This window comes from Nonomuraea roseola, from assembly GCF_039535395.1.
GTDB classification, from domain to species: Bacteria; Actinomycetota; Actinomycetes; order Streptosporangiales; family Streptosporangiaceae; genus Nonomuraea; species Nonomuraea roseola.
The window spans coordinates 3909968-4024741 of sequence record NZ_BAAAXC010000015.1 but is presented as its reverse complement, the minus strand read 5'-3'; the positions used below and the strand labels follow the sequence as shown (position 1 = coordinate 4024741).

The 114774-nt window shown below is 70.4% G+C and carries 102 protein-coding genes (2 of these 102 only partly in view); 46 read left to right on the top strand and 56 right to left on the bottom strand.

What is annotated here, in order from left to right; genetic code table 11:
- Together ABFX55_RS42535 and ABFX55_RS42530 are read right to left on the bottom strand one after the other, a co-directional pair.
- A protein-coding gene (locus ABFX55_RS42535) for a beta propeller repeat protein (protein WP_346129201.1) crosses the window boundary here: on the bottom strand, positions 1–756 show its 5' portion. 2643 nt of this gene lie to the left of the window's left edge; only the first 756 of its 3399 coding nucleotides appear in the window; it begins with the start codon at positions 754–756; its stop codon lies beyond the left edge, outside the window.
- 193 nt (positions 757–949) lie between these two features.
- Positions 950–2032, bottom strand: a complete 1083-nt coding sequence (locus tag ABFX55_RS42530) for a CPBP family intramembrane glutamic endopeptidase (protein WP_346129200.1) — start codon at positions 2030–2032, stop codon at positions 950–952.
- A gap of 98 nt (positions 2033–2130) precedes the next feature.
- On the opposite strand from ABFX55_RS42530, the gene ABFX55_RS42525 reads away from it, so the two are divergent.
- Together ABFX55_RS42525 and ABFX55_RS42520 are read left to right on the top strand one after the other, a co-directional pair.
- A complete protein-coding gene (locus tag ABFX55_RS42525) occupies positions 2131–2826 on the top strand; it encodes a hypothetical protein (protein ID WP_346129199.1) in 696 nt (231 codons plus the stop codon).
- The gene (locus ABFX55_RS42520) at positions 2823–3362 is read left to right on the top strand and encodes a DUF6529 family protein (RefSeq protein ID WP_346129197.1); all 540 of its coding nucleotides are present in this window, start codon (positions 2823–2825) and stop codon (positions 3360–3362) included. The genes ABFX55_RS42525 and ABFX55_RS42520 overlap by 4 nt, the downstream gene beginning before the upstream one ends.
- Before the next feature lie 30 nt (positions 3363–3392).
- Here ABFX55_RS42520 and ABFX55_RS42515 read toward each other — a convergent pair whose 3' ends face one another.
- Positions 3393–4331, bottom strand: a complete 939-nt coding sequence (locus tag ABFX55_RS42515; RefSeq protein ID WP_346129195.1) for an HpcH/HpaI aldolase/citrate lyase family protein — start codon at positions 4329–4331, stop codon at positions 3393–3395.
- A gap of 72 nt (positions 4332–4403) precedes the next feature.
- Positions 4404–5162, bottom strand: coding sequence for a polyprenyl diphosphate synthase (uppS, locus tag ABFX55_RS42510; RefSeq protein WP_346129194.1), 759 nt, complete (start codon positions 5160–5162; stop codon positions 4404–4406).
- A gap of 78 nt (positions 5163–5240) precedes the next feature.
- On the opposite strand from uppS, the gene ABFX55_RS42505 reads away from it, so the two are divergent.
- Both ABFX55_RS42505 and ABFX55_RS42500 read left to right on the top strand, forming a co-directional pair.
- Positions 5241–5591 carry a hypothetical protein gene (locus ABFX55_RS42505; RefSeq protein WP_346129192.1) on the top strand — a complete coding sequence of 117 codons (351 nt, stop codon included), beginning with the start codon at positions 5241–5243 and terminating at the stop codon, positions 5589–5591.
- Between the two features lie 10 nt (positions 5592–5601).
- Entirely contained in the window at positions 5602–7278 is a 1677-nt protein-coding gene (locus ABFX55_RS42500; RefSeq protein WP_346129190.1) for a protein kinase domain-containing protein, read from the top strand.
- Between the two features lie 5 nt (positions 7279–7283).
- Here the strand turns inward: ABFX55_RS42500 and ABFX55_RS42495 are convergent, their stop codons facing one another.
- The gene (locus tag ABFX55_RS42495) at positions 7284–8216 is read right to left on the bottom strand and encodes an EamA family transporter (protein WP_346129188.1); all 933 of its coding nucleotides are present in this window, start codon (positions 8214–8216) and stop codon (positions 7284–7286) included.
- Between the two features lie 82 nt (positions 8217–8298).
- Here ABFX55_RS42495 and ABFX55_RS42490 point away from each other — a divergent pair, with 82 nt between their 5' ends.
- Positions 8299–9495, top strand: coding sequence for a magnesium transporter MgtE N-terminal domain-containing protein (locus ABFX55_RS42490; RefSeq protein WP_346129186.1), 1197 nt, complete (start codon positions 8299–8301; stop codon positions 9493–9495).
- Positions 9485–9952 (top strand): DUF1003 domain-containing protein, encoded by a 468-nt coding sequence (locus tag ABFX55_RS42485; protein ID WP_346129185.1) that lies wholly within the window; start codon positions 9485–9487, stop codon positions 9950–9952. The genes ABFX55_RS42490 and ABFX55_RS42485 overlap by 11 nt, the downstream gene beginning before the upstream one ends.
- Here ABFX55_RS42485 and ABFX55_RS42480 read toward each other — a convergent pair.
- Positions 9924–10364, bottom strand: a complete 441-nt coding sequence (locus tag ABFX55_RS42480) for a MarR family winged helix-turn-helix transcriptional regulator (protein ID WP_346129183.1) — start codon at positions 10362–10364, stop codon at positions 9924–9926. The two genes, ABFX55_RS42485 and ABFX55_RS42480, sit on opposite strands and share 29 nt — an antisense overlap.
- Before the next feature lie 61 nt (positions 10365–10425).
- On the opposite strand from ABFX55_RS42480, the gene ABFX55_RS42475 reads away from it, so the two are divergent.
- On the top strand, positions 10426–11565 hold the full coding sequence (locus ABFX55_RS42475) for an Mrp/NBP35 family ATP-binding protein (RefSeq protein ID WP_346129181.1): 1140 nt from the start codon (positions 10426–10428) through the stop codon (positions 11563–11565).
- Between the two features lie 65 nt (positions 11566–11630).
- Here ABFX55_RS42475 and ABFX55_RS42470 read toward each other — a convergent pair whose 3' ends face one another.
- The 5 genes from ABFX55_RS42470 to sigE all read right to left on the bottom strand — a co-directional run bounded on the left by ABFX55_RS42470 (position 11631) and on the right by sigE (position 15748).
- Complete coding sequence (locus ABFX55_RS42470) at positions 11631–11990, bottom strand: sec-independent translocase (RefSeq protein ID WP_346129180.1); 360 nt, start codon at positions 11988–11990, stop codon at positions 11631–11633.
- A 107-nt stretch (positions 11991–12097) separates the two neighbouring features.
- Positions 12098–13555 carry a S1C family serine protease gene (locus ABFX55_RS42465; protein WP_346129178.1) on the bottom strand — a complete coding sequence of 486 codons (1458 nt, stop codon included), beginning with the start codon at positions 13553–13555 and terminating at the stop codon, positions 12098–12100.
- 72 nt (positions 13556–13627) lie between these two features.
- Complete coding sequence (locus ABFX55_RS42460; RefSeq protein WP_346129177.1) at positions 13628–14587, bottom strand: sigma-E factor regulatory protein RseB domain-containing protein; 960 nt, start codon at positions 14585–14587, stop codon at positions 13628–13630.
- The gene (locus ABFX55_RS42455; RefSeq protein WP_183655599.1) at positions 14584–15105 is read right to left on the bottom strand and encodes an anti-sigma factor family protein; all 522 of its coding nucleotides are present in this window, start codon (positions 15103–15105) and stop codon (positions 14584–14586) included. Before ABFX55_RS42455 ends, ABFX55_RS42460 begins: the two co-directional genes overlap by 4 nt.
- A 1-nt stretch (position 15106) precedes the next feature.
- Positions 15107–15748 (bottom strand): RNA polymerase sigma factor SigE, encoded by a 642-nt coding sequence (gene sigE, locus ABFX55_RS42450; RefSeq protein ID WP_183655597.1) that lies wholly within the window; start codon positions 15746–15748, stop codon positions 15107–15109.
- Between the two features lie 161 nt (positions 15749–15909).
- On the opposite strand from sigE, the gene ABFX55_RS42445 reads away from it, so the two are divergent.
- Complete coding sequence (locus ABFX55_RS42445; protein ID WP_183655595.1) at positions 15910–16548, top strand: O-methyltransferase; 639 nt, start codon at positions 15910–15912, stop codon at positions 16546–16548.
- Positions 16549–16575: 27 nt separating this feature from the next.
- Here the strand turns inward: ABFX55_RS42445 and ABFX55_RS42440 are convergent, their stop codons facing one another.
- Positions 16576–17955, bottom strand: a complete 1380-nt coding sequence (locus tag ABFX55_RS42440; protein WP_346129176.1) for a leucyl aminopeptidase family protein — start codon at positions 17953–17955, stop codon at positions 16576–16578.
- Positions 17956–18053: 98 nt separating this feature from the next.
- Positions 18054–18221 carry a DUF3117 domain-containing protein gene (locus ABFX55_RS42435; RefSeq protein WP_020545024.1) on the bottom strand — a complete coding sequence of 56 codons (168 nt, stop codon included), beginning with the start codon at positions 18219–18221 and terminating at the stop codon, positions 18054–18056.
- Between the two features lie 178 nt (positions 18222–18399).
- On the opposite strand from ABFX55_RS42435, the gene ABFX55_RS42430 reads away from it, so the two are divergent.
- Positions 18400–19176, top strand: a complete 777-nt coding sequence (locus tag ABFX55_RS42430; RefSeq protein ID WP_346129175.1) for a PaaX family transcriptional regulator — start codon at positions 18400–18402, stop codon at positions 19174–19176.
- Positions 19173–19949 (top strand): enoyl-CoA hydratase-related protein, encoded by a 777-nt coding sequence (locus ABFX55_RS42425; RefSeq protein WP_346129174.1) that lies wholly within the window; start codon positions 19173–19175, stop codon positions 19947–19949. Before ABFX55_RS42430 ends, ABFX55_RS42425 begins: the two co-directional genes overlap by 4 nt.
- Here the strand turns inward: ABFX55_RS42425 and ABFX55_RS42420 are convergent.
- Genes ABFX55_RS42420 through ABFX55_RS42395 form a run of 6 tightly spaced genes read right to left on the bottom strand, consistent with a single transcriptional unit; the run spans position 19946 to position 28445 of the window.
- Complete coding sequence (locus ABFX55_RS42420) at positions 19946–21172, bottom strand: alpha-L-fucosidase (protein WP_346129172.1); 1227 nt, start codon at positions 21170–21172, stop codon at positions 19946–19948. The genes ABFX55_RS42425 and ABFX55_RS42420 overlap by 4 nt on opposite strands.
- A 55-nt stretch (positions 21173–21227) precedes the next feature.
- Positions 21228–23441: a right-handed parallel beta-helix repeat-containing protein gene (locus ABFX55_RS42415; RefSeq protein WP_346129170.1), complete on the bottom strand. Its 2214-nt coding sequence runs from the start codon at positions 23439–23441 to the stop codon at positions 21228–21230.
- Complete coding sequence (locus tag ABFX55_RS42410; protein ID WP_346129168.1) at positions 23438–24829, bottom strand: M1 family metallopeptidase; 1392 nt, start codon at positions 24827–24829, stop codon at positions 23438–23440. Before ABFX55_RS42410 ends, ABFX55_RS42415 begins: the two co-directional genes overlap by 4 nt.
- Positions 24830–24872: 43 nt before the next feature.
- Positions 24873–26540, bottom strand: a complete 1668-nt coding sequence (locus ABFX55_RS42405; RefSeq protein ID WP_346129166.1) for a type 2 periplasmic-binding domain-containing protein — start codon at positions 26538–26540, stop codon at positions 24873–24875.
- 38 nt (positions 26541–26578) lie between these two features.
- A complete protein-coding gene (locus tag ABFX55_RS42400; RefSeq protein WP_346129164.1) occupies positions 26579–27466 on the bottom strand; it encodes a carbohydrate ABC transporter permease in 888 nt (295 codons plus the stop codon).
- Complete coding sequence (locus ABFX55_RS42395; protein WP_346129163.1) at positions 27453–28445, bottom strand: ABC transporter permease; 993 nt, start codon at positions 28443–28445, stop codon at positions 27453–27455. The genes ABFX55_RS42400 and ABFX55_RS42395 overlap by 14 nt, the downstream gene beginning before the upstream one ends.
- A gap of 1227 nt (positions 28446–29672) precedes the next feature.
- Between ABFX55_RS42395 and ABFX55_RS42390 the strand changes: the two genes are divergently transcribed.
- The 6 genes from ABFX55_RS42390 to ABFX55_RS42365 all read left to right on the top strand — a co-directional run bounded on the left by ABFX55_RS42390 (position 29673) and on the right by ABFX55_RS42365 (position 37928).
- Positions 29673–30683, top strand: coding sequence for a hydroxyacid dehydrogenase (locus ABFX55_RS42390; protein ID WP_346131408.1), 1011 nt, complete (start codon positions 29673–29675; stop codon positions 30681–30683).
- A gap of 34 nt (positions 30684–30717) precedes the next feature.
- Entirely contained in the window at positions 30718–31764 is a 1047-nt protein-coding gene (locus ABFX55_RS42385) for a LacI family DNA-binding transcriptional regulator (protein ID WP_346131407.1), read from the top strand.
- A gap of 99 nt (positions 31765–31863) precedes the next feature.
- On the top strand, positions 31864–33174 hold the full coding sequence (locus ABFX55_RS42380; RefSeq protein ID WP_346129162.1) for a M60 family metallopeptidase: 1311 nt from the start codon (positions 31864–31866) through the stop codon (positions 33172–33174).
- Positions 33175–33452: 278 nt separating this feature from the next.
- Positions 33453–35729 (top strand): polysaccharide lyase 8 family protein, encoded by a 2277-nt coding sequence (locus ABFX55_RS42375; RefSeq protein WP_346129160.1) that lies wholly within the window; start codon positions 33453–33455, stop codon positions 35727–35729.
- Between the two features lie 2 nt (positions 35730–35731).
- Positions 35732–37438 carry a DUF2264 domain-containing protein gene (locus ABFX55_RS42370; protein ID WP_346129158.1) on the top strand — a complete coding sequence of 569 codons (1707 nt, stop codon included), beginning with the start codon at positions 35732–35734 and terminating at the stop codon, positions 37436–37438.
- Positions 37439–37568: 130 nt separating this feature from the next.
- Positions 37569–37928, top strand: a complete 360-nt coding sequence (locus ABFX55_RS42365) for a hypothetical protein (protein ID WP_346129156.1) — start codon at positions 37569–37571, stop codon at positions 37926–37928.
- A gap of 234 nt (positions 37929–38162) precedes the next feature.
- On the opposite strand, the gene ABFX55_RS42360 is transcribed toward ABFX55_RS42365, so the two are convergent.
- On the bottom strand, positions 38163–38723 hold the full coding sequence (locus tag ABFX55_RS42360; protein ID WP_346129155.1) for a DNA-3-methyladenine glycosylase I: 561 nt from the start codon (positions 38721–38723) through the stop codon (positions 38163–38165).
- A complete protein-coding gene (locus ABFX55_RS42355) occupies positions 38720–39850 on the bottom strand; it encodes a hypothetical protein (RefSeq protein WP_346129153.1) in 1131 nt (376 codons plus the stop codon). Before ABFX55_RS42355 ends, ABFX55_RS42360 begins: the two co-directional genes overlap by 4 nt.
- A 28-nt stretch (positions 39851–39878) precedes the next feature.
- On the opposite strand from ABFX55_RS42355, the gene ABFX55_RS42350 reads away from it, so the two are divergent.
- Positions 39879–40160, top strand: a complete 282-nt coding sequence (locus tag ABFX55_RS42350; protein ID WP_346129151.1) for a hypothetical protein — start codon at positions 39879–39881, stop codon at positions 40158–40160.
- Between the two features lie 485 nt (positions 40161–40645).
- Here ABFX55_RS42350 and ABFX55_RS42345 read toward each other — a convergent pair whose 3' ends face one another.
- From ABFX55_RS42345 to ABFX55_RS42325, 5 genes are all read right to left on the bottom strand, one after another.
- Positions 40646–41230 carry an LOG family protein gene (locus tag ABFX55_RS42345; protein ID WP_346129150.1) on the bottom strand — a complete coding sequence of 195 codons (585 nt, stop codon included), beginning with the start codon at positions 41228–41230 and terminating at the stop codon, positions 40646–40648.
- An 11-nt stretch (positions 41231–41241) separates the two neighbouring features.
- The gene (locus ABFX55_RS42340; RefSeq protein WP_346129148.1) at positions 41242–42036 is read right to left on the bottom strand and encodes an LOG family protein; all 795 of its coding nucleotides are present in this window, start codon (positions 42034–42036) and stop codon (positions 41242–41244) included.
- 429 nt (positions 42037–42465) lie between these two features.
- Positions 42466–42984: a GNAT family N-acetyltransferase gene (locus tag ABFX55_RS42335; protein WP_346129147.1), complete on the bottom strand. Its 519-nt coding sequence runs from the start codon at positions 42982–42984 to the stop codon at positions 42466–42468.
- 475 nt (positions 42985–43459) lie between these two features.
- A complete protein-coding gene (dapE, locus tag ABFX55_RS42330) occupies positions 43460–44524 on the bottom strand; it encodes a succinyl-diaminopimelate desuccinylase (RefSeq protein WP_346129145.1) in 1065 nt (354 codons plus the stop codon).
- 228 nt (positions 44525–44752) lie between these two features.
- Positions 44753–45586, bottom strand: a complete 834-nt coding sequence (locus tag ABFX55_RS42325) for a 2,3,4,5-tetrahydropyridine-2,6-dicarboxylate N-succinyltransferase (protein ID WP_346129143.1) — start codon at positions 45584–45586, stop codon at positions 44753–44755.
- Between the two features lie 37 nt (positions 45587–45623).
- Here ABFX55_RS42325 and ABFX55_RS42320 point away from each other — a divergent pair, with 37 nt between their 5' ends.
- A complete protein-coding gene (locus tag ABFX55_RS42320) occupies positions 45624–46421 on the top strand; it encodes a hypothetical protein (RefSeq protein ID WP_346129141.1) in 798 nt (265 codons plus the stop codon).
- A gap of 113 nt (positions 46422–46534) precedes the next feature.
- Here ABFX55_RS42320 and ABFX55_RS42315 read toward each other — a convergent pair whose 3' ends face one another.
- The 3 genes from ABFX55_RS42315 to fdxA are packed head-to-tail and all read right to left on the bottom strand — an operon-like array spanning position 46535 to position 48573.
- Entirely contained in the window at positions 46535–47161 is a 627-nt protein-coding gene (locus ABFX55_RS42315) for a DUF4178 domain-containing protein (protein WP_346129139.1), read from the bottom strand.
- Between the two features lie 11 nt (positions 47162–47172).
- Complete coding sequence (dapC, locus tag ABFX55_RS42310; protein WP_346129138.1) at positions 47173–48243, bottom strand: succinyldiaminopimelate transaminase; 1071 nt, start codon at positions 48241–48243, stop codon at positions 47173–47175.
- A gap of 3 nt (positions 48244–48246) precedes the next feature.
- On the bottom strand, positions 48247–48573 hold the full coding sequence (fdxA, locus tag ABFX55_RS42305) for a ferredoxin (RefSeq protein WP_068901325.1): 327 nt from the start codon (positions 48571–48573) through the stop codon (positions 48247–48249).
- Between the two features lie 57 nt (positions 48574–48630).
- On the opposite strand from fdxA, the gene ABFX55_RS50090 reads away from it, so the two are divergent.
- From ABFX55_RS50090 to ABFX55_RS42270, 8 genes are all read left to right on the top strand, one after another.
- Complete coding sequence (locus ABFX55_RS50090; RefSeq protein WP_428834784.1) at positions 48631–48879, top strand: putative acetyltransferase; 249 nt, start codon at positions 48631–48633, stop codon at positions 48877–48879.
- Positions 48880–48896: 17 nt separating this feature from the next.
- The gene (locus tag ABFX55_RS42300; RefSeq protein WP_346129136.1) at positions 48897–49943 is read left to right on the top strand and encodes an ABC transporter substrate-binding protein; all 1047 of its coding nucleotides are present in this window, start codon (positions 48897–48899) and stop codon (positions 49941–49943) included.
- 107 nt (positions 49944–50050) lie between these two features.
- Positions 50051–50806, top strand: a complete 756-nt coding sequence (locus tag ABFX55_RS42295) for a class I SAM-dependent methyltransferase (RefSeq protein ID WP_346129134.1) — start codon at positions 50051–50053, stop codon at positions 50804–50806.
- Positions 50807–50950: 144 nt separating this feature from the next.
- Complete coding sequence (locus ABFX55_RS42290) at positions 50951–53335, top strand: hypothetical protein (protein WP_346129133.1); 2385 nt, start codon at positions 50951–50953, stop codon at positions 53333–53335.
- Between the two features lie 4 nt (positions 53336–53339).
- Positions 53340–55145 carry a UvrD-helicase domain-containing protein gene (locus ABFX55_RS42285; RefSeq protein ID WP_346129131.1) on the top strand — a complete coding sequence of 602 codons (1806 nt, stop codon included), beginning with the start codon at positions 53340–53342 and terminating at the stop codon, positions 55143–55145.
- Positions 55146–55196: 51 nt separating this feature from the next.
- The gene (locus ABFX55_RS42280) at positions 55197–57011 is read left to right on the top strand and encodes a sigma factor-like helix-turn-helix DNA-binding protein (protein WP_346129130.1); all 1815 of its coding nucleotides are present in this window, start codon (positions 55197–55199) and stop codon (positions 57009–57011) included.
- 39 nt (positions 57012–57050) lie between these two features.
- Positions 57051–58418 (top strand): cysteine--tRNA ligase, encoded by a 1368-nt coding sequence (gene cysS / locus ABFX55_RS42275; protein WP_346129129.1) that lies wholly within the window; start codon positions 57051–57053, stop codon positions 58416–58418.
- Between the two features lie 119 nt (positions 58419–58537).
- Positions 58538–61054, top strand: coding sequence for a penicillin acylase family protein (locus ABFX55_RS42270; RefSeq protein ID WP_346129128.1), 2517 nt, complete (start codon positions 58538–58540; stop codon positions 61052–61054).
- Positions 61055–61057: 3 nt separating this feature from the next.
- On the opposite strand, the gene ABFX55_RS42265 is transcribed toward ABFX55_RS42270, so the two are convergent.
- A complete protein-coding gene (locus tag ABFX55_RS42265) occupies positions 61058–61993 on the bottom strand; it encodes an MBL fold metallo-hydrolase (RefSeq protein WP_346129127.1) in 936 nt (311 codons plus the stop codon).
- 24 nt (positions 61994–62017) lie between these two features.
- Positions 62018–62467, bottom strand: a complete 450-nt coding sequence (locus tag ABFX55_RS42260) for a hypothetical protein (protein WP_346129126.1) — start codon at positions 62465–62467, stop codon at positions 62018–62020.
- 75 nt (positions 62468–62542) lie between these two features.
- Between ABFX55_RS42260 and ABFX55_RS42255 the strand changes: the two genes are divergently transcribed.
- Positions 62543–63490 carry a hypothetical protein gene (locus ABFX55_RS42255; protein WP_346129125.1) on the top strand — a complete coding sequence of 316 codons (948 nt, stop codon included), beginning with the start codon at positions 62543–62545 and terminating at the stop codon, positions 63488–63490.
- A 68-nt stretch (positions 63491–63558) separates the two neighbouring features.
- Here ABFX55_RS42255 and ABFX55_RS42250 read toward each other — a convergent pair whose 3' ends face one another.
- Together ABFX55_RS42250 and mshB are read right to left on the bottom strand one after the other, a co-directional pair.
- Positions 63559–63987, bottom strand: coding sequence for a DUF6113 family protein (locus ABFX55_RS42250; protein WP_346129124.1), 429 nt, complete (start codon positions 63985–63987; stop codon positions 63559–63561).
- Between the two features lie 11 nt (positions 63988–63998).
- Entirely contained in the window at positions 63999–64904 is a 906-nt protein-coding gene (gene mshB, locus ABFX55_RS42245; protein WP_346129123.1) for an N-acetyl-1-D-myo-inositol-2-amino-2-deoxy-alpha-D-glucopyranoside deacetylase, read from the bottom strand.
- A 103-nt stretch (positions 64905–65007) separates the two neighbouring features.
- Here mshB and ABFX55_RS42240 point away from each other — a divergent pair, with 103 nt between their 5' ends.
- The 3 genes from ABFX55_RS42240 to ABFX55_RS42230 all read left to right on the top strand — a co-directional run bounded on the left by ABFX55_RS42240 (position 65008) and on the right by ABFX55_RS42230 (position 67947).
- A complete protein-coding gene (locus ABFX55_RS42240) occupies positions 65008–67074 on the top strand; it encodes a S9 family peptidase (protein ID WP_346129121.1) in 2067 nt (688 codons plus the stop codon).
- A gap of 308 nt (positions 67075–67382) precedes the next feature.
- Complete coding sequence (locus ABFX55_RS42235; RefSeq protein WP_183655509.1) at positions 67383–67613, top strand: ribbon-helix-helix protein, CopG family; 231 nt, start codon at positions 67383–67385, stop codon at positions 67611–67613.
- A complete protein-coding gene (locus tag ABFX55_RS42230) occupies positions 67600–67947 on the top strand; it encodes a type II toxin-antitoxin system PemK/MazF family toxin (protein WP_346129119.1) in 348 nt (115 codons plus the stop codon). Before ABFX55_RS42235 ends, ABFX55_RS42230 begins: the two co-directional genes overlap by 14 nt.
- A gap of 87 nt (positions 67948–68034) precedes the next feature.
- Here the strand turns inward: ABFX55_RS42230 and ABFX55_RS42225 are convergent, their stop codons facing one another.
- Together ABFX55_RS42225 and ABFX55_RS42220 are read right to left on the bottom strand one after the other, a co-directional pair.
- Positions 68035–68682, bottom strand: coding sequence for a response regulator (locus tag ABFX55_RS42225; RefSeq protein ID WP_346129118.1), 648 nt, complete (start codon positions 68680–68682; stop codon positions 68035–68037).
- Positions 68679–69782 (bottom strand): sensor histidine kinase, encoded by a 1104-nt coding sequence (locus ABFX55_RS42220; protein WP_346129116.1) that lies wholly within the window; start codon positions 69780–69782, stop codon positions 68679–68681. The genes ABFX55_RS42225 and ABFX55_RS42220 overlap by 4 nt, the downstream gene beginning before the upstream one ends.
- Positions 69783–69892: 110 nt before the next feature.
- Between ABFX55_RS42220 and ABFX55_RS42215 the strand changes: the two genes are divergently transcribed.
- Complete coding sequence (locus ABFX55_RS42215; RefSeq protein WP_346129114.1) at positions 69893–70954, top strand: alpha/beta hydrolase family protein; 1062 nt, start codon at positions 69893–69895, stop codon at positions 70952–70954.
- Here the strand turns inward: ABFX55_RS42215 and ABFX55_RS42210 are convergent, their stop codons facing one another.
- Positions 70955–72712 carry an ABC transporter ATP-binding protein gene (locus ABFX55_RS42210; RefSeq protein ID WP_346129112.1) on the bottom strand — a complete coding sequence of 586 codons (1758 nt, stop codon included), beginning with the start codon at positions 72710–72712 and terminating at the stop codon, positions 70955–70957.
- Between the two features lies 1 nt (position 72713).
- Positions 72714–74402, bottom strand: coding sequence for an ABC transporter ATP-binding protein (locus ABFX55_RS42205; RefSeq protein WP_346129111.1), 1689 nt, complete (start codon positions 74400–74402; stop codon positions 72714–72716).
- A 100-nt stretch (positions 74403–74502) separates the two neighbouring features.
- Here ABFX55_RS42205 and ABFX55_RS42200 point away from each other — a divergent pair, with 100 nt between their 5' ends.
- Positions 74503–74952, top strand: a complete 450-nt coding sequence (locus ABFX55_RS42200; protein ID WP_346129109.1) for a hypothetical protein — start codon at positions 74503–74505, stop codon at positions 74950–74952.
- A gap of 217 nt (positions 74953–75169) precedes the next feature.
- Here the strand turns inward: ABFX55_RS42200 and ABFX55_RS42195 are convergent, their stop codons facing one another.
- On the bottom strand, positions 75170–75778 hold the full coding sequence (locus tag ABFX55_RS42195; protein ID WP_346129107.1) for a TetR/AcrR family transcriptional regulator: 609 nt from the start codon (positions 75776–75778) through the stop codon (positions 75170–75172).
- A 70-nt stretch (positions 75779–75848) separates the two neighbouring features.
- On the opposite strand from ABFX55_RS42195, the gene ABFX55_RS42190 reads away from it, so the two are divergent.
- Positions 75849–77258: an MFS transporter gene (locus ABFX55_RS42190; protein WP_346129106.1), complete on the top strand. Its 1410-nt coding sequence runs from the start codon at positions 75849–75851 to the stop codon at positions 77256–77258.
- Between the two features lie 59 nt (positions 77259–77317).
- Here the strand turns inward: ABFX55_RS42190 and ABFX55_RS42185 are convergent, their stop codons facing one another.
- From ABFX55_RS42185 to ABFX55_RS42175, 3 genes are read right to left on the bottom strand one after another with little or no spacing between them, the layout of a single operon-like run.
- Positions 77318–78058 carry a succinate dehydrogenase/fumarate reductase iron-sulfur subunit gene (locus ABFX55_RS42185; RefSeq protein WP_346129105.1) on the bottom strand — a complete coding sequence of 247 codons (741 nt, stop codon included), beginning with the start codon at positions 78056–78058 and terminating at the stop codon, positions 77318–77320.
- The gene (locus tag ABFX55_RS42180; RefSeq protein ID WP_346129103.1) at positions 78055–79977 is read right to left on the bottom strand and encodes a fumarate reductase/succinate dehydrogenase flavoprotein subunit; all 1923 of its coding nucleotides are present in this window, start codon (positions 79975–79977) and stop codon (positions 78055–78057) included. The genes ABFX55_RS42185 and ABFX55_RS42180 overlap by 4 nt, the downstream gene beginning before the upstream one ends.
- The gene (locus ABFX55_RS42175; RefSeq protein ID WP_346129101.1) at positions 79974–80729 is read right to left on the bottom strand and encodes a succinate dehydrogenase cytochrome b subunit; all 756 of its coding nucleotides are present in this window, start codon (positions 80727–80729) and stop codon (positions 79974–79976) included. Before ABFX55_RS42175 ends, ABFX55_RS42180 begins: the two co-directional genes overlap by 4 nt.
- A gap of 142 nt (positions 80730–80871) precedes the next feature.
- Between ABFX55_RS42175 and ABFX55_RS42170 the strand changes: the two genes are divergently transcribed.
- The 7 genes from ABFX55_RS42170 (at position 80872) to ABFX55_RS42140 (ending at position 88501) form a co-directional block, all read left to right on the top strand.
- The gene (locus ABFX55_RS42170) at positions 80872–81855 is read left to right on the top strand and encodes a LysR substrate-binding domain-containing protein (protein WP_183655474.1); all 984 of its coding nucleotides are present in this window, start codon (positions 80872–80874) and stop codon (positions 81853–81855) included.
- The gene (locus ABFX55_RS42165; RefSeq protein ID WP_346129099.1) at positions 81803–82954 is read left to right on the top strand and encodes a SpoIIE family protein phosphatase; all 1152 of its coding nucleotides are present in this window, start codon (positions 81803–81805) and stop codon (positions 82952–82954) included. Before ABFX55_RS42170 ends, ABFX55_RS42165 begins: the two co-directional genes overlap by 53 nt.
- Before the next feature lie 3 nt (positions 82955–82957).
- The gene (locus ABFX55_RS42160; RefSeq protein WP_346129097.1) at positions 82958–84472 is read left to right on the top strand and encodes a sensor histidine kinase; all 1515 of its coding nucleotides are present in this window, start codon (positions 82958–82960) and stop codon (positions 84470–84472) included.
- Positions 84469–84918: a response regulator gene (locus ABFX55_RS42155; protein WP_346129095.1), complete on the top strand. Its 450-nt coding sequence runs from the start codon at positions 84469–84471 to the stop codon at positions 84916–84918. The genes ABFX55_RS42160 and ABFX55_RS42155 overlap by 4 nt, the downstream gene beginning before the upstream one ends.
- A gap of 161 nt (positions 84919–85079) precedes the next feature.
- Entirely contained in the window at positions 85080–85868 is a 789-nt protein-coding gene (locus tag ABFX55_RS42150) for a hypothetical protein (protein WP_183655466.1), read from the top strand.
- Positions 85869–85880: 12 nt separating this feature from the next.
- Positions 85881–87749 carry a fumarate reductase/succinate dehydrogenase flavoprotein subunit gene (locus ABFX55_RS42145; protein ID WP_346129093.1) on the top strand — a complete coding sequence of 623 codons (1869 nt, stop codon included), beginning with the start codon at positions 85881–85883 and terminating at the stop codon, positions 87747–87749.
- Positions 87746–88501, top strand: coding sequence for a succinate dehydrogenase/fumarate reductase iron-sulfur subunit (locus ABFX55_RS42140; RefSeq protein ID WP_183655462.1), 756 nt, complete (start codon positions 87746–87748; stop codon positions 88499–88501). Before ABFX55_RS42145 ends, ABFX55_RS42140 begins: the two co-directional genes overlap by 4 nt.
- 371 nt (positions 88502–88872) lie before the next feature.
- Here the strand turns inward: ABFX55_RS42140 and ABFX55_RS42135 are convergent, their stop codons facing one another.
- From ABFX55_RS42135 to ABFX55_RS42075, 13 genes are all read right to left on the bottom strand, one after another.
- Entirely contained in the window at positions 88873–90567 is a 1695-nt protein-coding gene (locus tag ABFX55_RS42135) for a hypothetical protein (RefSeq protein WP_346129092.1), read from the bottom strand.
- A 98-nt stretch (positions 90568–90665) separates the two neighbouring features.
- The gene (locus ABFX55_RS42130; RefSeq protein ID WP_346129091.1) at positions 90666–92978 is read right to left on the bottom strand and encodes a hypothetical protein; all 2313 of its coding nucleotides are present in this window, start codon (positions 92976–92978) and stop codon (positions 90666–90668) included.
- A gap of 290 nt (positions 92979–93268) precedes the next feature.
- A complete protein-coding gene (locus ABFX55_RS42125) occupies positions 93269–93658 on the bottom strand; it encodes a (deoxy)nucleoside triphosphate pyrophosphohydrolase (RefSeq protein ID WP_346129089.1) in 390 nt (129 codons plus the stop codon).
- A 30-nt stretch (positions 93659–93688) separates the two neighbouring features.
- Entirely contained in the window at positions 93689–94780 is a 1092-nt protein-coding gene (locus ABFX55_RS42120) for a C40 family peptidase (protein WP_346129088.1), read from the bottom strand.
- Positions 94777–95421 (bottom strand): hypothetical protein, encoded by a 645-nt coding sequence (locus tag ABFX55_RS42115; protein ID WP_346129087.1) that lies wholly within the window; start codon positions 95419–95421, stop codon positions 94777–94779. The genes ABFX55_RS42120 and ABFX55_RS42115 overlap by 4 nt, the downstream gene beginning before the upstream one ends.
- A gap of 2 nt (positions 95422–95423) precedes the next feature.
- Positions 95424–97703, bottom strand: a complete 2280-nt coding sequence (locus tag ABFX55_RS42110; RefSeq protein ID WP_346129085.1) for a type IV secretion system protein — start codon at positions 97701–97703, stop codon at positions 95424–95426.
- The gene (locus tag ABFX55_RS42105) at positions 97700–100174 is read right to left on the bottom strand and encodes an ATP-binding protein (RefSeq protein WP_183655446.1); all 2475 of its coding nucleotides are present in this window, start codon (positions 100172–100174) and stop codon (positions 97700–97702) included. The genes ABFX55_RS42110 and ABFX55_RS42105 overlap by 4 nt, the downstream gene beginning before the upstream one ends.
- A 132-nt stretch (positions 100175–100306) precedes the next feature.
- Positions 100307–103456 (bottom strand): TcpE family conjugal transfer membrane protein, encoded by a 3150-nt coding sequence (locus ABFX55_RS42100; protein WP_346129084.1) that lies wholly within the window; start codon positions 103454–103456, stop codon positions 100307–100309.
- Between the two features lie 101 nt (positions 103457–103557).
- The gene (locus ABFX55_RS42095; RefSeq protein WP_183655442.1) at positions 103558–103815 is read right to left on the bottom strand and encodes a hypothetical protein; all 258 of its coding nucleotides are present in this window, start codon (positions 103813–103815) and stop codon (positions 103558–103560) included.
- A gap of 65 nt (positions 103816–103880) precedes the next feature.
- Entirely contained in the window at positions 103881–104630 is a 750-nt protein-coding gene (locus ABFX55_RS42090; RefSeq protein ID WP_312895800.1) for a conjugal transfer protein, read from the bottom strand.
- Between the two features lie 588 nt (positions 104631–105218).
- Positions 105219–105521 (bottom strand): hypothetical protein, encoded by a 303-nt coding sequence (locus ABFX55_RS42085; protein ID WP_346129083.1) that lies wholly within the window; start codon positions 105519–105521, stop codon positions 105219–105221.
- Positions 105522–105674: 153 nt separating this feature from the next.
- Entirely contained in the window at positions 105675–106751 is a 1077-nt protein-coding gene (gene ychF, locus ABFX55_RS42080) for a redox-regulated ATPase YchF (RefSeq protein WP_346129081.1), read from the bottom strand.
- A gap of 11 nt (positions 106752–106762) precedes the next feature.
- Complete coding sequence (locus tag ABFX55_RS42075; protein WP_346129079.1) at positions 106763–107494, bottom strand: hypothetical protein; 732 nt, start codon at positions 107492–107494, stop codon at positions 106763–106765.
- 96 nt (positions 107495–107590) lie between these two features.
- On the opposite strand from ABFX55_RS42075, the gene ABFX55_RS42070 reads away from it, so the two are divergent.
- Together ABFX55_RS42070 and ABFX55_RS42065 are read left to right on the top strand one after the other, a co-directional pair.
- Entirely contained in the window at positions 107591–108847 is a 1257-nt protein-coding gene (locus ABFX55_RS42070; protein ID WP_346129077.1) for a DNA recombination protein RmuC, read from the top strand.
- A gap of 40 nt (positions 108848–108887) precedes the next feature.
- The gene (locus ABFX55_RS42065) at positions 108888–109412 is read left to right on the top strand and encodes a DUF6542 domain-containing protein (RefSeq protein WP_346129076.1); all 525 of its coding nucleotides are present in this window, start codon (positions 108888–108890) and stop codon (positions 109410–109412) included.
- A gap of 76 nt (positions 109413–109488) precedes the next feature.
- Here the strand turns inward: ABFX55_RS42065 and ABFX55_RS42060 are convergent, their stop codons facing one another.
- Positions 109489–110448 (bottom strand): 4-hydroxy-3-methylbut-2-enyl diphosphate reductase, encoded by a 960-nt coding sequence (locus ABFX55_RS42060; RefSeq protein ID WP_346129074.1) that lies wholly within the window; start codon positions 110446–110448, stop codon positions 109489–109491.
- Positions 110449–110549: 101 nt separating this feature from the next.
- On the opposite strand from ABFX55_RS42060, the gene ABFX55_RS42055 reads away from it, so the two are divergent.
- From ABFX55_RS42055 to ABFX55_RS42045, 3 genes are all read left to right on the top strand, one after another.
- Positions 110550–111830: a hypothetical protein gene (locus ABFX55_RS42055; protein WP_346129073.1), complete on the top strand. Its 1281-nt coding sequence runs from the start codon at positions 110550–110552 to the stop codon at positions 111828–111830.
- Positions 111831–111857: 27 nt separating this feature from the next.
- Positions 111858–113078: an exodeoxyribonuclease VII large subunit gene (gene xseA, locus ABFX55_RS42050; protein ID WP_346129072.1), complete on the top strand. Its 1221-nt coding sequence runs from the start codon at positions 111858–111860 to the stop codon at positions 113076–113078.
- A gap of 513 nt (positions 113079–113591) precedes the next feature.
- Positions 113592–113825, top strand: a complete 234-nt coding sequence (locus ABFX55_RS42045; RefSeq protein WP_183655422.1) for an exodeoxyribonuclease VII small subunit — start codon at positions 113592–113594, stop codon at positions 113823–113825.
- On the opposite strand, the gene ABFX55_RS42040 is transcribed toward ABFX55_RS42045, so the two are convergent.
- A complete protein-coding gene (locus ABFX55_RS42040; protein WP_346129070.1) occupies positions 113822–114232 on the bottom strand; it encodes a nitroreductase family deazaflavin-dependent oxidoreductase in 411 nt (136 codons plus the stop codon). The genes ABFX55_RS42045 and ABFX55_RS42040 overlap by 4 nt on opposite strands.
- Before the next feature lie 84 nt (positions 114233–114316).
- On the opposite strand from ABFX55_RS42040, the gene ABFX55_RS42035 reads away from it, so the two are divergent.
- Positions 114317–114774 carry the 5' portion of a TetR/AcrR family transcriptional regulator gene (locus tag ABFX55_RS42035; RefSeq protein WP_346129068.1) on the top strand. 130 nt of this gene lie beyond the right edge of the window, so only the first 458 of its 588 coding nucleotides appear in the window; the start codon lies at positions 114317–114319; the stop codon falls past the right edge of the window.

Here is a 114774-nt window from a genome sequence, read left to right as displayed (position 1 = left end):
CGGCGCGGTCGGTCTGTCCCGCTCGGCGACCGGCTCCTGCCCCTCGGCCACCGGCTCGCCGCTCCTGGGCGCGCCCTCGACGTCGGCGGCCCGCTCACCCACGGGTTCGATCCGAGCCGGCGGTAACCGGCTCCCCACGGGTTCGGCGCCAGGCGACGGTGACCGCTCTCCCACGGGTTCGACGCCAGGCGGGTGAGGCCGCTCTCCCACGGGTTCGACGCCAGGCGGGTGAGGCCCTTCTCCCACGGGTTCGACGCGAGGTGGCTGGGGTCGGTCGCCGGTGGGTTCGACGCGGGGCGGTTGGGGCCGGGGCGGCTGGGGGCGGGGCGGGCCGGTCGCGACCAGCTTGTCGGGCCTGTCGACGGTCCTGCGCGGCCGCCGACGCTGCTCGCGCTCCTGCCCCGCCTCCTGCGCCGTCTCAGGCGACGCGGTCGGCGAGCTGTACGGCCTGCGCCCCTTGGGCCAGGCCGCCGCGTCGCCCTCGCCCGGCTCGTCCTCCGGGGTGGGCGAGGCGAACGGCGGCATCCCCCACGGGGAGGCCACGGGCAGCCCGCGCGCGTGGTCGTCCCTCGGGCCAGGAGGGGCGTGCCTGATCCTGGGCTCCTCAGGCGTGCCCGATCCTCCGGAGGGCCGCGCCTCACCGGCGGAGTGTCCCTCCCGCCTGCCCGCCTCGTCGGGCGTGCCGGCATCGGGAGTGCGCGGATCGTCGTCCGGCGGTCGCCGTGGTGAGCGCGGTTCGCTGGGGCCCGAGGCCACGCGTCGCACCTCCTAGTCGGAAATGTCCGGACCGTTCCAGTTTTGTACGCCTATTTCAGGAAACGCACGCGGGTACTCCTACCCCGTCCCACTGAAATGATCACCTGCCCACACCTCCACAGAATCCAGCCCAGCACGCTCCAGCCGCGATGGCGAGACCTCTCTAGCGAGATTCGTGGAACCGCTGTGTGGTTTATCCGGAAACGGTGGCGATCGCCCGCTTTCTCGCCAGCCACAGCACTCCGAAGGCGAACACCGACAGCTGCACCACGGTCCCCGCCAGCGACTGCCACGGCACCGCGCCCTGCCGCAGCGCGTCGTCCAGGTCGCCCGCGGCCGCGCTGATGGTGAAGGCCAGCGTGTTGTTCACCACGTGCATGGCGATCGGCGCCTCCAGCCCGCCCGTGCGCACCGCCAGCCACCCCATCAGCACCCCGAAGCTGAAGACGTCGAGGATGCCCCAGTCGGTGTAGGCGTGCAGCGCGGCGAAGCCGGCCGAGCCCAGCACGATGCCCGGCCACGGCGAGCGGATGTAGGCGCCGAAGGCCTGAAGGAGCCAGCCGCGGAAGATGTACTCCTCGGCCGCCGCCTGGAAGGGCACCAGCAGCACGATCACCACCAGCGCGGGCAGGAAACCGCTCCACCCCTTCCAGCCGAGCAGTTCGGAGGTGTTCTCGCCGGTCGCGACGTAGGCCGCCCACAGCGCCGCCTGGCCGAGCACCAGCGCCACGACGCCGATGCCGGCGCACTCCATCAGCCACCGCCACCGCAGCCTGCCCATGACCGAGGAGAGCGTGCCAGGCCTCCTGCGCTGGATCACCGCGACCGTGCCGTAGACCAGCGGGAGAACGGCCGCGATCGACAGCAGCGTCACCGTCAGGTTGAACACCGGATCGCCGAACAGCTGCTCCTGCGTCATCGGCGCGGGAATGTCCGCGATCGCCGCGACGATCCAGCCCGCCACCACGACGAACACCGCCATGCCGAAGAAGGCCAGCGCCACGATGAGCGTGCCGACGACCTGCCGCCACCAGGCGTTGAGCGGGTTCCTCGCCAGGTGGTCGTAGCGGGTGCCCTGCGGCGCGCGCACGAACCACGAGGGAGGGGGAGCCGGCGCGCCGTAAGGGCCCTGCGTGTAGGGCCCCGGCTGGTACGGCGGCTGCTGACCCGGCGGCGGCGCGCCGTACGGCGGCCGGGCCTGAGGCGGCGCGCCGTACGCCGGTTGCCGGCCCAGGGGCGGCGGGCCGTTCGGGGTGGGCGGCTCGTTGTCTTGCATCCCCTTATTCTGTCCGCCCGGATGCGCATTAGTTCACAGACAGCCGCGCGGAAAGAGCGGATGCTCGGGCTGAGACCATCCGAACTCCGGGAGCAGTCATGTCAAGGCTCGGGCCGTTCTTCACCCTTGCGGCGGGCGCCGCGCTGGCCGCGGGACTGGGCGTGGCCAGCGTCACGTCGGCGCCCCAGACCGTCACCGCCACCTCCTCCGCCGACACGGCCACCGCGTCCGCGGAGGCCACCTCGCCGCCGGTCGCCGAGGCCACCACCTCCGTGACGCCCGCCCCCGCCAAGACCGCGAGAGCGGCCGCGAAGGCCGACTACGCAGGCAGGGTGCGCGGCAACGGCGGCCTCGTCGCCGTCTCCATCAGGGACGGCAAGGCCGTCGGGTACTTCTGCGACGGAAGGACCGAGGCCTGGTTCGCCGGCAAGGCGGGCGACGGCGAGGTGACGCTGAAGGGCTTCGGCGGCGCCACGCTCACGGCCTCCCTGGGCGGCGGCAAGGCCACAGGCGAGCTGGCGCTCGGCGGGAAGCGCTGGGACTTCACCGCGCCGACCGTCAAGAAGCCCTCAGGCCTCTACCGCGCCACCGCGCTCGTGCGCGGCGCCCGCTACCGGGCCGGCTGGATCGTCCTGCCCCGCCCGGACGGCAACGGCTTCGTCCAGGTCGGCGCCATGGTGAAGGACGGCGAGCCGGTGCCGGTTCCGACGATCACCCCTGGCTCGCCGGTCACCATCGACGGCGACACCGTCGCGCCCAAGGACGTCGACGCATTCATCGAGGAGATGTCATGACCATCGCCACCGACAGGCGCTCCGCCACCGGCCTGCTGACGCCGCTGCTGGCAGGCGCCCTCGTCATGGTCGCGCTCGGCGTGTACGGCAGGCTGCACACACCCACCGGGTTCGCGGTGGGCCCAGGAGGGTTCAGCGGGGCGCTGCCGATGAAGTCCTGGCTGACGACCGGCGCCTTCGTGCTGGCCTTCGTCCAGGTCGTCTCGGCGCTGTCGATGTGGGGCAAGATCGGCGTACGCATCCCCGCGTGGGTGCACAGGTGGTCGGGCAGGGTGGCGTTCGTGCTCACCATCCCGGTCGCCTTCCACTGCCTCTACGCGCTGGGACTGCAGTACGACGTGCCACGAGTGCTGGTGCACTCGCTGCTCGGCTGCTTCTTCTACGGTGTGTTCACGGCGAAGATGCTCGCGCTGCCCCGCAAGGGACTGCCGGGCTGGACGCTTCCCCTCCTGGGCGGCAGCCTCTTCGCCGCGCTGGTCGGGCTCTGGCTGACCTCGTCGCTGTGGTTCTTCACCACGATAGGCGTGCGGTTCTGAGCCGGCTCGGGACCGCTGTCCCCTGCGGGCTCAGGCGCCGGGGGTGAAGGTCGTGGTGCGCGTCATCCCGGCGGCGCGCCCCTTGGCCGACACCACCAGCGCCATCTTCCGCGACGCCTCGTCGATCATCTCGTCGCCCAGCATCACCGCGCCCCGCCGTTCGACGGTCGTGTAGTACTCGTACGCCTCGAGGATCAGCTCGGCGTGGTCGAAGTCCTCCTGGGACGGCGAGAACACCTCGTTGGCCGCCTCGACCTGGGAGGGATGCAGCACCCATTTCCCGTCGAAGCCCAGCGCCGCCGCCCTGCGGGCCACCCTCCTGTATCCCTCGACGTCCTTGATCTGCAGGTAGGGCCCGTCGATCACCTGGAGGTCGTGGGTGCGCGCCGCCATGAGCAGCCGCATGAGGATGTAGTGGTAGGCGTCGCCCTCGGTGTAGCCGGGGGGCTGCTCCCCCACCACGAGCGTGCGCATGTTGATCGAGGCCATGAAGTCGGCGGGGCCGAACACCAGCGTCTCTAGGCGCGGCGACGACCCCGCGATGGCGTCGGCGTTCACCAGCCCCCGCGCGTTCTCGATCTGCGCCTCGATGCCGATGCGCCCCGCCTCGAAGCCCATGGTCCGCTCGATCTGGGTGAGCAGCGTGTCGAGCCAGATCACCTGGGTGGGATCCTGCACCTTCGGCAGCATCACGCAGTCGAGGAACTCCCCCGCGCCCTCGACGACCTCGATCACGTCGCGGTAGGTCCACTGCGTGGTCAGGTCGTTGACCCTGACGACGCGCACCTTGCCGCTCCAGTCGCCCTCGCGCAGGGCGGAGACGATGTTCTTGCGCGCCTCCTCCTTGGCCAGCGGCGCGACGGAGTCCTCGAGGTCGAGGAAGACCTCGTCGGCGGGCAGGGTCTGGGCCTTCTCCAGGAAGCGCGGGTTGGATCCGGGGACCGCGAGGCACGAACGGCGTGAGCGCATGTCCAAAAGCTAGCGTGCGGGCCCCGCGCCGCGACAGCGCGCTCTCTTCTATCGCCGCCATGCCCTCGGCGGTCAGGGGTGCTGCCGCCGGCGCCGGACGGCGAAGGAGCGGAGGGCGCGCAGGAAGTCGACGTGCCTGAACCCCGGCCAGTACACCTCGCAGAAGTGGAACTCGGCGCTGGCGGCCTGCCAGATGAGGAACCCCGACAGCCGCTGCTCGCCGCTGGTGCGGATGATGAGGTCGGGGTCGGGCCTGCCTGCGGTGTAGAGGTGGGCGGCGATGTCGCCGGTGGTGATCGTGCGAGCCAGCTCCTCGATGGGGACGCCCGCGCGGGCGCGGTCGTCGAGGAGGGAGCGCAGGGCGTCGACGACCTCCTGCCTGCCGTCGTAGCCGATGGCGGCGGTCAGGTGGAAGTCCGGGCGGTCCCTGGTGCGGTCGACGGCGAGCTTGAGCGCGTGGGCGGTGGTGACGGGCAGTTCGTCCAGCCGTCCCGCGACGTGGAGCCGCCAGCGGGAGGCCGACTCCACCAGGCGCCCCGCGATGATCTCCTCCATGAGGCGCATGTACGAGGCGACCTGCTTCGACTCGCGCTTGCGGACGTTGTCGACGGAGGCGACGTAGATCGTGACGTGCCTGATGTCAAGGTCGGCGCACCAGCCGAGGACGGTCTCGATGTGCTCGACGCCGTGCCGGTGGCCCTCGCTCGGGTTCTCCAGCCCCATCTGCCTGGCCCAGCGCCTGTTGCCGTCCATCACCAGCGCGACGTGGCGAGGCAGCGGTCCCCTGCGTAGACGGGAGCGCAGATGCCTGGTGTACAGGGCGTAGAGCACACCCGCACGATAGTCGGGATCCGGCGGTGCGGTGCGGCATGCTGGAAGCCGGCGCGGGCGAGCAGGGAGGAGACGAGGGTGAGCGTGATCGAGGAGGGCGCGAAGAAGTCGGGCATCCTGTGGCTGCATCTGGACCGCCCCAGGCTCGCGTGGCACGTCTGGCACGAAGGGGCGATCTATCTCGTGACCGGCGGCGAGGAGCAGGACCTTCCTGGTCTGGTCGGGCGCGACAGCGTGCGGGTGACGTTGAGGAGCAAGGACAACGGGGCCGAGCTGGTGTCCTTCGACGCGCGGGTGGAGGTCGTCGACCAGTCCGCCGCCGCCGACGCGGTGGCCGCCCTGGCGAAGGAGCGGCTGAACGCCAGGGACGCCGCGCGTCTGACCGACCGTTGGTCCGATAAGTCCGCTGTGGTGCGCCTTACCCCGTAGGGTGCATCGGGTGCAGAATGTTCAGCCGCTCCTTGCTCACGAGGCCGCCCGTATGGGCGACTACGAGCTGCTCGGCCGCCTGGGAGAAGGCGGTCAAGGGGTCGTCTACCTCGGTAGGTCCGCCTCGGGCGAGCTCGTGGCGGTCAAGATGCTGCATGCCAGGTTCTCCGGCGACCCCGCCGCGCGTGACCGCTTCCTGAAGGAGGTGGCGGCGGCCAGGAGGGTGGCCGAGTTCTCGACCGCGCGCGTGCTGGACGCCTCTACCGACGGGGACAGGCCGTACATCGTCAGTGAGTACGTCGAGGGCGTCTCCCTCGACCAGCTCGTCAGGGAGAGCGGCCCGCGCCTCTCGGGAGCGCTGGAGCGGCTGGGGGTGGGCACCATGGCGGCGCTGGCCGCCATCCACCGCGCGGGGGTCGTGCACCGCGACTTCAAGCCGAGCAACGTGCTGCTGGGCCTCGACGGGGCGAGGGTCATCGACTTCGGCATCGCCAAGGCGCTCGACGCCACGACGGCCAGCGCGAGCGGGCTGATCGGCACGCCCGCCTACATGTCGCCCGAGCAGATCTCGGGCGAGACGGTGGGGCCGCCGTCCGACCTGTTCGCCTGGGCGGTGACCATGGTGTTCGCGGCGACGGGCCGTCCCGCGTTCGGCGGCGACAGCGTCCCCGCGATCTTCCACAGGATCCTGACCAAGGAGCCCGACCTGCCCGAGCTCAGCGAGCCGCTCGGCTCGCTGGTGGCGGCCTGCCTGGCCAAGGACCCCTCCGCGCGCCCGACCGCCGCCGAGGCCCTGCTGCGCCTGGTGGGGCACACCCCCGTGGCGCACGTGCCCGGAACACAGCCTGAGCCGCAGACCTTCCCCGCCGATCACATCGACGACCTCGAACGGCGTGACAGCGACACCGCCGAGCAGGACGTCGCCCCCACCGATCCGGCCATCCCGCCGGCGGCTCCCATGAGGCCCACCAGCATCCTGCCCATGGACCCGCTCCTGCCCGCGGACACGGATCTGCCCTCGGACACGGATCTGCCCTCGGACACGATCCTGCCCGACCAGCGGCCGGCCAAGCCGGCGAGGGGCGGGCGGTTGCGCCCCGCTCTGCCGGCCAAGCCGGCGAGGCGCGGACGGCTGCGCCCCGCGCTGCTGCTCGTGGCCGCGATGGCGCTCGCCGCCTCGGTGACGGCCGCCGTCATGCTCCCGCAGCTCGCAGGGGCCCCCTCCGACCAGGGGCAGAACGTCGGGAACATCCCCGCCTACGTGGGAGAGTCCGATCCGCCCGTCACCGGTGAGTCCGTCAGGGCCAGGCCGAAGACGGGCGTGAACCTGCCCGCGCTGGAGGGTCAGCACGTCGACGAGGCGATCGCCCAGCTGAAGAGAGTCGGGCTGCAGGCCAAGGTGAAGCGCCGCGCCGATGAGTCGTTCGAGGCCGACTACGTGATCGCCACCTCCCCAGGCCCGGGCAGGCTCGCCAAGGGAAGTGTGGTGACGCTCTACGTCTCCTCAGGCCCGCAGGAGGAGGAGCCCACCCCCACCCCCTCCGAAGAGCCCACCCCCGGCCCTGACGACCCGAGCGCCGAGCCCACCGAGGAGCCGATGCCCACGGCCACGCCGACGGACACGGCCACCGAGGACACCGCCTCGCCCGAGCCCGACCCCGAGCCGACGGAGCTCAAGGGCGGCTGAGCCGCTCAGATCCTGCTGAGCTCACGCGCGGGCTCGGCCACGGGTTTGGCGGTCGCGGTCTGCGCGAGCAGCGCCCCGCTGATCACGATCAGCCCGCCGATGATCTGGAAGAGGCCGAGCGCCTCACCGAGCAGGGCCCATGCCACCACGGCGCCGCCGATGACCTCCAGCGAGGCCACCGTGGCGCCCACCGCGGCCGACAGCCTGCGCACCGCGTTGACGCCCAGGATGTAGGCGATGACGGTCGCCACGACGACCATCCACAGGTACGCGCCGAGCACCGGCAGCGTGTGCCCGCCCAGCGTGGCCTCGGTCGTGAACGCCTCCCACGGGATGTCCCACGGCCGCGAGAACGGCAGCAGCACGACGGCCGCGCCGATCATGCCCCACGCGATCAGGCCGAGCGGGTCGACGTCGTCGCCGAAGCTGTCGCTCATCAGGAAGTATCCGGCGCAGCAGGCGCCCGCCGCCAGGCCGAGGAGCAGTCCGAGCAGGTCGATCCGCAGGCCCTGCCAGGCCTCCACGACGATGGCGAGCCCCGCGACGGCGACCACCGCCCCGACGAACGCGGCCCGCGGCAGCCGTACCTTGCGGACGAAACGGACCCACAGCACCACCATCACCGGCGCCATGAACTCGAGCAGCAGGGCGATGCCCACCGGCAACCTGGTGATGGCCACGAAGTAGAGCGCCTGCACGCCCGCCACCGCCATCACCGCGTAGGCCCCGAAGAACGGCAGACGTGAGCGCGGGATGCGCAACGCGCGCGGCTTCACCACCACCAGTACGGCCAGCAGCAGCAACCCCGCGCCCGCCATTCGGGCCCACACCGACTCCAGCGGGGCCAGTCCGGCCTCGCCGAGAAACTTCGCCATCGGCCCCGAGAACGCGAAACACCACGCTGAGACGAAGGCGATCGCCAATCCTGCGTACCTCATATGTCACCACCATTATAGGGGTTTGATACTTACATGCCAGTCGTAGCGGAGGCAACGCCCGGTGCCCGGTTACGCTGCCAATGTGAGGATCTTCGTTGCCCGTCTGGCGGGGACCGCGGTCTTCGATCCCGCGGGCGACCAGATCGGCCGCATCAGGGACATCGTGGCGGGGGTGCGTCCGGGCCATCCGCCGCGCGTCCACGGCATGGTCGTGGAGATCCAGCCCCGCCGCAGGGTCTTCCTGCCCATCACCCGGGTGCGGGGCATCGAGGCGGGCGCGGTCGTCTTCACCGGGCGGCTGAACATGCGCAGGTTCGAGCAGCGCGCCACGGAGACCCTCGTCCTCGGACAGATGCTCGACCTGACCGTCGAGGTCGGCGGCGAGCCCATGATCGTCTACGACCTGGCCATCGAGGAGGTGCGGCCCTCGATCTGGCAGATCACCAAGGTGGCCGTCGTCAGGAAGAGGCGACGCGACCCGAGGATCGTCGACTGGCGTGAGGTGTCGGGCCTCGACACCCTCCAGCAGGACCAGGGGGCGGCCGGCCTCATCGCCGCCTTCGAGTCGATGCGCGCGGCCGACCTGGCCAGCGCCCTGCACGCGCTGCCCGACAAGCGCAAGATCGAGGTCGCCGCGGCCCTCGACGACGTCCGCCTCGCCGACGTGCTCGAGGAGCTGCCGCTGAGCGACCAGATGGGCATCCTGGGCACACTCGCCCCCGAGCGGGCCGCCGACGTACTGGAGGAGATGGGCCCCGACGACGCCGCCGACCTGCTCCAGGACCTTCCCGACGAGCAGTCGGCTCGGCTGCTGGCGCTGATGGAGCCGAGAGAGGCCGCGCCCGTCAGGCGCCTGCTGACCTACGACGAGAAGACCGCGGGCGGCATGATGACCACCGAGCCCGTGGTCCTGCCGCCCAGCGCCACGATCGCCGAGGCGCTCGCGCAGATCAGGCAGAAGGACCTGCCGCCCGCCGTGGCCGCCCAGGTCTACGTCACCCGCGCGCCCAACGAGACGCCCACCGGCACCTACCTCGGCGTGACCCACTTCCAGCGGCTGCTGCGCGATCCGCCCTCCACGCTGCTGGGAGCCGTGATCGACGCCTCGCTCGACCCGATCAGGCCCGACCTGCCGCTGCCCGAGGTCACCGCCTACCTGGCGACCTACAACCTCGTGGCGGCGCCCGTGGTCGACGAGCTCGGCCAGCTGGTCGGGGCGGTCACCGTCGACGACGTCCTGGACCACCTGCTTCCCGAGGGGTGGCGCGATGGCGGTTGACCGGCTCGACCAGCCGCGCGAGCTGAGGCGCAGCTTCCGTCCCCACTACGACCCCGAGGCGTTCGGGCGGCTTTCGGAGGAGATCGCCCGCTTCCTCGGCACCGCGCGCTTCCTGGTCTACATGACGTGCTTCGTGGCGATCTGGATCAGCTGGAACGTGCTCTCGCCCGCCCACCTGCGCTTCGACCCCTATCCGTTCATCTTCCTCACGCTCATGCTCTCGCTGCAGGCCTCCTACGCCGCGCCACTGATCCTGCTGGCGCAGAACCGCCAGGACGACCGCGACCGCGTGACGTACGAGCAGGACAGGCTCACCAGCGAGCGCAACCAGGCCGACATCGAGTACCTCACCCGCGAGATCGCGGGCCTGCGCCTGTCCATGGGAGAGCTGGCCACCCGCGACTTCCTCCGCTCGGAGCTGCAGCGGTTCAACGAGGAGCGACCAGAAGCTTCGTGAGCATCGCCGTGCACTGCTCGAGCTCCTCGGGCTCCAGCACGTCGAGGAACTGCGCGCGGATGCCGCGCAGATAGGTCGGGGTGGCCTCGGCCAGCCTGGCCTCGCCGGCGCCGGTCAGCACCGCGTACAGGCCGCGAGCGTCGTCGGCGCAGGCCTCGCGCTGCACCAGGCCGTCGCGCTGCAGACGATCGATGAGCCTGGTCAGGCCGCTGCGCGAGAGCAGCACCCGGTCGGCGAGGTCGTTCATCCGCAACCGCCCGTGCGCCTCGCTCAGCTGCTGCAGGACGTCGTACGAGGCCAGTGCGAGGTCGTGGGCGGCCAGCAGTTCGGCCTCCAGACGGCGGGTGATGCGCACCTGAGCCCGCTGCATCATGCGCCATACCGCCGACTCCTCAGGCGAGATCCCCACCATGCGAAGAATCCTAGAGGCCCCGGCGTTCGGCATAGGCGGTCTGGGTTCATACCATGGACCCATGGCACCTTCCCCGGAACAGGTGACAGCCGCACTCGCAACGGTCAACGACCCCGAGATCCGCCGGCCGATCACCGACCTTGACATGGTCAAGAGCATCGACATCTCTCCCTCGGGCGAGATCGTCGTCGGCATCTACCTGACGGTGGCGGGGTGTCCGTTGAAAGACACGATCACCCGTGACGTCACCGCCGCCGTCTCCGCGCTCGACGGCGTCACTGGTGTGCGCGTCGACCTCGACGTGATGAGCCAGGAGCAGCGCAAGACCCTGCAGACGAAGCTGCGCGGCAACCGCGCCCCAGAGAAGGAGATCCCCTTCAACCTGCCGGGGTCGCTGACCCGCGTCTTCGCGGTGGCCAGCGGCAAGGGCGGCGTCGGCAAGTCGTCGGTCACCGTCAACCTGGCCGCCTCCATGGCCTCGCAGGGCCTGAAGGTCGGCATCGTCGACGCCGACATCTACGGGCACAGCATCCCGCGCATGCTGGGCGCCGCCGAGCGTCCCACCAAGGTCGAGGACATGATCATGCCGCCGGTGGCGCATGACATCAAGGTCATCTCGGTCGGCATGTTCAAGCCCGAGGGCAACTCGGCCGTGGTGTGGCGGGGGCCGATGCTCGACCGCGCCCTGCACCAGTTCCTCGCCGACGTGTACTGGGGCGACCTCGACGTCCTCCTGCTCGACCTGCCGCCGGGCACCGGCGACATCGCCATCTCGGTGGCGCAGCGCCTGCCCTCCGCCGAGCTGCTGGTCGTCACCACCCCGCAGATGGCCGCGGCCGAGGTGGCCGAGCGCGCGGGCTCCATCGCCGCGCAGACCCACCAGCAGATCGCCGGCGTCATCGAGAACATGGCGTGGCTGCCCTGCCCGCACTGCGACGAGAAGATCAACGTCTTCGGCGAGGGCGGCGGTCAGACGGTCGCCGACGCGCTCACCCGCACCCTCGGCACGAGGGTTCCGCTGCTGGGCCAGGTGCCGCTCGACACGCGCCTGCGCGAGGGCGGCGACGAGGGCAAGCCCCTCGTGCTCACCGACCCCGACGCCCCCGCCGCCGCCGAGCTGCGCCGCATCGCCGGGTCGCTGTCCAAGCGCTCGTCGAGCCTGAAGGGCCGTTCGCTCGGACTGTCGCCCACTCCCAAGTGACGGGCTGAGCCACCGTGGTCACCGTTCGCCGCCCGGCGGCGACGGTGACCACTGTCATGTCAGGGTCAGGTCGCTTCGGGGTCGTACGGAGGGATCTCGCCGAAACCCAGCTCGGAGACCGGCTCGGGAACCGAGGCGACCGGCTCCAGGGTGGCCGACGTGGGCGTGGAGTTCCAGGAGTCCTCGACGTCGTCGAGCAGGTGCTTGCGGACGAAGTTCTTCGGGTTGAGGTCCGCGGGGTCGAAGTCCGAGAACTCGGGGCCGAGCCCCGAGCGCAGATCGTCCCTGGCGTTGGTGGCCATGCGACGGAGGTTGCGCAGCGTCCTACCCGCCTGGGCGGCCGCCTGCGGCAGCCTGTCCGGCCCGAAGACCAGCAGCGCGATGACGACGAGCGCCCCGACCTCCATCCAACCGAGTCCGAACACCGCAAGCTCCTACCACTGTGCAACCGGTTCCGGGGACAACCCCGGCCAGTTCCAGACTAAGGGCTCGCCCGGGCGATGAGACACCCAGCCCGGACGAGCCCGTCGAATCACGAAGGCTTGGGAGTGGGCTCCGCCTCGGCGGTGACCGTCAGCGAGGCCATCCGCTCCTCGGTTCCCCGCTTGTACTTGATCGCTATCTTCGTCCCGGGCGACTTGCTCCTGATGAGCGAGATGAGCTCGGTGCTGTCCTGGATGCGCAGGCCGTTGAGCTCCAGGATGATGTCGCCAGGCTTGAGGCCCGCCTTGCCCGCGGGGCCGTCGGAGTCGACGGGCTGGCGGCCCTGCGTGGGCTCCGTGGCGATGCGCACGCCCTCGCCCCGGTAGCGCGAGTCGAGGACGATGCCGATCTTGACCCGCTTGGCCGCGCCGGTGGTGATGATCTCCTCGGCGACCCGCCTGGCCTGGTTGATCGGGATCGCGAAGCCGAGACCGATGCTTCCGCTCTGGCTGGAGATCGCCCTGCTGAGCGTGGCGATCGCGGAGTTGACGCCGACGACCTCACCCTTGGCGTTGACCAGCGGGCCACCCGAGTTGCCAGGGTTGATGGCCGCGTCGGTCTGGATGGCGCTGATGTAGGCGGGATCGGGATCGTTGTCCTCGCCCGCGACGACCGGCCTGTTGAGCGAGCTGACGATGCCGGTCGTGACGGTGCCCGTCAGGCCGAGCGGAGAGCCGATCGCGATCACCGGGTCGCCGACCACGACCTGGTCGGAGTTGCCGAGCGTGATCTCCGGCGTGCCGAAGGTCTCCTCGGGCTTGACCACGGCCAGGTCGGAGCCGGGATCGCGGCCGACGATGCGGGCGGTGGTGGACTTGCGGTTGTTGAACACGATCTTGATGTCGCCACCCTGGGCGGCCAGCGCGACCACGTGGTTGTTGGTGACCACGTAGCCGCCCTTGATCAGGAAACCCGAGCCCGTGCCCGCGTCGCTCGCGCCCTCGACCTCGAGGGAGACCACACTTGGCAGCACCCGCGAGGCCACTCCCGCGACCGACTCGGGCGGCCTGCTGGTGTCGCCCGTGGGCGCGGGGCCGAGAGAGTAGGAGGGGTCGGTGGACGAGGCGCTCGGCTTTGTCAGCAGATAGGTGCCCACGCTGCCCATCACGGAGGCCAGCAGCGCGATCACCACGCCCAGCGCGACGAGCACGCCCGTGTTCGGTCCCCTGCGGCCGTGGCCCGGCGACCCTTCGGCGGGCGGAGGGGGAGGCCCCCAGCCCGGTCCCATGCCGACCGCCGCGCCGGGAGGCGGAGGCGGAGGCGGAGGCGCGGAGGGAGGCCCGTAGTCGGGGCTGCTGTGGACCGCGGTGTCACCGGAGGGCCGTCCCGAGGGGTCACCCCAGCCCGAGCCGTACGGCTGGGGCCGCTGCTCGGAGGCGTTCCATCCGAGCTGCTCGGTCCGCGCGCTCTCCCACCCGTCGTTGGCAGGCAGGAAGTCCGGCCTCCCCTGGGGCTCGGAGAGGTCCGACGGCGTGCGTCCGTCCGTCGGGCGCGTCTCGTCGGTCATCTGCTCTCACCACTCCTAGATCGGACACCGCAATCTTCACCCGCGCGATGTACGAGAGACGTAAAGCGAGCGTCAAGCGAACGGGTTGACCCAGGAAAGCACACGGTCGGCGCCCCGGGCGAACCGATCCCAGAAGCCCGGATCCGCCTCGTGCGGCAGCCCGAGGACCGCGGCCGCTGCCACGTCCGCGGGCGCGTCGGCGAAGACGGTGTAGACATGACCCCCACTTGCCCAGATCATTTCCAGCCCGGCAGGATCCCGGATCCAGATCGTATGCCCGTCGCGACGCTGGCTACGCCAGCCCGCCAGTCGCTCCTCGTCCAGGTTGCCGCGCTGAACGAACACCGACACAACGGACACACCGTCCGAGTATCCCAGCTTCAGGTAGCCACCGCTCTCGGCGGCGTTGGCCAGCTCGAGACCGCCCGGCAGGATGGCGGGGAACGTCCACCCGCGTGACCTGAGCGCGGCGACGGCGTCGGAGCTGAGCCTGCCGCCGGAGGAGACGTGCGCGAGCGGGCGTGAGGTGGCGATCGTCACCTCGACGAAGGCCTCGCCCCTGGCGATCCTGCCCTGGCTGTCGAGGACCTCCCTGCGCAGCGGGATCCCGCTCGCGGCGTCGATCCAGTAGCGGGCGGCCACCTTCCCGTCGTGCCGCAGCGCCTCGACCAGGCGGGCCGCCCTGCCGCACACGCTGCCGGCGCCCGACTCGACCACCCGGTAGTTGGCGCCGAGGGCGCGCAGCATGCCGTCAGAGGGGGCGAGCATGCCCCCTGCGGGCGCGCCGGGGTCGGCCGCACGGGAGTCGATGGTCATGCCCGCGCCTGGCGCGTTGCGCACGGCCAGCACCGCGCCCGAGGTGGTGAACATCGTGCCTGAGTACGGCTGGGCCCTCGCCGCCGTCGCCGACTGCCTCAACAGCGGCAGGCCTGTGTCCTCGTTCTCCGAGTCGTCGGGCACGGCGACCGCCGTGCCCTGCAGGCCCAGCGCCATCGCAAGCGCCAGCGCGAGGACGGCCAGCAGCCGGCTCACGGAGTGGCGGAGGGCGGGTTGCTGTAGGGCACCGTGGTCTTGTGGACCTGCTTGAACACCTCGACGGGAGGCGCGACCGACGGACCAGGGTCCTGGCCCGCGACGACGAACAGCGAGCCGAGCGCGACCGCGGCCGACACGACGCCTACGGCCACATAGGCCGGACGCCTGCGGGACCGTCCGGGCCCCGCCGAGCCGCCCAGGAAACCCCGAGGCCGGTTGTCCGGCGGGGCGATGCTGCGCGGACCTGGAAGCGGGACGCCGCCGAAGGTCGGAAAGGGCCGCTCCCGAGGCGGCACGGGGTCACCTGGCTCACCCATCCGCAGCAGCGACATGGTGAGGTCGGCGGGCATCGAGGGCCCGTCGAGCGAGCGCAGGCGCGACTTCAGCGCCCGCGTCGCCTCCACCTCCCGCCTGCACTCGGCGCAGAAGGCCAGATGGGCAAGGGCGCGCTCACGCTCGGCGTGGCGCAGCTCACCGTCGACCAGCGCCGAAAGGCGCTCTCCAAGATGGGACATATCAGACTTCCTCCCCACGGGACACGGTCGGGGGGAGTTCAGGGCTGCGCGGCGCGCGATGGTCGAGCGCCTCTCGCAACTGTGCCCGGCCACGATGAATCCGGCTGCGGACTGTGCCCAGCTTCACGCCGAGTGTGGCCGCGATCTCCTCATACGACAGGCCCTCGATGTCACACAGCACCACCGCGGCCCTGAACTCGGGCGCGAGGGCGTCGAGCGCGGCCTGGATGTCAGGCTCGAGGTGCGCGTCGTCCCACGCCTGGGCCGGAGAGGGCTCCCTGCCGCTCAGCCGCTCGGCGGCGTCGTCGGCCAGGCCCTCGAAGCGGATGCGCTGCTTCCTGCGCGCCGTGTCGAGGAACAGGTTCGTCGTGATCCTGTGCAGCCAGCCCTCGAAGGTGCCGGGTGTGTAGCTCGACAGGGACCGGAAGACCCGGACGAAGACCTCCTGAGTGAGGTCCTCCGCGTCGTGAACGTTGCCGGTGAGCCTGTAGGCCAGCCGATACACGCGTGCGGAGTGTGTCCGCACCACTTCCTCCCAGGTGGGAGGGGTCCATTCAGACACATCTGACACGCGAGGATCAGCCTGGTGGTCGCTACCTTCCACCAGCACTCCTCTCCTTGGGACCACCGTCGCTACCGCCATAGTGCCTGGTTTCGTCCCTTCGTGCGCACTGCCTGCCTTCAGGACCGGCAAAGCCCGTTTAAACCTGCAACGCGTTGGGCGCGACCAGAGTTCCCGTCCCGGCGTGTCTCCCCTAGGCTGCGATCGGTGACCAATTGCACGAAAGTGGGGAGGAGAGGCCGATGACCAGCCCGGTAGAGGCCACTCTGGCCTATGCGGAGCAGTTCCATCACGAGGATGAGATTCTGCACGCGGCGCGGCAGCGCGGCCAGGAGATGGGCGCGCCGCCCATCCTTCCCGGAGGCGGTGCCGCGCTGTGCTTCCTCGCCACCGCGCTCAACGCGCGCGCCGTCGTGGAGATCGGCACGGGGTGCGGCGTCTCGGGGCTGTGGCTGCTGCGCGGCATGCGCGCCGACGGCACGCTGACCAGCGTCGACGTCGAGCCCGAGCACCAGCGCCTGGCGCGACAGACGTTCGCCGACGCGGGTTTCTCCGGCGGGCGGATCCGCCTGATCACCGGGCGCGCGCTCGACGTGCTCCCCAGGCTGTCCGACGGCGGCTACGACCTGGTCTTCGCCGACGCGGCCAAGCAGGAGTACGCCGACTACCTGGCCGAGTCGGTGCGGCTGCTGCGGGTGGGCGGGATCGTGGCCTTCGACAACGCGCTGTGGCACAACAGGGTGGCCGACCCCTCCCAGCGTGACCCCGACACGGTCGCCGTGCGGGAGCTGGGCAAGCTCGTGCAGGCCGACGACCGCCTGCGGCCGCTCATGATGCCGCTGGGCGACGGACTGCTGGCCGCCGTCAAGATCTCCGCCTGAGGCCCCGTAGGGCCCCAGGCGGCCGGCTCAGCGGCGGGCGAGCCAGTCGAGCAGCACGCGAACGCCGAAGCCCGTGGCGCCCTTGGACAGGGTGCCCTCGTCCACGGTGCTCCTGCCGACCCCCGCGATGTCGAGGTGGGCCCAGGGCCGCTTGCCGGTGAACTCCCTCAGGAACAACGCCGCCGTGATCGACCCCGCTCCGAAGCGCCCGCCGAGATCGGCGTTCTGCATGTCGGCGATCGGCGAGTCGAGCGCGGGACGGTAGTCGTCGATCAGCGGCATCCGCCACAGCCTGTCGTCGGTGACCTCCCCCGACGAGACCAGCGTCCGCGCCAGCTCGTCGTCGGTGGCGTAGACGGCGCCGATGTTGCGGCCCAGCGCGACGCTGATCGCCCCGGTGAGGGTGGCGATGTCGATCATCGCGTCGGGCTCGAGCACGGCGTCGGCGTAGGCCAGGGCGTCGGCGAGGACCAGCCGCCCCTCGGCGTCGGTGTTGGTCACCTCGACCGTGGTGCCGCCGTAGTGGGTGATGACGTCACCGGGCCGCTGGGCCGTGCCCGAGGGCATGTTCTCGGCCGCGGCCACCAGCCCCGTCACGCGCACGGGAGAGCCGAGCGCGACCAGCGCGCCCATGACCGCGATCACGACGGCGCCGCCCGCCATGTCGGTCTTCTGGGTCTTCATGTTGTCGGTCGGCTTGAGCGACAGGCCGCCGGAGTCGAACGTGATGCCCTTGCCGACCAGCACCACGTGCTCGTCGTAGGAGTCGGGGGTGTAGGAGAGCTGGATGAGGCGGGGCGGGTGGACCGAGCCCTGGCCGACGGCGAGGATGCCGCCGAACCCTTCGGACCTGAGCGCCTCCTCGTCCCACACCTTCACCTCGAGCCCGTCGGCCGCGGCCTGGTCGGCCAGCCATGAGGGGGTCTTGGTCGAGGCGGGGGTGTTGGCCAGGTCACGGGCCACGGCGACGGCCTGCGCGACGCTCTCGCCGCGCCGTACGGCCGACTCGTCGGCGCCGACGAAGGTGAGGGCGGCGACGGGCGGCTTGCCCTGGGGTGCGCCGATCTTGAAGGTGTAGGCCGCGAGGAGCGCGGCCTCGGCGAAGACGGCGATGTCGCCGTCGGGCACCACGACCGTCAGCTCGGGCCTGCCCTTGGCCCTGCGGGTGAGCGCGGAGGCCGCCCTGCGCAGAGCGCGGGGGGAGCCGTCGCCCACGCCGTAGAGCAGCAGCCCGCCCACCGAGTCGCCGCGAGAGACGGGCACCTCGACGATCTCGCCTGCCTCCCCCTTGGCCGCGTGGTGCGCCATCAGGGCCGCCGCCGGTACCGGCAGCTCGACCCGCGGGTTCAGACCCGAGTCGTACGGCACCGCGAGCAGTGCGGAGTCCGAGGGTGCCTCGGGGAGCACAGACGCTGTCGTCTGGATGGGCACGGGAGAATCTCCAAACGTGATCGGCCCCGGCGGGGAGGACGCCAGGGCCGTTCGATCAGGTAGTTGAGCCGGCGTCAGCCGACAACGTTCTTCAGCGCTTCGCCGAGCGCCTTCGCCTCGTCGGCCGAAATCTCCACGACGAGCCGGCCGCCACCCTCGAGCGGGACCCGCATGACAATGCCGCGCCCTTCCTTGGTGACCTCCAGCGGACCATCACCGGTCCGCGGCTTCATCGCCGCCATGCGTGTATCCCTTCCTGCCATGGACTCCGCGGTTGCGATCAACGACCGCCCCGGTGGGTGGCCGACGCATTCACGTCTTCTGTGATGTCCTATTCTCCCGCATCGGAGTGCCAAATGGGTAACGATCTCCTCCCAGCATCCGTTGTCCAGGGTCGCGAAGACGGCCAAACTGGTGCTCGTGAACGCACGCGCGGCGCTGTTCGACCTCTACGGGGACCATCTGCGCTCCCGCGGGGGAAAGGCGTCTGTCGCCGCCCTGGTGAGACTGCTCGCGCCCCTGGAAATTGCGGCTCCGGCCGTGCGCACAGCGGTTTCGCGGATGGTCAGGCAAGGCTGGCTGGACCGGGCCCGACTGCCCCAGGGGCCCGGCTACGTCGTCACGCCCAAGTGCGTCAGACGCTTGGACGAGGCCGCGCTGAGAATTTACCGAGCTGGAACGATCAAGTGGCACGGGCGCTGGCATCTGATCGTTCTGGAGCCGGTCAGGGAGCGGGCCAGGAGGGAGCGGCTCCGCGCCGATCTGGCCTTCCTCGGCTACGCGCAGCTGTCCGAGACCACCTGGGTGGGCCCGCGCCCCTCCCCCGAGCTCGATCCACTGCTGGCCCACGAGGGCATCCGCGCCGACAGGTTCGAAGCCGTCCTCGACGGCGACCCACGCGAGCTGGTGGCGAGGGCATGGGACCTCGAGGCGATAGGCCGGGCCTACGAGCAGTGGCTGACCGACGCGCAGGAGCTGGTCGGCGGGCTGCCGGACGGCGCGCCTGACGCCCAGGTCTTCGCCATCAGGAGCAGACTGCTGCACGGCTGGCGCAACTTCCTGTTCCGCGATCCGGGCCTGCCCTCCGAGCTGCTGCCTCCAGGGTGGCCCGGAGAGAAGGCGCGGGCCTTCTTCGAGCAGGAGGCCGCCCGCCTGATGCCGTCCGCCGCCGCCTTCGTCGACAAGGAGCTGTTGTGATCCGTTACGACGTCACCGAGGCCGTCGCCACCGTCACGCTGGACCGGCCTGAGGCGATGAACTCCCTGACCGTGGAGCTGAAGACCGCCCTGATCGGCGCCCTGCGCGAGGCGGCCCACTCCGACACCGTCAGGGCCGTGCTGATCACCGGCTCGGGCCGCGCCTTCTGCGCGGGCCAGGACCTGCGCGAGCACGCGGAGAACCTGGAGCAGGGCCGCGGCCTGGCGGGAACGGTGCGCGAGCACTACAACCCGCTGATCGCGCTGATCACCGGCATGGAGAAACCCGTCGTGGCGGCGGTGAACGGCGTGGCCGCCGGCGCGGGCGCCTCCCTCGCCTACGCCTGCGACCTGCGTGTCGCCTCCGAGCGGGCGAAGTTCGCGATGGCCTTCTCCTCCATCGGGCTGGCGCCGGACTCCGGCGCCTCCTGGACCCTGCAGCGCCTGGTCGGCCAGGGCCGCGCGGCCGAGCTCCTCCTGCTGGGCGAGCCGCTGGACGCGGCCCGCGCGCTGGAGCTCGGCGTGGTCTCCAGGGTGGTGCCAGAGGACGAGCTGCTGAAGTCCGCCCACGAGCTGGCCGTACGGCTGGCGGCGGGCCCCACGAAGGCCTACGCGGCCACCAGGAAGGCGCTGCACTACGCCGCCTCCCACTCCCTGGAGGAGTCGCTGGAGCTGGAGGCCGACCTGCAGGACGCGCTGGCCGCCACGGACGACCACCTCGGCGCCACCCGGGCTTTCCTGGCCAAGCAGCGTCCCACCTTCACCGGCCGCTAGAGGAACAGCTCGACCACGGGGACCGCGACATCGGGCCTGGTCACGGGCAACTGCAGGATGAGCGTGTCCTCGGGCACGCCCCTGAGGTAGGCGTGACCGGGCTCGTGCGGGTCGACCTCCAGGAAGCGCACCTCCGAGGCGTCGTGCAGGAACTGGGCGTACTTCACCCTGCCCGCCAGCCCCGCCAGGTGGACGTGCTTCATCGGCCAGTTCAGCAGGTGCAGGTAGAGCCGGTCGCCGCGCTGGGTGTAGCGGCAGTCCTGGGGAGGGGTGAACTCCGATGCGCCCGCGCCGTAGATCGCCCTGCCGTGCAGCCTGGTCCACCTGCCGATCTCGCGCAGCCGCTCGACCGCGCGCGGCTCGAACTCGCCGCGTGCGTTGGGACCGACGTTCAGCAGCATGTTGCCGCCCTTGGAGACGGTGTCGACCAGCATGCTCAGCAGCAGTTGCGGCGACTTCCAGTCGAGGTTGTCGCGGTCGTAGCCCCAGCTGCCGTTGAGCGTCTGGCACGCCTCCCACGGCACGTGGCCGGGCACCCCGCCCGGCGGCATGACCTGCTCGGGCGTCATGAAGTCGCCGCTGCCCAGATCGAGCCTGTTGTTGATCATGATGCCGGGCTGGAGCTCGCGGACCATCGCCTCCAGCTCCTCCGAACGCCACTCGTCGCGGCCCTTCGCCCCCATGCCGCGGCCGGGGTAGGAGAAGTCGAACCACATCATGTCGACGGGTCCGTAGCCGGTCAGCAGCTCACGGACCTGTCCGTGCAGGTAGTCGGCGTACTTCCCGATGTCTCGGGCGCCGTCCTCCCCGAGGTCTCTCTGCGGGTGGTAGAGGTCGATCGGGAAGTCGGGGTGGTGCCAGTCGATGAGCGAGTGGTAGAGCCCGATGCGCATGCCCCTGGCCCTGAAGGCGTCGAGCATCGGCCGCAACAGGTCCTTGCCGTACGGCGTCGCGGTGGCCTTGTAGCCGGTGAGCGCGGAGTCCCACAGGCAGAACCCGTCGTGGTGCTTGGTCGTGACGACCAGGTAGCGCATGCCCGCGTTCCACGCGTCGTCCGCCCAGACCTCCGGGTCGTACAGGTCGGGGTCGAAGTGGTCGAAGTAGCGCTGGTAGTGCTCGTCGTCCAGCCTCTCGTAGGACTTCACCCACTCGTGGCGGGCGGCGGCGGCGTAGATGCCCCAGTGGACGAAGAGGCCGAACCGCGCGTCGGTGAACCAGCTCATCTGCTCTCCAAGCGGGAGGGGGCACGGCCTGGCCGTACCCCCTCGAGGTGCGTGTCTAAGGGTGGACCGAGACTCCGGCGAGCCCGATCCTGCCAGTGCCCGTGCGCTGGACGCGCACGTACCTGGCATCGGCGGCGATCTCCACCAGAGTGGGCCGAAGCGCCCTGCCCGTGAGGGGCACGCGCTTCGCGTCGGACAGGTCGGCCCTGGTGGCGACGATCACCTCGACGTCCGCGGTGGTCATCGAGGCGTCGTTCCAGATCTCGACCGAGCCGATCCGCCTGACCTCGCCGAGATCGACCTGCCACCAGGAGCCCGGCTGGCTGAGGGTCCTGGTGTCGGTCGAGGTGGAGCCGTCGACCGCGTTGGCGGCGCCGGCCGTACCGTCGGTGGAGGACTGGGTGGCGGCCCTGCCCCTGGCCAGGTCGGGCAGGAGCTGCTCGACCGTGCCGCCGGGGGCCGCGCCCGCGGCGGCCGCCACCTGGAGCGCGGCCTCGGGCAGCAGTTCCAGGGCGGTGAAGTTGCCCGTCATCTGCGAGCCGCGCCCCGACAGGGCGGGGGCGGTGGTGTCCGTCCAGTTGCCCGTGGCGAGGTTCTCGATGCCGTATCCGGCCCAGTTGGAGACCCACTTGTAGCCCATGCGGGTCAGCACGTTGCCCTCGACGCGGATGTGGCTGCTCTGCTCGTCGAGGTAGACGCCGTTGCCGTCGCGCTCGGTGTTGCCGTAGGCGGAGCGGTTGACGTAGTTGCCCGAGATCACCGTGCCCGGCTGCGGCCCCTGGGTGTAGATGGCGCCACCGTCGTGCATGTCGAAGGCGACCATCATCGCCTCGACGATCCGGTTGCCGGTGATCCTGTTGTCGCGCATCGCGGGCCGCTGCGCCTCCGGCTGGTTCCATCCCCAGCCGACCGAGATGCCGGAGTAGGGCAGCTTCTCGAGGGTGTTGTGGTCGATGGACAGCTCGCTCTCGTAGCCCGCCCACACGCCCACCGCGTCGGTGTACTCCACGCCGATGTGGGTGATGGTGTTGCGCGCCACCGTGTTGCGCTCGCCCTGCAGCTCGGCGGGCGGGTTCGGCTCGGTGTCGCCCACGTAGACCGCGCCGGAGGACAGGTCGGTGAAGGTGGAGCCGGTGACCGCGGAGTCCTTGGTGCCCTTCTCCATGATGATCCCCGCGCCGCCGAGGCGGGCGAAGGAGCTGTTCTCCACCGTGACCCGCCGCCCGCCCCGCACCACGACCGCGGCGGCGGGCTTGGTGTAGTAGCGGCCCGCGTGGTCGACGGGCCCGGTGGCGCCGGTGAGCGTGAGGCCCGCCTGCATGCCCGCGTAGCCCTCGGCGGTGTTCGGCTGGAGGTAGGCGGCGTGCTCGAAGCCCAGGCCCGAGATCTTCACGCCGCTCGCGTCCTCGATCCGCAGCAGCGTCTCGCGGGCGGGGGTGATCACGTCGCTGAGGTCCTCGCCCTGCCTGGGCAGGTACGTGACCGTACGGCTGCCGCGGTCGTAGACGAACTCGCCCGGCTGGTCGAGCAGTTCCCGGGCGTTCTCGAAGTAGGAGACCTTGGTGTAGCGGCCGGAGTCGACGGTCGTGGTGTCCCACGCGGGGCCCGTGCGGTTGGTTCCGCTGGCGGAGTTGGCCCAGCACGGCTGGGCGAAGGTGATCAGGTCGCCCTCGACCCTGTCGATGGCGCAGTGGTAGTTGCGCCAGCGGATCCTGATCACCGCCTCGGCGTCGGAGGGCGCCTTCCACGCGGCGATCCCGCTCTTCACGGCCCCCGTCATGCCGGTTTTGGTCGCGTCGCAGACGCTGGAGGGGCAGGCCTCGCCGCGGGCGCGGACCGCCCGCACCCCGCCGACGAACAGCTGCCTGGGGACGACGCCCTCAGGAGCCTGGGCCACCCAGAGGCCGCCCTCCTGCCGCCATCCGGTGATCGGCACGCCGCCCGACAGCACAGGTGCGGCGCCGGGGGCGGCGGTCCAGGTGACGGTGTGCCCGCCAGAACCGGAGTCGCGCCGGTCGAGGACGAGCGGCTCGGCCATCCGGTAGACGCCCCCGGCCAGGCGGACCTCGATGTCGCGGTTCATGCCGCCCGCGATGGCCTCGCGTACCTTGTCCCTGGCCGTTTCGAGGGAGCAGGGGTTGTTCTCGTTGCAGGCGTGGCCGGTGGCGTCGGGGGCCGCGTGGTAGATCTTCGGGGCGGGAGCGGCCGCCTGAGCGGTGCCGGTTAAGGGAAGCGAGAGCAGGGCGGTCAGGACGAGCAGGCGCTTCATGAGATCTCCAGTGGGGGGTTCGTCTCGCCGTAGAGCCAGCCGCGAAGGAACGCGTCCAGGTCAGGGCGGTGGGTGGTCTTCACGGCGTGGGCGATGAAGTCCTCGGTGGAGGCGTTGCCGTCCTTGTTGCGCTGGACCCAGCGGCGCATGACGCGGTCGAAGTCGCGCTCGCCGATCTCCTTCTGGAGGGCGTAGAGGACGAGGGCGCCGCCGTCGTAGATGTTGTAGCCGCCGAGGCCCTTGGGCCTGCCGGGCGGGCCGTCCTTCGCGCGGACGGCGTCGAGCTTGCCGTAGACCGTCCTCATCTTGTCGGCGAGCTTCTCCCCGCCCTTCTCCTCGGCCCACTCGGCCGCGTAGTAGACCGCGGGGCCCTCGTTTAGCCAGGCGTCCTGCCAGGTGGCGGGGGTGACGGAGTCGCCGAACCACTGGTGGACCAGCTCGTGGATCATCGTGTTGGAGTAGGTGGGCCTGGTGAACCAGCCGGTGCCGAACAGGGAGAGGGTCTGGTTCTCCAGCGCGTCGGTGTACCCGGGGTAGATGTGCACGCCGTAGGTGGAGAAGGGGAAGCGGCCGAACCTGGCCTCCGCCCACTCGATCTGGCCGGCGGTCTCGGCGGCGATCGGGCCGTACTTCTCCTCCTGACCCTGCGGGACGACGTGGCGCAGGGGCAGGGCGTGAGGGCCTGTGCCGTACAGGTAGGTGCCCTTGACCACGGCCAGGCCGAGCAGCTCCGACGCCATGGGCTCGCGCTCCTCGAAGCGCCACACGTCTCCGTCCTTGGCGGTCAGCTCGCCGTTGGCGGTGGCGACGTAGCCCTCGGGGACCTTCACGTCGAAGGTCCAGGTGGCCTTGTCGGAGGGATGGTCGTTGACGGGGAAGAAGGTGTCGGCCCTGCTGGCCTGGACGGCGGCGGCGAACCCGCCGTCGGGACCGAACCGCCAGCCGGTGAGGCCGCCGCGCGGAGCCTTGCCGTTGCCGTGCAGCCTCACCTCGGCGGTGAAGGGCCGGTGGTTCCTCAACGGCTCGGTAGGAGTGACGGTCAGCTCCTGCCCCGTGCGCCCGGGGCTGAGCGCCCAGGCGGCGGGGCGGCCGTCGACGGTGACCTCGTCGATGACGTGGCCGTCGGTGTCGAGATTGAAGGACGACAGGTCCTGGACGGCCGTGGCCGTGATCGTCACCTTGGCGGCGAAGTCGTAGGTGACGGGGGTGAAGTCGAAGGAGACGTCGTAGTGGCGGACGTCGTAGCCGCCGTTGCCGAGGTCAGGGAAGAGCGGGTCGTTCAGGCCTGGAGCGCCGGGGGTGGGATCGAAGCGGTCGGCGTGCGCGGGAAGGGTGAGGGCTCCGGCCGCCAGCGTGGCGGCGGCCAGTGTCGCGATGGTTCGCTTCATGGGGGGTCTCCGTGGTAGCGCTGAGGGGGAAGGGACAGCCGGCTCAGCCGACGCCGCCGTTCTTCTGGATCACGCTCTCGAACTCGGCGCGGATCTTGTCTCCGCCCTGTGCCCTCCAGTCCTTGACGAGCTGGTCGAGGTCGGACACCGGCGCGCGTCCCGCGATGATCGAGGTGACCCTGTCGGTGCGCATCGTGTAGAGCGACTCGTACTTGTTCTCGTCGGTCGGCGAGAACAGTCCGGTGGTGGGGTCCTGGACGCCGACGGCGATCAGCTTGGTGAACGCGTCGTGGACGAGCTTGACCGCTTCGCTCGAGGTGGCGTCGAAGACCGGCTGGGTGGGCGCCCCGACGTACTTCCACGGGACGGTGGTGTCCTTGGCGCCCTGCTCGGTGAGGATGGGGTTGCCCTTGTCGTCGCGCGTGTAGTCGGTGTCGGCGACGCCGTACTGGATGAGGGTGTACTCCTCGCTGCCGAACGGCGCGGCGAAGAAGTCGACGACCCTCAGCACCTCCTTGACCTTCGCCTCGTCGGCCTTCCTCACGAAGTTGGTGGCGAAGGCGATGTTGTTGAGGTAGGCCGCCGTCTTGCCTCCGACGGGCAGCATCGGGCGGGGGTCGGCCTTCGGGTCGATCTTCTTCTGGGTCTGCAGGTAGCCCGCCGCGCCGAGGAAGGCCGGCATGCCGTCGTAGGTCATCGCGGCGCGTCCGGCGTTGAACTCGTTCTTGCGCTTGAGCGAGTCGAAGCCCTCCGAGCCCGGGTAGATGACGCCCGCCTCGCGCAGCCTGCGGGTGTACTCGACCGCGGCCCTGTACTCCTCGGTCTCGATGGCGGCCACCAGCTTGCCTCCCGGCTCCAGCCGCCATTCCAGGGGCACGCCGAAGAGCTGCGCGAAGATGGACATGCCGAACAGGCCGCCGCTCGCGGTGACCAGGCCCCAGCGCTTCTCCTTGGGGTTGGTGACCGCCTTGAGCGCCTCGGCGAGCCTGTCGGTGTCGCCGATCTCGGCCAGGTCGCTGACGCCCGCGGCGGCGAACAGGTCGGCCCGGTAGAAGCCGAGTCCGCCTGCCATGTTGCGCGGGATCGGGATGCCGTAGAGCTTGCCCGCGACGATGCCCTGCTTCCAGAAGACCTCGGGAACGGCCGCCAGGTTCGGGTACTCCTTGACCGCGTCGCCGCTCAGGAACGGCGTGAGGTCGGCGCACTGGCTGGCCACGAAGGCGGGCAGGTTGTTGACGCCCTGTGTCTGCACGTAGGGGAACACGTCGGGCAGGTTGCCGCCTGCGACCATGGTGTTGAACTTGGTCGGCCAGTCGGCCTCGGGCACGATCAGCAGGTCGGCCGTGCCGCCGAGTCGCTTCTCGATCTCCTGCCACGCGGCGTTCTGCTCGCGCGGTGGGGGCGGCGGCAGGAAGGTCTTGGACGCCATGGTCACCTTGCCGCCCGACATCGGCGGCTTGGCCACCGACTTGAACAGCTCCTTCGGATAGGTGAAGTAGCCCTCGGGCACGCCCGCCGCCGTTCCGGGCAGGTCGGGCTTGGCCGCTGCCGACAGCGGCACGTAGGTCGGCAGCTTGACGGTCAGCCCCTGCGCCTTGGTGGCGGGGGCGCCGCCCGAACCGCCGCCGCAGGCGGCCAGCAGCGGGGAGAGCGCCGCGCCCGCCGTGGCGGTCGCGCCGAGGCGGAGGAGTCCGCGCCTGGACAGGTTCATGGTCTTCCTTCGGGGAGTCGTGGGGCGGGCGGGCCCGGCTAGCCCTTGATGGCGCCGGTGAGCACGCCCTTGGTGAAGTAGCGCTGCAGGAAGGGATAGACGAGAAGGATCGGGACGATCGCGACGACGAGCACGGCCATCTGGATCGCCTGCACGGGAGCGGGGGCCTCGGTGCCCACGACGCTCTCCAACGTCCGGCCCTGCAGGATGAAGGTGCGCAGGATGTTGGGCAGCGGGTGCCGGTCCGAGTCGTCGATGTAGAGCAGGGCGTTGAAGAAGTTGTTCCAGTACGCGACCGCGTAGAACAGCGACACCACCGCGATCACCGCCTTGGACAGCGGGAGCACGATGCGCACCAGGATGCGCAGGTCGCCCGCGCCGTCCATGCGGGCGCTCTCCAGCAGCTCACCGGGCAGGTTCATGAAGAACGAGCGCAGCACGACCAGGTTGAACGCGCTGACCAGGCTGGGCAGGACGAGCGCGCCGAAGCTGTTGAGCAGGCCCAGCTGGTTGACCAGCAGGAAGTTGGCGATGATGCCGGGGTTGAAGAGCATGGTGAACAGCGCGATCATCAGGATCCACTTCGAGCCCGTGACCTCGCGGCGGCTCAGGCCGTACGCCATGCAGATCGTGACGGTGACGCTCGCCAGCGTGCCGACGCCGGTGACCAGCACGCTGATGAGCAGGGCGCGGGTGACCGTGCCACCGTCGAAGACGGCCCGGTAGGCGTCGAGCTGGGGCGCGGTGGGCAGCAGGACGAAACCGCCGCTCCTGGCGATCTCGGACTCCGAGGAGAAGCTGGTGCCGATGACGCCCACGAACGGATAGATCACCAGCAGCGTGATCGCGGTGATGATCACCGCCTTGAGACCGACCCCGAGCTTGGAGGGCCGTTCCATCCAGGCGGGACGGTCACTTGCTCGCATTGCGGTACACCCCCTCGTGGCCCAGCAGGTGCGCCACCTTGTTCGCGCCCAGCACGAGGACGGCGCCGACGACCGCCTTCACCAGGCCCACCGCCGCAGCGGGGCCCCACTGGCCGTCCTGGACGCCGTTGAAGTAGACGAAGGTGTCGAGCACCTCGCCCGACTCGGGCCCCACCGCGTCGCGCTGGAGCAGGATCTGCTCGAACCCGACCGACAGGATGCTGCCGAGGTTGAGGATGAGCAGCAGGATGATGATCGGCGTGATGCCGGGCAGCGTGACGTGCCAGAGCCTGCGCCAGCGACCCGCGCCGTCCATCGCCGCGGCCTCGTAGAGCTCGGGGCTGATCGACAGCAGTGCGGCGAGGAAGATGATCGTCCCCCAGCCGCAGTCCTTCCAGATGACCTGAAGGGTGACCAGCAGGGGGAAGGCGTCGGGATCGGTCATCATGTCGTAGCGCGGCAGCCCGATGCTCTCCAGGAAGCCGGGCAGTACGCCCGCGCCCCCGATGACCTGCTGGAAGACCGAGACGATGATCACCCAGCCGATGAAGTGCGGCAGGTAGACCACGCTCTGCACGAACCTGCGGACCTTCTCGCTGATCACGCTGTTGAGCAGCAGGGCCAGCGCGATCGGGGCGGGGAAGAAGAGCACCAGCTGGGTGAGCGTGATGCGCAGCGTGTTGCCCACCGCGTCCCAGAACCGGGGGTCGCCCAGCATGGTCGCGAAGTTCTGCAGGCCGACCCACTGGCTGTCCAGGAAGCCGATGTAGGGCTGGTAGTCCTGGAAGGCGGCCACGTAGCCGAAGAGCGGGACGTAGTGGAAGACCAGGAAGTACACCAGGCCGGGCAGGGTGAGCATGAGCATCACCCGGTCCCGCCAGAGCCGTTTCCACAGCGGGAGCCGCCTGGCGGCCGAGGGGGTTTCGGGCTTGGTACGGCTGGCCGTACCCGTCCCGACGGCTTGTAGGGGTGTCGTCATGCTTGGTCCTTCCAGTTGGCGTGACCGTAGTAAGCGCTTTCTCATCTCGTCAAGGGGTTGGGTGGGGTGGGTTTTCGGCGCTTGACGTTTGTTCAGGTGAGGGCCTAGCGTGCGGCGCACGATCTCTGTAGAACGCGCTTACTATCTAGGTGGTCGGGTTACCTGTGAGGTTCGGGGCTCAGGGGTCTCGGTTCTTCGAGGTCTGGGAGCTCTGGGTCTCGGAGCCACGGATCTCGCGGCTGCGGGTCTGGGGCCGCAGATCTCGGAGCTGCGGATCTCGGAGCTGCAGATCTCGCGGCTTGGGCTGCGGATTCGCAGGCTGCGGGTCGCGGGCCTGGAGTGTGTGGGTTTGCGGATGTCGAGGCGCCTCGCGGCTGCGGGTCGCTCGGGATCTCGGACCTGCTCGGGCTCGGGTCTCTTGGGTTCCGGGTACTCCCCGCGAACCTCGGCCTCTCGGGTGCTCAGGCGTGCGGGTCTCGGGGGTTCTTCGGGTCCTCAGGCCCAGGGTCCTCGGACTCCTCAGGCCTGCCGGTTCTCGAACCTGCGGGTTCTCGGACCTGGGGCCTGCGGGCCTGGGGCCTGCGGGCCCGGGGTCTTCGGGCCTGCGGGCACCGCGGGTTGTCGGCCCTGAGGAGTCTCGGGTCTCGCGGGTCCCCGGGTCCGGCGAGATCGGGTCTTGCGGATCTCGAGTCCGCGGGTTCTTGGCCTCCAGGGGTCTCGGGTCTCGCGGGTCCCCGGGACCGGCGAGATCGGGTCTTGCGGATCTCGAGTCCGCGAGTCTCGGCCCCCAGGGTTTCGGGGCCTCGCGGGTCCTCGGGACTGGCGAACTCGGACCCTGCGGGTTCTCGGGTTCGCGAATCTCGACCCCAGGGGTCTCGGGCCTCGCGGGTCCTCGGGTTCGCGAGTCTCGACCCCCCAGGGGTTTCGGGCCTCGCGGGTCCTGGAGTTCGCGAGTCTCGGCCCCCAGCGGTCGCGGGTCCTCGGGTCCGGCGAGCTCGGACCCTGCGGGTCTCGGGTTCGCGGGTCTCGGGGGTTCCGGCTCGCGGGTGGTCGTGGGAGCTCGGGGCCGAGGGGTCTCGGGTTCCGGGGTCCTCGGGTTCGCGGGGGTCCGGCGGGTCTCGGGTTCGCCGGGGTTCGGGGTGTGGTGAGGGCTCGATCCTCAGGGTCGAGCGGTTGGGGGTGGTCCGGTTGGTTCGGTTAGGACTCGGGGAGAGTGATGTGACGGTCATGGAGGTGCGGCTCAGACCGCGCACCGTCCTGGCGATGGCGCCGGGCGTGCGTGAGGAGGTCTTCGCCAAGGGCGCCCTCGACCGGCTCGCCGAGCTGGCCGACCTTCACGACGACGTCCTGCACGACCTGTCGTCAGGCTCTGCCCTTCCGGTGCTCGCCGAGGCGGAGGTGCTGGTCACCGGGTGGGGATGTCCGCCGCTCGGCGCCGAGCTGCTGGAACGGGCGCCCAAGCTGCGCTTCATCGCCCACGCGGCCGGCACCGTCAAGACCTTCCTCGACCCCGTGGTGCTGGAGGGCGGGGTCCGTGTCTCGAGCGCGGCCGACGCCAACGCCGTACCGGTGGCCGAGTTCACCTACGCGGCCATCGTCTTCGGCGCCAAGCGCGCCTTCACGATGGCGCACAGGTACAGGGAGCACGGCACCAAACGCGACTTCAGCGGCATCCCGTGGCTGGGAGCGCGCCGCATCACGGTCGGCGTGGTCGGATTCTCGCGGATCGGCCGCAGGGTGGTCGAGCTGCTGCGCGGGCTCGAGGCCGAGGTCCTGGTCTACGACCCCTATGCCGATCCTGCGCTGGTCGCCAGGCTCGGCGGGGTGCTGGTGGATCTCGACACGCTGGTGCGCCGCTCGCACGTGGTGAGCCTCCACGCGCCCAGCACTCCCGAGACCTACCGGCTGCTGGACCGGTCCCGGCTGGCCAAGCTCATGGACGGCGCGGTGGTGATCAACACCGCCAGGGGCACGCTCATCGACACCGAGGCCCTGCTGGAAGAGGTCACGAGCGGGCGGCTGGACGCGATACTTGATGTCAGCGACCCCGAGCCGCTGCCGTCGGGGCATCCGCTGTTCGGGCTGCCCAACGTCTTCCTCACCCCGCACCTGGCGGGGGCGCAGGGCAACGAGCTGGGCAGGCTGGCCGACTCGACGGTCGAGGAGGTGGCCAGGTACTGCGCGGGGCTGCCGCTGCTGCACGAGATCCAGCTCGACGCGCTCGATCGGATGGCATGATCTTCACACGGGTAAGGAGGAGCCGGTGACCGAGATGAGCTCGGCGACCATCGCCGACGTCGCCAAACGGGCCGGCGTCTCCAGCGCCACAGTCTCGAGGGTGATCAACCGCAACTACCCTGTCGCGACGTCCACGAGAGAGCGCGTCGAGGCGGCCATCACCGAGCTGGGCTACGTCGCCAACGCCCACGCCAGGGCGCTGGCGGGCTCCACCAACAGGACCGTCGGCATCATCATCAACGACGTGGTCGACCCGTTCTACGCCTACATCGCGAGGGGTGTGGAGCGCGAGGCGACCGTGCACGGCAGGCTGTGCATGGTGTGCTGCACGCAGGGCAGCCACGAGAAGGAGCTGGCTCTCATCGACCTGCTGCACGAGCAGCGCGCCGACGCCGTGATCCTGGTCGGCGGGGCGCACGAGGACCGCGCCTACGCCGCCGAGGTGGGACGCAGGGCCCGCGCGCTGCACACGGCCGGGTCCACGCTGGTGCTGTGCGGGCGTCCGTCGCTGGGCGACGACGTGCCGACCAAGGTCGTCGAGTACGACAACGAGGGCGGCGCCTTCGCGATCACCGACTACCTGATCACGCAGGGGCATCGCAGGATCCTGTTCCTCGGCGGTCCCCCCTCGCTGTCCACGACCATCGCCCGCCTGGCGGGGCACCGGCGGGCGCTGGAGATGCGAGGGCTCGCGCAGGCCAAGGAGCTGGTGCACACCGGCTCCTTCAACCGCAGGTTCGGCTACGACAAGGTCAGGGCGCTGCTGACCGAAGGGCTCGACTTCACCGCGATCTTCGCGGCCAACGACACCGTCGCCGCCGGTGTCATGCAGGCGCTGGAGCTGGCGGGCGTCTCGGTGCCCGAGGAGATCTCCGTCGTCGGCTACGACGACGTGCCGGTGGCGCAGGAGCTGCGCCCCCAGCTGACCACCGTGCGCATCCCGCTGGAGGAGATGGGACGGCAGGCCGTACGGCTGGCGCTGGGTGTGGCGGGCGAGAGCGACTACCTCGCCCCCGTGCAGACCACCACGCGGGTCGGCACGAGCATCGTCGTGCGCGGGTCTGTCGCGCCTCCACGATAGCAAACGCTTACTAAAGCACGCGCGCTGAGCAGCATAGAAAGACATAGAAAGATTCCCAGGCCCTTGACGCGCTATAGAAAGCGCTTTCATGCTGCCGTCATGACTCACACCCCCCTTTCGCGCCGCGGCTTCCTCGGCGCGGCCACCGCCGGTGCCGTCCTCCTCGGGGCGGGCCCCGCCCTCGCGGGCACCTCCACCCCCAGCGCCAGGCGGACCTTCGTCCTCAGGGCCAGGCCGAGCGCCGAGAGCGAGCGGCTGCGGCTCCAGCAGGCGCTGGGGACCACCAACTTCCACCCCACGGGGCTCCACCTGCCCGCCGCGACCTCGCTGACCGTCCAGGTCGACGCGCAGGACGGCCTGCTGCCCACCCTTCACGTCGGCGCCCCCGACACCCACGCCGACGTCATCTACAAGAACCCGCGCGCCTACCCCCTGACCTCAGGCGTCAACACCGTCACCGACCCCGGCGGCGGCATGGTCTACCTGTCGCTCATCGGCGACGGCCAGAAGGCCAAGGTCAAGTTCCTCGGCGGCGCGGTGCCCGTGCCGACCTTCGTGATGGGCGAGACCACCGAGTCCGACTTCCAGTCCCAGCTCGACACCCTGACCTCCGCGCCGCAGGTCGAGCTGCTGTCGCCGTACGGGATCGTCACAGTGACCAGGGACGGCATGCTCGCCTGGCGCGAGCAGGATCACGGCGGGCTGCTCACCGTGCTCGAGACGATCATCTCCTCGCACGCGGCGATCTCCGGGCTCACCGAGAGCGAGCGGAGCCCGCTGCCGTTCCACCTGGTGGAGGCTCCGCGCATGCCCACGGGCGCGGGCGCGTACGCCACGCACGGCTGGACCGCCTACCCGCGCACCTACCTCGATCGGCTCATCACCGTGGAGGGGCTGCGGACCAGGGGCTGGGGCGTCTACCACGAGCTCGGACACCAGCACCAGCAGATGGCCTACAAGCCCACCGACCTCACGGAGGTCACGGTCAACATCTACTCGCTGGCGGCGCAGCGGACCCTCGGTCAGCCCTCGAACCTGACCAAGCCCGACGCCAAGACAGGACTGACGCCGTACCAGAGCGCGCTCCCGAAGCTGCCCAGCGCGGGGTACGTGAAGGGGTTCGGCGCCTTCGAGAAGCTGGTGCCGTTCAGGCAGCTGGAGCTGGCGTTCGGCGATGACTTCTGGCCCCGCCTGCACCGGCTGGTCCGCGCGGAACGGCCCGCCTCCGACTGGACGGAGACGGACAAGAGGTGGGGGTACCTGGCCCTCTACACCTCACGTACGGCTGGGCGGGATCTGAGCGGGTTCTGGACGCGATGGGGCGCACCGGTGACGGCGGAGTACCTGGCCAAGGTGGCCGCCCTCGGCCTGCCCACGCCCGACGTCGACCCGAGCACGCTGGCCGAGTAGGAGCCGTCCCCATGACCACACCGACTCCGCGACCCCCTGCGCACCTCCCGCAACCGCCCGGGATCCCCTCCCCGTCCTTCTCCCAGACTGCTGAGCCTCGCGTCCTCGCCTCCGCCACCAGCCGGCGGGGGTTCCTCGGGATCGCGGGTGGTCTGGCGGCGTTCCTTCTCCCTCAGGAGGCGGCCGCGTCATCCACAGGCTCCGCGACCGGTGCCGGGTTTTCCACAGGCGCGGCCGGCCCGTCACCCGCCCTCGCCCCGATCGGCCAGACTGCGGGCGTGACCGAGTTCGCCACCCTCCGAGCCAAGGCCACCGCCCTCCTCTCCGGCGGCTCCTTCGACCCCACCGACCCCACGTTCGCCGCTCCCCTCGCCAAGCTCGACGCGGCCGCGTCAAGCCTGCGCGAGACCCTCGACCTGGCGCCCAACCGCGCCTTCCTCTGGCCTGACCTCCCTCTCAAGGGCGTCTCGGGCGACATCGCGAGCAGCCACCAGCGGCTGCGCACGCTCGCCACCGCATGGGCCACCCCGGGCTCGGCCCTCCACGGCGACGACGGCCTCGCGGGCGAGCTCCTCGCCGCCCTCGACTTCCTCTACGCCCGCGCCTACAACGAGACCAAACGCGAAGTGGGCAACTGGTGGCACTGGGAGATCGGCGCTCCGAGGGCCCTCATGGACACCTGCCTGCTGATGTACGACCTCATCAGCACCGAGCAGCGCACCGCGTGGATCAGAGCGGTCGACAGGTTCTGCCCCAACCCCGACCGCAGGACCAACCTCACGAACTTCGCCGAGACCGGAGCCAACAGGGCCGACAAGGCGCTGATCGTCGCCCTGCGCGGCATCGTCGGCGACGACGCGGCCAAGGTGGCGCTGGCCCGCGACGGGCTGTCCGACCTGCGCGACGGCGGGCGCAACACCCTCTTCGGCTACGTCACCTCCCGCGACGGCTTCTACGCCGACGGCTCCTTCATCCAGCACGACACCGTCGCCTACACCGGCTCCTACGGCGTCGTCCTGCTCCAGTCGGTCAGCGCCATGCTGGGCCTGCTCGGCGGGTCGAGCTGGGAGGTCACCGACCCCAAGAGGTCGGTGATCCTCGACGCGGTGGAGCGCACCTTCGCGCCGTGGATCCACGACGGCCTCATGATGGACAGCGTCAGAGGCAGGGCGGTGTCGCGCGGCGGCTCCCGCGACCACGACGCGGGGCGTGAGACCGTCGACGCGGTGCTCCAACTCGCCACCGGCGCGCCCGAGCCCTACGCGACCCGGTTCAAGGAGCTGGCCAAGGGTTGGGTGAGCAGGGGCAGGTTCTTCGAAGGGGCGGGCATCGCGGCGACCGCCAGGGCGAGGGCCGTGCTCGACGACTCCCGCCTCGCAGCCGCGGCGAGGCCGGTGGGCCATCACGTGTTCGCCGACATGGATCGCGTCGTGCACCGCCGTACGCACTGGTCCTTCGCCCTGAGCCTCGACTCCAAGCGCATCGCGGGATACGAGTGCGGCAACGGGGAGAACTACCGCGCCTGGTACCAGGGCGACGGCGTCACCTACCTCTACACCGACCTCGACCACTACAGCGCCGACTACTGGCCGACCGTCGACTCCTACCGGCTGCCCGGCACCACGGTCGACACGCGGCACCGCGATCCCGCGGTCTCCGTGAGTGGCACCGGCACCTTCCGCCCGAAGAACGCGTGGGCGGGCGGGGCCGTTCTCGGCGGGTACGGCGTGGCGGGGCTCGAACTCATGGCCATGGGCAGCACGCTCACGGCCAGGAAGAGCTGGATCTGCCTCGACGACGCCGTCGTCTGCCTGGGCGCGGGCATCACCAGCACCGACGCCCGCACGATCGAGACCATCGTCGAGAATCGCGGCACCACCGGCGCTCTGACCGTCGACGGCGTCCTCCAGCAGAGCGCCGAGAGCTCGTCCACCTCCTCGTGGGCTCACCTGGAAGGCGTCGGCGGCTACGTCTTCCCCGGTGGCGCGCCCCTGCGCACGCTGCGTGAGGTGCGCACCGACAGCTGGAAGGCGATCAACGACGGCGCCAGCACCAGCGGCTCGGGCGAGCCGGTTTCGCGGGAGTACGTCACGCTCTGGTTCGACCACGGCGCCAACCCCTCAGGCGCCACCTACGCCTACCTTCTGCTTCCCAACGCCACCGCCGAGCAGACCTCGGCCTACTCGGGTGTCGAGGTGCTCGCCAACACCGCCGAGGTTCAGGCCGTCCACGCGGGGCGGGGCGGCCAGGGGCACCGGCTGTTCGCCGCCACCTTCTGGGCGGCGGGCAGCGTCGGCGGGGTCAGCGCGAGCGCCCCCTGCGCCGTCCTCGTACGGCGGGCGGGCGACCGCGTCTCCGTGGCCGTCTCCGATCCGAGCCGCACGGTCGACAGCGTCACCCTCACCCTCGACCATCCCGCTCACGGCGTGGTGAGCACCGACGACACCGTCATCGTGCGACCTGGCAAGAACCCCGCGATCACCGTCAAACTGGCCGGATCGCGCGGCCACACCCACACGGCCGAGCTCACCATCGGCCGCCACCGAGAAGGCTAGGCATGACCCCTCCTTACCTGTCCCTGCCGCCCACCGATCGGCTGCTCTCGCCGCGCACCGGCTGGACACGCGCCCACTGGGAGACGCTGACCGACCATCTGCTCGACTCCGTCGTGCCGTACGCGTCGCCCGGGTTCGCCCAGTATCGGCTGCCGGGGCGAGCGAGCTGGTCAGGCGTGGCGCTCGACGGTCTGGAGGGGTTCGCCCGCACGTTCCTCGCCGCCGCGTTCCGCATCGCGGGCGCGCGCGGCCAGGTGCGCCCCGAGCTGATCGAGCGTTACGCCACCGGCCTGGCCAACGGCACCGATCCGTCCAGCGGCGAGGCCTGGCCCGAGCTGACCGACTGCTCGCAGCAGATGGTCGAGGCGGCCTCGATCGCGGTCGGCCTGCACGAGTCGAGGCCGTGGCTGTGGGATCAGCTTCCCTCCGAGGTGAGGGAGCGGGTGGTCGCGTGGCTGAGCGGCTTCGTCGGCAAGCGCACGTGGGACAACAACTGGATGCTGTTCCAGACCGTGAGCGAGGAGTTCGTGAAGTCGGTCGGCGGGCCGTACGAACAGCACGAGATCGACAGGGGTCTGGAGCGCATCGAGCAGTGGTACGTCGGCGACGGCTGGTACACCGACGGCGGCACCCGCAACTTCGACTACTACGGCGGCTGGGCCCTCCACCTGTATCCCCTGCTGTGGACCCGCATGTCGGGCGACGAGGAGCGCGCCACGCTCTACCGTGGCCGCCTGACCGAGTTCCTCACGACCTACCAGCACTTCTTCGGCTCCGACGGCGCTCCCGTCCACCAGGGCCGCTCGCTCTGCTACCGCTTCGCCTCGCTCTCTCCCGTCTGGATGGGCGCGCTCGCCGACGCCACCCCGCTCGCCCCCGGGCAGACGAGGAAGCTCGCCTCGTCCGTCGCCCGCCATTTCGCCGAGCGCGGCGTCCCCGACCGGCGCGGGCTGCTCTCCCTCGGCTGGTACGACACCTTCCTGCCGACCACGCAGGCGTATTCGGGGCCCGCCTCGCCGTACTGGGCGTCGAAGGGCCTGCTCGGCCTGCTGCTCCCACCCGAGCACCCGGTGTGGACGGCCGGCGAGCAGATGCTCCCCATCGACGAGAACGACCTCACCGTCGCCCTTCCCACCACCGGGCTGCTCCTTCACGGCACTCGCCACGACGGCATCGTCCGCCTGGTCAACCACGGCAGCGACCACGGCGCTCCACCCGACGATCCGCACTACGCCAAGCTCGCCTACTCCACCCGTACGGCCCCCGAGTCCGCCGAACACGCCTGGACCAGGAACGTCGACAACCACCTCGCCCTCGTCTCCCCCGACGGCGTCCCTTCCTCCCGAGGCATGATCCACCCACTGGAGTGCGCGGGCAGAACCGCCTCCTCATACACGGAGACTCCCGAAGGCACCCGCATCACGACGACCTCACTCGTCCGCGGCCCATGGGAGCTCCGCATCCACCAGATCACCCCCGCTCCCGCACCACACTCGGCCCCCCCAGCCAGTCACGACCACGCAACCACCGGACGCCGAGCCCCCCGCCGTGCCCCAGCCATCGGCCACCGGGCCCCACGTCCTTTCGGAGCCAACGGACGCCGAACCACACCCCTCCCCGCAACCGTCGGACGCCGAACCGCACGCTTCCTCGCCGTCGCCGGAGTTCCGCGGCTCCTCACCTTCGACCCGAACGAGCCCGCCCTCTGACGAAGCTGCCGGCTCCTCCCCTTCGGCGGGTCCCCACTCACCGCACGAGCCGGGCTCCCAAGGCACCTCCTCCTCCGCCCTCCCCCTGACGGCGCCGCCATCAGGCGAGACGGCCAACGAGGTCCTCGGCGTGACAGTGCGAGAGGGCGGCTACGCCGTCTCCGACATCACCCCACCCTCCGCGGTCACCGGACCTGGCTGGGCGCTGGCCCGCCGCACGGACGGCCTGACCTCGGCCATCATCGGCCTGTACGGCTGGCGACGAGCGAGCGTCTCCCGAGACGTGGAGTCGAACGCCTTCGGACCCCACTCGGCGGTGCCCTGCCTCCACGCCGACACCCCCGGTGTCCACGTCACGCTCGTCGTCCTGTCGGGCGACGCCGTCCACCCATCAGCCCTTCGCGACGCCATCACAGTCGAGGTCTCCGGGGAGTCCGTCACGATCACCTTCCCCGACGGCGACCACCACACCCAGCCACTCCCCACGTAGCCCGCGACCGGCGGGGCCCCGCTGGAATAGGGGACAAACGCCTACAGGCCAAGCCAGACAACCCACGAACCAAGCCAGGAGCAACGTCCATAGGCCAGGGCGGGCGGTCTGCGGACCAAGACAAAGGCAGAGGCCGCACATTAAGGCGGGCAGGCAGAGCCCGAAGGCGCGTGGCTGTGGCCGAAGGTGCGTGGCTGTGGCCGAAGTTGCGTGGCTGTGGCCGAAGGTGCGAAGTCAGTGGATGGCGAGGTTGCGGGTGACGCAGTCCGCGACGTGGTCGTTCACCAGGCCGATGGCCTGCATGAGCGCATAGGCCGTCGTCGGCCCGACGAAGCGGAAGCCGTACCCCTTCAGCTCCTTGGCGAGCGCCTTGGAACCAGGTGTGATCGCCGGAACGTCCGCCATCGACTTCGGTACGGGAGAGTCGGGATCCGCATGCCGCCAGACCAGATCGGAGAGCCCTCCTGGCACCTCCAGGGCGGCGCGAGCGTTGGCGATCGTCGCGTCGATCTTGGCTCGGTTACGGACGATGCCCTGATCGGCGAGGAGTCTGTCGACATCCTGCTCGGTGTAGGCCGCGACCTTCGCGATGGAGAAGCCGTCGAACGCCTTGCGGAAATTCTCGCGCTTGCGCAGGATCGTCAGCCAGGACAGCCCGGACTGGAACGCCTCCAGGCTCACGCGCTCGAACACCTTGTCATCCCCGTGAACAGGACGGCCCCACTCGTCGTCGTGGTAGGCGATGTAGAGCGGAGCGCTCATACCCGTCCACTCGCAACGGATCACCTCGTTCACGCGCGGCCGTCCCTGCTGCGGCCGATGGAGGCGGGCAGCTCACCCGCACCGTTGGAACCCTCGGCCCCGACCTCACGGGCCCTGACCTCGCCGCCCTCGTGACCAGCATCGTGGACACGATCCTCACCGTCGACGCCCGTGCCGTGGGCCTGAGCCGCGTCGCGGACCCTGGCCTCGTCGCCGTCGTCACCAGCGTCGTGGGCGGGAGCCCAGCCGTCGGCATGAGTCTCGCTGTCGACGCTCGCGTCGTGGGTATGAGCCGCGTCGCGGTCCCAAGCCTCGTCGCCGTCGTCACCAGCGTCGTGGGCGGGAGCTTCGGCATCCGCTCCGGCACCGTGGGCACGAGTTTCCGGGTGCTCGGCTGGGACATGAGGATCGACGACGCCGTTGGAGTCGGTGTGACCGTCCTCCGCAGAAGGGGCGGTTCTCCCCCAAGTCGGAGCAACCGTCCCGGAGTCAGCCGTTCCCTCTCGAGATCGGACGGCCTCTACCTCGGCCGAAGCCTCACGATCAGCGTCCATCGACGACTCGTCCAGCGTCACGGAAGAGACCGATGACTCGTCAGAAGTCGCGGCAGAAAAGGTGTCGGTTCGAGCCTGACCGTTCTGGCCAGGATCGACGGTTTCGTCGGCGGGGCCGTCGAAATCCTCGGGCGCGCTCTGCTGTTGGCCGGCCTCGGTGTCGTCTCCTGCGGGCTGGTGAACCACGCGCGCATAAGGTTGCGACGCGGGCGAGCCGTCCTCGGGAAGAGCCATGGTCGGCGCGTCGGGACGGTGCTCGGTGCGGGGAGTGACGCTCGAACCCGCGTACGCCTCCTGCCGCGCCTGCAACCTGCTGGCCAGCAGCTCCGACACCCGCTGCTCCAGGACCGCGATACGGGTGTCGCGGGCGCTGATCGCGTTGGCGGCACGGCGCAGCGTCTCGTCGACGCTCTGCGTGTGGTAGCCCACGAGGTTCACCGGCAGCTGCAGCGCCATGAAGTCAACCGCCGTCAGCTGCCCGGCCTCGGGCAGGTCGAGGGGCGGAACGTCAGGCGGGAACTCGGTCAGCTCACCGCCCCTGCCAAGGGAGACCACGACCACGCAGGCGAGGATCGCCAGCGCGGCGATGGCGAGTACGACCAGCACACTGGAATCGTACTCGTACGATCGAGACATGAGGCCTGTAGTGCTCACGCCAGGCGAGCGTGAACAACCCGCGTGGATCCCCGCCGACACCCTCCGCGAGGTGCGGGAGCGAGCCGCGGAAGGGGCCACGGTGCTGGTCAGGCTGCCTGCGCCGCTCGATGCCGCACTCGCCGCAGCCGCCGTGTACCGGCGTGCGGGGGCGGGCGTGTTCGTGACGGAACATGCCGATCAGGTCAGACTCGCCCTGGAGATGACAGATTGCCTGTCCGGTACCCGTCCCCCAGCCCTCACCCGCCGCGGCCTGGCCTGATTCCCCAACGCCCAGCCGCTGGCGAGGCTCCCCCTCACCGCCCTGATGGAACTGCGCCGCCTCCGCATCCTCGCCTGTCCCCGACACCCTGGCTGAGCACCCTCCTTGTGACCTCTATGACCCCGGGGGCGCACACCCTCCCCCAGACCCCGGGACCCCGGCCGCGCGCTCTCCTCCTGCCCCGAGGACCCCGGCCACGCACACCCCCTGACCCCAGGACCCCGGGAGCGTGCACCCTCCCCCTGACCCCGGGACCCCGACCGCGCACACCCTCCGCCTGACCCCGGGACCCCGACCGCGCACACCCTCCGCCTGACCCCGGGACCCCGACCGCGCACACCCTCCGCCTGATCCCAGGACCCCGGCCGCGCACACCCTCCGCCTGACGCCATAGCGTCGCCCGCCGTCCCCAGCTGATGTGTGTCTCCGTGCGCGGCTTCAGCGGCACAGGGTCCCGCCGCAGCGGACGGCGCTCGCGGAGCGGCTCAGGGGGTCGACTCGCCTAGTTCCTCCACACTCGGCTCCATGGGCTGTGCCGGGGACTCCAGCACCCCGAGCGCCTCCTCCACCGAACTCGTCCAGGCGATGGCGTCGAAGACGTTCGCCCGCGTGAACCCCTCGTCGTACATGTGCTCGACCAGCGACCGCAGCGGCGCGTACAGACCCCACGGGTCGAGGATCACCAGCGGCTTCGTGTGGATGGCGAGGACTCTGGCGGTCCAGATCTCGAAGAGCTCCTCGAGCGTCCCGATGCCCCCGGGGAGCACCAGGAACGCGTCGGAGCGGGCGTCCATGACGCCCTTGCGTTCGCGCATGTCGGCGGTGACGACCAGCTCGTCCGACTCGGTGTCGGCGACCTCGATGTCGACGAGCACCTGGGGGATGACGCCGACGGTGCGGCCGCCGGCGGCTCTGGCCGCCCTGGTCACCGCGCCCATGCAGGAGACCGTCGCCCCTCCGGTCACCAGGGTGTGACCCCTGCGCGCGATCTCGGTACCGACCTCGGCGGCGAGGTGCACGTACTTGGGGTCGATCTTCTGACTGGATGCACAGAAAACGCAGATGTTCACGGAACAGGAGTCTATTGAGGCTCTACCCGGTGGCTCTCCACCACCTCCTTCTCCTCCTTGCTGATGCCGGAGCGCAGCCGCTCGGACTCGATGATGATGCTGACCGCCTCCTCGACGTCGTCGGTGAGGTGGATCAGATCCAGGTCCTGCGCCGAGATCTTCCCCGAGGCCAGCAGCGTGTTCTTGATCCAGTCGATGAGGCCGCCCCAGTACTCGGTGCCCATCAGGACGACAGGGAAGGAGGTGACCTTCTGCGTCTGGACCAGGGTCAGCGCCTCGAACAGCTCGTCCAGCGTGCCGAAACCGCCGGGCAGGGTGATGAACCCGCAGGAGTACTTCACGAACATCGTCTTGCGGACGAAGAAGTAGCGGAACTCGATGCCGAGATCCACGTAGTCGTTCATGCGCTGCTCGAAGGGCAGCTCGATGCCGAGCCCGACGGAGATGCCGCCTGCCTCGGCCGCCCCCTTGTTGCCGGCCTCCATCGCGCCGGGGCCGCCGCCGGTGATCACGGCGTATCCGGCCTCGGCCAGGTGGCGTCCCAACGCGACGCCCATCTGGTAGTCCGGCGAGTCGTCGGGCGTACGGGCGGAGCCGAACACGGTGACGGCGGGAGGCAGCTCGGCCAGCTGGCCGAATCCCTCGACGAACTCGGCCTGGATGCGCAGCACCCGCCACGGGTCCATGTGGACCCAGTCGGCGGGGCCCTGCCGGTCGAGAAGGCGCTGGTCGTGGGTGGATTCGGGAACCAGGCGGCCGCGAACGACCGCTTGACCCTGACGACGTTCGGGACGTGTCCGTTTCATACGGATCACGCTAGCGCGCATCGCTAAAAAATCTTGAAAAAAGGAGGGAACCAGATTTCGAAGGTCCTGCGTCTAACTGCCGAGGGTGCTGCTCGGGACTGAAAGTGGCTTTCCCCGCCAAATGGCCGGCGAGGAAAGCCACTTTCATGTTGGAGGCCCTTCGTGCGCGGTCGCCAGACGCCCGGCGAGCTCACTTCGCCGATGAGCGCGGGGCCCCGCGACCACCCCACCAGAGAACCACAGACCTGACATCCTGCCGAGCCCCTCTTCTGGCGCACCGGGAGGCGAAGCGCCGCCGATTCCCTGGTGTGGACAGCTCGGCACGTCCACACCACTTCTCACCCGATGGCCCCGGAGAAGCGGGTGGCGCTCGCCAATCGGCGCAACCCACGAACGGGGGTCTCTATCGGCCCGACAGCCCGCTCGGGTTCACAGCTTCTTCCGCATGACCGTGCAGGGCCGCCCGTGCTGCCGGTCCTCGCGATGGCCGAGCACCTCGTACCCGAGGGTGGTCCAGAAGGCGAGACCCTGCGGATTGTTGTCGAGTACGGCAAGGCGGATCGCCGTCCTGCCGGCCGCCAGGAACCGCTCCTCGACGGCCCCCGCCAGCGCCCGCCCGTACCCGGAGCGGTGCACCCGCGCGTCGATCAGCAACAGCCCGATCCATGGGTCCGGGTCCGCCGGATCGGGATGGTGTGCCAGCGTGATCGCGATGCCCGCGAGCCGCCCATCCGCCTCCGTCCGGCCGAGCAGCACCTCGGTGTTCGGGTTCGCAAGTTCCTCGACGATCGGAGCCGCCACCTGCTCCGGCCGGATGCCGTGCGGGTCGGGGAAGTCTCCGCTGAGCGTGAAGAACTCCCAGTTGGCGGCGTAGAGCGCGGTGAGCTCGGTGAGCAGCGGCTCCGGTAGCACGCCGTCGGCGGGCGCGGCCAGCGGTTCGACGATCATGCGCGGCAGTTTACTCAGAGCTCATGAGGCCGAAATCAGCGGAGGCATCGTCCCGAACCGCCCGGCAAGGTCTCAGCGGGCATCGCCGCGGCGGGCCAGGGCGACCTGGACGTTGCCGCTCAGCGGAGCGGTCGAGTCGAGCACCACTTGAATCGAAGTTCGCGCGTCGGGCCTCCACCGCCGCCCAGGTCGGCTCGGCCGCCCACACCCCGACCTCGACTCGAAACCCCAGCCCGCGAACTGTGCGGCTCACGGCGTTGGAAAGGGTTGGAGACGGGGTCACCGCCGGTCTTGTGACCGATCCTGCCGTCCGGCCGCCCCGGTCGGATCATGTGGCTGGAGGCCGAGGCGGAGCCCGAAGACCGGGACAGGGCAGGTCCTGCCGTCCGGCCGCCCCGGTCGGATCATGTGACTGGAGGCCGAGGCGGAGCCCGAAGACCGGGACAGGGCAGGTCCTGCCGTCCGGTTGCCCTGGTCAGAGCGTGGGTGTGGTGAGCCAGTTCAGCATGCCGAGCTCGCTTTCCGCGATCTTCGTCAGCGACGCGTACTCACCCTGCTGGTGCGCCAGGTTCGGGTCGCCTGGGCCGTAGTTCACCGCAGGAATCCCCAGCGCCGAGAAGCGGGCCACGTCGGTCCAGCCGAGCTTGGCGCGGGGGATGCCGCCCACAGCGGCGACGAAGGCCGCGGCCACCGGATGCGTCAGGCCCGGCCGCGCGGCGGGCGCGCCGTCGGTGATGACGACCTCGAACCCGTCGAAGACCTCTCGGACGTGCTGCTCGGCCTGTTCGAGCGACAGGTCAGGAGCGAAGCGGTAGTTGACCATGACTCCGGCCTCGTCCGGGATCACGTTCCCCGCGACCCCGCCGCGCACCGCCACCGCGTTGAGCCCCTCGTGATACTCCAGGCCGTCGACCACGGGCCGCCTGGCCTCGTAGGCGTTGAGCCTGGCCAGCACCTCCCCGACGGCGTGGATGGCGTTGACGCCGAGCCATGACCTGGCGCTGTGGGCGCGCTTGCCCCTGGTGATGATGTCCGCGCGCAGCGTGCCCTGGCAGCCTCCCTCGATCACGCCGTCCGTGGGCTCCAAGAGTACGGCGAAGTCGGCGGCCAGCCAGTCCGAGTGGTCGCGGCTCACCCTGGTCAGGCCGTTGCGCTCGGCCTCGATCTCCTCGCAGTCGTAGAAGACGTAGGTGACGTCGCGGTTGGGTTCGGGGACGAGCGCCGCCAGCTTGAGCGCGACGGCGACGCCGGCCTTCATGTCGGACGTGCCGCAGCCGTAGAGGAGGTCGCCCTCGATCCTGCTGGGCAGGTTGCCCGCCACGGGGACGGTGTCGAGGTGACCGGCGATCACCACCCGCTCGGGTCGGCCGAGGAAGGTCCGCGCGACGACGGTCTCACCCGACCGGTCGACGGTGAGGTGCGGAAGCGCCCTGAGCGCCTGCTCCACCGTGTCGGCCAGGAACTTCTCGTCACCGCTGACCGATTCGATGTCCACGATGGCGGCGGTCAGCGCGCCCACGTCCTGCGTCAAGTCCAGCATGAGAGCCAACCCTAACCGGCCGCTACGGCAAGCCTTCAGGGCGGGAGTCGAAGGCATACGGACGAGCCGTGACCTGGAGACGGAGGTGGGCAGGCGATGCCGGGTCCACGGCTCCGCCGGAACGGCCGCTCCGCGAAGAGGACAGGCGGAACGACCGTGGCCGCGGCGCTCGACACCCTCGGGGGTCAGGCGTGGAGTGGCCGCGGCGCTCGACACCCCCTCGGACGGTCAGGCGTGGAGGCCGTGCTCGCGTAGCACCTCGTTCAGTGCCGCCTTGTCATGCCGTTGACCAGGTTCCAGCCGCTTCAGCACCAGCACGCACGGCAGCCCGAACGTCCCGCCGGGAAACTCCTTGGGGCGGGTGCCGCCGACCGCGACGCACCAGTCGGGGATGCGGCCGCGGCCGAGCTCCTCCCCCGTCTGCACGTCGATCACCGGCATGGACGCCGACAGGATCGTCCCCGCGCCCACTACCGCGCCGCGTCCGACCCTCGCGCCCTCGACCAGCATCGCCCTGCTGCCGATCAGCGCGTCGTCCTCCACCACGACGGGCACCGCGTTCGGCGGCTCGAGGACGCCGCCGATGCCCACCCCACCCGACAGGTGGACGTTCCTGCCGATCTGCGCGCACGAGCCGACGGTCGCCCAGGTGTCCACCATCGTCCCGCCGTCGACGAAGGCGCCGATGTTGGTGAAGGACGGCATGAGCACCACCCCCGGCGCCAGGTAGGAACCCCACCTGGCGATGGCGCCCGGCACCACCCTGACCCCGTCGAACGTCGTCTTCAGCGGCAGCCTGTCGTGGTGCTGGAAGTCACCCACCTGCGACCTGGCCATGCCGAGCACTTTGAAACTGAGCAGGATGGCCCGTTTGGCCCGCTCGTCGACCACGACCTCGCCGCTCTCCGCGACGGTGGCCACCCGCGCCTTGCCGGTGTCGAGCTGGTCGATCGCCGCCACCACGATTCCCCTGGCCTCGGAGTCGGAGGGGGACAATTGCGCACGGTTGGACCACAACTCGTCGACCGCCGCGGGGAGCGGGCTCAAATAGCTCTGGCTCATGGCCACGGAGCCTATCTGTCCGGGTAGGTTTTTCAGGGTGCGGCGAAGCTTCTCCCGAGCGGTCCTGACTATCGGGATCATCGTTCTCACGCTCGCGGTCGCCATCGCCGTGGGCGTCTATGTGTTGCTCAACAAAGCCGACCCACTCGTGGACGCCGAGGGCTGCGTGGTGAAGACGCCGAAGGGCGAGCTCGATCTCGATATCGAGCAGGCGAGGATCGCCGCCACGATCGCCGCGGTGGGAGAGCGCAGAAGGTTGCCCGAACAGGCCATCGTGATCGCCTACGCCACCGCCATCCAGGAGTCGAAGATGTACAACGTCTCCTACGGCGACCGCGACTCGCTCGGGGTGTTCCAGCAGCGGCCTTCGCAGGGCTGGGGCAAGAAGAAGCAGATCATGGATCCGGTCTACTCGGCCAACCGGTTCTTCGCCGCGCTGGTGAAGGTGAAGAACTACCAGAAGCTGCCGGTCGCCGAGGCGGCGCAGGCCGTCCAGCGGTCGGCCGCCGGATACGCGTACGGCCCGCACGAGAACAACGCGCGCATCCTCGCGGCGGCGTTCACGGGCAGGGTGCCGCGCGCCGTCCACTGCACCTTTCCGCTGAAGGAGACGCCCGCTGCGGCGCGCGCGGAGGAGGCGCAGCGCGACCTGACCCGCGCGCTCGGCGCCGTCAGCGTGCCGAGCACCAGGCGGGGGTGGCTGATCGCGACGTGGTCGGTCGCACACGCCCAGCAGTACGGCCTGCGCCGCGTGGCGTTCGACGGCATCACCTGGTCGGCGGAGGGCTGGAAGAACGGCGGCAAGGCCGGCTCCACACGCGTCGAGCTGTCATAACGAGACGCCCGCCGCGAACCGTCACAGGACGACGGAGAGGGCGAGACGCGCGTCGAGCTGTCGCAGGGCGACCCCCGCGACGAACTGTCACGGCACGACGGAGAGGGCGAGGGTCAGGCGGCGCGGCTGACGATGGTGATCGAGCCAGGCGGCAGCGGCTGGGCGTAGCTGGCTGTCCAGCGCTCGCCCTGGACCCGCTCGAAGGAGAGCAGCCTGCCGTCGGCGGCCCGGTAGTCGGCGAAGTCGAGCAGCCCGCGCTCGGGCCGTCCCGTCTCGCCCTCCGACCTGAACGCGGCCGTGCCGCGCTCGATCGGGAAGAACTCCACGCCCTCCATGATCAGCATGCTCTTGGCCGGGATCATGCCCTGGGTCGGGACGATGGTCCAGAGCAGGACCTCGAGGTGCGGAGGGTCGGTGGAGACCAGGCCCTGCCGTACCTCCACCGAGAGCCACACGGGACGGCGCGAGCCGTCGTCGAGCATGTACTCGATCCACTGGCGACCCTGCCACGACATGTGCAGCGCGCCGGTGACACCGGCGCGCCTGCCGTGGGTCTCGATGTTGTCCCCCACCTGGATGGTGCGGGGGTCGTCGTAGTCGGAGCCGATCGCGCCGCCGTGCGAGGGAAGCGTGGAGACCGAGGCCGCGGGCGGACGGCCCTTGCGCATGGTCGCGTAGATGCCGCCCAGCAGGAGCACGACCGTGGCGATGCTGAGTCCGATGACGACCATGGAGGTCATGCCGCGGGATCCTACTGGAGGCGGCGCACCGCCGCACCGATGCGTTCGTCGGTGGCCGTCACAGCGATCCGAATATGGCTACGACCTGCGAATCCGTAGAACTCGCCCGGTGCGACCAAAATCCCGATTTCGGAAAGGCGTCGTACCTGATCCCAGCAGTCGCCGCCGTCGGAGGCCCACAGGTACAGGCCCGCCGTCGAGTGGTCGATGCGCCAGCCCGCCTTCTCCAGCGCGGGACGCAGCACCTCGCGCCGCGCCGCGTAGAGCTCGCGCTGCGCGTCGGCGTGGGCGTCGTCGCCGAGGGCGACGGTCATCGCCGCCTGCACCGGCTGAGGCATGATCATTCCGGCGTGCTTGCGGATCTCGAGCAGCCTCGCGACCAGCGCGAGGTCACCCGCGACGAACCCCGCCCTGTATCCGGCCAGGTTCGAGCGCTTGGACAGCGAGTGCACCGCGAGCAGCCCCTCGTGGGAGCCGCCGCAGACGTCGGGGTGCAGGATCGAGATCGGCTCTTCCTCCCAGCCGAGCTCGATGTAGCACTCGTCGGAGGCCACGATCGCGCCGCGCTCGCGCGCCCAGGAGACGACCTTGCGCAGGTGGTCGGCGGGCAGCACCTTGCCCGTGGGATTGGAGGGCGAGTTGACCCAGACGAGGTCGACCCGCGCGGGGCCGAGCGTGAGCAGCCCGTCAGCGGCCACCGTCTCGGCTCCGGCCATGCGCGCGCCGACGTCGTAGGTGGGATAGGCGAGCTCGGGGAAGACCACCTGCTTGGCGCCGAGCAGCGTCGGCAGCCAGGCCACGAACTCCTTCGACCCGATCAGCGGCAGCACCGCCCGCTCGTCGACGGTGACGCCGTGCCTGCGGCGCAGCCATCCAGCCGCCGAGGCGCGCAGTTCGGCGGTGCCGTACGTCAGCGGATAGCCGGGGCTGTCGGCAGCCCCGGCCAGCGCCTCCTGCACGATCCGCGGCACGGGATCGACGGGGGTGCCGACCGACAGGTCGACGATGCCGTCAGGATGCGCCTGGGCGCGCTCCTTGTACGGCACCAGCCGGTCCCATGGAAAGTCCGGCAGATTGTGCACCTGTCAGTGCTCCTCGGCCTGCGGCGGCAGAGCGGCGACGACCGGGTGGTCCTTCTCGATCTTGCCGACCTTCGAGGCGCCACCGGGCGAGCCCAGGTCCTCGAAGAAGTCCACGTTGGCCTTGTAGAAGTCCTTCCACTGCTCGGGAAGGTCGTCTTCGTAGAAGATCGCCTCTACAGGGCATACGGGCTCGCACGCGCCGCAGTCCACGCACTCGTCGGGGTGGATGTAAAGCATGCGCTCGCCCTCGTAGATGCAATCGACGGGGCACTCCTCGATGCACGCCTTGTCAAGGACGTCCACGCAAGGCTGCGCGATGACGTACGTCACGTCGAGCTCCTTCATAGACCGCGGTTTTCTACGCCCTAGTATTGCCGGGTCAGCCAAGTGTCGGAAACGGAGGGTGGCAAACTCGTGGCCGCTCGCCTTGAGATCGCCATCACAACCTCGGACATAGGGGCACGCGTCACCACCCGTAGAAGGGTGCCAGGCGGCTTCAGTGACGCGGTAGGCGTGCTCGAATCGTGGGACGGCGGCACCCTCACGGTGCGCAAACGCGACGGCAGTCTCGTGGAGATCTCCGAGGAGCATTTGGTGGCCGCGAAAGTCGTGCCTCCTCGACCTGGGCGAACGTAACCGCGAGTATCTGTAGCGTGACCGTACGCACCTGTGCCGCCATCGCCGCCGTTCTTGTCAGCGCGGGATGCGCCGCTTCGACCACGGAGGAAAAGCCGCTCGCTCCCGTCAACGCGAAGGCCGCCTCCATGCAAGCCGGTTTCACGAGCATGGACAGGCTCGCGGAGGCCGCGAAGAAGGAGGGCGAGCTCAACGTCATCGCCCTGCCCCGCGACTGGGTCAACTACGGCGAGATCATCGACACCTTCGCCGACAAGTACGACATCAAGGTCCACCAGCTCGAACCCGGTGCCAGCAGCCGCCGTCAGATGGAGGCCGCCGCGCAGCTCAAGCCTGACGTCTTCGACCTCAGCCTCGAGGTGGCCGTGGCCAACGCGCCGCGCTTCGCGCCCTACAAGGTCCAGGGCTGGCACGACCTGCCGGACCACGTGAAGGACAGGAGCGGCGCCTGGTACGCGGGCTACGGCGGCTACATGTCGCTCGGCTACGACTCGGCCAAGGTCAAGGCCCCTGCCTCCTTCGCCGACCTGCTGAAGCCCGGCTACACCGTGGCCCTGCCAGGAGACCCGCGCCAGACCGCCGCCGCGTTCAACGGCATCATGGCCGCCTCCCTGCAGAACGGCGTGCCCAGGGTGCAGCGAGGCGTGGAGCTGTTCACCAAGCTCAAGAAGGAGGGCAAGCTCGCCGAGCCCCCCGCGGCCAACGTCGTCGTCGACTGGGACTACCTCAACGCCGAGCGCGCCGCCGAGCCCGACACGTCGTGGAAGGTGACGATCCCCAAGGACTCGCCGCTGGGCGCGTACTACGTGCAGGCGATCAACAAGGACGCCCCGCACCCTGCGGCGGCCAGGCTGTGGCAGGAGTTCCTCTTCTCCGACGAGGGCCAGAACCTCTACCTCAAGGGCTACGCCAGGCCCGCGCGCGGCGAGGCGATGCTCATGAAGGGCACGTTCGACACCGAGACCGCGGCTCGCCTGCCTGCGCCTCCCGGGCCTCCGGTGCTGCTCACGATCCCGCAGACGGACGCGGCGAAGACGTACGTCAACAAGCACTGGGCCGGGTGAGACAAGTGTGCCCGGTGTGACTGATATGTCGTAGAGACATTCAGCCCCTAGAGTTGTTGTCCCACTACGGGGGGAGCTGATCGGTCTTGCGATACGACACACCGAGCATGACGCGGTGGAACGCTCGCGCCTATGACAGCAGCTTCGGCTATGTCTCGCCGCAGGGCGCTCCCCTTGTCGACCTGCTGGATCCGCAGCCGGGCGAGCACGTGCTCGACCTCGGCTGCGGCACCGGCGTGCTGACCGCCGAGATCGCCGCCAGGGGGGCGCGCGTCCTCGGCATCGACGGCTCGACCGCGATGATCGAGAAGGCGCTCGCCCAGTACCCAGGCATCGACTTCATCGTCGGCGACGGCCACGACTTCAGCGTCGTCCAGGCCTATGACGCCGTCTTCTCCAACGCCGCGCTCCACTGGATGAGCCGCGACCCCCGCACCGTCATCGCCAACGTCCGCGAGGCCCTGCGGCCCGGCGGCCGCTTCGTGGCCGAGATGGGCGGGGCGGGCAACTGCGCGGAGCTGACCGCCGCGCTCTCCACCGCATGGCGCGAGTACGGCCTGCGCGAGCCCGAACTGCCCTGGTACTTCCCGACGCCGGCCGAGCACTCCAGGCTGCTGGAGGAGGAGGGCTTCGTCGTCAGGCTGCTGGAGAACTTCGACAGGCCCACGCCCCTCGACGAGTGCCCAGGAGGGGCGGCCGACTGGGTGCGCATGTACGCGGGATCCCTGCTCGAAGGGCTGCCCGCCGACCTGGCGGACGCCCTTCTGCGACGGGTCAACGAGCTCGCCGCCCCCGCGCTCCGCAGGGAGACCGGGTGGATGGCTGACTACGTGCGGCTACGCTTCGCCGCCGTCCGGCGCTGATGCGTACTCCATGATGCACAGGGCTGTTTTGCGCGGCTATGGTCTGTTCCGTGGCGGCAAGAGTATGGCTGCGCCGCGACCGCGGCGTGAGGGGCTGGTGAACGGAACAGGATGAACTTCTGCCTGAGCGACCTCGTACCACCCTTGAGGTGGAGCGACGCGGCCGCGATCACACTGCTCCATGGTCAGCCGCATCTGCCGGAGGCCTGGTGGCGGAGCCTGCCCGTGCCACGGGTGCTGGCCGCCATCGGGCCTGAGTCCCTGGGCGAGCTGCTGACCGAGATCGCGCTGGAGCACTGGCCGGCGGCTGCCGTGGGCGACGTGCTGCCCGCGTTGCACGTGCTGGACCCCGACGAGGCGGACGAGCCGCACGTCGCGATCGCCCTCGACAGGGCGGGGTCGTGGCCGGGGCTGCTGGCGCTGAGCAGCCGCGAGCTGATGGACCAGCCGTTCGTGAGGGCCCGTCCGGTGCTCAACACCCTCTTCGGGGCCGTTTTCGTACGGTTGGCGCCCGGCGCTCCCATCGAGGAGCGTCGCGCCGAGACGCCGCCCGCGGCCGACGCGGTGGCCGAGCAGGCGGACGTCCTCGTGGCGGAGCCCGTCGTCCAGCCGCACGCGGCCGACGCCCCTGAGCCCGCACCGATCGAGGAGCCGGAGCCGATCGAGGAGCCCGAACCGGTCGCGGAGCCCGAACCGGTCGCGGAGCCCGCGCCGGTGGCGGAGCCCGCGCCGGTGGCGGAGCCCGCGCCGATCGAGGAGCCGGAACCGGTCGCCGAGCCCGAACCGGTGGCGGAGCCCGAACCGGTCGTCAGCCACGAGCCGGTGGCGGGGGCCCACCCCGTCGAGCACGAGGCCCCCTACCGCGGCCTTTTCGAGACGCCTGCCGAGAGCGCGCCCATCGAGCACGAGCCCGTTGTCGAGCGGGAGCCGGTCGTCGAGGAGCGGGCCCCGGTGTCGCAGGGGTGGGACGCCTTCCAGTCCCTCCCGCCCGCGCACCGGGAGGCCGAGGAGCACGAGGAGCCGGGCGCCTTCGAACCGCAGGGCGATCTCCACACAGGACCCGACGCGGAGGAGCGCGAGGAAGCGGCAGCGCACGCGGCCGAACCCGCGCACACGGCCGAGGCCGAGCACGAGCACGCGGACGAACCCGAGCGGGCGGACGAGCACCACCACGAGCAGGCGGACGAGCACCTGCACGCGGACGAGCACCAGCAGGAGCATGAGTACGCGGTGGCGGCAGGCCACGCGGACGAGGCACGCCACGCGGAGGCGGCAGCCTACGAGGACGAGCGCGAGAACGAACTCGAGACCCCCGCGCCGTCCTTCGCGGCGGACGTCGCCCAGGAGCCGGTGGCGGCGCAGGCCGCGTCGGACGAGCCTGACCTGCACGCGCTCATCGAGTCCTCCTTCGCGGGGCTCGACGACAAGACCTGGGCCGTGGCGCAGAACCGCGTCTTCACCGACACCCCCTCGGCCGTCGAGCAGCTGGCCAAGCTGTTCGCCGTGTCCAAGGAGGAGATCGTCTCCGTCGAGGCCGCGCTGCGCCAGCGGTTGCAACGCTGGCTGGCGGCGGAGGAGACGGCGCCCTACCGGGCCCACCTGGAGGAGCTGCGCGCGCGGCTGGGCGGGGATCCGCCGAAGGAGCTGCTGATCGGCGCCGCCGCATGGCACGGCAAGGAGATCCGCGCCCTCGACGTGCCCGCCTGGCAGTTCGTGCACGCCACGATGGCGGCGCTGGTCCGCGTCCCCGACCTCGCGCCACCCCCATCGGCGCCGACCCCGTCGGGACCGCCTCCTTCGGCTCCACCGCCCCCGCCGCAGCCGCTCTTCCAGGCGGCGCCGCCGGCGCAGGAGCCGCCCTTCCAGGCACCCTCTCCTAGCCACGAGCCGCTTTTCCAGGCGCCCCCTCCGGGTCAGGAGCCGCCTTTCCAGGCGCCTCCGAACCAGCCGCCCTTCCATGCTCCGCTGCAGCCGCCCGCGCCGGAGCCCGCCGACGCCAACGGCAAGCCGTACCAGGGCTTCAAGGACGTCTCGCTCACCAAGCGCTGCTTCCGCCAGCCCGACGGCCGCTGGTGGCTGCGGATCGACATGACCGCCGAGCAGCTGGCCACCGGGGAGTGCGCGTTGCCCAGCGGGTTCGCCGCCTACCTCGGCCTGACCCCCGGCTCGAGCTGGACGGTCAGGAGCGCGGCAGGAGAGCTGATGATGAGCTGGCACGGCAGGCCCTCCATCAGCCAGATGGGCAGGCTGCTCGCCGACGTCGGCGCGAGGGAGGGCGGTCACCTGTTCATCACGCTGTCCAAGGAAGGCGTGCTGCGGGCCAAACACCTGCCGGTCGCCACGCCAGGCGCCAGTAAGATCTCCAAGGCGCTGCGACTGGCCGACTACACCGGCCTGAGCAGCGCCATCGAACACGCCGCCAGAATCATCGCCATAAGGATTGGCATGTCGGGCAACGTCAGTCTCGAGGACTTGAAGACCAGGCTCCGTGAACGCGGGGACCGCGACCTGTTCGAACTGTTGGACTGAGCCCGTGCCGCGGCTCGCGATCGCCCCTGACTTCCCCAGGGAACTCAGCGCTCTGGCCCCGCCTGCGCGCGGGGAGGTCATGGCCGCGCTGCCCGCCCTTCTGTCGCACGTCCCCGCCCCCGAGGGGGTGGGGACGCTGCGGATGGCCGAGGGCCACCTGGCCGTCGTCGTACGGCAGGGCGAGGTCTCGTGGCTGCTCACCCTGCTGCCCGACGCCGAGGCCGAGGCCTACGCCAGGCGGCACGCCTTCAGCGTCAACCCGGTCATCGGGGTGGTCGAGCAGTGGGACGCCGAGGCGCTGGGCAGGGTCGAGCACGCCCTGCGCCGTTCGGCGGGCCAGGCGAGGCTGTTCGAGCCGGTCAGCGACACCGACCTGCTGAGCCTCGGCATCGACCTCGCGCTGCTGCCACTGATCAGGCTGATCGGCAACGAGGCTGACGTCGAGGCGCTCGAGGCGCTGCTGCCGCCCACGCAGTACCTCCCGCTCTCGGTGATGGCCAGGGGCGGCTCGCTGCCCGAGGCGTGGAAGGAGCTCGACTCCCGCCGCACCTCGTGGGACCCTCCCGAGCCGATCGACACCTCCGACCTGTACGCGGCGCTGCTCCGAAGCCCCGACAGGGCGGTGTTCGCCGCCACGGACGACGAGCTGGACCGCATCGTCACCGCGCCGGACTGGTGCGTCTTCCTGCACCCTCCGCAGCACAGGCTGGCACGCGCCGACCACTACGAGCACCCGGTGCTCGTCACGGGCGGCGCCGGCACCGGCAAGACCCTCATCGCCCTGCACAGGGCCGCCCACCTGGCCGAGCACGGCAACGGGCCCGTCCTGCTGGTGACCTTCTCGCAGAGCCTGGCCACCGAGCTGTCGGCGAAGCTCGACCTCCTCATCGAGAACCAGGCCGTCCGCAAGCGCATCGACGTCTGCAACGTCGACAGGCTGGCGATCAGGATCGTGGCCGACGTGGAGGGGCGGCAGCCCACCCTGGTCGGCGCAGGGGCCCGCTCGCTGACCGAGCTGACCGACGAGGCGCTGCGGCTGCTCACCAGGGCCACAGGTGACCTGCTCGACGACGTGCTGAGCTTCGGTGAGCCCGGGCGCAAGCCGTACAGGCACATCGTGGTGGACGAGGCCCAGGACGTCAGCCCCGCGCAGTGGCGGCTGCTGCGCGCGGCGGTGCCTCGCGCGCCCGACGACCTGTTCGTGGTCGGCGACCCGCACCAGCGCATCACCGACCACCGCATCGCCCTGGGCGCGGTCGGCATCCATGCCGTCCAGCACGGCCTGAGCATCTCCTACAGGCTGCCGCACGAGCTGCTCTCCTTCGGGGTGCGGCTGCGCGGCGGCGGCCCGACGCTCGGCCTGGTCAAGGGGGTGCAGGAGCTGCGCGGCTTCCGCAGCACGCGCCACGGCGAGCGGCCGACGGTCAGGGCCTACGACACGCCGGAGGCCGAGCTGGCCGGACTGGTGAACACCATCGAGTCGTGGCGGGAGGAGGGCGTGCCCACCACGGAGATCGCCGTGGCCGCGCGTACGACACGCCTGGTCAAGGCGGCCAAGGAGGCGTTGCGCCGCGCCAGGCAGGAGGTGCGGGTGACCACCCTGCACGGCCTGAAGGGCCTGGAGTTCGAGAACGTCGCGCTCGTCGGGATCGCCGAGGGCGTGGTGCCCGAGCCGCTACCCTCTGACCCCGGTGACAGGGCGCGGGTGCTACAACGTGAGCGCGGGCTGCTCTACGTTGCCTGTACGCGGGCCAGGTCCGTGCTCTACGTTTCCCATTCCGGAAGAGGTAGCCCTTTTCTGTCGTCCTAATCACATAGTCTCTGAACTGCGGATATCTTTCCCTTTGCCGGTTGGACCCCAATGAATCTCAGCCTGAGCGACCTCGCGCCACCCCTGCGCTGGACGTCTCCCGTCCAGATCGCACCGCTCGCGGACGATCCTCAGCTGCCCGAAGCCTGGTGGCAGTCGATCCCGCTGGACCGCGCATGCGCCGTCATCGGTGCCCAGGCCGTCGCAGGACGCCTCGCCGACCTCGCCGTCGCCTCCTGGGGACATCTGCAGCTCGGCGACATCCTGCCCTTGCTGAGGTTCTCCGACCCCGCGGAGAGCGAGCGGACGCCCGAGGGGCTCGGCCGCGACGTGGTCCACAAGCTGTTCAGCGGCGTCTTCGAGCGGCTGCTCGAGCCTGTCGCCGAGGTCAGGGCCGTCCCGCTGCCCCAGCTGGTCGACGAGGTGTTCGTCGCGCTCGACGAGCGTCAGCGGACGATCGCGCGTGACCGTGTCTACGCCGAGCAGCGGGCCACGCTCGACGAGCTCGCGCAGCGCTTCTCCGTGACGAGGGAGCGGATCAGGCAGATCGAGCGCGACCTGCGCGACCACGTGGAGGCCTGGCTCGCCTCGGTGTCCGCGGGGCCGCTGCTGGCGCACGTGACGTGGCTGCGCGGGCGGCTCGGCGCCGCCGTACCCGCCGAGGAGCTGGCCGAGGCGGTGCCGTGGCACCGTACGGAGCTGGTGTCGCTCGGCATCCCCGTGTGGCGGTTCGTGCGGACCCTGCTGACCGGCTACGAGCAGGCGGACGGATGGCTGATCGCCGGCGGCGCCGACGAGCTGAGGGAGAAGACCAGGCAGCTGTTCACCGAGGGGCCGAGGCCCGTCGCCGAGGCCGTCTCCATGACCGCGCAGCTCGGCGTCCGCGAGGACGTGGCCGAGCGGTGGCTGACCGCGGTGCCGCAGCTGCGGGTCTTCGACGGGCATGTCATGCTCTGGCCGCGCAGCGTCAACGAGAAGGCCGAGGCGGTGCTGTCCGTCGCGGGAGCGCCGCTCACCCCCGAGGAGATCCAGGAGCGGATCGGCGAGGACTACAGCCTGGTCGGCATCCGCAACCAGCTCACGGCCGACGCGCGCTTCCGCAGGGTCGACAGGAACAAGTACGGCCTGGCGCGCTGGGGCGGCGAGGAGTACCTGGGCATCAGGGAGATGATCGCCAGGGAGATCGAGCGAGCCGGCGGCGAGGCCTCGGTCAACACCATCGTCACCAACCTGACCTCCCGCTACGACGTGAGCGAGAGCTCGGTGCGGGCCTACTCGGGCGGCCCGGGGTTCGAGCGGTCGCAGCGTGGCTGGATCAGGGTGGCGGCTCCCGACCAGCCCGGCTACCAGCCGCGCAAGGACGTCTCGGAGACGCGGCGCTCCTTCAAGTCACGTGACGGGCGCTGGTGGCACAGGGTGGACGTCAACGCCGAGCACCTGCGCGGCTCGGGCTCCCCGCTCCCGACGGGCTTCGCCGCGCATCTCGGGATGGCGCCTGGCGGCTCGCTGACCGCCTCCGCGCCTTCGGGCGACGTGGTGATCTCCTGGCACAACCAGCCGACCATGGGCTCGATCAGGAACGTGCTGGCGGAGTTCAACGCCTCCGAGGGCGACCACGTGTTCCTCACGGTGTCCGACGGGGGCGAACTGCTGACGCGCTTCCTGCCCGCGGCCCAGCCCGCGCTGCGGCCCCTCAACAGGGCGCTGCACCTGATCGGGTACACGGCTCCCGTCGACTCCGAGGCCGAGGGCCTGCGCCTGATCGGGGCCAGGGTGGGGCTGCCCGAGACCGCCACGCGCGAGGAGGTGCTGACCCGCCTGCGGGAGCGCGGTGACCGCGACATCCTGGCCTTCCTGGGCGAGTAGTCGCTTTCCGGCGGCACGGCGCCGGATTAGGCTCGGTTCATGTTGAGGATCTACGACACGCGCACCAGGCAGGTCGAGGACATCCCCCAGGCGCGAGCCCTGCGGATGTACACCTGCGGTCCGACCGTCTACCGGTATGCGCACGTCGGGAACCTGCGCTCGTACCTGCTGTCCGACCTCATCAGGAGGATCCTCGAACGTCAGCGCGTCCGCATGGTCGTCTGCCAGAACATCACCGACGTCGGCCACCTGGTCGACGACGCCGAGGTCGGCGAGGACAAGATCGTCGCCCAGGCGCGCGAGGAGGGCAGGTCCACCCTCGACATCGCCAGGTTCTACGAGGACGCCTTCCGCCGCGACACCGCCGCGCTGAACCTGCGCCCGCCCGAGCACACCCCCCGCGCCACCGAGGCGATCGACCTCATGATCGAGCTGATCGCCAAGCTGATCGAGAAGGGCCACGCCTACACCGTCCCCGACGGCTCGGTCTTCTTCGCCGCCGAGACCTTCCCCTCCTACGGGGAGATCTCAGGCAACAGGCTCGACGCGCTCAAGCCCGGGCACAGGGTCGAGGGCGTCGACCCGCGCAAGCGCTTCCACGCCGACTGGGCGCTGTGGAAGCACTCGCACCGCGAGCTGGCATGGGTCACCCCGTGGGGAGGGCGCGGCTTCCCCGGCTGGCACGTCGAGTGCTCGGCCATGTCGCTGCGCTACCTCGGCGAGCACATCGACATCCACACCGGCGGCATCGACCTGCGCTTCCCCCACCACGAGGACGAGCGCGCCCAGTCCGACAGCGCCGCGGGACACGAGGTCGTGCGGCGCTGGGTGCACGGGGAGCACCTGCTGTTCGACGGGCGCAAGATGGCCAAGTCGACGGGCAACGTCGTGCTCCTCGCCGACGTGGCGGACGAGGGGCTCGATCCGCTGGCCGTACGGCTGGCCTTCATGGAGCACCGCTACCGCCATCAGATGAACCTGACCTGGGACACCCTGCGGGCGGCCGACCGCACGCTGCGCCGGTGGCGGGCCAGGGTCGCCGAGTGGGCGGAGTCGCCGTCCGCGCCTCTCGACCAGACGGCGGTACGGCAGGCCGAGGCCGCCTTCGACGACGACATCGACACCCCGGCGGCCCTCAGGGTGCTGAGGGAGCTCGAACGCGACGAGTCGGTGGCGCCGGGGTCGAAGTTCGAGTCCTTCCTCCACCTCGACCACGTGCTGGGTCTCGACCTCTCCTCGGAGATCGGCAGGGTGCGCGTCCTGCCGGCGGGCGCCGCCGAGCTCCTGGAGCAGCGCGCCCGCGCCAGGCAGGAGTGCGACTGGGCCGTGGCCGACCGGCTTCGCGACGACCTGGCGGCGCTCGGCGTGAAGGTCGCCGACACCCCCGACGGCCAGACCTGGACCTGACGCGCGACCTCCCTCGGCTTTCCATGATCGTGTCCTGACGGTTACCACGAGTAATGGCTGTCGAGACAGCGATGCAGGGCTGCGACACTTGGTGCGAAGCAGGTCAGAGGGAGGTTTTCGTGAGGATCAGGCCCTATGCGTGGTTGCCGTGGCCGCTGCGTTGGCTGGCACGGGTAGTGACCGTGCTCCTGGCCCTGGCACTGGTCCTCGCGGCCGTCGGCGTGTGGATCGCGCGGCAGTCCTTTCCCCAGCTGGACGGAGTGATCAAGCTCGCGGGGCTGTCCTCGAAGGTGGAGGTCTACCGCGACACGTGGGGCATTCCGCAGATCTACGCCGACACCTCGGAAGACCTGTTCATGGCGCAGGGCTACGTCCACGCCCAGGACCGCTTCTGGGAGATGGACTTCCGCCGCCACGTCACCTCGGGCCGGCTGTCGGAGCTGTTCGGCAAGGCGACGCTGACCGAGGACAAGGTCATCCGCACGATGGGCTGGCGCGAGGTGGCCCAGCAGGAGCTGGCGACGCTCACCGACCGCACCAGGCGCTATCTCGACGCCTACGCCAAGGGCGTCAACGCCTGGCTCGCCGAGCACCCGAACGCCTCGGCCAGGAGCCTGGAGTACTCGGTGCTCAAGCTGCAGAACTCCGGCTACGTGCCCGAGCCGTGGACCCCGCTCGACTCGGTGACCTGGCTCAAGGCCATGGCGTGGGACCTGCGCTCCAACCTCTCCGACGAGATCTCCAGGGCGCTGGCGGCCACCAGGCTGCCGAGGGAGCGCGTGGATCAGCTCTATCCCGGCTACCCGTTCGACAGGAACCCCTCGATCGTGACCCAGGGCACGGTCAGCGACCAGCGCTTCGACCAGAAGGCGGAGCCGAGGCTGGGCGAGGACGCCGCCGCCACCCTGACCAAGGCGGCCGAGGCGCTGAGCAGGGTCCCCGACCTCATGGGCACCGAGGAGCACGACGGCATCGGGTCGAACTCGTGGGTGGTCTCGGGAGAGCACACCACGACGGGCAAACCCCTGCTCGCCAACGACCCGCACCTGTCGGCGCAGATGCCGTCGGTCTGGTACCAGGCGGGACTGCACTGCCGCACCAAGTCCGAGAAGTGCGGCTATGACGTGACAGGGTTCACCTTCTCCGGAGTCCCCGGCGTGATCATCGGACACAACGACAAGATCGCGTGGGGATTCACCAACCTCGGCCCCGACGTCGCGGACCTCTTCCTCGAGCAGGTCAAGGGCGACACCTACCTCTACAGGGGTCAGTGGGCCAGGCTCGAGACCAGGAACGTCCAGATCAAGGTCGCGGGCGGCGCGCCTGTCACCCTCACGGTGCGCAAGACCAGGCACGGACCGCTGATCAACGAGGTGATGGGGAGCGTCAAGCCCTCGGGAGAGGCGAACGCCGTCGCCCTGCAGTGGACCGCGCTCTCCCCAGGCACCGCGGCCGAGGCCATCTTCGAGCTCAACGCGGCGGGCGACTGGCACGAGTTCCGCGCCGCCGCCTCGCTGTTCGACGTGCCCGCCCAGAACCTGGTGTTCGCCGACACCCAGGGCCACATCGGCTACCAGGCGCCGGGGCGCATCCCGGTGCGCGCCAAGGGCGACGGCACCTGGCCGGTGCCCGGCTGGACGGGCGAGTACGAGTGGAAGACCGCGCCCATCCCCTACGACCAGCTGCCCAGCGTCGCCGACCCCGCCGACGGCTTCGTGGTGACGGCCAACAACGCGGTCATCGACCCGGGCCGCTACCGGCCGCTGCTCACCAAGGACTGGTCGTACGGCTACCGCGCCAAGCGCATCCTCGAACGCGTCCAGCAGGCCATCAAGTCCGGCAAGATCGACGCCGAGGCCATGAGCCGCATCCAGCAGGACTCCCACAACGGCCTGGCCGAGCTCCTGGTCCCCGCCCTGCTCCAGGTCGAGCTCGCCGGGCCCAGCGCCCAGGCGCAGGGGCTGCTGCGCGGCTGGGACGGCTCCCAGGGCCTCGGCTCGGCCCCCGCCGCCTACTTCAACGCGGTCTGGCGGCACCTGCTCATCGCCGCCTTCAACGACGACCTGCCCGAGGGCGCCAGGCCCACGGGCGGCGACCGCTGGTACGAGGTCGTGCGGAGCCTGCTCGCGGCCCCCGCCGACCCCTTCTGGGACGACGTCACCACCAAGGGCCTCACCGAGACCCGCGACGACATCCTGCGCACCGCCATGGCCGACGCCCACCTCGAGCTGGCGGGGCTGCTGGGCGAGGACGTCAAGGCCTGGCGATGGGGCGACCTGCACCAGCTCACGCTGACCAACCAGACGTTCGGCACCTCGGGCATCGGCCCGATCGAGGCGCTGTTCAACCGCGGGCCCTTCGGCTCGCCCGGCAACAAGGACGCGGTCAACGCCACGGGCTGGAACATCCAGGACGACTACGCCATCACCGCCGTCCCCTCCATGCGCATGGTCATCGACCTCGCCGACCTCGACAGGTCCCGCTGGATCAACCTCACCGGCGCCTCGGGCCACGCCTTCCACGACAACTACTGGGACCAGGCGCCGCTCTGGGTGAACGGGGAGACGACGCCGATGAACTCCAAGCCCGACTCCATCAGGAAGGCGGCGGTGAACACCCTGACCCTCACGCCGTGACCCTCATGCCGTGAGCGGGCGCGACTCGCCCACCGCGAGGTCCCACAGGTCGGCGCGCGGCAGGCCGCGCGCCTCCCACTCCGCGCGCGCCAGCAGCACCGGCTCGAGCAGCGGTTCGCCCGACAGCACGAACGTACCCCAGTGCATGGTCGCCATCCGCCGCGCGCCCACGTCCAGGCACGCCTGTACGGCTTCCGCGGGGTTGACGTGGTTGCCCTTGGTGAACCAGCGGGGCTCGTAGGCGCCGACCGGCATCAGGGCCAGGTCGAGGCCGGGGAAGCGATCGCCGATCTCGGCCAGGCGCGGTCCGTAGGCGGTGTCGCCGGCGAAGTAGATCGACTTGTTGATCACCCACCCGCCCCACAGGGACCTGCACGTGTCCCAGATCGTGCGGCGGCTCCAGTGGTGCGCCGGCACGAAGTCGAAACTCACCCCGCCCAGCGTCGCGCCCTCCCACCAGTCCAGCTCGGTGACATGGCGAAAGCCCCGCCTGGTGAACCAGCGACCGAGGTTGGCGGGCGCGAAGATGGGCGTGGTCCTGGGCAGCCGCCTGATCGTGGGGGCGTCGAGGTGGTCGTAGTGGTTGTGGCTGATCACCACCGCGTCGATCCTCGGCAGGTCGCTCCAGGCCACGCCGGGTGGGGTGAGGCGCTGCCGTACACCGGGGATCTTGCGGGACCACACGGGGTCGGTGAGGATGGTCAGCCCCTCGACCTGGAGCACGTAGGTGGCGTGGCCCACCCAGGTGACCACCGTGCCCGTGAGCTGGGGCAGGCCGCCCCTGAGCACCGGTATCTGGTCGATGTCGCCGATGTTGGTGCGCAGCCCGCCATGCCAGGCGACGCTCACCAGCTCACGGAAGGCGGGAAGCGGCGCAGTCAGCCGGTCCCTGAAGGACGCCGGCCTGGCGGGGGCGCTCCGCTGGATGGTCTGAGACATAGGCACGCTCCCCTACGTAACGGATCACTCACCCTTGATGATCCCCTCAGGGAGCGTTCTATTCCTCCGCCACCATGGCGACTTGCGTGGATATCCGCCGTCTTCGAGCCCGGCGAGCCGTTCGAAGGGGTTGTATGCCGCCTGGTTGCCGCAGATGAGGATCGACACGGCGAGCGCGACCAGGTACAGCGGCAGCATCGGCAGGCCGACGCACCAGGCCCACTGAGTCGCGTGGCGGCCCTCGTGGTCGAGGAGCCTGCCGGTGAGGTAGCCGTCGGGATGCTTGGTCACGACGACGTTCCCGATGGTGAAGGCTCCCGCCACGGGGAAGGCGTAGCGGTAACCGTAGGCCAGAATGAGGCCGTCAGGGCCGTTCGTTCTGCGCGCCCCGCCCACGACGGAGATCAGCAGGCCGAGCGGAGTGGACAGGTTGACGAAGTTCGCGATCCTACGGATCCGATGGCGCCTCTCCATGCGTCTCACCCTTGACCGAACTTGACAAATCGGAATAATGATCCCCGTCCTGAAATCTCCCACCAGAGCAGGATCATGAGATTCATCATTCTGGCCGCGCTCCTCTGCACCATGGCGCTCGCCACCGTAGGCGGCTTCGCCGTCACGCAGACCTCGTCCGCGACCGACACCCCCACGGCCGACAGGCTCGAGTTACCCGTCTCCACCAGCCCCTCCCCCACGCCCACACCCACCTCGAGCACCGCCAAGTACAAGGCGACGGCCAAGGTGGTGAAGAAGAAGGGCGTCTCGTACCTGGACGTCGCAGTCACGTACGGCGGGGCGGCTCGCTTCACTGTGAAGCAGAAGGTGTGCAAGGGCAAGTCCTGCAGGACGGCCTCCGCCTCGCTGCCTGTCACGACGGGAGCGGGCAAGACGTCGACGAAGCTGGGCAAGGGCTCGTACAAGGCGAGCGGCAAGCCGAGCGTCTCGCTGAAGGTCCTCCCCTGGCCCACCCGCACGATCACCGCCACGGCCACCCCCTCGGCCACCACGACGGTGACGACGGGCCCCACGGTCACGGCGCCTGCCGCTCCCTCGGCGACGGTCACGGTCGCGACCACCACCACGGTCAGCGCGACGGTCACGATCACCCAGACCCCCGCGCCTTCGGTGTCGGTCTCGACGATCACGGCCCCCGCGCCGCCTCCCGTCACGGTCACGGTCACGTGCACCCCGGCCCCTGCCGATGCCCCCTCACCGCCGGCCGACCTCGCGCCGAGCGACCCCGGCACTCCCACGCCGTCCTCGGACACCCCGACGTCTCCGGCGCCGCCGGTGACCACCCCCGCCGCCGTCTCGACGACGCCCGGCACGACCGACCCGGTCACCACCCCGCCCGCCGAGCTGGCTCCCACCTTCCAGCCGTGCCCGACGGCGCCCGACCCCGACCCCGACCCCGACCCGGATCCCGATCAGGATCCGAACGGCCTGGACGCCGGCCAGGTGCCCAGCCCCACCTCACCGCCCCCGCCGACCCCGTGAACAGGGGATGACGTGAACGACGACGGCGTCGCCTTCGGGCGGCGCCGTCAGGCGTTCGTGGGCGGGCCCTACGAGCCGTCAGGCGTCGGGGGCGGCGGGCCGTACGAGCCCCTCATCAGCCACGAGCCGCCCGAGGAGGGCGACAGCAGAACGGCGATCACCACCGCCACCAGCCCGCCGTACAGGTAGACGAATCCGGCGATGTCGCCGGCGATCACCAGATCGCCCGCCGCCCGCTTCAGCGAGAACACCATCGAGACCAGCAGCCAGCCGATCGCCACCGCCGAGGCGCCGAGCTTGGAGCGCATCATCCTGCCCGCGAGGAGGCAGAGGCCGAACAGCACCGGGACCCAGCCGATGGCCGCCGCGGGGAAGGAGGCGCCGATGTACCAGGCGTGGGTGAACCCGCCCACCACGCCGAGGACGACCCCCAGCACGACCAGCATGCCGTACGCGGCCCCGGCCAGAGCGGACTCGGCGTGGCTCCTTTGCTCCATAACGGAGGAGGTTAGTGGATGCCCGCGAACAGGTCCTTCTCAAGGGTGTAAGGCTCGCCGAGACCCCCGGCCTCACGCGGGACACTCGGCCCGGTCTCGCCGCGCGACCCGCTGCGCAGAATGAAGTGCTCCACCCCGAACGCCTCCTGCCCGATGTTGTTGGACAGCGCGAACCACGGCGCGTCGACCATGATCTGCGTGGCGTGCGCCCGCATCGCGTCGAGCTTGTTGCCCAGGTACGGCCTGGCGTCCACCTCGGTCGTGATCTCGTCGTCCGCGGCACCGAACGGCACGTCCTCGACGTTCTCGGGGACGAAGGCGACCTCCGACTCGGCGAGCTCCTCCGCCGTCCTGCGCATGACGGACTTGGGGATGGCGGTGTAGTAGAACTTGGCCACCCGCCACGGCTCGCCCTCGCCGTGCCGAGGGTCGGCGGCCAGCTCGAAGGCCCTCCACGCCACCCTGTGCGCCTGGATGTGGTCGGGATGGCCGTAGAAACCGTTGTCGTCGTAGGTGACCATGACCTGGGGGCGCACCTCCCTGACGACCTTCACCAGGAGGGCGGCGGCCTCGTCCACGTCGGCCTGCCAGAAGGCGTTCAGCCTGTGGTTGGAGGCGACGCCCATCATCCCGCTGTCGCGCCACCTGCCCGGGCCGCCGAGAAAGCGGTGGTCCTCGACGCCCATGGCCTTGCAGGCCGCGTCCAGCTCCCCGACGCGGTGCTCGCCGAGGCTGTCGTCCCTGTCGGCGGCCAGGTGCGCCAGCTCGGGCGGGATGACCTCGCCCTCCTCGCCGAGCGTGCAGGTCACGAGCGTGACGTGGGCGCCTTCCGCGGCGTACTTGGCCATCGTCGCGCCGGTCCCGATCGTCTCGTCGTCGGGGTGGGCGTGCACGAGCAGAAGGCGTCGATCACTCATGCCCCGAGCGTATGCCACGCCCCGCCACGACCCCGACCCTGCCGTCCTCCGAGGAGTTTCGGGGCGCACGACGGAGGTGTCTCACCTGGCAAGATGGGGGGTTATGAGTGAGAGCTTCCCGCGCCTGCACGCAAGGACCCGCCGGTTCACCCTGGGTGTGCCCAGGGGCTTCACGATCTCCCCCGACGGCGCCCGCGTCCTGTTCCTGCGCACCAGGTCAGGCACCGACCCGGTCACCTGCCTGTGGGAGCTCGACACCGCCACCCATGTCGAACGCCTGGTCGTCGACCCCCGCGCCCTCGACACCGACGAGGAGAACCTGCCGCCGGAGGAGCGCGCCCGCCGTGAGCGCAGCCGCGAGCAGGCGGGCGGCGTCGTCGCCTACACCACCGACTCCGCGGCCACCCTGGCGGCCTTCGCCCTGTCCGGCGGCCTCTACGTCACCGAGCCGGCCAAGGGCACGACCCGCAGGCTGGAGACGCCGGGCGCGGTCATCGACCCGCGCCTGTCGCCTGACGGGCGGCATGTCGCCTATGTCACGAGCGGCTCGCTCCGGGTCCAGGACCTCGCCACCGGCGACGACCGCGCCCTGGCCACCCCCGAGAGCGACACCGTCACCTACGGCCTGGCCGAGTTCATCGCCGCCGAGGAGATGGACCGCCACCGCGGCTACTGGTGGTCGCCCGCCGGCGACGCCCTCCTGGTCGAGCGGGCCGACGAGGCGCCCGTCCAGACCTGGTACATCGCCGACCCCGCCAACCCGGACCGCCCCGCCGTCCCTCAGAGGTATCCGGCCGCGGGCACGCCCAACGCCGGCACCGAGCTGTTCGTCCTGGGCCTGGACGGCTCGCGCGTCGCGGTGCCGTTCGAGCACGAGTACCTCACCACCGCCTCGTGGGACTCCCACGCGCTGTCGATCGTGACCATGTCGCGCGACCAGAGGACGCGCCGCCTGTTCACCGTCGACCCCGCGACCGGCCGCTCCACGCTCGTCCGCGAGGACACCGACGAGGCCTGGGTCGAGGTCGTGACCGGCGTGCCCGGCCACCTCGACGACGGCTCGCTGGTCTGGGTCGCCGACGACGAGGGCGGACGCCGCCTGTTCGTCGGCGACCGCGTCGTCACCCCGCCCACCCTCCAGGTTCGCGACGTGCTCGACATCGACCGCGACACCGTGCTGTTCAGGGCCAGCGGCGACCCCACCGAGATCCAGCTCTGGACGTGGGACGGCCACTCCCTCATGCCCGTCTCCACCGCGTCGGGCGTCTATTCGGGGCGCCTGGCAGGGGGCGTCGGGGTGCTGACCGAGCAGTCGCTCGAGCGCGAGGGCGTCTCCGCCACCGTGGTCCTGCCCAGCGGCATGACGATCCCGATCCCCTCGCTGGCCGAGCGGCCCGGCCTCGACCTGCGCGTCCACCTCGGCCGCTCGGGCACCCGCGACCTGTCGACCGCCGTCGTCTTCCCCTCGTGGCACGAGCCCGGCTCGCGCAGGCTGCCCGTCCTTCTCGACCCGTACGGCGGGCCGCACGCCCAGCGCGTCCTGGCCAGCCAGGGCATGTACCTCACCAGCCAGTGGTTCGCCGAGCAGGGCTTCGCCGTCGTCGTCGCCGACGGCCGCGGCACCCCTGGACGCGGCCCCGCCTTCGAGCGGGCGGTGCTGAACGACCTGGCCACCCCTGTTCTCGACGACCAGGTGGACGCCCTGCAGGGTGTCGCCCAGCAGTACCCCGACGACCTCGACCTGTCCAAGGTCGCCATCCGCGGCTGGTCGTTCGGCGGCTACCTGGCCGCGCTCGCCGTCCTGCGCAGGCCCGACGTCTTCCACGCGGCGATCGCGGGCGCGCCGGTGACCGACTGGCGCCTGTACGACACCTGCTACACCGAGCGCTACCTCGGCGACCCGCACACCCAGCCGGAGGTCTACGACCAGTCCTCGCTGTTCGCCGACGCGGCCAAGCTGGAGCGCCCGCTCCTGCTGATCCACGGCCTCGCCGACGACAACGTGGTCGCCGCGCACACGCTCCGCCTGTCGTCGGCCCTGCTGTCGGCCGGGCGCCCGCACACCGTCCTGCCGCTGTCGGGGGTGACCCACATGACGCCGCAGGAGGTCGTCGCCGAGAACCTGCTGCTCCTCCAGGTCGACTTCCTCAAGAAGTCCCTCGGCCTGTAGTCCGCGCAGAAGCAAGGGCCTCACCATGGCGCGCTTCGCGCGCGGGGTTCGGGCGTGCTCCCACCCGGGCAGCCGGCCCGACCCCTTGAGGCCCTCGCTTCGCCCGGACGCCTTCTCGGACCCACCCGGGCAGCGAGACACCTGTACCTCACCCAGCCTCGCTCCGCTCGGGGCGCTCCGCGCGTCCGACCGTCATACCCACGTGAATCGCTCTGACGATCGCCTCTCACCCTTCAGTCGACGCCGAAGAGAAGACTCTCCTACCACTACTCCACACCGGTGGTAGCAACATGGGTACACTCAAAAGTATGAAGTTGAGTGTGAGCCTCCCCGAAGAGGACGTTGCGTTTCTCGACGAATATGCCGAAGAGACTGGCGAGAAGTCCCGCTCGGCAGCGCTTCACGCGGCGATCGCCCTCCTGAGAGCCGCCAAGCTTGAAGAGTCCTACGCCATCGCGTTCAGCGAGTGGGACCAGAGCGAGGACTCAGAGCTTTGGGACTCCACCGTCGGAGATGGAGTCGGCAGTGCGTCGCGGTGACATCTACTGGGTCGATCTCGAACCGATCAAGGGATCCGAAGCCAACAAGACCAGACCGGCCGTCATCGTCAGCAGCAATGCTGCCAACAGGGCTGCTGAGCAGAGCGCGAGAGGCGTGATCACGGTGGTGCCCGTCACCACGAACATCCAGCGGGTCCTCCCCTTCCAGGTCCTTCTTCCCGCTGCGGAGTGCGGGCTCGACGCCGACTCGAAGGCCCAGGCCGAGCAGGTGAGATCAGTCGCCATCGAGCGCGTCCAAGGACGGGCAGGCCGGGTATCGCCCAAGGCCCTGCACCGCCTGGACCAGGCTCTGCGCATGCACTTCGCCCTCTGACAGAGATACTCCAGGCGCTCAGTCTCCGGGATCCGCCGTAGAGGCGCTCCAGATCCACCACCTGGACGTCTTCGCGCGCTCGCGCGTTCAGCGGAGATCGGCGTCGTGGACCACGATGGCGGCCTGGACCCTGTTGGTCAGGCCGAGTTTGGCCAGCACGCGGCTGACATGCGCCTTCACCGTCGCCTCCGTCAGACGGAGCTCCCTGCCGACCTCCGCGTTCGACAGTCCCCTGGCCAGCGCCCTGATCACCTCCTCCTCCCGCCCCGTGAGCGAGGCCAGTTGCCTGCGCGCCGCCTCCGCCCGTGAAGGCGCTCTGTCCACGAAGGCCGAGATCAACCGTTTGGTGACCGTGGGCGACAGCATGGCCTGCCCGCCCGCGACCGTCCTGACGGCCGCGGCCAGCTCGCGCGGCGGCGTGTCCTTCAGCAGGAACCCGACGGCCCCGAGGCGCAGCGCCTCGTGCACGTACTCGTCCAGGTCGAAGGTGGTCAGCATGATCAGCTTCGGCGCGTCGGGAGCGGTGAGGATCCGGGCGGCCGCGGCCAGCCCGTCGACGCCCGGCATGCGGACGTCCATGAGCACGACCTGGGGGCGGAGCCTGCCCGCCGCCGAGATCGCCTCGGCGCCGTCGCGGGCCTCGCCGACGACCACGATGTCCCCCGCCGCCTCGAGGATCAGCCGCAGGCCGGAACGGACGAGCGCCTCGTCGTCGACGATCAGTACGCGGATCACGCGGGAATCCTGGCACGCAGCTCGAAGCCGCCGTCCTCACGACGGCCGGTGTGCAGGGTGCCTCCTACCAGTTCGACGCGTTCGCGCAGCCCCACGAGTCCCCAGCCCGACTCGGGCAGGGGGGCGGCCTGCCGTACGGGAGGGTCGTTGGCGACCACCACCTCCAGCGAGGAGGGCAGGAAGCGGATGGAGACGTCGGCGCTGGTCTCGCCCGCGTGCTTGTGGACGTTGGTGAGCGCCTCCTGCACCACCCGGTAGGCGGTGCGCTCGACGGTCGGGCCAAGGGAGCGGGCCTCGCCCTCGTCGTGCCTGGTGAGCGCGATGCCCAGGGTGCGCGACTGGTCCAGGAGCCCGTCGAGGTCGGCCAGCGTGGGCTGAGGAGCGCGGGGGGCGGGCAGCGCGGGCGAGCGCAGGACGCCCAGCACGTCGCGCAGGTTGGTGAGGGCCTCCCTGCCGATGTCGCCGATCAGCGCCGCGGCCTGCGCCGTACGGGAGTCGGAGGTGCCGACCTCCAGCGCGCCCGCGTGCATGACCATGAGCGACACCCGGTGGGCCACGACGTCGTGCATCTCGCGGGCGATGCGGGCGCGCTCCTGGGCGCGTGCCTGGTCGGCGCGCATGACCTGCTCGCGTTCGAGGCGCTCGGCGCGCTCCTTCGCGGCGGCCAGCACGTCGCGTCTGGCCCGCACCCACAGCCCGAACACCAGCGGCAGCCCGATCCCCGCCGCCCCTATGAGCGTGGCGTTGCCGAGCGTGCCGGTCAGATGCTCTCTCTGACCGCCGATCAGCGCTCCGACCCCGGCCGAGAGGGCGACGGTCACCGCGCCCATGCCCGCGTACGCCGCGATGTCGCGCCGCTCGCGCAGCGTGGTGCCCGCGTAGTAGGAGGCGACGAGCAGCGGCGGCCACATCCCGAATCCGACGTAGACGAGCGCGCCCACGGCGGCCAGCGGCCACCAGGCGCGCGGCGCGAACCACGCGGCCACCCCCGCCACCGCCGCGATCAGCACGAGCAGCGGGAACGGCAGGTTCGTCGCCACCCCCATCTGGCCGCTGAGCGTGGCCAGGGAGAGCCCGAACACCAGGACACCAAGCACCATGGCCCCGAGCGTACGGCCCGGCGAACCGGACGAAGTACGACGAAAGTCGTAATCTCCGACCGACGTTCGGCGCTGGGCCGCCCTGCCGCGGCCAGACCAGAGTGATCCGCATGAAGACCCCCTATGTCGTCGCGGCGGCCCTGTCGCTCAGCCTGCTCGCCTCCCCCGCCCACGCCGGGACCGCCAAGCCCTCTCTTCCCGAACCGACGGGGACGAAGAAGGTCGGCACGACCTCGCTCCACCTGGTCGACACCGAGCGGCGCGACCCCTGGAACCAGGAGGCGGCCGCCAGGGAGCTCATGGTCTCCCTCTGGTACCCGGCGGCCAGGTCAGGAGGAAAGCGCGCGGCCTACCTGACGAAGGAGGAGTCAGCCGCCGTCCTCAAGGACTTCGACGTGCCGCCCGAGACGCTCACCGCGACCCGCGTGCACGCCAGGGTGACCGCCCCGCCCTCGCGGGCGCGGCTGCCTCTGGTGCTGATGTCGCCGGGGTTCAGCTTCCCCAAGGCCACGCTGACCTCGCTGGCCGAGGACCTGGCCAGCAGGGGCTATCTGGTGGCGGCGGTGGAGCACACCTACGAGTCGGTCGCCACCACCTTCCCCGACGGCAGGACCACCACCTGCCTGGCCTGCGTCCGAGGCCAGGACGGCGCGAAGGTCGCCCAGGGAAGGGTCGCCGACCTGCGGTTCGTCCTCGACGAGCTGCTGAGACGGGAGCTGGTCGACCGCTCCAGGATCGCGGTGGTCGGCCACTCGATGGGCGGCAACAGCGCCGCGCACGCCATGCTGGCCGACCCGCGCGTCAAGGCGGCCGCGAACCTGGACGGCACGTTCGCCCCCGTCGTGCCGAAGCTGGACAAGCCGTTCCTCATGGTCGGCAACGCCAAGCACGTCCCCGACGGGAGCGACAGCACGTGGCCGAAGTCGTGGGCGAACATGACGGGGTGGAAGCGCTGGATCACCGTGGCCGGCGCCGACCACTCCTCGTTCGTCGACTACGCCGTACTGAGGCCGCAGCTGGGCCTGCCCGCGCCCGAGCTCGACGGGGCGAGGGCGCTGCAGATCACCCGCGCGTACCTGGCCGCCTTCCTCGACACGCACCTGCGGGGCAGGGACGAGCCGCTGCTGGACGGCCAGTCCAAGGCCTACCCCGAGGTGCGGTTCTGGAAGTGATCAGCGGGCGGTCGGCGCGGGGCTGCCGTGCCAGCTGGCCCACAGGGCAGCGTAGGAGCCGCCCTCGGCCACCAGCTCGTCGTGCGAGCCCAGCTCGCTGATCCGCCCGTCCTCCACGACCGCCACCCTGTCGGCGTCGTGCGCCGTGTAGAGGCGGTGCGCGATCGCGATCACCGTGCGCCCGTCGAGGACGGCCGCGAGCGACCGTTCGAGGTTGCGCGCGGCCCTGGGGTCGATCAGCGAGGTGGCCTCGTCGAGCACCAGCGTGTGCGGGTCGGCCAGGACGAGCCTGGCCAGCGCGACCTGCTGGGCGTGCGCGGGCGAGATCGCCGTGCCGCCCGAGCCGACCGTGGTGTCGAGCCCGTCGGGCAGCGACTCCACCCAGTCCAGCGCGTCCACCGCCCTGAGCGCGTCGAGGACCTGCTCGGAAGTGGCGGAGGGCCGCGCGATCAGCAGGTTGTCGCGCAGCGTGCCGCGGAAGACGTGGTGCTCCTGGGTGACCAGCGCGACGTGGCCGCGCAGGTCGTCCAGGGGCAGGTCGACCAGCGACACCCCGCCGACAGTGACGGCTCCGGTGCGTGGACCGTGGATGCCCGCCAGCAGCCTGCCGAGCGTCGACTTGCCCGCGCCCGACGGCCCGACCATCGCCAGCCGCTCGCCGGGGCGCAGCGACAGCGACACCCCGTGCAGGACGTCGTGGCCCTCGCGGTAGGCGTAGCGCACGTCGGAGGCGGCCAGGTTCTCGCCCGCCGGCACCGACGTGCCCGCCGTACGGTCGTCGGGGACGTTGGCCACGCCCAGCAGGCGCGCCATCGCGGCCCCGCCGACCTGCAGCTCGTCGATCCACATGAGGAACCTGTCGAGCGGGTCGATGAGCTGCTGGGCGTAGAGGACGGCGGAGGTGACCTGGGCGAGCGTCACCCAGTCGTTGGTGTAGAACAGCCCGCCGACCAGCAGCGCGGAGACCACGGGGATCACGTAGCCGAGCTCGACCATGGGGAACCACACCGTGCGCAGGCCGAGCGTGTACCGCTCGGCCGCCCACGACCTGGAGATGTCGCCGTCGGTGCGGGCGTGCCTGCGATCCTGCAGGCCGAGCGCCTCGATCGTGCGGGCGCCCTCGACCGTCTCGGCCAGCCCTTCGGTCATGTCCGCGTAGGCGGCGTTCTCCCGCAGGTAGCCGTCGCGCGCCCGGTTGAGGTACCACCGGGTGGAAATCCAGATGATCGGGACGGCCAGCAGCATGGGCAGCATCAGCAGCGGGCTGACCAGCAGCAGCGCGCCCACCGTGATCACACCTGTGACCAGCGCGATCAGCGTCTCCGGAACCGCGTGCCGCACGGTCCTCGACAACGAGTCGACGTCGCGCGAGGTCCGCGTGATCAGGTCGCCCGAGCCCGCCCGCTCCACCGTGGACAGCGGCAGCGCGAGCACCCTGTCGACGAACTCCTCGCGCAGCTCGGCGAGCACCTTCTCGCCCAGCCTGGAGGAGGCCAGCACCGCGAAGCGGATGAGCACCGACTGCAGGACAAGGAACGTTCCGATGCCGACGGCCACCAGCGTGACATTGATGTCGGTGCCGTCCTGCACACGCTGGACCAGGCCGCCGAGCTGCCACGGCACCGCGAGCCCCGCCACGGCGGCGAGGCCGTGCAGAGCGAGGGCGACGGTCAGCTCACGCGGGTACTTCAACGTCAGCCGCCTGGCGTAGGCGCGAACCTGCGTCTGGTCGGCGACGGGGAGAATCTCCCGAGCCATCTCAGTCCTCCCCTCTCGTCACGGTCGCCGCGTAGGCGGGTTCGGTGGCCAGCAGGTCGCGGTGGGCGCCTTCGGCGCGCACCCTGCCGTCCTCCACGTAGATCACATGGTCGGTGCGGTCGAGCACCAGCGGGCTGGTCGTGCAGACCAGCGTCGTCCTGCCCGCGCGCGCCTTGGCGAGCCGCTCGGCGATGCGCGCCTCGCTGTGCGCGTCGACCGCGCTGGTCGGCTCGACCAGGATGAGCACCTCGGGGTCGGCGACCAGCGCCCTGGCCAGGCGCAGCCGCTGCTGCTGCCCGCCGGAGAACTCCCTGCCCGCCTCGGCCACGTGGGCGTCGAGGCCGTCGGGCAGCGCCTCGACGATGTCCTCGGCGCAGGCGGCGTGCAGCGCCTGCCGTACGGCCTCGGCCGAGGCCTCGCCCCTGACGTCGAGCTCGTCGCGCAGCCTTCCGGCGAACAGTCTGGCGTTGTTGTCGGCGACCAGGACCCTGGAGCGGACCTCGGCCAGCGGCAGCGTGGACAGGTCGGTGCCGCCGAAGGAGACCTCGCCCTCGCTGTAGCGGCCCAGGCGGTCGGCGATCGCGATCGCGTCCTCTGGAGTGCCGCCCGCGAGCGCGGTCAGCGTGCCGGGCCTGACCGTCACCCCGCTCTCGGCGTCGTGCAGGAGGCCGCCGTGCGAGCTCTCCTCGCCGCCCGAGACCTCGGGCTCGATCGAGAGGATCCTGATTACGCGCCTGGCGGCGACGTGGCCCTTGGTCAGCTTGTCGGCAGCCTCGGTGAGTGTGCGCATCGGGCCGATCAGGAAGACGGCGTAGCCGTAGAAGGCGACGAGCTGACCTGTGGTGATCTGGCCGCCGACGGCGAAGGAGGCGCCGATGCCCGTGACGATCGCGATGAGCACGCCGGGCAGCAGGATCTGCGCGCCCTCCAGCATCGACTCGACGCCCGCGACGCGCACGCCCGCGTGCCGTACCCGCTGGGACTCCTCGCGGTAGCGGTCGGCGAAGACCTCCTCGCCGCCGATGCCGCGCAGCACCCGCAGGCCCGCGACGATGTCGGCCGCCCTGGTGGACAGCTCGCCCTGCAGCTCGCGGTGGGCCTGCTGACGCTTGTGCAGCGGCTTGAGCAGCGGGCCGACGGCGATCGCCATCAGCGGCACGCCGACCAGCACCATCAGCCCCAGCTCCAGCGAGGTGGAGATCAGGATCACGGTCACCGTGACGATCGCCACGACGGAGCCGACGCCGCGCAGCAGGATGTCCATCGAGTTGCCGATGTGGGCGATGTCGGAGTTGCCGACGCTCACCACCTCACCGGTGGACAGCCGCTTCGGCAGCGTCGCGCCCAGCCTGGTGGCCTGCCTGGTGGTCACCTGGACCGTCCTGTAGGCGGCGGCCAGCCAGTTGTAGACCGCCATCCTGTGCCGCATGATGCCGGCGTAGGCCTGCACGAGGCCCAGCCCGAACAGCACCGCCGACCAGGTCATCAGATCGTCGGTGTGCTTGCCGGTGACCGCGTCGATGCCCTTGCCCAGCACGAACGGCATGAGCGCCTGCGCGAACCACCACAGGATGGCGAAGCTGATGCCGACGGCAAGGGCGCCCGCCTGGCGGCGCGCCGTCCAGAGGAGGTAGCGCGTGGGCGTGCGAATGTCAGGGGTGCCAGGATCGGCCTGGGGTAGGGAGCGCATAGCTCGTCAAGATTGACAAAGTCCGTGCTGACCAGGCAAACCATTTTCCGCGCCCAGAGCCGCCGCCATCACGGGTCATCCCGTGGGACGATCCCGATTCATGACCACGAAACTCATCGGAGTCGCGGCCGCCGGCGTCCTGGCGACCGCCGCCTTAGCCCCCGCCGCCCACGCCGACACCGCCCTCAGGACCGTGTACGGCTGGGCCAAGAAGTCGGGCGACTCCGCCATGATCCTCACCCCCTCCAAGGCGACGCTGGGCGAGATCGGCGAGAGCGGTCTGCCCGGCTGGCACCTGGGCAAGCGGACCGGCAAGCCTGTCAGGATCGACTACACCGAGGGCCTCGACTTCCGCCAGATCAACAAGAGGTGCGGCAGGCGGGCGGCGGGCTACCCGCACGACAAGTACACGAAGAAGGGCTTCGGCGCGGTCAGGTGCACCCCCGGCGACCTGTGGTCGCTGCTGGGCAAGGGCCGCCTGGCCGTCAGGGTCGTCTACGACCCCGCGGGCCCGATGGCCGTCAAGGTCTACGAGCTGAACCTCCCGTAGCACCCGGCCTCTGGGCGCTGACACGCCCCAGACGCCCCCGCGCGGGCCTGCCCCTGGAGGAAGGCCCACGCCGAATCGTGCTTCCCCGGCTCCTTCGCCGCCCTGGCCCGCGCGCAGCGCGAGACCGGCGTCGCGGACGTGCTGGCCAGGTCGAGCCTGGAGCAGATCAGGCGGGCGTGGGGGCTGCCCGCCGTGCCGTCCCTCACCTGAGGGCCGATCAGGCCCTGTAGACCCCTGCTCTGGCCGCCGTCGCGGCGGCCGTGGCGGCGCGGTCGGCCACGCTCTCGTCGAGAGGGTCGCCGCTGGCCAGCAGGCGGTAGTACAGCGGGGCTGAGACCGCGCGGATGACCTCATGAGGGTCGGTGCCCTCAGGCACCTCACCACGCTCCACGGCGGCCTCCACGCATCCCGCCCACTCCTCGATCCTGGTCGCGTAGAAGCGGTGCAGGGCGGCGGCGGTGCGCTCGTCACAGGTCGCGGCGGCGATCATCGCCTTGAACAGCGCGCCCTGCCGGGGATCGGTCAGGGTCTTGACCACGAGCCTGGCGTTCGCCCTGAGGTCCTCGTCCAGTGAACCCGAGTCCGTGCGGGGCGTGGACTGCTCGGCCATGTCGACGAGGAGGTCGGCGATCAACCCGGTGGTCGTGGACCAGCGCCGGTAGACGGTGGTCTTGCCGACCTCCGCCCTGCGGGCGACGTCGGCGAGGTCGAGGCCGTCGAGGCCGTGCTCGACCAGCGCGTCGCCGGCCGCCTGGAGGACGGCGGCGCGCACGCGAGCGGTGCGTCCACCCGGCCTGACAGTGCCATAACGGGACTCCAGTTCCATTACCAGCCCTCTCGTGCTAAGTTGCTCTCAGCTTAACGGTACTAGAGACCCGTTAAAAGAAGGGCTCCCCATGTCCACGCTCACCCACGCCGAGCCGCAGACCGCCATGACCGGGCGGCAGAAGCTCGTGCTCACCCTCCTCCTCGGCGCCCAGTTCATGATCGCCGTGGACTTCTCGATCCTGAACGTCGCGCTGCCCGTCGTCGGGGAGGGACTCGGTTTCTCCCTCACGCACCTGCAGTGGATCGCCACCTCCTTCGCGCTGGCGGCGGCCGGGTTCACCCTGCTGTTCGGCCGGGTCGCCGACCTGGTCGGACGCAAGCGGCTCTTCCTGGGCGGCATGGCCGTACTCGGACTCTCCTCCCTCATGGGCGGCCTCGCCACCTCGCCCGAGATCCTGCTGATCGCCAGGGTGCTGCAGGGGCTGGCGACCGCCGCCGTCACCCCTGCGGGCCTGGCGTTGCTCACCACCGCCTTCAAGGAGGGGCCGCTGAGGGAGCGGGCGCTCGGCCTCAACGGCGCGCTGATGTCGGCCGGATTCACCGCGGGCGCCATCCTCGGCGGACTGCTCACCGACCTGCTCTCCTGGCGCTGGGCCTTCTTCGTCAACGTGCCCGTCGCCGCGCTCGTCCTGGCGCTGGCCCCCTCGGCGATCACCGACTCGCGACCTGCCGTACGGCCGAAGCTGGACGTTCCCGGCGCGATCACCGTCACCGGCGGGCTCCTCGCGCTCGTCTACGGCCTCACCCAGGCCGGCGAGACGGGCTGGACCGCGCCCACCACGCTCGCGGCCCTCATCGCCGGCCTGGCGCTCCTCGTCGGCTTCTGGTTCGTCGAGCAGCGGGCCGACGCCCCCCTCGTCCCTGTGCGCATCATGAAGCGGCGCAGCGTCATCTGGGGCAACACGGCAGGGCTCATCGCCTTCGTGACCGAGACCTCGCTGGTCTTCCTGCTCACCCTCTACCTGCAGGAGGTCCTCGGCTACTCGCCGCTGGCCACCGGGCTCGCCTTCGGCGTCCTCGGCCTCGGCACCGTCCTCGGCGGCACCCTCGGCGGACGCGCGGTCGGCCGCCTCGGCACCAGGGCCACCATCATCGGCGGCGGCCTCGTCCAGGCGGTCGCCACCCTCGCCCTGATCGGCCTCGGGACCTCGGGCTCCTCGATCTGGCTGCTGCTGGCCGCGACCTTCGTCGGCGGCGTCGGCAACATGCTGGTGATCGTCGGCTTCATGGTCACCGCCACCTCGGGGCTGCCCGACGAGGAGCAGGGCCTGGCCACCGGCCTGGCGACCATGACCCAGCAGGTCGGCATCACGATGGGCATCCCGATCATGAGCGCCGTCGCCACCGCCAGGATGACCGCGCTCGGCGACACCGGCGCCGAGGGGGTGCTCTCGGGGGTCTCGGTCGCGATCCTCGTCAACTCCGCCCTGGTGCTGGTGGGCGCCGTCCTCGCCGCCGCCTTCCTGAAGCGCAGGTGACGACAGCGAAGCGGGCCGTACCTCCGGAAGGGAGGTACGGCCCGCAGTCGCGCGAGGACCTACTTGGCGTTGGCCTTGAGGTAGTCGCTGTTCATCTTGGCGATCGTGTCCAGCGGGATGCCCTTCGGGCAGACGGCCGTGCACTCGCCGGTGTTGGTGCATCCGCCGAAGCCCTCGGCGTCCATCTGGTCCACCATCGACTTGGCCCTGGCGATCCGCTCGGGCTGGCCCTGCGGCAGCAGGGAGAGGTGGGTGATCTTCGCCGCGGTGAACAGCGAGGCCGAGCCGTTCGGGCAGGCCGCGACGCAGGCGCCGCAGCCGATGCAGGTGGCCGCGTCGAAGGCGTCGTCGGCGTCCTCCTTGCGCACGGGCAGGCTGTGGGCGTCGGGCGCCGAACCGGCGGGGACCGAGACGAACCCGCCAGCCTGGATGATGCGGTCGAAGACCGACCTGTCCACGACCAGGTCCTTCACCACCGGGAAGGGCGCGGCCCTCCACGGCTCGATGGTGACGGTGGCGCCGTCCTCGAAGTGACGCATGTGCAGCTGGCACGTCGTGGTGGCGCGCTGCTCGCCGTGCGCGACACCGTTGATGACCATGCCGCACATGCCACAGATGCCCTCGCGGCAGTCGTGGTCGAAGGCGATCGGGTCGTCGCCCGCCAGGATCAGCTGCTCGTTGACGACGTCGAGCATCTCCAGGAAGGACATGTCGGGAGAGACGTCCTTGGCCTGGTAGGTCACCATCCGGCCGGAGTCCTTGGGACCGCTCTGACGCCAGACCTTAAGGGTGAGGTTCACTTGTAGCTCCGCTGGCTCATCTTGACGTACTCGTACTCGAGCGGTTCCTTGTGCAGCACGGGCCCCTCGGGGGTGTGCTCCCACGCCGACACATGGGCGAAGTGCTCGTCGTCGCGCAGGGCCTCACCGTCGGCGTCCTGCGACTCTGCGCGGAAGTGGCCGCCGCACGACTCGGTGCGCACCAGCGCGTCCAGGCACATGAGCTCGGCCAGGTCGAAGAAGTCGGCGACGCGCCCCGCCTTCTCCAGCACCTGGTTCAGCTCCTCCGCGGTGCCGGAGACCTTGACGTCGCGCCAGAACTCCTCGCGCAGCGAGGGGATCAGCTCCAGGGCCTTGCGCAGCGACTCCTCGGTGCGCTCCATGCCGCAGTACTCCCACATGATCCTGCCGAGCTCCCTGTGGAAGGAGTCGGGGGTGCGGGTGCCGTTGATCGACAGCAGCTTGTCGATCTTCGTGCGGACCTTGATCTCGGCCTCGGCGACGACCTCCTCGTCGACCTCGCCGTACGGGCCGTTGGCCAGGTAGTCGCCGATGGTGGTCGGCAGGACGAAGTAGCCGTCGGCCAGCCCCTGCATCAGGGCGGAGGCGCCCAGGCGGTTGGCGCCGTGGTCGGAGAAGTTCGCCTCGCCGATCACGAACAGCCCCGGGACCGTGGACTGCAGGTCGTAGTCCACCCACAGGCCGCCCATCGTGTAGTGCACGGCGGGGTAGATGCGCATCGGCTGGGTGTAGGGGTCCTCGCCGGTGATGCGCTCGTACATCTCGAAGAGGTTGCCGTACTTCTTCTCCACCGCGTCGCGGCCGAGCCGGTTGATCGCGTCGCGGAAGTCGAGGTAGACGCCCAGCCCGCCGGGGCCGACACCGCGTCCCTCGTCGCAGACGTTCTTGGCGGCGCGGGAGGCGATGTCGCGAGGGACCAGGTTGCCGAAGGCGGGGTAGATCCGCTCCAGGTAGTAGTCGCGCTCGGCCTCGGGGATGTCGCCGGGGGCGCGCGTGTCGCCTGCCGCCACCGGGACCCAGACCCTGCCGTCGTTGCGCAACGACTCCGACATCAGCGTCAGCTTCGACTGGTACTCGCCGGACACCGGGATGCAGGTCGGGTGGATCTGCGTGTAGCAGGGGTTGGCGAAGTAGGCGCCCTGCTCGTGCGCCCGCCAGATCGCCGTGGTGTTGCAGCCCTTGGCGTTCGTGGACAGGTAGAAGACGTTGCCGTAGCCGCCGGTGGCCAGCACGACCGCGTCGGCCATGTGCCGCTCGATCTCGCCGGTGACCATGTCGCGCACGATGATGCCGCGCGCCCTGCCGTCGGAGACGATCAGCTCGAGCATCTCGTGCCTGGTGAACATCTCCACGGTGCCCGCCGCGACCTGCCGCTCCAGCGCCTGGTAGGCGCCCAGCAGCAGCTGCTGGCCCGTCTGGCCCCTGGCGTAGAAGGTGCGGGAGACCTGCGCGCCGCCGAAGGAGCGGGTGTCGAGCAGCCCGCCGTACTCACGGGCGAACGGGACACCCTGCGCGACGGCCTGGTCGATGATGTTCACCGACACCTGGGCCAGGCGGTAGACGTTCGACTCGCGGGCGCGGAAGTCGCCGCCCTTCACCGTGTCGTAGAACAGCCGGTAGATCGAGTCGCCGTCGCCCCTGTAGTTCTTCGCGGCGTTGATCCCGCCCTGCGCGGCGATGGAGTGCGCGCGGCGCGGGGAGTCCTGGTAACAGAAGGACTTCACGTTGTAGCCCAGCTCGCCCAGGGTCGCGGCGGCCGAGCCGCCCGCCAGACCGGTGCCCACCACGATCACCTGGAGCTTGCGCTTGTTGGCCGGGTTGACCAGCTTGGCGCTGAACTTCCGCTTCTCCCAGCGCTCCTCGATGGGACCGGCGGGAGCCTTGGTGTCGCGGATCTCCGCGCCCTCTGTGTACTTCACTTGCCGAATCCGATCATGATGGCGATGGGCGGGGCCAGGAAGCCCAGGACGATCACGGCGGAGACGGCGCCGGCGGCGAGCTTGAGCGTCCGCTGGCGGTCCTTGGCCCAGCCGAGGGTCTGGAAGCCGCTCCACAGACCGTGACGCAGGTGCAGGCCGACCATGACCAGCGCGATGACGTAGATGAGGGTGACCCACCAGCGCTCAGGCTGGAACCCGGCGATCATCCGGTCGGCCGGCGAGGAGTCGAAGCCCTTGGGGTTGACCACACCGAAGGTCAGGTCGAGCAGGTGCCAGACGAGGTAGAGCGCGATCGTCACGCCGCCCCAGCGCATGATGTGCGTGGTGTAGCCCTGCGCCTGCGACTTCTTGGCGACGTACTTCACCGGCCGCGCCCTGCCCGCGCGGCGGGCCAGGGAGATCGCGGCCCACATGTGCAGCACGACGCTGATCAGCAGGATCGCCTCAAGGACGGTCAGCACCGTCCGGTACGGCACCAGCGGCTCGCCCAGCGTGCGGAGCGCGTGCGCGTACTCGTTGAAGGAGTCGTTGCCGAGGAAGATCTTGAGGTTGCCCAGCATGTGCAACGCGAGGAAGCCGACCATGATGGCGCCCGTGACGGCCATCACGACCTTCTTGCCGTTGGAGGAGCCCAGGAACCCGCCGGTCTTCTTGGGCGTTGAAGGCTGGGAAGCCTTCGCGGGGGAGGTAACCGGCGCGGTGGCGGACCCGCGCTCAATCGTGGCTGTCACGTCTTCCGACGCTAATTACGCTGCGGTTATCCGTCCAAGTCATCATGGTTCTGGTTTCGATAGCCAACGGCTATTTGTCCGGCAGGACACGGCTTGGCCCCGCGTCGGTGCGATCAATCTCACACCCCGTACGCTGTGGAAAGTGCAGCTCCAGCAGCTCGCCTACTTCGTCGCGGTGGCGGAGACGAGGCACTTCACCCAGGCCGCCGAGCGGATGCGTGTCGCGCAGCCGTCGCTGAGCAAGCAGATCAAGGCGCTGGAGACCGAGCTGGGCGCGCCGCTGTTCTCCCGCGCGAGGGGAAACGTCACGCTGACGCCCGCGGGCGAGTCCCTGCTACCGCTGGCGCGCAGGATGCTGGCCGACGCCGACACCGCCCGCCAGGAGGTCGCCGAGCTGGCGGGGCTCCGAAGAGGCAGGGTACGGCTCGGCGCCACCCCCTCGCTCTGCGCGGGCCTGCTGGCCGACGCGCTGGCCCGCTTTCATCGTGAGTACCCGGGGATCGAGCTGCTCGTCGAGGAGGGCGGCTCCCGCGACCTGGTCAGAGCGCTCGCCAGAGGGCAGCTCGACCTCTCTGTCATCATCATGCCGCTGCAGAGCGACGACCCCGCGCTGGTGACGGAGGAGATCCTGCGGGAGAACCTCGTGGTCGCCTCGCCTTCACACGCAAGGGTCCGCAGGCAGTACCTTCGGATCGAAGACCTGCGCGGGCGGCCGATGGTGATGTTCAGGCGGGGCTATGACCTGCGGGAGGCCACGCTGGCCGCCTGCAGGCAGGCGGGGTTCGAGCCCAGGTTCGCGGTCGAGGGCGGCGAGATGGACGCCGTGCTTCGCTTCGTCGAGGCCGGCCTTGGCGTGGCGGTGGTGCCCTCGATGGTGCTGGACGGGCGTCCCGGGCTGACGGGCATCCCGCTGGCGCCGCCCGGGCTGCGCCGTACGATCGCCCTCGCCCACCGGAAGGACGTCGAACCGACCAGGGCCGCGCAGGCCTTTCGCGCTACCTTGCTCTTCTTCCTCGCGGAAGCGGAACATGGGGGCGAACTACCCCAAGGTGTCGAGCTCATCAGAGGTGTACGTGACAGCACACGGCCTGCCAGAGATGCCGCCCCTGCTGCTGATCGAGGATGACGCGGGCGATGCCTTCCTGGTCGAGGAGCTGCTCCAGGAAGTGGAGAAGCCGCCCACGATCACCTGGGCGCGCAGCATCGCCGAGGCCAGACAGCGCTTCAACCGCGACATCCAGTGCGTGCTCGTCGACCTGTCGCTGCCCGACGCCGACGGCATGGAGGCGCTGCGCGAGGTGCTGGCCATGGCGCCCGACGTCGCCGTGCTCGTGCTGACCGGGCTCAACGACGCGCACGTGGGCATCGCGGCGGTGGCCGAGGGCGCCGAGGACTTCCTCGTCAAGCAGGACGTCGACGCCCGCCTGCTGGCCAGGGCCATCCGCTACGCCATCGAGCGCAAGCGCGCCGACCTCGCCCACCAGCGGCTCATCCAGTCGGAGCTGACCAGCAGGGAGAACACCCGCCTGGAGTACGGCCTGCTGCCCGTGCCGCTGCTGCCGCAGGGCCCCGTCGCCCATCAGTGCCGCTACCTCCCAGGACGGCAGCGCTCCCTGCTGGCAGGCGACTTCTACGACACCGTGCAGGGCTCCGACGGCGCGATCCACACCGTCATCGGCGACGTGTGCGGGCACGGCCCCGACGAGGCGGCGCTCGGCGTGGCGCTGCGCATCGCCTGGCGGACGCTGACGCTGGCGGGCATCCACGGCAACGAGGCGCTCCAGACGCTCGACACCGTGCTCAAGCACGAGCGCAGGTCACCGGAGATCTTCACCACGCTCTGCACCGCCACCATCGACCCCTCGCTGCGTCACGCGACCATGCACCTGGTCGGCCACCCGCCACCCGTCCTGATCAGAGAGGGCCGGCTCGACGTGGTGCGAGGCGGGCCTTCGGGTCCGCCTCTCGGCATCTTCCCCGAAGTTGCCTGGCGCGCCATCGACGTGCCGCTCGGCGAGGAGTGGTCGATGCTCCTCTACACCGACGGGCTGACCGAGGCGACCGTCGGCGGCGGGCCCGACCTGCTGGGCACCGACGGGCTGCTGCGGATCATCGACGAACACGGCGGCATCGACCTCGACCGGATCATCGACAGGGTGACCGAGATCAACAGGGAGGCCCTCTCCGACGACCTCGCCGCCGTGCTGATCTCCAGGAAGGGGTGAGCGATGGCCCGCCCTCGACCGCTGCCTCCGCCCAACCCGCCCACCGGGTACGGCAAGCTGCCCATCGGCCGCTGGTTCATGTTCGCCGGGATCGTCGGCCTGCTCGTCCTGGTGGCAGGGGCGACGCTCACCACCGGCACGCTCGCGCGGCTCTCCGAGGCCAGGCACGAGGTGATCGACGTCGTGGACCCCGCCGCGCTGGCCACGCTCGACCTGTCGGTGGCCCTGGCGGCGCAGGAGGGCGCGATCAGGAGCTTCGGCCTGACCTCGGACCGCCAGTACCTGTCCGCCTACCGGCAGGCGCGGGCCGACGAGGACCGCGCCGTCGACCGCGTCGCCGGGCTCGTGCCCGGCCACAGGCTCGAGGCCATCAGGCGGGCGAGCGCCGAGTGGCGCGCGCAGTACGCCGAGCCCGTCCTCGGGGGCGCGGCCCTGACGAGGGAGAACGCGAAGGTCAACAGCATCAGGTTCGGCGAGGTCAGGGCGGCGCTCAACATCCAGCGCACCCATCTCGAGTCGCTGCACGCCTCCAGATCCCAGCAGCTGGAGCAGCGGGCCGGCAGCTTCACCTTCGCTCTCGGCCTGCTGGCGGCCGTCCTGGTGGGGGTGCTCATCCTGCTCGGCGTGATCGTCAGGCACGTGGTGCTGCGCCCCGTGGCCGAGCTGACCTCGCAGGTCCGCGCGGTCGCCCAAGGCGACTTCGACCGCTCGCTCAAGGTCGACCGTCCCGCTGAGCTGTCGGAGCTGTCGGGCCACATCGACGCGATGCGCCGCAGGATCCTGGCCCAGTGGCGCGCCTCGGAGGAGCAGGCGCAGGAGCTCCGGCGCTCGAACGGCGAGCTGGAGCAGTTCGCCTACGTGGCCAGCCACGACCTGCAGGAGCCGCTGCGCAAGGTCGCCAGCTTCACCCAGATGCTGGAGCAGCGCTACGGCGACCAGCTCGACGACAAGGCCAAGCAGTACATCGCCTTCGCGGTCGACGGCGCCAAGCGGATGCAGCTGCTCATCAACGACCTGCTCGACTTCTCCAGGGTCGGCAGGGTCGGCGCGGAGAAGGTGCCGCTCGACAGCGCGCTCCCGCTGGCCGACGCGCTGCACAACCTCGCCGTGCGGGTGGAGGAGTCGGGCGCGGACGTCTCCCACGGCCCGTTGCCCGAGGTCGTCGGCAACAGGACCCAGCTCACCCAGCTCTTCCAGAACCTCATCAGCAACGCGATCAAGTTCAGGGCCGACGAGCCGCCGACCGTCCGCATCGAGGCGCGCGAGAGCGGGGACGACATGTGGGAGTTCTCCTGCGCGGACAACGGCATCGGCATCGAGGAGAAGTACGCTGACAAGGTCTTCCTCATCTTCCAGCGCCTGCACACCCGTGACCGCTATCCCGGCACGGGCATCGGGTTGGCCCTGTGCAGGAAGATCGTGGAGTATCACGGGGGCAGGATCTGGTTGGACAGTCAGGAGCGGGAGGGTCACGGCACCACCGTGCGGTGGACTCTGCCAGGCAGGAGCCATGGATGAACCACTCGAGCCCCCTCGACGTGCTGCTCGTCGAGGACGACCCGGGCGACGTGCTCCTGACCCGAGAGGCCTTCGAGCTCAACCACGTCCGCACCCGCCTGCACGTGGTCAGCGACGGCGAGGAGGCCATGGCCTTCCTGCGCAGGCAGGGCGGCTACGCCTCGGCCCCCAGACCGGACATGATGCTGCTCGACCTCAACCTGCCGCGCAAGGACGGCAGGGAGGTGCTGGCCGATGTCAAGGGTGACCCCGATCTGCGCAGCATCCCGATCGTGGTGCTGACCACCTCGGAGGCCGAGGAGGACATCGTCCGCAGCTACAGCCTGCACGCCAATGCATATGTGGCGAAACCGGTGGATTTTCATCAGTTCATCCGGGTTGTCCGGCAAATCGATGATTTCTTTGTCGGCGTGGTTAAGCTCCCGTCTTTGGGGCAGCGCTTCTGACAGTGGGGTGACAGGAATCACATGCGGCCATCGAAAAAGTGAGTGACCCTTCTCACAAAACCCGATGCCGCCGTCGTAACGTATCCCCCACCAATGCGCGAGAGGCGAGTGATTCCACCACCCTCGCAGCAGCCATTCCGCGGGAGGTGGAGAGATCCGCGATGACCCAGACGACCCCTGAACCCCAGGTCAGAAGACAACGCGCACAGGTGAAGGTGCGCACGTTCCGCACGGACCGATGGTGGCTCGCCCCGCTACTGACCTTTTTGGGGCTGGCCTCGTTCCTCGTCTACGGCGTGTGGGCCGTATTCGACCCGAGCATCTACATCGAGCCTTACATCGCTCCGTTCTCCTCGCCGTGCCTGGCCGAGGCGACGTGTCCCGAAGGTGCGCGCCTGTTCGGGTGGGCCCCGATCGGGGACTGGTACACCTTGCCCGCCGGCCTGCTGATCCTCGGCCTGCCCGGTGGCTTCCGGTTGACGTGCTACTACTACCGCAAGTCCTACTACCGCTCGTTCTGGCTGTCCCCGCCCGCCTGCGCCGTCCAGGAACCGCACGGCAAGTACACGGGCGAGACCCGCTTCCCGCTGATCATCCAGAACATCCACCGGTACTTCTTCTACGGCGCGATCGTCATCGGCGCCGTCCTCACCTACGACGCGATCCTCGCGCTGATCCACAAGCCACTCGGAGTCGGCACCTGGATCCTGCTGATCAACGCGGCCCTGATCGTGGCCTACACGCTCTCGTGCCACTCCTGCAGGCACATCACCGCCGGGCGGCTCAACCACTTCTCCCGGCATCCGGTGCGCTACAGGGCCTGGACGTTCATCTCCAAGCTCAACGCCAAGCACCAGCCGCTCGCCTGGGCGTCGATGTTCTCGGTGATGGGCGCGGACTTCTACGTCCGTCTCGTGGCCAAGGGCATCATCAACTTCCCGTACGCGTAAGGATCCCAACAAGTGGAAATCGAGCGTCACGAATACGACGTCGTCGTCATCGGCGCAGGCGGCGCGGGTCTTCGGGCCGCCATCGAGGCTCGTCAGCAAGGCAAGCGCACCGCCATCGTGTGCAAGTCGCTGTTCGGCAAGGCCCACACGGTCATGGCCGAGGGCGGCGCGGCCGCGGCCATGGGCAACGTCAACTCCGACGACAACTGGATGGTGCACTTCCGCGACACCATGCGCGGCGGCAAGTTCCTCAACAACTGGCGCATGGCCGAACTGCACGCCAAGGAGGCTCCCGACCGGGTGTGGGAGCTCGAGGCGTGGGGCGCGCTGTTCGACCGCACCAAGGACGGCAAGATCAGCCAGCGCAACTTCGGCGGGCACGAGTACCCCCGCCTGGCGCACGTCGGCGACCGTACGGGACTGGAGCTGATCCGCACCCTCCAGCAGCGGGTGGTCGCCCTCCAGCAGGAGGACTACGAGACCCACGGCGACTACGAGGCCTACATCAAGGTCTTCGCCGAGTGCACGGTCACCCGCCTGCTCAAGGACGGCGACGCCATCTCCGGCGCCTTCGGCTACTGGCGCGAGACCGGCAACCTCGTGCTCTTCGACGCGCCCGCGATCGTGCTGGCCACCGGCGGCATCGGCAAGTCGTACGTGGTGACCTCCAACTCCTGGGAGTACACGGGAGACGGGCACGCCCTGGCCCTGCTGGCGGGGGCGAAGCTCATCAACATGGAGTTCATCCAGTTCCACCCGACCGGCATGGTGTGGCCGCCGTCGGTGCGCGGCATCCTGGTCACCGAGTCGGTCCGCGGCGACGGCGGCGTGCTGCGCAACTCACTCGGCGAGCGCTTCATGTTCAACTACATCCCCGAGGTGTTCAAGGACAAGTACGCCACCACCGAGGATGAGGGCGACCGCTGGTACACCGACCAGGCCAACAACCGCCGCCCTCCGGAGCTGCTGCCGCGTGACGAGGTCGCCAGAGCGATCAACTCCGAGGTGAAGGCCGGACGCGGCTCGCCCCAGGGCGGCGTCTTCCTCGACGTGTCCACCAGGCTCCCCGCCGCCGAGATCATCAAGCGGCTGCCGTCGATGCACCACCAGTTCAAGGAGCTGGCCGACGTCGACATCACCACCGAGCCCATGCAGGTGGGCCCGACCTGCCACTACATCATGGGCGGCGTCGAGGTCGACGCCGACACCGGCGCGGCGGCCGTCCCCGGCCTGTTCGCGGCGGGCGAGGTCTCAGGCGGCATGCACGGCTCCAACAGGCTCGGCGGCAACTCGCTCTCCGACCTGCTGGTGTTCGGACGGCGAGCGGGCGCCGGCGCCTCCGCCTACGTCGACTCCCTCCCCTCGAGGCCCGCCGTCTCCCAGGAGAGCGTCGACAGCGCGAGGGCCGAGGCGCTCGCCCCGCTCGAGCGCTCGGGCGAGAACCCCTACGAGGTCCACGCCGAGCTCCAGCGGACCATGAACGACCTGGTCGGCATCATCCGCAAGGCCTCGGAGATCTCCGAGGCGCTCGAGGTCGTGGAGAAGCTGAAGGAGCGCGTCCACCTCGTCGGCGCGGCCGGAGGACGCATCTACAACCCCGGCTGGCACCTGGCGCTCGACCTGCGCAACATGCTGCTCGTCTCCGAGTGCGTGGCCAAGGCCGCGCTGCTGCGCGAGGAGAGCCGAGGCGGGCACACCCGCGACGACTTCCCCGGCATGAACCCCGAGTGGCGCCGCAAACTGCTCGTCTGCGCCGCGACCGGGGACGGCTCCGCCGTCACGGTCGAGGAGAAGATCCAGCCGGGGATGCGCGAAGACCTGCTCGCCCTGTTCGAGGTGAGCGAGCTGAAGAAGTACCTCACCGACGAGGAGCTCTCATGAGTTACAAGGCGAAGTTCAAGGTCTGGCGCGGTGAGGGCGGCGAGGGCAAGCTCGAGGACTTCACCGTCGAGGTCAACGAGGGCGAGGTCGTCCTCGACATCATCCACCGCCTCCAGGCCACCCAGGCGCCCGACCTGGCCGTACGGTGGAACTGCAAGGCGGGCAAGTGCGGCTCGTGCTCCATGGAGATCAACGGCAAGCCGCGTCTTGGCTGCATGACCCGGATGTCCACCTTCACCGAGGACGAGACCATCACGGTCACCCCGATGCGCACCTTCCCCGTCATCAAGGACCTGGTGTGCGACGTGTCCTTCAACTACCAGAAGGCCCGTGAGGTCCCCTCGTTCACGCCGCCGGCGGACGTCAGGCCGGGCGAGTACCGGATGAAGCAGATCGACGTGGAGCGCTCGCAGGAGTTCCGCAAGTGCATCGAGTGCTTCATGTGCAACAACGTCTGCCACGTCATCCGCGACCACGAGGAGAACAAGCCGGCCTTCTCGGGGCCCAGGTTCCTCATGCGGATCGCGGAGCTGGACATGCACCCGTACGACGTGGCCGACCGCAAGGAGTCGGCGCAGAAGGATCACGGGCTCGGGTACTGCAACATCACCAAGTGCTGCACCGAGGTCTGCCCTGAGCACATCAAGATCACCGACAACGCGCTGATCCCGATGAAGGAGCGCGTGGTGGACCGCAAGTACGACCCGCTGGTCTGGCTCGGCAGCAAGATCTTCCGCCGCCCGAGCAGCTGACGCCCTCCCCCGGGGCCGCGCCCGCCCCCACGGCCCCGGGGAAGATGTTGTCCGGCCGCCGCTTGCACGAGCCGGGCTCGTCCCGCCTCCCGCACGTCTGCCCGGCTCCGCAGCGCCGCCCACGCTTCTGAGCCCGGTTCGCCCACGCTTCTATGGCCCCACCTTCGCGCCGCGCTTGCGCTCAAGTTCGGAGACCCGCCCTCGCGCCGCTGCCCGTGCCCCGGTTCGTACGGCTGTCGCGCCCCGGGCGCCGCCCGCCGTCGCCGGCTTGCGTCCCTCTCCGTGCGCTTCCCCAGCAGGACTTCGCTGCCCGCCGCAACGGCGAGCCGTCAGATCGCCCACCGTGACGAGCCGTCGGACGCTCACCGCGATCAGAACTCGCGGTGGTCGCGATCCTCCCTCATCGGCACGATCGACGTCTGGTCATCCTGGGAGACCTCGTCGTCCCTGCGCGCATCGCCGTAGAGCGAGGGATCTCCGTATGGCGTGGCGTCGCCGTACTGGGATGCCTGGCCGGACTGGGGCACGTCGCCCTGCTCGTGCGCATCGCCGTAGCGCGGGGCGTCGCCGTACTGCGAGGCATCGCCGTAGCGCGGGGCGTCGTACTGAGGGGCGCCGTACTGCCATGGCTCGGCGTCGCTCGGCTCCACGCCCAACGGGGCGGATGCCACCGGATGCCCCGGGTGCGGCTCGTCGAATGGAGCGTCGCCTCCGGGCGGGATGTCGCCCAGCGGCGCCTGGTCCGGTGCGACCAGCGGCTCGAACAGGTCCCGGTACTCCCGGCCCTCCGCCAGATGCCCAGAGGAACCCGCGTCGCCTTCGGCCGGCCCGTCACGGTGGCCCGCCGGGTCGTCCTCCGCCGAACCGTCGCGGTAGGCCTGAGCGTCGTCTTCGCGTCCCACGTGCCCCGTCATCAGGTCCGCGGGAAGAGGGTCGTCGCCCGCCACGTGGAACTCGCGCGGCTGGAAGGCGTCGAACCGCTCGACCAGGGGCTCCTCGTGCTGGACGTGATCCCGCTGCGCGTAGTCGTCCTGCGGGCCCGCCTGCTGGTGTCCCGAGTGCGTGTGGTCGGGCTGCTCGTATCCCGGCTGCGAGTAGTCAGGCTGCGTGTAGGCGGGTTCGGTGTATGCGGGTTGTCCGTATGCGGTCTGCGGCTGTCCGGGGTGCTGCGGGTAGCCGGGGTACTCGGCCGTCTGGCCCTGCTGGCCGTACATCGCCGGGTCGTGCGGGAAGGGCTGCTGGTAGACCGGCGCGTACTGCGCGGGCCCTCCGGGGTAGGTCTGCACCGGCACGAAGCTGATGATCGGCGCGTAGGCCGGAACCGCGCCCGCGAAGCCGGGGCCCGCCGGGTAACCGTACGGCTCGGGGGCGCCGTCGCCGCGGTGCCTGCCGGGCGCCTGCGGTCCCGCCCTGCGGACGGCGGCGGCGTGGGCCAGCCTGCGCAGCCTGCCCTCGAAGATGAGCACCGCGAACAGCGCCAGCAGCACCAGCACGAGCGCGGGGATGCCGAGCTTGCGGCTGAGGTCGACCTGGTTGTACTCGGGCGCCGCGTTGCGCACCACCAGTTGCTCGGAGTCGGTGGGCTCCGTGCTGGGCGTGCCCGTTCCCGTGTCCTGCGCGGTGCTGGGATCCTGCGCCGCGGGGAAGGAGAACGTCGGCTCGAGCTCGGCGGTGGTGGGCGGCACGACAGAGGCGGTGGTCGGAGCCACGGGCGGCGGCTGCACCGGCTGTTCCTGCGTCACCGGCGGGGTCGTCGGCGCCGGCGTGGTCTTCTCCGGCTCGGGCGCCTTGCTCGTCTTCTTCGTCTGCGTCGGGGTCACCGTGGTCGTCACGGTGGTCACCGGGTCGGTCGGGGTCGGCGTCGGAGTGGGGAGCGTGGTGGTGATCGTGACCGTGGTGACGACCTCGGTGGGTTCGCAGGTCTCGCCCGCGTCACACGGAGGGACCACATCGCCGGGGTCCGGATCCCTGACCACGACCGACGCGCTGGCGACCTGACCGATGAGCGGAACTGCCGCGAGAACCACGCCGCCGCTGATGCCCAAGGAGAGCAGAAGGGCGGACACGGCTGTCAGTCGCCTCGGTGCCACCGCTGCCCTCCGCGCATTCCCGAACCCTGGTCAAAGAGAATACTAGGGCGGTAAATGTAACAGCAAAGTCCGATTTACAACATCGGCTGAGTTTTCCGCTGCATACGGGTTCTCTCTGCTTTCGCCACCACCCAGAGTCCGCCGAGCAGCAGCACGAGGCAGCCTCCCACGACGGGGAGCCCATTGGCACCGGAGGTGAGGTCCCACCGGTCTTCAGCTTGGACTTTCGCAGGAGGGGCCGTGATCACACGAGGCAATGGCACGGCGACAGCCGACGAGCTGGGGCTGGGCTGCTGATGCGGCGCCACCTGCGGCAATCGCAATTGCGGATCGTTCCACAATCCCCCGTTCGCACCAGAATCGGGGGTAGTGCTCTTGGGCGCGACCGGCGCGGTGCCGAGCTGGGGAGCACCGGAATCAGCGAGCTGCGACGTGGCAGTGCCCTGACGAGTCCCCACCTCCCCCAGCGCCTTCACACCATCACCACGCGAGCCTTGGCCGGCGGTATTAGACCCGGTCGCGGGGGCATTGGACCCGGTCGCGGGGGCATTGGAACCAGTCGCGGGGGCATTGGGCCTGGTCGCGGCGGCATTAGATCCGGTCGCGGCGGCTTTGGGCCCCGTTGCGGCGGCCTTGGATCCGTTGGCGGCGGCCCGGGATCGGGTGGCGGTGCCCTTGCGGCCCCTGGCGGTCGCCCTGGACCCTGTGGCGGTGGGGCGCCCTTCAAGTCCCATGGCGGCGGCTTCGGGTGCGGTGGCAGTGGCTCGTGGTCCGGTGGCAGTTGCCCCAGGTACAGCAGCAGTGCCCTGAAGGCCCGTGGCGGTTGCCCCAGGTCCGGGGGCGGTGCCCGCGTGGCTTGTGGCGACAGCCCCAGGTCCGGTGGCGATGGCGGCGGCGGCAGCCGCGGAACGTGGCCCGCCCTCAACATCCCACACGGCCGCGCCCTGGGTGACCAAGCCGTCGACAACGTTCGGGGCCACGCCGGGAACGAGCGAGTTCGACAGCGAATTTCCGCCTCCCGTCGGCAAACCGGGACGTGGGTTGCCGCCGGGGACAAGCGCGTTCGACTGCGTCTGCGCGCCGGTGGCGAGCAGACCCGGACGCGGGTCCCCGCCGGCGGCGAGTGAGTTCGGATCCGCATGCCCGCCCGCGACAGGCGAACCCGGACCCACATCGCCACTTGTTGCGGGCGCACCTGGACCGTGCCCGCTGGTGGCGAGCGCACCCGCACCCACAAGCCCGCTCGTGGCAGGCGAACCCGGACTCACATGCCCACTTGTGGCGGGCGCACCTGGACCGTGCTCGCCTGTGGCGGGCGCGCCCTGAAGCGGGTTTCGGCCAGTGGCGAGCGCGTCGGCGACGGTGGTGGGTGAGCCGGGATGAGTCATGTGCGAGTCGATGCCCACAGCGCTCGAATCCCCGTTCATGGCTGACGGTCCCTCGCCGAGCGCGCTCGGCAGCAGTCCAGGAGGCGATCCCAGCAGCGAGCCCGCAACCAGACCGCCCTGCGACGTCAACATCGAGAACACGTGCATCTCGAGGTGAGGGCCGCGTAGACCGGCATGTGGTTCATCCACGTGAGCACCCCCCGTGGACGGGCCGCCGGAAGCGGGAGCCTCGACCGTCTCGAGCCAGGCCTCGCCCACCTCGCCGCCCGACCAGGCCTCGCCCACCTCGCCGCCCGAAGTCTGCAGGCTCTGCGCCGCGCCGACCACCCTCGAGCTCGGCGCGGCCACCGCGAGCTCCCCGTCGGGGCTCGTCGTCATGATCTCTTCGTCCGTGGCCGTGTCGTCGGCCACTGCGAGGTCGTCGAGCGAGCCCGCCATGCGGGCGCCGGTCGAGGCGGGCGTGACCATGCGGGTGCCGGTCGGGGCCGGTGGGACAGGCGGGACGATGCCCGCTCCGCCGTACCCTCCGATGTCGGTCATCGGGTCGGACGTCAGTGGCCGCGCCTGAATGGCGACCCGCGCCCTGGTGGTCTTGCTGACCATCTCGGTGTCCGCGCCGGCTTCATCGCGCACCTGGGCGACGGCGGCCAGCACGACCTCCTGCGCCCCGCTCGGCACGACGAGCCTGACGTCGACCGTGCGCTCCCCCGCGACGTCCCCGAGGGCACAGACCGCAGCCCCCCTGCCCTGCGGAGCATGCAAGAGCTGAGGGGCTTGTGGAGCCTGCAGAGGCTGCTGAACGTGCGAAGGCTGCGGAGTCTGTGGGGACGGCACGGCGGCGGGCTGGGGGGCGCACTCGACCGTGGACAGCGCCTTGGACGGCTTGGCCGCCACCGCGAGCATGGCGTCGCGGGCCTCCCCCTCGACAGCGATCCTGAAGCGCAGCACGTCGCCCGTGCGCAGCCAGTGACCCAGGTCAGGGTCGCCGAGGCGCTCCACGCGGAGCCCCACCTTCGGCGCCTTCCTCGAGCCCTCAGGCGGCGAGAACCCGCTCGCCCTTCCGACGATGTCCCCGAGACGCCCGGCGGTGTCCCCGACACGCCCGGCGGAAGAGGGGTCGAAACCCGCGGCCGCCGAGGTCGACGCGGTCGCCAGGATCAGCGCCCCCGACCCCACCGCCGACATGATTCGGGCGCGATGCCACCAACTCACTGCGCTTCCCCGATTCCCCGTTACAGGCGCGAACCTACAACACGCCCAGTAAGGGTTATGTCACTCTCCGCAACGGCTTAACCCTCTCGAAGCATAAACTCCACGGCCCGCACCACCGGCAGGTCGGCCGCCAGCCAGGGCACGTCGTAGAGCTCGTCGAGCGCGAGCCAGCGCAGCTCCAGGTGCTCCTTGGCCTCAGGTACGCCCGAGACCAGCGAGGCGAGCCACACCCGCATGACGTAGTCGTCGCCGAGCGGCCACTCGCCGCCCACCCGCTCGCCGATCTCGACGAGCACGCCGAGCTCCTCCTGGCACTCCCTGACCAGCGCCGCCTCGTCGCTCTCGCCCTCGTCGACCTTGCCGCCGGGGAACTCCCACCCGCCCGCCAGCTCCGGCGGCTCGGCCCGCTGGGCGGCCAACAGCCTTCCGTCGGCGACGATCGCCGCCCCCACCACCACAATCGTCATCGCGTCTCCTCGCCTTCGAAGCCCCCAACCCTAGAGTGCGGAGTCGAGTTTCTTGAGCTGGTTCATGACGTCGGGGTTCTGCAGCGGTCTGGTGAAGCCCACGATGGCGTCACGCCCTCGGTAGCTGGTCACCTTGATCGGCCCGCACAGCCGGCACCTGGCCTCGATCATCTTGCCCTTGGAGACGACCATCCCGACGTGTCCTGGGCTGTCGGGCCTGGTGCCGGGCCCGGCGTTGAAGAACACCAGGTCGCCCGGCTGCTCCTCGCCGTCGGGGACCTTCACCCCGAACGGCCACTGCCCGAACGTGGTGCGCGGGATCGACAGCCCCACGCTCCTGTAGGCCATGTAGATGATCCCCGAGCAGTCGAAGGCGTCGGGTCCCGTGCCGCCCCACAGGTACGGCTTGCCGCGCTGGTCCAGGGCGTAGGCGAGGATCCTCGCCACCACGTCGCTGGGCGCCGCCTCGACGAGCGGCTCGTCACAGGTGGCGTCGGCCTGGGGCGGCACCTTGACGGTCCCGTCCTTGGCGTACTTGCGGGCGATCTCCTCGACCTGGTCGACGTACCACCAGGCCCGGTTGTACACGAACAGCGACCGCCTGACGTTCTCGGGCGCGCCGTTGCGCTTGAGCATGCGGGCCGCGCCGAGGATCGCGTCGGCGGGGTTGTAGATGTCGCCCCATCCGTCGCCGTCACCGTCGGAGGCGTACCCGTTGAACTCCGACGGGATCTTGATCCGCTTGGCCCCGCCCCAGGTGCTGACCAGGAACTGCATGGGCCCGGCGGCACCCGCGTAGTTGGTGCCGCTCTGGACGCCGGGCAGCGTGGAGCGTCCGTGGTCGGTCTCGCGCTTGCCCACGGCGGCCAGGATGGTCCACTGGACACCGATCTGCTTGCCGAACTTCCGGTAGAGCTCCAGGTAGTCGGGAGGGATGTCAGAGGTCGCGCCGTCGGAGGCGGCCTCGTTCTCCTGCGTGACCTCCTCGCAGTCGGGCAGGCCTCCGCCGCTGATGAAGGAGGGGAAGGAGGTCATCAACATCGGGGACATGATCAGCGTCACCAGCACCAGCCCTGCGAGGCCGATCACCCCGACGATCTTCGTGCGGGGGGAGAGGTTCACCCGGAGCTGTCTCCATCCTGGCCCTCGTCGGCGGGCTGCAGGTCGAAGACCCGCCAGTCGGAACCCATCTGCTGCATCGTGACCGCGTACTCCTCATCCCGCCTGGTCGGCCCGCTCTTGGCGGAGACCTCCCTGGTGCCGATGACGACGAAGACGATCGAGGTCTTGTCGACCTGCCTGATCTCCTTGACCTTCGCGGTCGCCTGCGAGACCACCTCGTCGGCCCTGTTCGTCTCGACCGTGACGGGCGAGCTGATCGTGCGGGTCAGCACGGTGGCCAGTCCGGCCGTGGTGAACACCTTCAGCCTGTCGGCGTAGGCGGCGGGGTCCTCGTCGTAGCGGAAGGTGCCGTAGGCGGCGGTGAAGCGCACGGCCAGGTCGGCCGCCGCCGCCAGTTCCTGCTTGGTCATCGGAAGGAAGGAGTAGATGTCGAAGGGCGCGTTGCTGGCGGTGGCCAGCGGCGTGGCCGCCGCCGGCGCCGCGGAGGACCCCGATCCCGTACGGCCCGCCGACGTCTCCTGCTCGACGGCGGGCGGGGAGGGCTCCGCGTCGGGCCACATCGTCACGAAGATGCCCACCGCCGCCAGCACCAGGACAAGCGCGGCGAAGGCGAGACCTCTCTTGTCAGCAGGCTGTGCCATCGTCAGTCCTTGTCAGGGCCGTTGGGCCTGAGCCAGAACGGCACGGGAGGCTCCTCACTCCTGCCCTCGCTCTTGCGGCTGGGCAGCCACAGCGGCGGCGGCTCCGAGGAGCGGGCCTGGGGCACGTCAGCAGGGCGTCCCCCGCCGGAGGATCCGCCCGAAGAACCACGTGAGGGGGACGAGCCGCGAGACGACGAGCCTGAAGAGGAGCCCGACCCGCCGCCGAACAGCCCACCCGACGACCGAGACCCACGACCCGAGCGCGTCGAGCCGCCGGACGATCCGCCCGAGCGGGTGGATCCGCCGGACGAGCCGCCCGAGCCGCTTCTCGAGGCCCAGCCGCCACCGGACCTGCCGCCGAACCAGCCGGAGCCGCGTGAGCCGCCGGAGCCGGAGCCTCCCGAACCACCGGAGCCTCCCGAACCGCCGGACACCGCCGAGCCGCCTGAGCCGCCCGAGCCGCCTGAGCGGACGGGACCGCCCCCGCCCGGCCCGCCCGCGCCCGCACCGGAACGCGGCGGCCTCGCCGTACGGCCGGTGCTGAGGTTGAGCGGTGGGGCCGCGCCCGCGCGTTGGGCGGGCGCCGGCCTGGCGCCGCCCTTGCCCTCGGGGTCGGTGGCCAGTGGCGCGGGCACACGGGTGCCTGCGGCGCCGCCGGCGGCGGCCCCCTCCTCGCCCCTCACCCTGCCCTGAGCGACCGCGGCGCCCACGGCGGCAGAGGCGCCCGCGGTGCTGCCCGCGGCGGCCGCCTGCAGAACCGGCTCGGCCTTGCGCAGGCCCCAGCGGCCCGCCTTGGTCACGGCGACGGGCGGCAGCGTGTTGGCCGCCCGCTCCAGGATCGGCGAGGACGCCGCCTCACCGAGCATCCTGGTGGTGAGCGTGTGGCCGCTCATCGAGGCGAACAGGTGCTGGAACGGTCGCCGGTAGAAGAAGACCGCGATCGTCAGCAGCGCCATGAACAGGATCTGCATGCCCCATGGCAGCGCGGTGGAGATGATCAGGGCGTAGCCGTACACGAGCACGCCCAGCACCAGCGCCAGGACGGCCTGCCTGAGCAGGGTGCCCACCAGCATCTCCACCCAGCGCATCGCGATGATCCGCCCGCTGCCCGGATGGACGCCGATGAGCAGGAACACCGGCCCCATGATGAGCAACAGCAGGAAGCCCACCTTCAGCACCAGCAGCGAGACCGCCACCAGGAAGATGAGCAGCCCCGCGATGAGCGCGGCCAGCAGCGCGCCGATGGCGATGCCGAGCCTGCCGCTCCAGTCCTTGCCCTGGAACAGGAAGTAGATGGAGGTGGTGCGCAGCGGGGTCGCGATCTCCTCGTAGGCGGCCTGGTGCGCGTTGCTGTTGGGCGTCTGGCCCGTCTGTTCCTGTTTGTCGATCGCCTGGATGTCGAGGAGCTTGGCGCCGAAGTCGCGGATCACCGGCGCGTTGGGGTCGGAGGTGCCGAACTGCCCGACCAGCCACGGCTTGCAGACCAGGGTGGACCACAGCGCGTCGGCGTTCTGGTCGACGCCGGGGACGCCGGTCCTGCCGTAACCGCCCTCCACGGCCTTCTCGTCCGCCGAGCCCTTGCTGGGCAGGCAGGAAGTGCCGCCCGCGCCAGGCAGACCGGAGAAGGCCTGGTTGACGACCTCGGTGGTCTTGTCCGTGACGATCTTGCCGAGCCCGGTGAAGTCCCCGGGACGGCTGAAGAACCAGACCGCGACGGTGACCGCGAGGACCATCCACACGACGGCCTCGGTGGTGACCGACGCCCTGCGCCTGAACAGGCCGTACCAGGCCAGCCAGATGGCGGCCAGGATGATGATCGGCTGCAGGAACGGCCAGTACATGGCGTCGGCGAGGTTCTCGACGATGTCGTCGACGACGTCCTTGATGGACTGCAGCGGCCCCTCTGTCGCCGCCGCCTGGTACGTCGTGATCGTCAACCGGTCGACGGCCTTCGCCCAGTCGAAGATCATATTGGCCCAGGAGTTGCCGAGCACGGCGGCCACGTCGCTGCACCCGAGCCCGTCGGTGTGCCAGAACTGGCCGCTCATGCCGTACCTGGCGTAGTTGGTGGTCGCCTGCGGTGCCGCCGCCCCTTCGGGGGGCGGCGGTTGCAGCAGGCCGTCGACACCGCTGCCGACGAGCTGCGGGGCGAGGTCGGGTGAAAGGTCACAGAACGGAGCGGCGGCGGCCGCCGTGCCCGAGGGCAGGGCGAGCGGGAGCGCCAGTGCGCCGATGAGCAGCACCAGCGCCAGCGTCAGCCGCCGGCGTAGTCGGCCCTTCATGAACGTACCTCCTGCGCTCCTGTCACTCCCCCGCGAATATGATCATGCACGTTCTCCCCGGGTTTGTCGTGCGTCGGGTTCGTGTCGAGCCACCGCAGCAGCTCGTCGGAGATCAGGTCTACGCCTATGCGGCCCGCTCTGCCATCGAGATCACGGAAAATGCATTCGCCGTTGCCCAGAGATCGCAGAACCGCCTTGTGCTCCTCCGAGGCCTCCACGCCCAGCAACGCCATGACGTGGTCGACCTCCACCCGTTCGGTGGAGCGGAAGGCGAAGACCGAGGAGAGACAGTTGGTCACCTGCTCGTTGAGGAGGTCTCCTGCGTTCTGCGAGACCAGGACGAGCGCGGTGTTGCGCGAGCGGCCCATACGGCTGACCTCGGGCACCAGCTTGGCGCCCTCGGGCGTGGAGGTGATCGCCCACGCCTCGTCGAGGAAGATCGCCTTGGGCGCCCGCCGGTCGAGGCCGTTCATCAGCCTGCGGGCGAACTGTGAGACGAGGTAGAGCAGCGCCACCGACAGCCGCTGCTCGTAGGAGTAGTCGTCGCGGCCCGTCGCCGCGTCGGGCAGGGTGAGGCCGCCGAGGGTGAAGACGGTCGTCCATCCCTCGGAGTCGATCTGCTCGCCGCCGGACGGGTCGAAGCAGAGCCTGGCCAGGTGCATCTCCGACATCGAGCGCAGCACGGCCCCGAGGTTCTTGGAGGCCGCGTCGTCGGCGTGCTCGAGGAAGTCGACGACCTTGCCGAGAGAGGGATCGGGCGCGTTGGAGACCGCGGCGACCGCCTGGATCATCGCCGACTCGCGCTCCTCCGACATGCGCGGCAGCAGCAGCCGCAGCGTCTCGGTCGCCATCGTCTTCTTTGCCGCGATGTCGTCGCCGAAGGAGAACGGGTCGAGCAGCCCTGGCGAGGCCGAGCCCAGCGGGATGATCCTGGCCTTGCGCTCACGCTTCTGCAGCAACTGCACCAGCGACTCGGCGTCGCCCTTGGGGTCGATCACCGCGACCGTCACCCCCCGCAGAGCCATCTGGTAGATCATCAGCAGCGCCAGCGTGGTCTTGCCGCCGCCGGGCTCCCCTGTGATCGCGATGGCCGTCGGCCTGTTGCGCGAGGCGGCCACCAGCGGGTCGAAGTGCACGATGCTGCGGGCGCGGCCGACGGTCTCTCCGATGTACGGCCCGTGCCAGCCCGCCTCGGTCTCGATCCTGTCGCCGAGGTCGACGGTCGCGGTCGCCATGCCACCCGCGATCGTGCGCAGCGGCTGGCGCTGGGCGTAGGCGTTGACGGTCACCTTCTCACCTGGCAGCGCCTCGCAGAACAGCGAGAACTGGTCGCCCGTGGAGTTGACGATGTCGATGCCCATGTCGCGGTAGTGCTCGACGACCGCCTCGACGCGCTGGAGGCAGATCTCCTCGGTCGGGGCGCTGACGATGAGGCGGTGCCAGCCGTACACGAAGGGAAGCCGCTCCTTCGTGATGCCGTGCTCCAGCATTCGGGCCGCGTCGATCTGCTCGGCCAGCGCGATCGGCGCCTCAGCGCCCGCCTCGCGGATGTGGATGTCCATGTCGCGGGCGTGCGCGAGCTTGCGCGCGACGTCCTTCGACGCCTTCACCGGCGGGATCAGCCGCATCCTGCTCGAGACCTCCACGGGGAAGGGGAGCTGGTCGGCGAAGTGCATCCACGGCTCGCCGTCGGGGAAGGGCATCAGGTCGGGGAAGCGGGCGAAGGACAGGTGCGCCACGTAGGAGTCGCCCTGCGGCTGCACGATGCGCAGGAACGACCTGCCGTTGTGGATCTGTCCCTCGACCAGCGACTCGATCTCGCCTTGCCCCCAGCGGCGCTTCGGGCTCGCGCTGGCGGGCGGATCGCCGAGCGAGGCCGTCGCCGCGTGTCTGAACAGCCAGGCGACCTCACCCGACGTGGCGTGGCGGGCGTAGAGGGCGCTGGAGGCCAGCGCCCTGCCCAGACGCTCGGCCTGATCGGTCCACTTGGAGATCTCGCTGTCGGGCACGTGGTCGTCGTCGAGGCCGAGGGCCTTCTCGCTGCGTTGGTAGAACCCGAACAGCTGCGACAGCACGCCCGCGCCGAGCTGCCTGCCGCGGGGGCCCAGCCGTACGCCGAGGTAGACCTCCTTCGACCAGAAGTCCTTGGCCCAGACGTGCCGGTACATCTCCTCCAGGTAGTCGCGCCAGCCGGGACCCTCGTCCGAGGTCGAGTTGAGCGCCATCGCCCACTCGGCCGCGGGATAGGTGCGGTGCGCGACCCGCAGGTGCACCTCGGCGTCCGGCATGCGGATGGCCGCCAGCGCGATCGTGATGTTGGTGGCGAGCGCCTCGCGCTCCTCGGGCGTGACGAACTCGTAGCTGACCGTCGGCAGCCTGAAGTACGCCCACGCGGAGCTCTCGGTCAGCAGGATGCGATCGTCGAAATAGCGGACCGCCAGGCGCTGGTGCGCCCGAGTCGACCTGCTCATGCCGCCCCCTCTGCGCATGAGCTTCGCTGGCCAGCGAGAAGCGTGCTCATCAGACCGCCATACCTCCGTCATGCCCGTTGCCCGCTGCGATGGCGGTCGGCCTTGCGCGCTTCTCACTGGGTGCCCGGGGGGTCACTGGGCCACTTCCTCCTCGCTGGGACGGGTGCTCTGTGCTGATGCGAATCCCGCGACCACGACCCCGGCCATGGCGAGGTAGGCCCGCCGTCCCGCCGGTCGCAGCCGTCCTGGCTCCACGGGCTCGGTGCCGCCCTGCGCCAGGTCGTCCTCCCACGGCACCCTGACGATGGCCCTGCACCTGCCCCTGGCCACCGCCTCGGCCTGCTCGACGTCGTTCATGCTGCGCCTGCTCACTCCGTTGACCACCATGACCGCCCGCCTGCGCAGGTCCGCGCAGCCGTGCCCGTCGAGCCACTCGTATGTCATCGCCACCGCCTCGGCCGCGTCCTCACTCGCCGGCACCACCAGCACCAACTGGTCGGCGTACGGCAGTACCCGCGCGGCCAGAGCAGGAGCGGGGTCGATGACGGCCAGCTTGTAGTGGTGGTCGAGCAGCCGCATCGCCTGCCCGAGCCGGTGGTCGGAGTAGAGCGTGCGGTCGGCCAGACGCTGCTCGGCGCCGATGTCGGTGTCGGCCGCGACGACCTCGAGCCCGCTGCCCGTGCGGGTGGTGAAGGCCCGCATGCTCAGATAACCGCTGATCTGGTCGAGCCCCGACAGCAGGCTGGTCAGCGTCTCGGGCGAGTCGACCCTGATCCGGCTGGTCAGTGTGGTGCCGCCGGTGCTGGCGTCGACCGCCAGCACCCGGTCGTCACGGTGGTGGGCGAAGGTGTGGCCGAGCATCAGCGCGGTCGTGCTCTGCCCCGCGCCGCCCGTGCACCCGAGCACCACGACCCGTCTGCTGCCGCCGAAGACCGCGCGCGTGCGCGCCTCGTCGATCTCCGACCCGTCCGTACGGCTGCCGCCACCGCCGACGACCACCTGGGCGAGCCTGCGCCAGCCGCCTGAGGAGTCGCGTCCGACCACGGACTCGACCCTGCGCACCCTGGCCTCGTTGCGGGGTCCGGGGACGGCCGCGCCGGGGTTGGCAGGAGCGGTCGGGGCGCCCGCGGTGGGGACGGCCCTGATGGAGAGCGGAGGCGGCTGCGCCTTGGACAGCTCCGCCGCGGTCCTGGACGGCGTGCCGGCGGGCGGCGCGCTCTTGGGCGGAGTCGCCTTGGGCGGCGTGCTCGTGGACGGCGTGGCCCTGGGGGGCGTGTCCGTCGGCGGCGCGCTCCTGAGCGGGGCGCCTCGAGGGGGTGTCATGGGGGGCGGCTTGGGCGTCGAGGTGATGGGCCTCGGCGTGGCCGGGGACCCCGGCTGGGCGGGGCCGTCCTGAGTCTCGGCGGGCGTCGGCAGGCCCTGGGCGATCGAGGGCAGGACGCGCGGCTTCGAGACCGGCGTGACGGGCTTGGAGACGGGCGTGACGGGCTTGGCGGACGAGGCCGGCTTGGCGGAAGGCGTGGGCGGCCATACCCGCGGCGAGGCGGGCAGGACGACGGCGCCGGTCCTCGGTGGCTGTCCCTTGCGGTGCTGATCGCGCGCCTGGTCCTCGGCCTGGACGACGTCCACGATGTCCCCGGCCTTGCCCGCCACCGGCTCGACCGCCTTGGACGCCCCGACCTCGGAACCGGCCGCCTCGGAACGGGCCTCCTCGGAACCCACCGCCTCGAGATCAGTCGTTCCGGAACCCGCCGCCTCGAGATCGGCTGCCTCGGAACGGGCGTCCCCGAAACCTGTCGTCTCGAAAGCGGCCGCCTCGGAACGGATGTTCTCGGAACCCGCCGCCTCGGGAGCGGCCACCTCGGAACGGATGTACTCGGAACCCACCGCCTCGGGAGCGGCCGCCCCGGAACGGGCGTCCCTGGGACGGGCGTCTTCGGGCGCCGCGCTCTTCCCGTCAACGGGCCGAGGTTCTGCGGCCTCGGCGCGCACGGGGTCGGGGTCGACAGCCTCGGCGCGCACGGGCCGGGAGCCGGCGGGCTCGGCGGGGACCGGATCGGGGCCGAGAGCGCTCGGGGTGGCGAGCTCAGGCGTGACGAGCTCAGGGCCGACCGGGTCGGGGGTGACGGAGCCAGGGGTGACGGAGCCGGGGGTGGTCTCGGGGGTGCGTCTTGGGGTGACTGGCCTGCGGTCGGCGGGGAGGGCGGGTGTGCGGTCGGCGGGGAGGGCGGGGGTGGGGTCGGAGGGGGCGGGGGCGTCCGCGGTCGCGGCCAGCCTGCGCAGCCGCCGGAGCGCCTCCGTGCCGATGGGCTTGGCGGGCGTAGGGGCGGGCGGCTCCGAAGGCTCGGATCGCGACCCCCACCGGGAGGCGGTCGCGGGACGAGGCCCGTCGCCCACGCGAGGAGCCCCTTCGGCCCTGGAAGCGGCTCTGGGAAGAGCGACCTCCGAGGCGGCCCCGGGAAGAGCCTCGGCGGGAGGAGCCTCGGCCACGCGTGAGGATTCACGCGCCTCGACATCCTGCTCCGCCCGCCGCGCAGCGGTCCCCGAGGGCGCGCCCTGCCGTACCACGGGCTCGGAAGCCGTGTCCTGCCGTACCACCGGTGTGGAGGGCGCGCCGCGCTGCGCCGCGGGCTCGGAGGCCGTGTCCTGTCGCGCCTGGGGCTCGGAGGCGGCTGTCTGCGGCAGTGCGGCCCCTTGAGCCGTTTCGGGGGTCAGAGCGGGCGCGAGGGCGCGGCGACGGCGACCTGTCGCGCCGCCGAGGCCCTTGCGCAGGGTGGCGGGCTCGGCGACCGGAGCGCGCCCCGCGGCGGCGGCAGCGGCGGCGACGGCGGGCCGTACCTCACGGGCCTTGTCGGCGACAGGGACGGCCTGGCGCCTGCGGGCCCCAGCGCGCGCCTTGACCCGGACCGGAGCGGGCGCGGCGCGCCATACCCTGCCGGAGAAGACGACGGTCTCGGGCTCGCCCGAGGGCGTGAGGCGGCACCAGGAGCGCGGCTCGCCCATGTAGCGCAGCTGCGACTGCAGAAGCTCGGTGAGCCGCTTGCTCTCGATGACGGGGCGGGTCGACAGCCACGTCACGATGCCGGGCGGGACCAGGTAGAGCACGTGCCACGGCGCCTCGAAGGAGATGCCCACCAGCCAGAGCAACAGCGACCAAGGAGCGAGCACGCCGACGAAGACGCCGATCCAGACGATCGGGAGCGGCATGGGCAGCCGCAGGTCGTACAGCTTGTACAGCCGTTTCTCGATGCGCCAGATGTTCGTATAGGTAGGCAGGTCCACGCGGTCCTCCTCTCCGCCCTCGCTCGCAGCCGCCGCTGCCTCTCGTTCAATGACCGCCCCAGAGCGGTCTCAACCCTCCCGTTACCGACAGGGAGAGGTGCTCACTTGATGCCGAGCGCCCCCGCGATCGCCTTGGCCGTCACCTCGATGATGTTGGGAACGTAGAAGATCACGCCGATCGCCACGGCCAGAATCAGGAACTGTACGAATCTCGTGATCTCACGCGTGAAGAGGAAGAACAGCGCGACCACGGAGACGACGACGAGGAAGAGAGGGGCGAAGAAGGCGCGCAGGAAGTCGGCGAGCCCCTCGGTGTTGACGCCGGTCGGGGCGGGCGACGGCGTCGCAAGTTCGATCATGTTCAGGATGATTGTTTTCACTCTGGTCCTCCCGGGGGGTACCGATCAGCAGCGCGGTCGTGCGTCTATCCAACGGCCCGACCGGCGCCGCGGATGTCTTCGACGTACCATTTGTCGCCCTGCTTCTCGACAGTGAGGCGGTAGGCCTGCTCGAGGCGGCCGCCGACCGCGCTCGGGTCGGTGGCGCCGGGCGTGGCCGAGGGGGTCGCGCCGGTCGGCACGCCCCACACCACGACTGCCTGGATCTCTCTGGTGGCACCCCCCACAGGCACCACGACGCTCTTGAGCTCGACGAAGGTGAAGGCTCCACCGAAGCTGGGCAGGCTCTTGCCCGCCACGAGGTAGCGCGACAGGTCGGAGCTGCCGTCGGCGTAGGCCTTGAAGAAACCCTGCAGCTGCGGGCGGAGCTCGGCCTCGGCGGCCTCGTCGCCCTCGGGCTGGGCCACCTGCGGCAGGTCGGCGGGGGCGGGCGCGGGCAGGAGCGCAGGACGCCCCGAGACCACGAACCTGCCGCCCGAGTAGTAGACCGGCACCGACAGCAGGAACCTGCGGGCGCCCGACTGGAAGGCCAGCGTGACGACCCCGTTGTTGGAGTCGACGACCTCCACGCCGAACGGCTGGAGGTTGGCGGCGAACATGCGCCCGTAGCCGTCCCAGCCGAACTGCGGGTCCTCGTCCGACTGCAGGTACGGCGCCAGCTGCCTGCTGCGCGTGTCGAGCTCCTCGGACTTCATGTTGAGGTAGATGCTGGCGAACTGGGTCGCGAACGCGGAGGCGCGCTCGGAGGGAAATGCCTGACCTGTCGCCGTGGGCACATTCGCCGCGGGTGCGCCCGACTCGGTAAATCGCTCAAATGGTGCACGAACCCCATTGACCACGATAACTACGATAAGCGCCCAGAGAATGGCGCGGCCGGTCCAGACGAGCCAGCGTCCGCCGCCGCCCGACCACCCGCCGCGCTTGGCGCCGCGTCTGGCGCCGGGGGGCGCCTGGTCGAACTCTGGGTATGCCGAAAGCTCGGGGTCGCCAGCGATCCGAGGATCGTGCTGGACGGTTGACCTACGAGCCATCACGCCTCCGCTCGCGCCGATCCCCCCGGCTGGCGCGGTGTCGCATCATCCGTGGTGAAGCAGTCACCCTATCGAGTCCCGCCAATTGTTCCAGGAAAGCCACGCCCATGCTGCAGGCATCGCCGCGTGGGGGCAAACCGAGTGTGCATGACAGGGCGAAGTGCTGACTCCTGCCCCATTCCTGTGGAATTGGCATTTGACCAGGCCAGACGGCATGGCCGCATTACCCGACGGCCAGAGATTGCTGTCCAAAGAGCATAGGCACTGTCGCGACCGGCGCATTTGGTATAAGCCGCGCCTCCTGGAGACAGCTGGCCTGGTCAGCGGGGGTGCTCAGGCCGTGCCAGGCCCGTCGACCGAGCGCAGGTGCCGCCGAGTTCGCAGATCGATCACCCTCGGCGCGTCGCCCTGCGGCTTCACCTTGTCGAGGCGGCGGCGCAGGTCGGCGAGCATGGCCTGGGCGTCGCGGTGGTGCATCCTGCGCACCACCTCCTCGCGCTCCTCCATCTTCCTGCGGAGATAGGCCTCCCTGTTGACGCGGAGGCCGTACATCAGCTCCACCCTGAGCAGGGTCAGCTCCTCTTCCAGACTGATGCTCGCCAGCGAGGGCGTGGTGGGACGCCGATTCCTGAGCATGCGACGGATCATGACCTGTCCTCCCGAGTCAGCGCAATCGCCGTGACGATTCGACGCACCAGAGCCGGAAGGGGTTGACGCCCCATACTGTCCCGGTTGTACCGGACCCGTTCCGGTCATGCCGGGCTGGGGTTTTCAGCGGGGCCCACCCGGTCACACGTTGAAGCGGAACTCCACGACGTCGCCGTCGCGCATGACGTAGTCCTTGCCCTCGATGCGGGCCTTGCCCGCCGAGCGGGCGCCGGCGATGGAGCCCACCTCCACCAGGTCGTCGAAGGAGACGACCTCCGCCTTGATGAACCCGCGCTGGAAGTCGGTGTGGATGACGCCCGCCGCCTCGGGGGCCGTCGCGCCCTTGCTGATCGTCCAGGCGCGCGTCTCCTTGGGACCCGCCGTCAGGTAGGTCTGCAGCCCGAGCGTCTCGAACCCGACCCGCGCCAGCTGCGAGAGACCCGACTCCTCCTGCCCGACGGACTGCAGCAGCTCCAGCGCCTCCTCGTCGGACAGCTCCACCAGCTCGGACTCGATCTTGGCGTCGAGGAAGACCGCCTCCGCCGGCGCCACCAGCTCCGACAGCTGCTGCCTGAGCGCGGTGTCGACCAGCTCGTCCGCGTCGAGGTTGAAGACGTAGAGGAACGGCTTGGCCGTCAGCAGGTGCAGCTCGCGCAGCTCGGCCCGGTCAAGGCCGCTCTCGAAGATGGTCTTGCCCGTCTCCAGCACCCTCAGCGCCCCCTCGGCGGCGTCGAGCGCGGCCTTCTTGTCCTTGTTGGTCCGCGCCTCCTTCTGCAGGCGAGGGATGGCCTTCTCGACCGTCTGCAGGTCGGCCATGATCAGCTCGGTGTTGATCGTCTCGATGTCGCGCCTGGGCGAGATCTCGCCGTCGACGTGCGTGACGTCGGGGTCGCTGAAGACCCTGATCACCTGGCAGATCGCGTCGGTGTCGCGGATGTTGGCCAGGAACTGGTTGCCCCTGCCCTGACCTTCGGAGGCGCCCTTCACCAGGCCCGCGATGTCGACGAACTCGACCTTCGCGGGCAGGATCTTGGCCGAGCCGAAGATCTTGGCCAGCACCGCCAGACGGTCGTCGGGCACGCCCACGATGCCCACGTTCGGCTCGATCGTGGCGAACGGGTAGTTGGCCGCGAGAGCGTTGGCGCTCTTGGTAAGCGCGTTGAAGAGGGTGGACTTGCCGACGTTGGGCAGGCCGACGATGCCGATACTGAGGCTCACGTGGCCCGAGTTTACTTGCTCAGAAGGTGCAGGCAGGTCACGGGCCGATATGCGCCTCGTGCCGTGACGTAACGGTCGGAGCCCTCGGGGCAGTCGGCGCCCGACTTCCCGAAGGCCGTCACCCTCGCCCAGGCCAGGCTGGAGTCGCACGACACCCGCGCCACCTTCGAGCTCACGCAGGCGCCCTCGACCGGCACCTGACCCTCCGATCCCAGGCAGGCGACGCTGTCGTCCATCGTCAGCGCGTCGAGCGTTCCCGAGGGGCAGGCGTCCATGCGGGAGACGATGGCCACCGCTCTGCCGTACCAACCCTTGGTGGAGCAGGGCACCTCGCGGCCGTCGCGGCCGAGACAGTCGCCCGCGCGCGGGACGCCGCCGCCACCGCCAGGGCGGCCGGGGTGCGGATCGAGGAAGTACTGCAGGCAGGCGGTCCTGCCCTTGCCCACGCGGACGATCTCGTCGGTGTCGGCGGGGCAGCCGTCGAGGCCTGGCGGGTCGGCGGCGAGGGCCAGCACCTCGGCGTGGCCGCCGTTGCACGCGGTCAGGTCGAACCTCGACCCGTTCCTGCTCACGCACGCGCCCGGCGCCCAGACCAGCGTGCGCTGCGTGGGCGAGCCGGTGATGGCGCTCTGTCCCGTGTCGCGCCCGCGGGCGGCGATGACCGCTCCCGCTGCGGCGACGACGAGCGCCGCGACGACGACCGTGGCGGCTAGCGCGACCATCATCTTCCGACCGGTGACCATACGGGTACTCTGAGTGACGTGGACGTCGCGCACAAGCGGAATGCGGCAGGCGTGTCGGGACGACCTTGACCACGACCCCCTGGAATGATGCGGACAATGGATGTCGTCTCGCTCCTCATCGGCCTCGCACTCGGAATCGCGGTCGGCTTCCTCCTGGCCAGGACCCGCGCCGCCGTACGCGTGGCCGAGGCCGACGCCCGCGCCAAGGCCGCCGCCGACAAGCTCGTCTACGTCGAGGAGCAGCTGGCCGAGCGCTTCCAGTCGCTGTCGACGCGCGCCCTCGACGTCAACAACATCCGCTTCCTCGAGCTGGCCGAGACCCGCATGTCCGCCAGCAGGGCGGAGGCGACCGGCGACCTCGACCAGCGCAGGCAGGCCGTCGAGCACCTGGTCGACCCGCTGAAGGACCTGCTGGCCCGGGTCGAGAGCCAGCTGCGCGACACCGAGTCGGGGCACAGGGCCGCCCGTGCCGAGCTGACGCAGCAGATGGAGTACGTCAGGCAGAGCAACGACCAGCTGCGCTCCCAGACCACGGCGCTGGTGCGGGCGCTGCAGCGGCCGGAGGCCAGGGGCCGGTGGGGTGAGCTCCAGCTGCGCAGGGTGGCCGAGATCGCCGGCATGCAGCGCTTCTGCGACTTCGACGAGCAGGTCGTCGAGGGCGCCCACCGTCCCGACATGGTCGTACGGCTGACCGGCGGGAAGAACATCGTCGTCGACTCCAAGGTCTCCCTCGCCGCCTACCTGGAGGCCGCGGAGACCGGCGACGAGTCACTGGCCTCGGTACGGCTCGACGCCCACGCCAGGCACGTCCGCGAGCACGTCGACCGCCTAGCCGCGAAGGCCTACTGGCAGTCCTTCAACCCCTCGCCCGAGTTCGTGGTGCTGTTCATCCCCGGCGAGGCCTTCCTCGCGCCGGCGCTGGAGCGCGACCCCTCGCTCCTGGAGTACGCGCTGCACAAGCGCGTGCACATCGCGACTCCCACCACGCTGATCACCATGTTGCGCACCGCGCACTACGCCTGGCAGCAGGCGGCGCTCAGCGAGAACGCCCGCGCCGTCTTCGAGCTGGGCAAGGAGCTCTACGAGCGGCTGTCGTCGCTCGGGCGCAACGTCGAGTCGCTCGGCAAGGCGCTCACCAGGGCCGTGGAGTCCTACAACAAGACCGTCGGCTCCCTGGAGAGCAGGGTGCTGGTCACGGCGCGCAAACTACACGATCTGGGCGTCGTGGACGGTGAGCTCGACTCCCCCGACATGCTCGAGCACCTGCCGCGACCCCTCGCCTCCCCCGAACTGCTGGAAACCTCGTCTCTGATATCTCACGCGAACGGTAAGTTGGCTGGCGACCTGTCCTGACGCACGATGGCGGCAGGTCGCTGGTAAGGGGGGCGGGCTCATGAGTGACAAAGGCAGGCGTTCGGCCGTCAGGCTGACAGCCCGCGGAGCCATCGCGCTCGTCCTCATCGGCACCTTGGCCGGCTACGTGCTGGCCGCGCTGCTCGACATGCCGATCCTCGTGGGGCTCGCCTTCATCGGCTCGTGCCTGGTCGGCGTCACACTGGTCAACCCGCGCGAACTGCTGTCGCTGGTGGTCACACCACCGATGATCTTCTTCGTGGCCACGCTGATCGTCGAGCTGGGCCGCGCGCTCGGCAACGCCTCGCTCGCGCAGGCGCTCGCGCTCGGCCTGTTCACCTCGCTGTCGGCCGGCGCGCCCTGGCTGTTCGCCGGCTCGGCGCTGGTGCTGGCCGTCGCGTGGAAGCGCGGGCTGCCCGCCAACGTCCGCGAGCTGCGTGAGGAGCTGCGGGCAGGCGTGGACGTGCCGCGCCCCCGCGCCAGCAAGGAGAAGGCCTTCGCCCCCGAGCCCGAGGGCTACTTCGAGCCCAAGGTGTACGGCACGCCGCGCGTCACGGACGAATAGCCGCTCCTCCGACCACCTCGAGGAGCAGGAAAGCCCCCGGCCGGTTCGGGCTCGAGGGCTTTCGAGGTGGTGGAGGCTAGCCCGCGCGAAGGTCCTTGCGCAGCTCGTGCGGCAGGGCGAAGCGCATGCTCTCCTTGACCGACTCGACCTCCTCGACGTCGGCGAAACCGTGGCCCGCCAGATAGGCCAGCACGCCGTCGACCAGCTCCTCGGGCACCGAGGCGCCGCTGGTGACGCCGACCGTGGTGACGCCTTCGAGCCACTCGTCCTTGACGAAGGAGGCGTTGTCGACGAGGTAGGAGGCGGCGCCGAAGCCCTTGGCGACCTCGACCAGACGCTTGGAGTTGGAGGAGTTCTCCGAGCCGACCACGATGACCAGCTGCGACTGCGCCGCGATCTCCTTCACCGCGACCTGGCGGTTCTGGGTGGCGTAGCAGATGTCGTCGCTCGGCGGGTCGAGCAGCGTGGGGAAGCGCTCCTTGAGCTTGGTGACGGTCTCGATGGTCTCGTCGACCGAGAGCGTCGTCTGGGAGAGCCACACCAGCTTGCTCGGGTCCTTCACCTGGATCCTGTCGACCGAGTCGAGACCGTCGACGAGCTGGATGTGGTCGGGAGCCTCACCCGCGGTGCCCTCGACCTCCTCGTGCCCTTCGTGACCGATGAGCAGGATGTCGTAGTCCTGGTTGGCGAAGCGCTTGGCCTCGTTGTGCACCTTGGTGACGAGCGGGCAGGTGGCGTCGATCGTGCGCAGCTGCCGCTGACCGGCCTCCGCGTGGACCATCGGGGAGACGCCGTGAGCGGAGAACACCACGATCTCGCCCTCGGGAACCTCGGCGGTCTCCTCGACGAAGATGGCGCCACGCTCCTCCAGCGTCCTGACGACGTGGGTGTTGTGCACGATCTGCTTGCGCACGTAGATCGGCGCGCCGTACTGCTCGAGGGCCTTCTCGACCGCCTCGACTGCACGATCCACTCCAGCACAGTAGCCTCGCGGTTTGGCTACGAGTACACGTCGGGCGGGGGTCTTTGGCTCCATGTTCCTATGCTACGTGGAGAGGCCACCCGGCCCGCCCGTGCCCGCCGATACGGGCGTTTGCCAGACTGGCTGTCCAATACTGACCTCCCAGGGAGCCCGGCATGTCTCTCAGTGACGTTGTCCGCAACATCGCTAAAACCGTCACCAATCGTGAAGAGCTCAAGGAGAAGGCGAAGGAGGTGCCGCTGTTCGTCATCCAGACGACGCTCAGCGCCGCAGGTCAGGCCCTTCTGTTCGCCGACCGGGTGAAGAACGCCGTCAAGGGGCTGGCGGGCAGGAACGAGGAGGAAGAGGAGAGCGAGCGCTCCTCCGCCACCGAGAAGACGGCGGCCACGGCCGAGGTGGAGGAGGAGAAGAAGCCGGCCCGCAGGGAGCCTGTCATCTTCGCGCCCCGCCAGGACAAGCCGGCCGCCGAGCAGCCCGCGAAGCCCGAGCCTGTCATCTTCACGCCCTCCAGGGACGGCAGCGCGAACGGCTCGGCCGCCAAGCCCGAGCCCGTCACCCCGGCTGACAGCACCGCCGCCCCCGAAACTTCTGCGCCCACCCCCGCGGCCCCCGCCTCGACCCCGACGTCGACCTCGACCTCGACCTCGACCCCGGCCGAGACGGAGCCCTCGCCCGTCGCTCAGACCGAGAGCAAGGCCAAGCCCGCGGCTTCGGCTTCGACTTCGACGGAGTCCAGGACCAGCCCCGCGCCCGCGGCTCCGGCCGAGCCCAAGGCCAAGCCCTCCGCCGCTTCGGCCGAGCCCAAGACGAAGCCGGCCACTGCCGCTTCCACCGACTCCAAGGCCAAGCTCGCGTCCGCCGTCACGGCCGAGCCCGCGTCCGCCGCCCCCGCCGAGAGTGAGGCCAAGCCCGCCGTCGCCGTGGAGACCGTCGCCGCGCCGCCCGCCGAGGCTGTGGCCGACGCGGTGGCCGAAGCCGTCGCCGAGGCCCCTGCCAAGGCTGCCAAGCCCGCCAAGGCCACCGCGACAACCAAGGCCGCGAAGCCCGCGAAGAGCGCGAAGGCCGCCAAGCAGGCCCCCGCCACCGCCGAGCCCGAGGCCACGACCGAGACCAAGGCCGGTTCCAAGGCGAAGCTCGAGGCCGAGCCCACGACCGCGCCCAAGGTCGAGGCGGAGGCGGGGTTGGCCAAGGCGGCCAAGGCCACCACGGCGGTCGCCGAGGAGGCCGAGTCCGCCGCGGCGGCCAAGGAGCGCGAGCTGATCGAGCCGCTGCCCGGATACGCCGACCTCACCGTGGCCTCGCTGCGCGCCAGGATGCGCGGCAAGTCCGCGGCGCAGATCCAGGACATGCTCGCCTTCGAGAGGGCCACCAGCGCCCGCGCGGAGGTCGTGCGGATGTACGAGAACCGCCTCACCAAGCTCGACGCCGCCGAATAGTCGGTCGCGCCCTCTAGCCTTCCTTCCATGAGCGCGAAGACCACACCGGAACAGCCCCTACCGGTCCGCACCGTCCTGCAGATGGTCGCGGGCTGGATCGGCAAGCTCGGCACGGTGTGGGTGGAAGGCCAGATCACCGAGCTGACGGCGCGTGGCGGCACGGTCTTCATGACCCTGCGCGACCCTGTCGCCAACGTCTCGGCCAGAGTCACCTGCCCGCGCGGGGTCTACGAGGCCGCCGTGCCCCGTCCCGCCGACGGGGCGCGTGTCGTGGTCAACGTCAAGCCCGACTTCTGGGTCAACAGGGGCTCGTTCGCCTTCACCGCGCTGGAGATCCGCCCCGTCGGGGTGGGCGAGCTGCTGGCCCGTCTCGAACGGCTGCGGCAGGTGCTCGCGGCGGAGGGTGTGTTCAGCGCCGACCGCAAGCGCCGCCTGCCCTTCCTGCCCGGCACGATCGGCCTGATCTGCGGGCGCGACTCCGCCGCCGAGCGCGACGTCCTGGAGAACTCCCGTCGCCGGTGGCCGGCCGTCCGGTTCAAGGTGGAGCAGGTGGCCGTCCAGGGCCCCTACGCGGTCGGCGAGGTCACCGAGTCGCTGCGCAAGCTCGACGCCGACACCGAGGTCGACGTCATCGTCATCGCGCGCGGCGGCGGCTCGCTCGAGGATCTGCTGCCCTTCTCCGACGAGTCGCTGGTCCGCGCGGTCTCGGCCTGCCGCACCCCGGTCGTCAGCGCCATCGGGCACGAGCAGGACAGCCCGCTGCTCGACCTGGTGGCCGACGTCCGCGCCTCCACGCCGACCGACGCGGCCAAGAAGGTCGTCCCCGACGTCGGCGAGCAGCTCACGCTCGTCAAGCAGCTGCGCGACAGGGGGCGGCGGGTGATGGGCGGGTGGCTCGACAGGGAGCTGGCCTGGCTCACCTCGGTCCGCTCCCGTCCGTCGCTGGCCGATCCCGTCAGGGAGCTCGAACGGCGGGCCGAGCAGGTCGACGCCTTGAGGGAGCGCACCAGGAGGGTCATGGGCGGCTCCCTCGACCGCGCGGAGGACGATCTCGTCCACCTGCGGGCCCGGCTGGTCGCCCTGTCTCCCGCGGCGACGCTGGAGCGCGGCTACGCGATCGTGCAACATCCGTCGGGCGATGTCGTACGGCTGGCGCGGGACGTCTCGCCAGGCGACCAGCTCACGATCAGACTCCCCGACGGCAGACTCCCCGTGACGGTCGACCCGGACCAACCCGCCGAGCCCTGACCCACCCGTCCAACGCCGTCGACACGCAGACCGAGCATGCGAGCCGGAACCGTCAAGGACTGACGCAACCGATCCGGGGTGCCAGGGTCCGGGGTGCCAGGGTGCGCGAGGTCGGGGTCCGAGGGGAGCCAGGGTCCGAGGGGAGCCAGGGTCCGAGGGGAGCCAGGGTCCGAGGTGGCGGTTGGAGCCTGTCGAGAGCCCGTCGAGGTGTTCGAGGGTTGGTGGGCGCCGTGACGGCGGGTCACCGGAGTCCTGCTGGGCGGCGCGCCTTCGGCGGACGGCACCCCCGTGACCGCGGAGGCGCGTGGGCGGCTTGCCGTACGAGATGGTGGGCGTCGCCGCACGAGACGGTGGACGGTACGAGATGGCGGGCGCGGGGGCACACAACGAGGTGGAGCCCACCAGACGGTGGAGCGCACAAGATGGCGGGGTGGGCGCGCAGCGGGTGGAGCGCACGACGGTGAGCGGCGGTGTGCGGATGAATCTGTCGGGTGCGCGCCCTAGGGTGGTGCGGTGGCTAAGAACGAGACGCCGTCGTACGAGCAGGCCCGCGAGGAGCTGACCGAGGTGGTGCGCAGGCTGGAGACCGGCGGGCTCACCCTGGAGCAGTCCATCGAGCTGTGGGAGCGGGGCGAGAAGCTCGCGGCGATCTGCGAGGAGTGGCTGCAGGGCGCCAGGGTGAAGCTGGCCGCCGCCATGGCCCGCAGGGCCGAGCCCGGCCAGCAGGACGACGACGCGCCCTTCTAGGCCGCCCTGTGGAGCGCCACCACGGGGATGCGGCGGCTGGTCTTGGCCTCGTACTCGGCGAAGCCGGGGGCGACGGCGACCATGGCCGCGTAGAGGCGGTCGCGCTCCTCGCCCTCGATGTGCTCGGGCTTGGCCTCGAAGGACTCGGTGCCGACCTCCACCGTCGCATCGGGGTTGGCCAGCAGGTTGTGATACCAGGCGGGGTGGTTGTCGGCGCCCGCGTTCGACGCGATGATCACCATGCGGTCGCCGTCAGGCAGGTACATCACCGGCGTCGTGACGCGGTTGCCGCTCTTGGCGCCGGTCGTCGTCAGCAGGAGCAGCTTGGAGCCCTCGAAGTAACCGCCCACCCTGCCGCCGTTGGCGCGGAACTCCTCGATGACCTTCTCATTGAACTCGGACGGCATGGCAAGTCTCTCCTCTAAGTGGAAATATCTCCGGATCGGAGGATAACCGGAGATGCCTCCGCTTACAAGCACTATGATGCAGCGATGACGCGTGAACTGCCGATCGCGGGCCAGCCTCCTGCCGAGCGGGCGGACGCCGCGCGCAACCGCCAGAAGATCATCGAGGTCGCGACCAGGATGGTCGAGGCCAACGGCGCCTCGAACCTCTCCCTCGACGAGGTGGCCCGTGAGGCGAACGTCGGCGTCGGCACCGTCTACCGGCGCTTCGGCGACAGATCGGGGCTGATCTACGCGCTCATCGACGCGGGCGAGCGGGCGCTCCAGGAGGCGTTCATGACGGGGCCGCCACCGATCGGCCCCGGCGCGCCGCCCGCCGAGCGGATCCGCGCCTTCCTCCACGCGCTGGTCGACAGGAAGGTGGCCCAGCAGGAACTGTTCATGCTGCTGGAGATGGGCTCGCCCAGGGCGAGGTTCAGCGGCCCCTACATGGTCCACCACACGCACCTGGCCACGCTGCTGGCCGAGGCCAGGCCGGGGGCCGA

What these genes read in the sequence shown, in the direction of transcription:
- ABFX55_RS42530 (WP_346129200.1), bottom strand. Translation starts at nt 2,032, where the DNA reads ATGCAAGACAACGAGCCGCCCACCCCGAACGGCCCGCCGCCCCTGGGC.
- ABFX55_RS42525 (WP_346129199.1), top strand. Translation starts at nt 2,131, where the DNA reads ATGTCAAGGCTCGGGCCGTTCTTCACCCTTGCGGCGGGCGCCGCGCTG.
- ABFX55_RS42520 (WP_346129197.1), top strand. Translation starts at nt 2,823, where the DNA reads ATGACCATCGCCACCGACAGGCGCTCCGCCACCGGCCTGCTGACGCCG.
- ABFX55_RS42515 (WP_346129195.1), bottom strand. Translation starts at nt 4,331, where the DNA reads ATGCGCTCACGCCGTTCGTGCCTCGCGGTCCCCGGATCCAACCCGCGC.
- ABFX55_RS42495 (WP_346129188.1), bottom strand. Translation starts at nt 8,216, where the DNA reads ATGAGGTACGCAGGATTGGCGATCGCCTTCGTCTCAGCGTGGTGTTTC.
- ABFX55_RS42485 (WP_346129185.1), top strand. Translation starts at nt 9,485, where the DNA reads ATGGCGGTTGACCGGCTCGACCAGCCGCGCGAGCTGAGGCGCAGCTTC.
- ABFX55_RS42480 (WP_346129183.1), bottom strand. Translation starts at nt 10,364, where the DNA reads ATGGTGGGGATCTCGCCTGAGGAGTCGGCGGTATGGCGCATGATGCAG.
- ABFX55_RS42475 (WP_346129181.1), top strand. Translation starts at nt 10,426, where the DNA reads ATGGCACCTTCCCCGGAACAGGTGACAGCCGCACTCGCAACGGTCAAC.
- ABFX55_RS42465 (WP_346129178.1), bottom strand. Translation starts at nt 13,555, where the DNA reads ATGACCGACGAGACGCGCCCGACGGACGGACGCACGCCGTCGGACCTC.
- ABFX55_RS42455 (WP_183655599.1), bottom strand. Translation starts at nt 15,105, where the DNA reads ATGTCCCATCTTGGAGAGCGCCTTTCGGCGCTGGTCGACGGTGAGCTG.
- sigE (WP_183655597.1), bottom strand. Translation starts at nt 15,748, where the DNA reads ATGGCGGTAGCGACGGTGGTCCCAAGGAGAGGAGTGCTGGTGGAAGGT.
- ABFX55_RS42445 (WP_183655595.1), top strand. Translation starts at nt 15,910, where the DNA reads ATGACCAGCCCGGTAGAGGCCACTCTGGCCTATGCGGAGCAGTTCCAT.
- ABFX55_RS42435 (WP_020545024.1), bottom strand. Translation starts at nt 18,221, where the DNA reads ATGGCGGCGATGAAGCCGCGGACCGGTGATGGTCCGCTGGAGGTCACC.
- ABFX55_RS42420 (WP_346129172.1), bottom strand. Translation starts at nt 21,172, where the DNA reads ATGAGCTGGTTCACCGACGCGCGGTTCGGCCTCTTCGTCCACTGGGGC.
- ABFX55_RS42415 (WP_346129170.1), bottom strand. Translation starts at nt 23,441, where the DNA reads ATGAAGCGCCTGCTCGTCCTGACCGCCCTGCTCTCGCTTCCCTTAACC.
- ABFX55_RS42410 (WP_346129168.1), bottom strand. Translation starts at nt 24,829, where the DNA reads ATGAAGCGAACCATCGCGACACTGGCCGCCGCCACGCTGGCGGCCGGA.
- ABFX55_RS42405 (WP_346129166.1), bottom strand. Translation starts at nt 26,540, where the DNA reads ATGAACCTGTCCAGGCGCGGACTCCTCCGCCTCGGCGCGACCGCCACG.
- ABFX55_RS42400 (WP_346129164.1), bottom strand. Translation starts at nt 27,466, where the DNA reads ATGCGAGCAAGTGACCGTCCCGCCTGGATGGAACGGCCCTCCAAGCTC.
- ABFX55_RS42395 (WP_346129163.1), bottom strand. Translation starts at nt 28,445, where the DNA reads ATGACGACACCCCTACAAGCCGTCGGGACGGGTACGGCCAGCCGTACC.
- ABFX55_RS42390 (WP_346131408.1), top strand. Translation starts at nt 29,673, where the DNA reads ATGGAGGTGCGGCTCAGACCGCGCACCGTCCTGGCGATGGCGCCGGGC.
- ABFX55_RS42385 (WP_346131407.1), top strand. Translation starts at nt 30,718, where the DNA reads ATGAGCTCGGCGACCATCGCCGACGTCGCCAAACGGGCCGGCGTCTCC.
- ABFX55_RS42380 (WP_346129162.1), top strand. Translation starts at nt 31,864, where the DNA reads ATGACTCACACCCCCCTTTCGCGCCGCGGCTTCCTCGGCGCGGCCACC.
- ABFX55_RS42370 (WP_346129158.1), top strand. Translation starts at nt 35,732, where the DNA reads ATGACCCCTCCTTACCTGTCCCTGCCGCCCACCGATCGGCTGCTCTCG.
- ABFX55_RS42350 (WP_346129151.1), top strand. Translation starts at nt 39,879, where the DNA reads ATGAGGCCTGTAGTGCTCACGCCAGGCGAGCGTGAACAACCCGCGTGG.
- ABFX55_RS42340 (WP_346129148.1), bottom strand. Translation starts at nt 42,036, where the DNA reads ATGAAACGGACACGTCCCGAACGTCGTCAGGGTCAAGCGGTCGTTCGC.
- ABFX55_RS42335 (WP_346129147.1), bottom strand. Translation starts at nt 42,984, where the DNA reads ATGATCGTCGAACCGCTGGCCGCGCCCGCCGACGGCGTGCTACCGGAG.
- dapE (WP_346129145.1), bottom strand. Translation starts at nt 44,524, where the DNA reads ATGCTGGACTTGACGCAGGACGTGGGCGCGCTGACCGCCGCCATCGTG.
- ABFX55_RS42325 (WP_346129143.1), bottom strand. Translation starts at nt 45,586, where the DNA reads ATGAGCCAGAGCTATTTGAGCCCGCTCCCCGCGGCGGTCGACGAGTTG.
- ABFX55_RS42315 (WP_346129139.1), bottom strand. Translation starts at nt 47,161, where the DNA reads ATGACCTCCATGGTCGTCATCGGACTCAGCATCGCCACGGTCGTGCTC.
- ABFX55_RS42295 (WP_346129134.1), top strand. Translation starts at nt 50,051, where the DNA reads ATGACGCGGTGGAACGCTCGCGCCTATGACAGCAGCTTCGGCTATGTC.
- ABFX55_RS42280 (WP_346129130.1), top strand. Translation starts at nt 55,197, where the DNA reads ATGAATCTCAGCCTGAGCGACCTCGCGCCACCCCTGCGCTGGACGTCT.
- cysS (WP_346129129.1), top strand. Translation starts at nt 57,051, where the DNA reads ATGTTGAGGATCTACGACACGCGCACCAGGCAGGTCGAGGACATCCCC.
- ABFX55_RS42265 (WP_346129127.1), bottom strand. Translation starts at nt 61,993, where the DNA reads ATGTCTCAGACCATCCAGCGGAGCGCCCCCGCCAGGCCGGCGTCCTTC.
- ABFX55_RS42260 (WP_346129126.1), bottom strand. Translation starts at nt 62,467, where the DNA reads ATGGAGAGGCGCCATCGGATCCGTAGGATCGCGAACTTCGTCAACCTG.
- ABFX55_RS42255 (WP_346129125.1), top strand. Translation starts at nt 62,543, where the DNA reads ATGAGATTCATCATTCTGGCCGCGCTCCTCTGCACCATGGCGCTCGCC.
- ABFX55_RS42250 (WP_346129124.1), bottom strand. Translation starts at nt 63,987, where the DNA reads ATGGAGCAAAGGAGCCACGCCGAGTCCGCTCTGGCCGGGGCCGCGTAC.
- mshB (WP_346129123.1), bottom strand. Translation starts at nt 64,904, where the DNA reads ATGAGTGATCGACGCCTTCTGCTCGTGCACGCCCACCCCGACGACGAG.
- ABFX55_RS42240 (WP_346129121.1), top strand. Translation starts at nt 65,008, where the DNA reads ATGAGTGAGAGCTTCCCGCGCCTGCACGCAAGGACCCGCCGGTTCACC.
- ABFX55_RS42235 (WP_183655509.1), top strand. Translation starts at nt 67,383, where the DNA reads ATGAAGTTGAGTGTGAGCCTCCCCGAAGAGGACGTTGCGTTTCTCGAC.
- ABFX55_RS42220 (WP_346129116.1), bottom strand. Translation starts at nt 69,782, where the DNA reads ATGGTGCTTGGTGTCCTGGTGTTCGGGCTCTCCCTGGCCACGCTCAGC.
- ABFX55_RS42215 (WP_346129114.1), top strand. Translation starts at nt 69,893, where the DNA reads ATGAAGACCCCCTATGTCGTCGCGGCGGCCCTGTCGCTCAGCCTGCTC.
- ABFX55_RS42210 (WP_346129112.1), bottom strand. Translation starts at nt 72,712, where the DNA reads ATGGCTCGGGAGATTCTCCCCGTCGCCGACCAGACGCAGGTTCGCGCC.
- ABFX55_RS42205 (WP_346129111.1), bottom strand. Translation starts at nt 74,402, where the DNA reads ATGCGCTCCCTACCCCAGGCCGATCCTGGCACCCCTGACATTCGCACG.
- ABFX55_RS42200 (WP_346129109.1), top strand. Translation starts at nt 74,503, where the DNA reads ATGACCACGAAACTCATCGGAGTCGCGGCCGCCGGCGTCCTGGCGACC.
- ABFX55_RS42195 (WP_346129107.1), bottom strand. Translation starts at nt 75,778, where the DNA reads ATGGAACTGGAGTCCCGTTATGGCACTGTCAGGCCGGGTGGACGCACC.
- ABFX55_RS42190 (WP_346129106.1), top strand. Translation starts at nt 75,849, where the DNA reads ATGTCCACGCTCACCCACGCCGAGCCGCAGACCGCCATGACCGGGCGG.
- ABFX55_RS42160 (WP_346129097.1), top strand. Translation starts at nt 82,958, where the DNA reads ATGGCCCGCCCTCGACCGCTGCCTCCGCCCAACCCGCCCACCGGGTAC.
- ABFX55_RS42155 (WP_346129095.1), top strand. Translation starts at nt 84,469, where the DNA reads ATGAACCACTCGAGCCCCCTCGACGTGCTGCTCGTCGAGGACGACCCG.
- ABFX55_RS42150 (WP_183655466.1), top strand. Translation starts at nt 85,080, where the DNA reads ATGACCCAGACGACCCCTGAACCCCAGGTCAGAAGACAACGCGCACAG.
- ABFX55_RS42140 (WP_183655462.1), top strand. Translation starts at nt 87,746, where the DNA reads ATGAGTTACAAGGCGAAGTTCAAGGTCTGGCGCGGTGAGGGCGGCGAG.
- ABFX55_RS42125 (WP_346129089.1), bottom strand. Translation starts at nt 93,658, where the DNA reads ATGACGATTGTGGTGGTGGGGGCGGCGATCGTCGCCGACGGAAGGCTG.
- ABFX55_RS42115 (WP_346129087.1), bottom strand. Translation starts at nt 95,421, where the DNA reads ATGGCACAGCCTGCTGACAAGAGAGGTCTCGCCTTCGCCGCGCTTGTC.
- ABFX55_RS42110 (WP_346129085.1), bottom strand. Translation starts at nt 97,703, where the DNA reads ATGAAGGGCCGACTACGCCGGCGGCTGACGCTGGCGCTGGTGCTGCTC.
- ABFX55_RS42105 (WP_183655446.1), bottom strand. Translation starts at nt 100,174, where the DNA reads ATGAGCAGGTCGACTCGGGCGCACCAGCGCCTGGCGGTCCGCTATTTC.
- ABFX55_RS42095 (WP_183655442.1), bottom strand. Translation starts at nt 103,815, where the DNA reads ATGATCGAACTTGCGACGCCGTCGCCCGCCCCGACCGGCGTCAACACC.
- ABFX55_RS42085 (WP_346129083.1), bottom strand. Translation starts at nt 105,521, where the DNA reads ATGCTCAGGAATCGGCGTCCCACCACGCCCTCGCTGGCGAGCATCAGT.
- ABFX55_RS42075 (WP_346129079.1), bottom strand. Translation starts at nt 107,494, where the DNA reads ATGGTCACCGGTCGGAAGATGATGGTCGCGCTAGCCGCCACGGTCGTC.
- ABFX55_RS42070 (WP_346129077.1), top strand. Translation starts at nt 107,591, where the DNA reads ATGGATGTCGTCTCGCTCCTCATCGGCCTCGCACTCGGAATCGCGGTC.
- ABFX55_RS42065 (WP_346129076.1), top strand. Translation starts at nt 108,888, where the DNA reads ATGAGTGACAAAGGCAGGCGTTCGGCCGTCAGGCTGACAGCCCGCGGA.
- ABFX55_RS42060 (WP_346129074.1), bottom strand. Translation starts at nt 110,448, where the DNA reads ATGGAGCCAAAGACCCCCGCCCGACGTGTACTCGTAGCCAAACCGCGA.
- ABFX55_RS42055 (WP_346129073.1), top strand. Translation starts at nt 110,550, where the DNA reads ATGTCTCTCAGTGACGTTGTCCGCAACATCGCTAAAACCGTCACCAAT.
- xseA (WP_346129072.1), top strand. Translation starts at nt 111,858, where the DNA reads ATGAGCGCGAAGACCACACCGGAACAGCCCCTACCGGTCCGCACCGTC.
- ABFX55_RS42040 (WP_346129070.1), bottom strand. Translation starts at nt 114,232, where the DNA reads ATGCCGTCCGAGTTCAATGAGAAGGTCATCGAGGAGTTCCGCGCCAAC.